Below are 115,343 nucleotides of genomic sequence, written 5' to 3' on the forward strand. Positions count from 1 at the left end.
AACAACTCTTCCTTGCCGCTGCGCTCATCCTTGAGGACGATGCCGACACCGGAGTTGAGGAAGGACAGTTCACGAATCCGCTTTGCCAGGATGTCCCAGCTGAAGTGGATGTTCTTGAAGGTCAGGTCGGACGGCTTGAAGTGAATCTGGGTACCCGTGGTTTCGCTTTCGCCGACGATTTTCATCGGCTCTTTCGGAACACCGTGTATGTAGGTCTGTTCCCAGATCTTGCCGCTGCGGCGAACGGTCAAGACCAGCTCTTCGGACAGGGCGTTCACAACCGACACACCTACACCGTGCAGGCCGCCGGATACTTTGTAGGAGTTATCATCGAACTTACCGCCGGCGTGCAGCACGGTCATGATGACCTCGGCTGCCGAGACGCCTTCTTCTTTGTGCACATCTACCGGGATACCACGACCGTTGTCACGAACGGTGATGGATTCGTCCGGGTGGATGATGATGCTGATGTCGTCGCAGTGGCCAGCGAGCGCTTCATCGATGGAGTTGTCGACTACCTCGAAGACCATGTGGTGCAGACCGCTACCATCGTCGGTGTCACCAATGTACATACCGGGACGTTTGCGTACGGCATCCAGGCCTTTCAGCACTTTAATGCTCGTTGAGTCGTAGGTATTCGTATTTTCTTCGCTCAATGCCTTCACTCCCGATGGTCGTGGGTCTGGGTGATACGGCCCTGTTCCACGTGGAACAGAGCGACTGGCGTATCCGTCTGCCAGCCTTCCCTCAATAATTCGTGATCTACACAGGTGATAAACACCTGGCAGCGTAAGTCTTCCAGCAAGCGGCAAAGCGCGCGACGGTGGTGCTCGTCCAGTTCAGACGGCAGGTCATCCACCAGATAAATACACTGGCCACGTCGGGCCTGGCTGACCAAGTGCCCTTGGGCAATCCGCAATGCACAGACCACCAACTTCTGCTGACCGCGAGACAAGATGTCCGCGGCGTTATGTGCGCCCAATCTAAGACGCAAATCAGCGCGCTGTGGTCCGGCTTGGGTATGACCCATTTGCTGATCCCGCTGAAGGGACCCGGCGAGCACTGCACTCAGCTCTCGGTCTTTGTCCCAACCTCGGTAATAGCTGAGCGTTAAGCCCTCGAGCTCAACCAGTTCGCTCAAGGTCTGTTCAAAGACTGGTTTCAAGGCTTTGATATAAGCACGGCGGTATTCATCAATTTCAGCGCTGGCTTGGCACAGTTCCCTGTCCCAAACCGCTTGCGAAACGGCGTCAAGTGTACCATGCCGCAGCCAAGAGTTTCTCTGGCGCAGGGCCTTCTGCAAGCGCTGCCAGGTGGACATGAATCGTGGTTCCACGTGGAACACGCCCCAGTCGAGAAACTGTCGGCGAATCTTCGGTGCGCCTTCCAGCAAGCGGAAACTGTCAGGGTTGATCAACTGCAGCGGCAGGATTTCCGCCAGTTGCGCCGCGCTCCGGGCATTCTGCCCGTCGATGCGAATCTGGAACTCCCCTTGACGGTCTCGGGAAATCCCCAAGGCGCTGTGCCCACCCTCGGCCAACTCCACCTGACCAAACACCGTACAGGCGAGCTGCTCGTACTGGATGACCGGTAACAGGCGGGTGCTACGAAACGAACGGGCAAGCCCCAGCAGATGAATGGCTTCCAGAACACTGGTTTTGCCGCTGCCGTTGGCGCCGTAAAGAATGTTGATTCGGGGGGAGGGGGAGAAGGTCACCGGGTGCAGATTGCGCACCGCGGTGACCGAGACGCGACTTAAGGACATCTAGCTTCTGCTGAGCATGATTACAGACGCATCGGCATGACAACGTAGGCCGAGTCGTCGTTATCGGACTCTTGCACCAGCGCGCTGCTGTTGGAGTCGGACAGGATCAAACGAACCTGCTCAGTGGTCATCACGCCCAGTACGTCGAGCAGATAGCTCACGTTGAAGCCGATTTCCAGATTGCCGCCGTTGTACTCAACGCCCACTTCTTCTTCCGCTTCTTCCTGTTCCGGGTTGTTCGCCTGGATCTTCAGCTGACCATTGGCCAGTTGCAGACGGATGCCGCGGTACTTCTCGTTGGACAGAATCGCGGTACGGCTGAAGGCTTCACGCAGGGCCTGACGATCGCCGAGCACCAGCTTGTCGCCACCTTTTGGCAGAACACGCTCGTAGTCCGGGAATTTGCCGTCGACCAGTTTCGAGGTGAAGGTGAACTCGCCGGTGGTGGCGCGGATGTGGTGTTGACCCAGGACGATGCTGACGATGCCGTCCGGCTCAGTCAGCAGGCGCGCCAGTTCAAGGATACCTTTACGTGGCACGATGACCTGGTGGCGGTCCGGCTGACCGATATCGGCCTTCATCGAGCACATGGCCAGACGGTGACCGTCGGTGGCCACGGCGCGGATGATGCCTTCGGAAACTTCCAGCAGCATGCCGTTGAGGTAGTAGCGCACGTCCTGCTGGGCCATGGCGAAGCTGGTGCGTTCGATCAGACGACGCAATTTGCTTTGCTCAAGGCTGCACGTCAACGAGCCTGGGCCTTCTTCCACAGTCGGGAAGTCATTGGCCGGCAGGGTCGACAGGGTGAAGCGGCTACGGCCGGCCTTCACCACGAGCTTCTGCTCGTCGACCTTGATGTCGATCAGCGCATCGTTGGGCAAGCTTTTGCAGATATCCATCAGCTTGCGCGCAGGCACAGTGATGGAACCTGGATCGGCAGGCTCTTCGAGTTGTACACGACCAACCAGCTCGACTTCCAGGTCGGTACCGGTCAGCGACAATTGCTGGCCTTCGACAACCAGCAGCACGTTGGAGAGCACCGGCAAGGTCTGTCGGCGTTCGACGACGCCTGCGACCAGTTGCAGGGGTTTCAACAGGGCTTCGCGTTGAATGGTGAAATGCATGGTCTAGTCCCTTGCCTTAATAAGCTGCGCTGGTGTTCATCAAGTGGTCAGTGTACGCAGCAGGTTCTTATAGTCCTCGCGGATGTCCGCGTCGGATTCCTTAAGTTCGTTGATCTTGCGACAGGCGTGCAAAACAGTCGTGTGGTCCCGGCCGCCAAACACGTCGCCGATTTCCGGCAGGCTGTGGTTAGTCAACTCTTTGGAGAGGGCCATTGCAACCTGACGCGGACGAGCTACCGAGCGTGAACGACGCTTGGACAGCAGGTCGGAGATCTTGATCTTGTAGTACTCGGCGACAGTGCGCTGAATGTTATCCACAGAGACCAGTTTGTCTTGCAGTGCCAACAGATCTTTCAGGGATTCGCGAATCAACTCGATGGTGATATCGCGGCCCATGAAGTGCGAGTGGGCGATCACGCGTTTGAGCGCGCCTTCCAGCTCACGGACGTTGGAACGAATACGCTGGGCAATGAAGAACGCCGCGTCATGGGGCAGATCGACTTTGGCCTGATCGGCCTTTTTCATCAGGATCGCCACGCGTGTTTCCAGTTCCGGCGGCTCGACGGCTACCGTCAGGCCCCAGCCGAAGCGGGATTTGAGGCGCTCTTCAAGGCCTTCGATTTCTTTCGGGTAGCGGTCACTGGTGAGAATGACCTGCTGGCCACCTTCAAGCAGGGCGTTGAAGGTGTGGAAAAACTCTTCCTGGGAACGTTCTTTACGGGCGAAGAACTGAATGTCGTCGATCAGCAACGCATCCACCGAACGGTAGAAGCGCTTGAACTCGTTGATGGCGTTCAGCTGCAGGGCCTTGACCATATCGGCCACGAACCGCTCGGAATGCAGGTACACAACCTTGGCATTCGGATTCTTCTTTAACAGGTGGTTACCCACAGCGTGCATCAAGTGGGTTTTACCCAAGCCGACGCCACCATAAAGGAAGAGCGGGTTGTAACCGTGCTTGGGATTGTCCGCCACTTGCCAGGCCGCAGCCCGGGCCAGTTGGTTGGACTTGCCCTCGACGAAGTTTTCGAAGGTGAAGGTGCGGTTCAGGTAGCTGGTGTGCTTGAGCGCGCCTTCGACCTGCACCGTACGCTGTTCGGCGCGAATCGGAGCTTGTTGCGAACTGGCCCCGGCCATCGGGTCGAAGCTGTCGCGCGATGGCTCTTCATTAATGTCGGCAACTTTTTGCGTCGCACGCTTGGTCGGAGCGGTTACCTGGGCTGGTGCCGGGGCGCTGACGGGTGCTTGAGCAGCCTGAGCCTGTGAAGCAGCGGCGGCCAACGGAGCATTCGGGGCAGCACGTGGTGCCGAACTGCGTTTGCTGCCTATTAATAAGGACAGCGCCGGCGCCATGCCATTGCCATGCTCATCCAGCAGTTCAAGGACGCGGCCCAGGTACTTTTCGTTGACCCAGTCGAGAACAAAACGATTCGGTGCGTAGACACGCAACTCGTCGCCTTCGGCTTCGACCTGTAGTGGACGGATCCAAGTGTTGAATTGTTGGGCAGGCAGCTCATCGCGCAAAAGCTCCACGCACTGCTGCCAAAGTTCCACTGACACGGATATCCCCTAAGTTGAAAGCCGGTGAGGCAAAAACAAGCCGCCATTGTAGCCGACCAAGCCCCGACTTATCCACACGAAGGTTGTGCACCTCCCATGAAGAATCAGTGATTTATACGAAAAAAAGACGACCAGCGGTCTGTGCATAAGCTCTGTGGATAACCGGGTCTAAGGTCGTTGCACAAGTGGGGGGGAAACTCGGTGGATAACCACCCTGTGGATAAGTGCCTCTTTCACACACAGCTTATCCGACAGCGCAGCACAGGGTTACCACCGTTTTCCACCGTAGTTGTCATTCTCTGTACATCACGACTTTAAAGGGCTGATAGCAGTTATCCACAGATGATCGTGTCCCTAGCTTTTATAAGCTTTACAGAAAAGCTTTAAATACTTTCCTTCTTAATTTCTATATCTAGCCAAGGTGCTCGACAGGAAAAACGTCTGGAGATCTATTTATAAGGAAACGCTGGTTGGAAATTGACCTAGAGGCTTGCTTTCTCTAGAATCCCCGGTCTCTTAAAACGGGGGCCATTCCGGCCCGTTGTGGACGAACCAGGTAACACGACAATGAAACGTACTTTCCAACCAAGCACTATCAAACGCGCTCGTACCCACGGTTTCCGTGCTCGCATGGCTACCAAGAACGGTCGTGCCGTCCTGTCGCGTCGTCGCGCCAAAGGTCGTGCGCGTCTGGCAGTTTGATAATCCGGCACTGGAGGTGAGTCAGGACTTCAGTCGGGAAAAGCGTCTGCTTACTCCCCGGCATTTCAAGGCAGTCTTTGACTCCCCTACCGGCAAGGTTCCGGGGAAAAATCTCCTGCTCCTTGCGCGCAACAACGATCTCGATCACCCCCGTCTCGGGCTGGTTATCGGGAAAAAGAGCGTAAAGCTCTCCGTCGAGCGCAATCGCCTCAAACGTCTGATGCGCGAATCGTTCCGTCTGAACCAGGACTCACTGGCCGGCTGGGACATCGTTATCGTCGCGCGCAAAGGTTTGGGTGACGTAGAAAACCCCGAATTGATTCAGCATTTCGGCAAACTCTGGAAGCGTCTGGCACGCAGCACGCCGGTACCAGCAGTCAAAACCGAAACTGTAGGGGTAGACAGTCCCGATGCGTAAACTGGCACTCGTTCCGATCCAGTTTTATCGCTATGCCATTAGTCCTCTGATGGCCAGTCACTGTCGTTTCTACCCCAGTTGTTCCTGCTACGCGTATGAAGCCATAGAAAATCATGGCCTTCTGCGCGGTGGCTGGCTGGCCTTTCGTCGTTTAGGTCGCTGTCATCCGTGGAATCCCGGTGGTTATGACCCGGTTCCATCTATCCCTACCTCCCGTTCTTCTTCGATGGCCGAGTAATCATGGATATCAAACGCACGATCCTGATCGTCGCCCTGGCAATCGTGTCCTACGTTATGGTTCTTAAATGGAACCAGGACTATGGCCAGGCTGCCCTGCCGACTCAGAATGTTGCTTCCAGTACTACCGCACCGGGCCTACCGGATACGGCGACTGGCAATAATGCTTCTGTCAGTGACGACATTCCACGCGCCGCAAGCGATACCAGTGCAACTGCACCTGCTGAAACACCAGTAGCTGCAAGCAAAGACCTCATCCAGATCAAAACGGATGTGCTCAACCTGGCAATCGATCCACAAGGTGGTGATGTTGCGCAGTTGACGCTGCCGCTGTATCCACGTCGCCAGGACCATCCGGAAATCCCATTCCAGTTGTTCGATAACGGCAACGAGCGGACTTATCTGGCTCAAAGTGGTTTGATCGGCACCGACGGTCCGGACGCGAGTCCTGCCGGTCGTCCGGTTTACTCCTCGGAGAAGAAGATTTACCAACTGGCTGACGGTCAGGACCAATTGGTCGCAGACCTGAAGTTCAGCAAGGACGGCGTCAACTACATCAAGCGTTTCACCCTGAAACGCGGCCTGTATGACGTAACCGTTTCCTACCTGATCGATAACCAGAGTGCCAAACCCTGGTCCGGTGCAATGTTCGCGCAATTGAAGCGTGACGCCAGCTCCGATCCTTCTTCCAGCACTGCCACCGGCACCGCGACTTACCTGGGCGCCGCCCTGTGGACAAGTAACGAGCCGTACAAGAAAGTGTCCATGAAGGACATGGACAAGGCTCAGCTGAAAGAAACCGTTAACGGTGGTTGGGTTGCATGGTTGCAGCACTACTTCGTGACCGCGTGGATTCCGGCGAAAGGCGAGAACAACCTCGTCCAGACCCGTAAAGACAGCAAAGGTAACTACATCATCGGCTACACCGCACCGGCAATGTCTGTCGCGCCAGGTGCAAAAGGCGAGACCAGTGCCGTTCTGTATGCCGGTCCGAAAAGCCAGGCTGTGCTGAAAGAGTTGTCCCCAGGTCTGGAACTGACCGTCGACTACGGCATTCTGTGGTTCATTGCCCAGCCAATCTTCTGGTTGCTGCAACACATCCACGCGCTGGTCGGTAACTGGGGCTGGTCGATCATCTTCCTGACCATGCTGATCAAAGGGATTTTCTTCCCGCTGTCGGCTGCCAGCTACAAATCCATGGCGCGCATGCGTGCAGTGGCACCGAAACTGGCCGCGCTGAAAGAGCAACATGGCGACGACCGGCAGAAAATGTCGCAATCCATGATGGAGCTGTACAAGAAAGAGAAGATCAATCCGCTGGGTGGTTGCTTGCCAATCCTCGTGCAGATGCCGGTTTTCCTTTCACTGTACTGGGTTCTGCTGGAAAGCGTTGAAATGCGCCAAGCGCCGTTCATGCTGTGGATTACTGACCTGTCGATCAAGGACCCGTTCTTCATTCTGCCGATCATCATGGGTGCAACCATGTTCATCCAGCAGCAGTTGAACCCGACTCCTCCGGATCCGATGCAGGCCAAAGTGATGAAGCTGATGCCAATCATCTTCACCTTCTTCTTCCTGTGGTTCCCGGCTGGTCTGGTGCTGTACTGGGTAGTGAACAACTGCCTGTCGATCGCCCAACAGTGGTACATCACGCGTAAAATCGAAGCGGCTACTAAAGCAGCTGCCTGATTTACACTGTGGATAACCACTCAAAACGCCCCCTAGTGGGGCGTTTTGCTATCTGTCACTTTTGTCTGGATAACGGTTTATGAGCGTTCCTCGTGAAACCATCGCCGCCGTCGCCACCGCTCAAGGTCGCGGCGGTGTGGGTATCGTCCGTATTTCCGGGCCGCTGGCGAGTGTTGCGGCCAAGGCCTTCAGCGGTCGTGAACTCAAGCCGCGATTCGCGCACTACGGCCCGTTCCTCAGTGAAAATGATGAGGTGCTGGATCAAGGCATCGCCCTGTATTTTCCCGGCCCGAACTCATTCACCGGTGAAGATGTGCTGGAACTCCAGGGCCACGGCGGTCCGGTCGTTCTGGATATGCTGCTCAAGCGTTGCCTGGAACTGGGCTGTCGGTTGGCCCGGCCGGGTGAATTCAGCGAGCGCGCGTTCCTCAACGACAAACTCGACCTGGCTCAGGCCGAAGCCATCGCCGACTTGATCGAGGCGAGTTCTGCACAGGCTGCACGAAATGCCCTGCGTTCCTTGCAGGGCGCATTCTCGGAGCGTGTGCATAATCTCACCGAGCAACTGATTGGCCTGCGCATCTATGTCGAAGCGGCGATCGACTTCCCTGAAGAGGAAATCGACTTCCTCGCCGATGGCCACGTACTGAGCATGCTCGACAAAGTACGTGACGAGTTATCCACCGTACTCCGAGAAGCCGGGCAGGGTGCCTTGCTGCGTGACGGGATGACCGTGGTGATCGCCGGCCGGCCGAATGCCGGTAAATCCAGCCTGTTGAATGCACTGGCCGGTCGTGAAGCCGCTATCGTCACCGAGATTGCCGGCACTACCCGGGACATTCTTCGTGAACATATCCACATCGATGGCATGCCGCTGCACGTGGTCGACACCGCAGGTCTGCGAGATACCGACGACCAGGTGGAAAAAATCGGCGTCGAACGTGCATTGAAAGCAATCGGCGAGGCTGATCGTGTGCTGTTGGTGGTCGATGCTACGGCTCCTGAGGCACTTGATCCGTTCGCGTTATGGCCTGAATTTCTGGAAATCCGTCCCGATCCGGCGAAAGTCACGCTGATCCGAAACAAGGCAGACCTCACGGGCGAAGCCATTGCCCTGGAAGTCAGCGAGGATGGCCACGTCACCATCAGCCTGAGCGCCAAGTCTGCAGGTGAAGGGCTGGAATTGCTGCGCGATCACCTCAAGGCCTGCATGGGCTACGAACAGACCTCGGAAAGCAGCTTCAGTGCTCGCAGGCGTCACCTTGAAGCGTTGCGTCACGCCAGTGCTTCCCTTGAGCACGGCCGTGCGCAGCTGACCCTGGCGGGTGCCGGCGAACTGTTGGCCGAAGATTTGCGCCAGGCTCAGCACGCTTTGGGTGAAATCACCGGTGCATTCAGCTCCGATGACCTGCTGGGACGGATCTTTTCCAGCTTCTGTATCGGTAAATAATCTTCCCCGTTGTCCACAGACAGGCCATTCGTGCCTGTCTGTTCCCTCCTTTTCTTGAATTCTCTTCCAGTGCTGAGCCGATTCTTTCTGCTTGAGCGGATTTTCCGTGTCCGGGATTTGCTTATTCAGCAGTTTTCTGTGGATTAAGCCCTGTGAATAACTGCCACTAAGGGCAGTTGATAACAGGGCCTCAAAACTGAAGATAACCGCCCCTGTGGATAAGTACCCCTTTCATCCACAGGCTTAAACCGGTTATCCAAGGGCCTCATTGGCACATGACCACAGGGTTTTGAATCTCTGTACATATTGAATATAAAGGCCTGTAGAGTTCTATCCACAGAAAGGTGGCTCAGTAGAAATAAACATAAAAACAAAGATTTAATAAATTTCTCTCTTTTTAATTTCTATAACCGCGACTTCTCCACAGCTGGTTAAATTTTGTGCAAAGGGTTCTTTAGGAAGGGCGAAGTCCCTATACTTGCCGACCAGGTCCAAAAACCTGAGCTCAAACTATTCCTGATTACCTAACTGAAGCAGGCACGAGGTGCGTGGTGGATTTCCCTTCCCGTTTTGAAGTGATCGTCATCGGCGGCGGTCATGCCGGTACCGAGGCAGCACTGGCCTCAGCACGTATGGGTGCAAAAACCCTGTTGCTGACGCATAACGTGGAAACCCTCGGTGCCATGAGTTGCAACCCCGCTATCGGTGGGATCGGCAAAAGCCATCTGGTCAAGGAAATCGATGCCCTCGGCGGCGCGATGGCCATGGCTACCGATAAAGGTGGTATTCAATTTCGCGTATTGAACAGCCGCAAAGGCCCGGCCGTGCGTGCTACCCGCGCTCAGGCTGATAGGGTTCTGTACAAGGCCGCTGTCCGCGAAATCCTCGAAAACCAGCCGAACCTGTGGATATTTCAACAGGCTGCCGACGACCTGATCGTCGAGCAGGAACAAGTGCGCGGTGTTGTCACCCAAATGGGCCTGCGTTTCTTCGCGGATTCCGTGGTGTTGACCACTGGCACCTTCCTCGGTGGACTTATCCACATCGGAATGCAGAATTTTTCCGGTGGCCGTGCCGGTGATCCACCGTCGATCGCCCTGGCTCACCGTTTGCGTGAATTGCCATTGCGCGTTGGTCGCCTGAAAACCGGCACACCACCGCGTATCGACGGTCGTTCTGTGGATTTCTCGGTGATGACCGAGCAAGCCGGCGATACACCGATCCCGGTGATGTCGTTCATGGGTTCCAAAGAGCAGCATCCGAAACAGGTCAGCTGCTGGATTACCCACACCAACGCCCGCACCCACGAAATCATTGCCGCCAACCTGGATCGGTCGCCGATGTATTCCGATGCCGGGTTGATCGAAGGCATTGGTCCGCGGTACTGCCCGTCGATCGAAGACAAGATCCATCGCTTTGCCGACAAGGACAGCCATCAGGTCTTTATCGAACCGGAAGGACTGACGACCAACGAGCTGTACCCGAACGGGATATCCACATCCTTGCCGTTCGACGTGCAACTGCAGATCGTGCAATCGATCCGCGGCATGGAAAACGCGCACATCGTTCGTCCGGGTTACGCCATCGAATACGACTACTTCGACCCGCGTGACCTGAAGTACAACCTGGAAACCAAAGTCATCGGCGGTCTGTTCTTCGCCGGGCAAATCAACGGCACCACCGGTTACGAAGAAGCCGGCGCCCAGGGTTTGCTGGCCGGGGCCAACGCCGCACTGCGTGCTCAGGGCAAAGATGCCTGGTGCCCGCGTCGCGACGAGGCGTACATTGGCGTGTTGGTCGACGACCTGATTACCCTGGGTACCCAGGAACCGTATCGGATGTTTACGTCCCGCGCCGAATACCGCCTGATCCTGCGCGAAGACAACGCCGACCTGCGCTTGACCGAAAAAGGTCGCGAACTGGGTCTGGTGGATGACGCGCGTTGGGCTGCGTTCTGCACCAAACGCGAAAGCATCACGCTGGAAGAGCAACGCCTGAAAAGTACCTGGGTTCGCCCGGGCACCGAGCAAGGCGATGCAATTTCCGAGAAGTTCGGCACGCCGCTGACCCATGAATACAACTTGCTCAATCTGCTGAGCCGTCCGGAAATCGACTACGCTGGTCTGATCGCCGTGACCGGTGGTGGCGCAGAAGATCCACAAGTCGCCGAGCAGGTCGAAATCAAGACCAAATACGCCGGTTACATCGATCGCCAACAGGATGAAATCGCTCGTCTGCGGGCCAGCGAAGACACAAAACTGCCTGTGGATATCGATTACACGAATATTTCCGGTCTCTCCAAAGAGATCCAGAGCAAGCTCGGTGCGACCCGTCCAGAAACCTTGGGTCAGGCGTCGCGTATCCCGGGTGTGACGCCGGCAGCGATTTCGCTGTTGATGATTCATCTGAAAAAACGCGGCGCGGGCCGTCAGTTGGAGCAAAGCGCTTGAGTTCGTTGGTCACCTCGCAACACGCAGAAGAGTTATCCACAGGTGCTCGCCAGCTCGGTGTCACGCTGACAGAAACCCAGCATGCTCAGCTGCTGGGTTATCTGGCCCTGTTGATCAAATGGAACAAGGCTTACAACCTGACCGCGGTACGCGATCCGGATGAAATGGTTTCCCGTCACTTGCTCGACAGTCTGAGCGTGATGTCGTTCGTCGAAAACGGCCGCTGGCTGGACGTTGGCAGCGGTGGGGGCATGCCGGGTATTCCGCTGGCCATCCTGTTTCCAGAGTCCCAAGTGACTTGCCTGGACAGCAACGGCAAGAAAACCCGCTTCCTGACTCAGGTCAAACTCGAACTCAAACTGGATAACCTGCAAGTTATCCACAGTCGCGTCGAAGCTTTTCAACCTGCTCAGCCATTCAACGGGATCATTTCCCGGGCGTTCAGCAGCATGGAGAACTTCAGCAACTGGACTCGCCACCTCGGCGACACCGAAACACGTTGGCTGGCAATGAAGGGCGTTCATCCCGCCGATGAGCTGGTAGCATTGCCGGCAGACTTCCACCTCGATAGCGAACACGCCCTGGCCGTACCCGGTTGCCAAGGCCAACGCCATCTGCTGATACTGCGCCGCACGGCATGATTGGGAACACAAGCAAGAATGGCTAAGGTATTCGCGATAGCGAACCAAAAGGGTGGTGTGGGCAAGACCACCACCTGTATCAACCTCGCAGCTTCCCTGGTCGCTACCAAGCGTCGGGTGCTGTTGATCGATCTCGATCCACAGGGCAACGCCACCATGGGTAGCGGTGTGGATAAACACGGCCTGGAGAACTCGGTCTACGACCTGCTGATCGGCGAATGCGATCTGGCCCAGGCCATGCACTACTCCGAGCATGGTGGTTACCAACTGCTGCCGGCCAACCGCGACCTGACCGCGGCCGAAGTGGTTCTGCTGGAAATGCAGATGAAGGAAAGCCGCCTGCGCAGTGCATTGGCGCCGATCCGTGAAAACTACGATTACATTTTGATCGACTGCCCGCCGTCGTTGTCGATGCTCACGCTGAACGCTTTGGTCGCCGCTGATGGGGTAATTATCCCCATGCAGTGCGAGTACTTCGCGCTCGAAGGCTTGAGCGACCTTGTGGATAACATCAAGCGCATCGCTGAGTTGCTGAACCCGAACCTGAAAGTCGAAGGCCTGTTGCGGACCATGTATGACCCGCGCCTGAGCCTGATGAACGATGTTTCGGCGCAGCTCAAGGAGCACTTCGGCGAGCAGCTCTACGACACGGTGATTCCGCGCAACATCCGCCTGGCTGAAGCACCAAGCTATGGCATGCCGGCGCTGGCGTACGACAAATCATCGCGGGGCGCCATTGCCTATCTGGCATTGGCGGGCGAGATGGTTCGTCGTCAACGCAAAAACTCACGCACTGCCGCTGCTCAGGCAACTTAAGGAATCCCCATGGCCGTCAAGAAACGAGGTCTCGGACGTGGACTGGATGCACTGCTGAGTGGTCCGACTGTCAGCTCGCTGGAAGAACAAGCGGTGCAGGCTGATCAGCGTGAGCTGCAGCACCTGCCCCTGGACCTGATCCAGCGCGGCAAGTACCAGCCGCGGCGTGACATGGATCCTCAGGCGCTGGAAGAGCTGGCGCAGTCGATCAAGGCTCAGGGCGTCATGCAGCCGATCGTGGTTCGCCCGATTGGCAGCGGTCGCTTCGAAATCATCGCCGGTGAACGCCGCTGGCGCGCCAGCCAGCAAGCGGGCCAGGAAACCATCCCGGCAATGGTTCGCGATGTGCCGGATGAAACCGCGATCGCCATGGCGCTGATCGAGAACATCCAGCGCGAAGACCTCAACCCGATCGAAGAAGCGGTTGCGTTGCAGCGTTTGCAGCAGGAATTCCAGCTGACTCAGCAACAAGTGGCCGAAGCGGTGGGCAAATCCCGCGTGACCGTGGCCAACCTGCTACGCTTGATCGCGTTGCCGGAAGTCATCAAAACCATGCTGTCCCACGGCGACCTGGAAATGGGTCATGCCCGTGCTTTGCTCGGTTTACCGGAAAATCAACAGGTTGAAGGGGCGCGACATGTTGTCGCACGGGGGCTGACTGTACGCCAGACTGAAGCACTGGTTCGCCAGTGGTTGAGTGGTAAACAGGAACCTGCTGAACCGGTAAAGCCGGACCCGGATATCGCTCGACTCGAACAGCGTCTGGCTGAGCGCCTAGGCTCTGCGGTGCAGATTCGCCACGGGAAAAAGGGGAAGGGGCAGTTGGTGATCGGTTACAACTCCCTCGATGAGCTTCAAGGTGTACTTGCACACATTCGCTGAAACATTTCCTCATGTAGCGTGCAGTCGGAAATCACTACCTGACAGTTGAATAGGGGCAGAACCGCCCCTATACTCTGCGCGCATTTTGTCGGCACAAATTATGCCAAGTTATTGAATTCTGGCAGCCGATCATTGGGGAGCAAAAACGATGGAGAGCCGCACGCCAAACCGCTTGCCGTTCCATCGCCTGGCAGTTTTTCCGGTCCTACTGGCTCAATTTGTCGTTTTGGTACTGGCCGCTTTGGCGCTTTGGTACTGGCATGGAGTCGTAGCCGGGTACTCAGGACTCTGCGGAGGCCTGATAGCCTTGCTACCCAATGTTTATTTCGCTCACAGGGCATTTCGGTTTTCCGGCGCCCGAGCAGCTCAAGCCATCGTCCGGTCTTTTTATGCCGGCGAGGCGGGCAAACTAATTTTGACGGCAGTGCTCTTTGCATTGACGTTTGCAGGTGTGAAGCCATTGGCGCCGCTAGCTGTATTCGGCGTCTTCGTGTTGACCCAACTGGTCAGCTGGTTCGCGCCCCTGCTGATGAGAACAAGACTTTCGAGACCTTAGGGCGTTTGAGGCAACCATGGCAGAGACAACCGCTTCGGGCTATATCCAGCACCACTTGCAGAACCTGACCTTCGGTCAGCACCCAACTGGCGGGTGGGGTTTTGCCCACACCGCAGCAGAAGCCAAAGAAATGGGCTTCTGGGCTTTCCACGTCGATACTCTCGGCTGGTCGGTCGCGTTGGGTCTGATCTTCGTTCTTCTTTTCCGCATGGCGGCAAAGAAGGCGACTTCCGGTCAGCCTGGCGGCCTACAGAACTTCGTAGAGGTTCTGATCGAGTTCGTCGACACCAGCGTGAAAGATACCTTTCACGGCCGTAATCCATTGATCGCGCCATTGGCTCTGACGATTTTTGTCTGGGTGTTCCTGATGAACGCCGTCGACCTGGTACCGGTTGACTGGATTCCTAAGCTGGCTGCCATCATTACTGGCGACCCGCACCTGGTCTTCCGTGCTGTTTCTACCACTGACCCGAATGCGACCCTGGGCATGTCCCTGTCGGTATTCGCGTTGATCATTTTCTACAGCATCAAGGTCAAGGGCATCGGCGGCTTCATCGGCGAACTGACCCTGCACCCTTTCGGCAGCAAGAACATCTTCGTTCAAGCCCTGCTGATTCCGGTGAACTTCCTGCTGGAGTTCGTGACGCTGGTTGCCAAGCCTATCTCCCTGGCACTGCGTCTGTTCGGCAACATGTACGCCGGCGAACTGGTCTTCATTCTGATTGCTGTGATGTTCGGCAGCGGTCTGCTCTGGCTTAGTGGCCTGGGCATAGTTCTGCAGTGGGCGTGGGCAGTGTTCCACATCCTGATCATCACCCTGCAGGCGTTTATCTTCATGATGTTGTCCATCGTTTACCTGTCGATGGCGCACGAAGAGAACCATTAAGACCAGTCTCGACTAGTCTGATGTCCCACTCGGTCAAACGAGTGGGTGCCCGAACAGGGCTATGAAACGATTTGTTTTACCGCTTTAAAATCTAAAAAACCTAAACCATACGACGTAAAAGTCGGGAGGAAAGATGGAAACTGTAGTTGGTCTAACCGCTATCGCTGTTGCACTGTTGATCGGCCTGGGCGCACTGGGTACCGCAATTGGTTTCGGCCTGTTGGGCGGCAAGTTCCTGGAAGGCGCAGCGCGTCAGCCAGAGATGGTTCCAATGCTGCAAGTCAAAATGTTCATCGTTGCCGGTCTGCTCGACGCCGTAACCATGATCGGTGTTGGTATCGCTCTGTTCTTCACCTTCGCGAACCCATTCGTTGGTCAACTCGCTGGCTAATTACTCGAACCTTCGAGTAATTGGTGTGATGTGCAACGAACGAGCGAGGTGTTGGCGTGAACATTAATGCAACCCTGATTGGCCAGTCCGTTGCGTTCTTCATTTTTGTACTGTTTTGCATGAAGTTCGTGTGGCCTCCGGTCATCGCGGCTTTGCACGAACGTCAGAAGAAGATCGCGGATGGACTGGATGCTGCCAGCCGAGCAGCTCGCGACCTGGAGTTGGCCCAAGAGAAAGCGGGTCATCAACTGCGCGAAGCAAAAGCTCAGGCAGCTGAAATCATTGAGCAAGCCAAGAAACGCGGTAACCAGATCGTCGAAGAGGCTGTTGAAAAAGCCCGTATCGACGCTGACCGTGTGAAGGTTCAGGCTCAGGCCGAGATCGAGCAGGAACTGAACAGTGTCAAAGACGCGCTGCGTGCCCAATTGGGTGCTCTGGCCGTTGGCGGCGCCGAGAAGATCCTGGGTGCCACAATCGATCAAAACGCGCACGCGGAGCTGGTAAACAAACTGGCTGCTGAAATTTAAGCGAGGGCGATCATGGCAGAATTGACCACGTTGGCCCGACCTTACGCTAAGGCAGCCTTCGAGCACGCCCAGGCCCACCAGCAACTGGCCTCTTGGTCAGCCATGCTCGGCCTGGCTGCAGCAGTGTCGCAAGACGACACCATGCAGCGCGTGCTCAAGGCCCCGCGACTGACGAGCGCAGACAAGGCCGCCACGTTTATTGACGTGTGCGGCGACAAGTTTGATGTGAAGGCACAGAACTTCATTAACGTCGTTGCCGAAAACGACCGTCTCCCGCTGTTGCCGGAGATCGCCGCTCTGTTTGACCTGTACAAGGCCGAACAAGAGAAATCGGTAGACGTTGAAGTCACCAGTGCTTTTGCATTGAACCAAGAACAGCAAGACAAACTCGCCAAGGTTCTCAGTGCACGACTCAACCGGGAAGTGCGCCTGCAAGTCGAGGAAGACAAATCCCTTATTGGGGGCATTGTCATCCGCGCCGGCGACCTGGTAATCGATGGCTCGGTACGCGGCAAACTCGCGAACCTTGCCGAAGCATTGAAATCTTGAGTTTGAAGGGGCAGCAGAGCAATGCAGCAACTCAATCCTTCCGAAATAAGTGAAATTATCAAGGGCCGCATCGACAAGCTCGATGTGACCTCCCAAGCCCGTAACGAAGGCACTGTCGTCAGCGTATCTGACGGTATCGTGCGGATTCACGGTCTGGCCGACGTAATGTACGGCGAGATGATCGAGTTTCCGGGCGGCGTCTTCGGTATGGCTCTCAACCTAGAGCAAGACTCCGTAGGTGCCGTTGTATTGGGCTCCTACCAGTCTCTGGCTGAAGGCATGAGCGCCAAGTGCACTGGCCGCATCCTCGAAGTTCCGGTTGGTAAGGAACTGCTGGGTCGCGTAGTCGACGCACTGGGTAACCCAGTTGACGGCAAAGGTCCGCTGAACAACACCGAGACCGATGCGGTCGAGAAAGTTGCTCCAGGCGTGATCTGGCGTAAGTCGGTAGACCAGCCTGTACAGACTGGCTACAAGGCTGTCGATGCCATGATCCCTGTCGGCCGTGGCCAGCGTGAGCTGATCATCGGTGACCGTCAGATCGGTAAAACCGCTCTGGCGATCGACGCGATCATCAACCAGAAAAACAGCGGCATTTTCTGCGTCTACGTAGCGATCGGTCAGAAACAATCGACCATCGCTAACGTGGTTCGCAAACTGGAAGAAAACGGCGCACTGGCTAACACCATCGTCGTGGCTGCGAGCGCTTCGGAATCTGCAGCACTGCAGTTCCTGGCACCGTACTCCGGTTGCACCATGGGTGAATTCTTCCGCGACCGCGGTGAAGACGCGCTGATCGTTTATGACGATCTGTCCAAGCAAGCAGTGGCTTACCGCCAGATTTCCCTGCTGCTGCGCCGTCCACCAGGCCGTGAAGCTTACCCAGGCGACGTGTTCTATCTCCACTCCCGTCTGCTGGAGCGCGCATCCCGCGTTTCGGAAGAGTACGTAGAGAAGTTCACCAACGGCGCAGTGACCGGCAAAACCGGTTCCCTGACCGCACTGCCGATCATCGAAACCCAGGCTGGCGACGTTTCCGCGTTCGTTCCGACCAACGTGATTTCCATCACCGACGGTCAGATCTTCCTGGAATCGGCCATGTTCAACTCCGGGATCCGTCCTGCTGTGAACGCCGGTGTTTCGGTATCCCGTGTGGGTGGTGCCGCTCAGACCAAGATCATCAAGAAGCTCTCCGGTGGTATCCGTACCGCTCTGGCTCAGTACCGTGAACTGGCGGCATTCGCCCAGTTTGCTTCTGACCTGGACGAAGCGACCCGTAAGCAACTTGAGCATGGTCAGCGCGTTACCGAGCTGATGAAGCAGAAGCAATACGCACCAATGTCGATCGCTGACATGGCGCTGTCGCTGTATGCCGCTGAGCGTGGGTTCCTGACTGACGTTGAAATCGCCAAGATCGGCAGCTTCGAACAAGCGCTGATTGCTTTCTTCAACCGCGATCACGCCGATTTGATGGCGAAGATCAACGTGAAGGGTGACTTCAATGACGAAATCGACGCTGGCATGAAAGCCGGTATCGAGAAGTTCAAGGCCACCCAAACCTGGTAAGCCGCAGCGGGAGCCGCAAGGCTCCCGCTTGCTAACCTGATAGGTGTTACATGGCAGGCGCAAAAGAGATTCGCAGTAAGATTGCGAGCATCAAAAGCACGCAAAAGATTACCAGCGCCATGGAAAAAGTGGCGGTCAGTAAAATGCGCAAGGCACAAATGCGCATGGCTGCTAGCCGTCCTTACGCGGAGCGCATCCGCCAGGTTATTGGTCATTTGGCCAACGCCAACCCGGAATATCGCCACCCCTTCATGAGCGAGCGTGAAGTAAAGCGCGTCGGTTACGTCGTGGTGAGCACTGACCGTGGTTTGTGCGGTGGTTTGAACACCAACCTGTTCAAGGCCCTGGTCAAGGACATGGCGGTAAACCGCGAAAACGGCGTCGAGATCGATCTGTGTGTTGTTGGTAGCAAGGGTGCGGCTTTCTTCCGCAACTTCGGCGGTAACGTCGTTGCAGCTATCAGCCACCTGGGTGAAGAGCCGTCGATCAATGATCTGATTGGCAGCGTCAAGGTGATGCTGGATGCCTACCTGGACGGCCGTATTGATCGCCTGTCCGTGGTGTCCAACAAGTTCATCAACACCATGACGCAAACGCCTACTGTGGAGCAGTTGATTCCACTGGAGGCAACCCCGGATCAATCGCTCAAGCACCACTGGGACTATCTCTACGAACCGGATGCCAAAGAGCTGCTTGACGGCTTGATGGTCCGTTACGTCGAGTCGCAGGTCTACCAGGCGGTGGTCGAGAACAACGCGGCTGAACAAGCTGCGCGGATGATCGCGATGAAGAACGCTACCGACAACGCCGGTGATTTGATCAGCGATTTGCAGCTGGTCTACAACAAGGCGCGTCAGGCTGCGATCACCCAAGAGATCTCGGAAATCGTCGGCGGCGCTGCCGCGGTTTAACGGTTCAAATATTCAGAGGATCCAGCTATGAGTAGCGGACGTATCGTTCAAATCATCGGCGCCGTTATCGACGTGGAATTTCCACGCGACAGCGTACCGAGCATCTACAACGCGTTGAAAGTTGTAAGCGCGGCCGAAACCACCCTGGAAGTTCAGCAACAGCTGGGCGACGGCGTGGTTCGTACCATTGCGATGGGTTCCACCGAAGGCTTGAAGCGCGGTCTGGAAGTCACCGACTCTGGCGCAGCCATCTCCGTACCGGTCGGTAAAGCGACCCTGGGCCGGATCATGGACGTACTGGGCAACCCGATCGACGAAGCTGGCCCGATCGACACCGAAGAGCGCTGGGGCATTCACCGTCCTGCGCCAACCTTCGCTGAACAAGCGGGCGGCAACGACCTGCTGGAAACCGGCATCAAGGTTATCGACCTGGTTTGCCCGTTCGCCAAGGGTGGTAAAGTCGGTCTGTTCGGTGGTGCCGGTGTAGGCAAAACCGTAAACATGATGGAACTGATCCGTAACATCGCCATCGAGCACAGCGGTTATTCCGTGTTCGCCGGTGTGGGTGAGCGTACTCGTGAGGGTAACGACTTCTACCACGAGATGAAGGATTCCAACGTTCTGGACAAAGTGGCACTGGTTTACGGTCAGATGAACGAGCCGCCGGGTAACCGTCTGCGCGTAGCACTGACCGGCCTGACCATGGCCGAGAAGTTCCGTGACGAAGGTAACGACGTTCTGCTGTTCGTCGACAACATCTATCGTTACACCCTGGCCGGTACTGAAGTATCCGCACTGCTGGGCCGTATGCCTTCCGCAGTAGGTTACCAGCCGACCCTGGCCGAAGAGATGGGTACTCTGCAAGAGCGTATCACTTCGACCAAAAACGGTTCGATCACTTCGATCCAGGCGGTATACGTACCTGCGGATGACTTGACTGACCCGTCGCCAGCGACCACTTTCGCCCACTTGGACGCCACCGTCGTTCTGTCCCGTGACATCGCTTCCCTGGGTATCTACCCAGCGGTCGATCCACTCGACTCGACTTCGCGCCAGCTGGACCCGAACGTAATCGGCCAGGACCACTACGACACCGCTCGCGGCGTACAGTATGTTCTGCAACGTTACAAAGAACTGAAGGACATCATTGCGATCCTGGGTATGGACGAGCTGTCGGAAGCCGACAAGCAGTTGGTAAACCGTGCTCGTAAGATCCAGCGTTTCTTGTCGCAGCCGTTCTTCGTGGCTGAAGTCTTCACCGGTGCTTCGGGTAAATACGTTTCCCTGAAAGACACCATTGCTGGCTTCAAAGGCATCCTCAACGGTGACTACGACCACCTGCCAGAACAAGCGTTCTACATGGTCGGCGGCATCGAAGAAGCGATCGAGAAAGCCAAGAAACTGTAATCCCGGCGCCCGGCAACGGGCGCTAATTTAGGTTGAGGCAATCAGATGGCTATGACAGTCCATTGCGATATCGTCAGCGCGGAAGGGGAAATCTTCTCCGGCCTGGTCGAGATGGTGGTTGCGCACGGTGCACTGGGTGATCTTGGTATCGCCCTGGGTCACGCGCCGCTGATCACTAATCTCAAGCCGGGCCCGATCCGCCTGATCAAGCAGGGCGGGGAAGAGGAGGTGTATTACATCTCTGGCGGTTTCCTCGAGGTTCAGCCGAACATGGTCAAGGTACTTGCCGACACTGTGCAACGTGCTGCCGACCTGGACGAAGCCTCCGCTCAGGAAGCCGTTAAGGCTGCCGAGAAGGCCTTGCATGACCGTGGTGCAGAATTCGATTATGGTTCTGCTGCCGCACGTCTGGCCGAGGCTGCAGCTCAGCTGCGCACCGTCCAGCAGATCCGCAAGAAGTTCGGCCACTAATAGGCCACTGCTTGTTGTGCGATTGATTAAAAAGGGTAGCCTCGGCTACCCTTTTTTCTTTTTAGATATTCATAACCTGGTCGCAGCCGCAGACCACCCAGGATTGGTAGCCAGTCATGTCTTTAGAAATCGTTATCCTCGCTGCTGGTCAAGGCACTCGCATGCGTTCGGCACTGCCGAAGGTTCTGCATCCGATTGCCGGCAACTCGATGCTCGGCCATGTTATCCACAGCGCCCGGCAACTTGATCCACAGCGCATTCACGTAGTGATCGGCCATGGCGCCGAGGCAGTGCGTGAGCGTCTGGCGGCTGATGATCTGAATTTCGTCCTGCAGGACAAACAGCTTGGGACTGGACACGCCGTTGCTCAAGCGGTGCCTTTCATTGAGTCCGACACCGTCCTGATTCTTTATGGTGACGTGCCATTGATCGAAGTCGAGACCCTGCAGCGTTTGCTCAAGCAAGTAGCGCCGCAGCAACTGGGTTTGTTGACAGTAGAACTGGACGACCCGACTGGCTATGGCCGCATCGTCCGCAACGCTGACGGTAAAGTGACGGCTATCGTCGAGCAGAAAGACGCCAACGAAACCGAACGAGCGATCACTGAAGGCAACACCGGCATTCTGGCGCTGCCGTTCGCGCAATTGGCTGGCTGGATGAGCCGTCTTTCGAACAACAACGCCCAGGGCGAGTACTACCTGACTGACGTAATCGCCATGGCGGTCAGCGACGGTCTGGTGGTGGCCACCGAGCAACCGCATGACGCCATGGAAGTGCAGGGCGCCAACGACCGCAAGCAGCTTTCCGAGCTTGAGCGTCACTATCAGCTGCGCGCCGGTCGTCGTTTGATGGCTCAAGGCGTGACCCTGCGTGACCCGGCTCGTTTCGATGTGCGCGGTGAAATCACCGTCGGCCGCGACGTGCTGATCGACATCAACGTGATCCTCGAAGGCAAGGTCGTTATCGAGGATGACGTGGTGATCGGCCCGAACTGTGTGATCAAGGACAGCACGCTGCGCAAAGGTGTGGTGATCAAGGCCAACAGCCACATCGAAGGCGCGGTTCTGGGCGAAGGCAGCGATGCCGGCCCGTTCGCTCGTTTGCGTCCAGGCACTGTGCTGGAAGCACGCGCCCATGTGGGTAACTTTGTTGAATTGAAAAACGCTCACCTGGGCGAAGGCGCCAAGGCCGGTCATCTGACCTATCTGGGTGATGCCGAGATCGGCGCGCGCACCAATATCGGCGCGGGCACCATTACCTGCAACTACGATGGCGCCAATAAATGGAAAACCGTGCTGGGTGAAGATGTGTTCATCGGTTCCAACAACTCGTTGGTTGCGCCTGTGGATATCTCTTCCGGTGCGACCACTGCTGCTGGTTCGACCATTACGCAGAATGTGGATAACTTGCAGTTGGCCGTGGGCCGTGCGCGGCAGAAGAATATCGATGGCTGGAAACGGCCTGAGAAAATCAAGAAGAGCTGAGTTATCCACAGTTAACCTGGCGTTCTTGAGATAGTAATCGCGGCAAGTCGGATCGCCGCACCGCATGCTCCTACAAGTTTTAGGTTGTTCACATAATGTGTGAACGACGCTGACCCGTAGGAGCATGGCTTGCCCGCGATGCTTTTATCCACAGGTCGTTTTATCGCCCCACGCTTGACGAAGTTTCGCCAATAGGTTTTGATTGCTTCCGTTATCTTTCGAATCGAAACTTACCAAGCCATGTCGAAGCGCAATACACCACAACGTCGTCACAACATCCTCGCCTTGCTCAATGAGCAGGGCGAAGTCAGTGTGGATGAGCTGGCCAAGCGCTTCGAAACGTCTGAAGTTACGATCCGCAAGGATCTCGCTGCACTTGAGAGCAACGGCTTGCTGCTGCGCCGTTATGGCGGAGCGATTACCCTGCCTCAAGAGCTGGTGGCCGACCTTGGTCAGCCGGTGTCCAAATACAAACAGGCTATCGCTCGCGCCGCCGTTACGCGGATTCGCGAGCATGCGCGGATCATCATCGACAGCGGCAGCACCACGGCGGCGATGATTCCGGAACTCGGCCAGCAGCCGGGTCTGGTCGTGATGACCAACTCCCTGCATGTCGCCAATGCCTTGAGCGAACTCGAGCATGAGCCGGTACTGTTGATGACCGGCGGCACCTGGGACCCGCATTCCGAGTCCTTTCAGGGGCAAGTGGCCGAGCAGGTCCTGCGCTCTTACGATTTCGACCAGTTGTTCATCGGTGCCGACGGCATCGACCTGGTTCGCGGTACCACCACCTTCAACGAACTGCTGGGGCTGAGCCGGGTCATGGCTGAAGTCGCCCGGGAAGTGGTTGTCATGGTGGAGGCCGACAAGATCGGCCGCAAGATCCCCAACCTGGAGCTGCCGTGGAGCAGCGTCCATACCCTTATTACCGATGATCGCCTGCCGCTTGAGGCACGGGATCAGATTCAGGCCCGCGGAATCAACTTGATCCTCGCGGCTGTCAATCAGGAGAAATAGCATGTGTGGAATTGTCGGCGCAGTCGCAGAACGTAATATCACCGCCATCCTGCTCGAAGGCCTGAAACGCCTGGAATACCGGGGCTATGACAGTGCCGGTGTAGCGGTCTACACCAATGACCAAAAGCTTGAGCGCCTGCGTCGCCCGGGCAAGGTCAGTGAATTGGAACTGGCGCTGGCCGAAGAACCGTTGGTCGGCCGCCTGGGTATCGCCCACACCCGCTGGGCCACTCACGGTGCGCCGAGCGAGCGCAATGCTCACCCGCATTTCTCCGGTGATCTGGCGGTGGTGCACAACGGCATCATCGAGAACCACGAAGCCCTGCGCGAGCAACTGAAAGCCTTGGGTTACGTGTTCACCTCGGACACCGACACCGAAGTCATTGCCCACCTGTTGGACCACAAACTCAAGGATCTGCCTGATCTGACCGTGGCCCTGAAGGCTACTGTCAAAGAGCTGCATGGTGCTTACGGTTTGGCGGTGATCAGCGCTCAGCAACCGGATCGTCTGGTTGCGGCCCGCAGTGGCAGCCCGCTGGTTATCGGCCTGGGCATGGGTGAAAACTTCCTGGCTTCCGATCAGCTGGCCCTGCGCCAGGTCACTGACCGCTTCATGTACCTGGAAGAAGGCGATATCGCCGAAATTCGCCGCGACAGCGTGCAGATCTGGGACCTGAGCGGCCAAGTCGTCGAACGTGAGTCGGTGCAATACCGCGATGGTGCCGAAGCCGCCGACAAGGGCAAATTCCGCCACTTCATGCTCAAGGAAATTCACGAGCAACCGGCCGTGGTGCAACGCACCCTGGAAGGTCGCATCAGCCAGAATCAAGTGCTGGTGCAAGCGTTCGGTCCACAGGCTGCCGAGCTGTTCGCCAAAGTGCGTAACGTCCAGATCGTCGCGTGCGGCACCAGCTACCACGCCGGCATGGTTGCCCGTTACTGGCTCGAAGAACTGGCCGGCATCCCGTGCCAGGTCGAAGTCGCCAGCGAATTCCGCTACCGCAAGGTGGTGGTGCAGGCCGATACGCTATTCGTGACCATCTCCCAGTCCGGTGAAACCGCCGACACCCTGGCCGCCCTGCGTAACGCCAAAGAGTTGGGTTACCTCGCGAGCCTGGCGATTTGCAACGTCGGTATCAGCTCGTTGGTGCGTGAATCCGATCTGACTCTGCTGACCCAGGCCGGTCGCGAAATCGGTGTGGCTTCGACCAAAGCGTTCACCACTCAATTGGTCGGTCTGCTGTTGCTGACCTTGTCCCTGGGTCAGGTTCGCGGCACGTTGACCAAAGGCGTCGAAGCCACATTGGTTGAAGAGCTGCGTCGCCTGCCAACCCGCCTCGGTGAAGCCCTGGCCATGGACAGCACCGTCGAAAAAATCGCCGAGCTGTTCGCCGAGAAAAACCACACCCTGTTCCTCGGTCGTGGCGCGCAATTCCCGGTGGCAATGGAAGGAGCGCTCAAGCTCAAGGAAATCTCCTACATCCACGCCGAAGCCTATCCGGCCGGCGAGTTGAAACACGGCCCGTTGGCGCTTGTGGATAACGACATGCCAGTGGTCACCGTGGCACCGAACAACGAGCTGCTGGAGAAGTTGAAATCCAACCTCCAGGAAGTCCGCGCCCGTGGCGGCGAGCTGATCGTCTTCGCAGACGAACAAGCCGGCATGACCAATGGCGAAGGCACTCATGTTGTGCAAATGCCGCACATCCACGACATCCTGTCGCCGATCCTCTACACCATTCCGCTGCAGTTGCTCTCGTATTACGTTGCCGTGTTGAAAGGCACCGACGTTGATCAGCCGCGTAACCTGGCGAAGTCGGTGACGGTGGAATAAGTTATCCACAGGAGATGGAAACATTAAAAATCGCAGCCTACGGTTGCGATTTTTTTTATCTGAATTGAGGACACGCCCATGGACCGATTCCAGGAAATGCAGGTCTTCGCTGCCGTCGCCCAAGACCAAGGCTTCTCGGCCGCGGCGCGGCGTTTGGGCCTATCGGCCGCCAGCGTCACCCGCGCAGTGGCGGCGCTGGAGAAACGCATCGGCACGGTGCTGCTGACGCGCACCACCCGCAGTGTGTATTTGAGCGAGGCGGGTCAGCGTTACCTGGAAGACTGTCGGAGGATTCTCGCCGAGGTGCAGGAAGCCGAGGATTCGGCGGCGGGCAGCCACACTCAACCGCGTGGGCAATTGACAATCACCGCACCGGTGTTGTTCGGTGAGCTGTTTGTCACGCCTGTGATGGTGAATTATCTGACGCAATTTCCTGAGGTCAGCATCAATGGGTTGCTGGTCGATCGAGTGGTCAGCATGGTCGAGGAGGGCATCGATGTCGCCGTGCGGATCGGTGAGTTGCCCGACAGTAATCAGCATGCGATTCGCGTGGGTGAGGTTCGGCGGGTGGTATGCGGCTCGCCGGAATTCCTGACGGCCCGTGGTCGACCTCGACATCCTCAGGATCTGGCTCAGGCGCCGGTTATTGCGACGTCCTCTATCGGTCAGTCGAGAACCTGGCCGTTCCTCGAAGGGGGAGAGCCGCTGAGTGTTCGACCAGCGCCGCGCCTGGTGGTGACGGCCAATCAGGCAGCTATTACGGCAGCGTGCCTGGGCTTGGGGCTGACCCGGGTTCTGTCTTATCAGGTCGCGAGCAAAGTCGCTTCCGGTGAGCTGGAAATCGTTCTGGCTGACTTCGAACTGCCGCCATTGCCTATCCATGTGGTCTATCAGGGCGGGCGCAAGGCCCCTGCGCGGATTCGCAGTTTTGTTGATTTTGCGGTGAGCGCGCTGCGTGAGCATCCGTCCTTGCAGGCGTGATGGTTTATTTCGCTGGGTGAAATAATGGATTGCGTTGGCTGGTTATTCTGTTGTTTTGGTTGCGGGTGGAAGATAGCGCCCCATCGGTGCTGATCTCTGTTCAACAGCGCCACCACCCAGCGGAGTCGACCATGCAAGCGATCAAACTCTACAACTTCCCACGTTCCGGCCACGCTCACCGTGTGGAGCTGATGCTGTCCCTGCTGCATCTGCCGACCGAGCTGATCTTTGTCGACTTGCCGAAGGGCGCGCACAAGCAGCCGGATTTCCTCGCGCTCAACCCTTTTGGTCAAATTCCGGTCATTGATGATCAAGGCGTGGTGCTGGCCGACTCCAACGCGATTCTGGTTTACCTGGCGCAGAAATATGGCAACGGCCGTTGGCTGCCAGCCGATCCGGTCGGGGCGGCCAAGGTTCAGCGCTGGTTGTCGATTGCCGCTGGGCCGATTGCCTTTGGCCCCGCCAGAGCGAGGCTGATCACGGTGTTTGGTGCGGCTTACAACGCTGAAGAAGTGATCGCTTACTCCCACACCTTGCTCAAAGTGATCGATCAGGAACTGGCAGCAACGCCGTATCTGGCTGGCGCCGAGCCCACCATTGCCGACGTTTCGGCCTACAGCTACATCGCCCATGCGCCAGAAGGCAACGTGTCCCTGGAGGACTACGCGAACATCCGCGCCTGGCTGGCGCGGATCGAAGCGTTGCCAGGGTTTGTCGGCATGCCGCGCACCGTTGCCGGTCTGCAAAAAACTGCCTGATGCTTACGGCCCGACACTGTCGGGTCGTTCACACTGCGCCGATGGCGCAGGGGAGAAGTCGTTGTGGACCGTTCACCCTGGCACGCCGGCGAGAAACAATTGCAGGCTCATGTGGGCATTGCCGAGCGAATGGAGGTGCTCGGTCGTAAGGTGATTCGCCGCGAGATGCCGGATCAGCACCGCACGTTCTATGAGCAACTGCCGTTCATGCTGTACGGCGCGGTGGGTGCCGACGGTAATCCATGGGCCAGTATTCTTGAAGGGCCACCGGGTTTCGCTCACTCGCCTACGCCGGGTGCGCTGCAATTTAGCAGCCTGCCGGGCGCTGATGATCCGGCGCAACTGACGGAGGGCGCGGCGATCGGCCTGCTGGGGATCGAACTGCACACCCGTCGCCGCAATCGTCTCAACGGCCGAGTCGGCGCGATGACGGCGAGCGGCTTCGATGTGGCAGTTGAGCAGTCCTTCGGCAATTGCCCGCAATACATTCAATTGCGGCAGTTCCGCTCGGTGCCGTTGGCGGATCCGTCGACTCGCATCGCGCAACACCTCAACGGGCTGGATGAAGCGGCTAAAACCCTGATCGCGGGAGCCGATACATTCTTTGTCGCCAGTTACGTGGACGTTGATAACCAACGCTCGGTGGACGTTTCTCACCGAGGCGGCCTGGCCGGTTTCGTACAGGTAGAAGGCAATCGCCTGACCATTCCGGATTTCGCCGGCAACCTGTTTTTCAACACCTTGGGCAACCTGCTGCTCAATCCCCGGGCCGGTTTGCTGTTTATCGATTTCAACTCGGGAGACCTGCTGCACCTCAGTGGCCGCACCGAAGTCATTCTTGAAGGCCCACAGGTTGAGGCGTTTCAAGGGGCCGAGCGCTTGTGGACATTCGAGATCGAACGCGTGGTGCGCAGGCCCGCCGCGCTTGCTCTGCGCTGGCGCTTCGACGGCGTGTCACCCACCAGTTTGCTCACCGGCACCTGGGCGCAGGCCAACGCCCGTCTGCAAGCCCAGGCCTTGGGCGATACCTGGCGGCCGCTGCGGGTGGCGCGCATCAAAGAGGAAAGCCACAACATCCGCTCGATCTATCTGGAGCCTGCCGATGGCGCAGGGTTGCCAGTGTTTCAGGCCGGGCAGCATTTGCCGCTGCGCTTCAACATTGCCGGCGAGGTGCACATCCGCACTTACAGCCTGTCGAGCGCGCCGTCCGATGATTTTTTCCGCATCAGTGTGAAGCGTGAAGGCTTGGTGTCCTCGCATCTGCATGAACAGGTACGCGTCGGTGATCTGTTGGAGGCCCGTGCGACTCAAGGGCATTTCACCGTGGCACCTAATGAACGTCGGTCGCTGGTGTTGTTGGCCGCCGGTGTCGGCATCACGCCGCTGCTGTCGATGCTGCGCGAAGTGGTTTACCAAGGCCTGCGCACCCGCCGCATCCGGCCGACCTGGTTTTTCCAGAGTTCGCGCACGTTGGCCGATCAAGTGTTTCGTCCTGAGCTGGATCGCTTGCTCGATGACGCGGGCGATGCGGTCAGGGTGCTGCGTCTGGTGAGTCAGCCGGAAGCCGGGGCCTTGGAGGGTGAGGATTTCGACCTGACGGGGCGGATCGACACCGCGCTGCTCAAGACCCTCCTTGAAGTGGAGGACTACGATCAGCTGGATTTTGTCCTCTGCGGTCCGGGCAGTTTTACTCAAGGGCTGTACGACGGCCTGCGGGAACTGGACATCCGTGATGCAAGGATTCACGCCGAAACCTTCGGCCCCTCGACCTTGCGCCGGGTGCCGGACCCCGACGCGGTGGTCATCGAGCAACCGCCCGCTGCTACCACCTCGGTGCCGGTGTTGTTTCAGCGCTCGGCTAAAGAGGCCCGCTGGCAACCGGACGGCGGCAGTTTGCTGGAGTTGGCGGAAAGCCGTGGATTGCGCCCGGAATTCAGCTGCCGCGGGGGTTCCTGCGGGACCTGCAAGACCCGGCTGATCAGCGGCCAGGTGAACTATCCACAGCCGCCGGCCGAAGTGCCGGACGACGGACACGTGCTGATTTGTTGTGCGATTCCGGCGCAGGGGTCGCAGCCTTTGGTCCTCGACCTGTAGCATCTGCCGAACGCAGCTTCTGTACGCTGCGATAAGGGATCAGATTCGGTATGTATTTTTTCGCTCGTCTGTCGGCGTTGATTGTCGCGGTGGCATTGCTCAACGGTTGCGAACGACAGGACGCGCCGCCGCTCGATCAGCAACTCTACGTCTGGCAACGGCAATGGACACCGGCCCACAACGCGGCGTTGAGGGACAGCCGCGCTGACTTTTCCACCCTGCGGGTGCTGGCCTTGCAGGCATTCCCCGAGGCGGGTTGGAGCCGGGCGCGGATTGACCCGGCGTTGCTTAAACGTGATGGTCGGCCGCTGATCGCGGTGATTCGTCTTGATGGCCAGCTCAAGTCGCTGAATCGGGATGAAGTCACCACGCAAATTCAGCAGGTGCTCGGCGATTGGCAAGGGCAGGGATTGAATCTCTCCGGCGTGGAAATCGACCACGATGCCGGTAATGCTCGGCTACCGGCCTACCGCGAGTTTCTTACGCACTTGCGCGCGGTTTTGCCGGCCTCTATTCCACTGAGCATCACCGCGTTGCCGGCCTGGCTCGACAGTCCCGAATTGCCGGCATTGTTATCCACAGTCGACAGCAGCGTATTGCAGGTGCACGCGGTGAGCGATCCGCGTCATGGCTTGTTCGACCCGGATCAGGCCCGACAATGGACCAAGGCCTGGAGCCGTATCACTTCCAAACCTTTCTATCTGGCGCTGCCGGCCTACGGTGTTGCGTTGTTGCCGGGCGCCGCCGGTGCGCCGGTAGTGGAAAGCGAAGTGCCGATCGAACGGGGCGGCAAGCGCCGGGAATTGCTCGCCGACCCGCAGCAACTGAGCCGGCTCGGGTCCGAGTTGCGCAACGATCCGCCGACGCATCTGGCGGGCCTGATCTGGTTTCGTCTGCCGCTGGCCAGCGACCGCCGGGCCTGGAGCCTGACGACCCTGGGCGCCGTGGCGCGTGGCGATGCCCTCGACAGTCGACTGGCGTTGAAACTCTCCGCGCAAGAAGGCCTCTATGACATCAGCCTCAGCAATCAGGGCAACCTCGACAGCGCCTGGCCCGAACGCCTGACACTCGCGGTACAAGGCTGTGACGGTGCTGATGCGCTGGCCGGTTATGCATTGCAACAGCGTCCGGATCTGCTTACCTTCACCCGCCTGCGCGAGGGTCGAATACCGGCCGGCGGGCAGCGCGCCATGGGTTGGGCTCGTTGCGCACATATTGATCAAGGAGGTTCGAATGTTGACCCGTAACTGGCCCCGTCATCTGCTTTGCCTGAGCCTCAGCCTGCCGCTGGGTTCGGCGCTGGCCTGCGGGCCGGATTTCCCGATGCGTTTGCTGGACAACCGCGGCCAGTCGCTGGCGGAGCTGCCGGAAGGCAACTTCAGATTTGAAATCAGTCGTCTCGGGCATGCGGTCGTCGGGCTGAAGAACGTCACCGAAACTGCCTATAACATGGATGCGCCCGACTACGCAGAACAGCGGGATAAGGCTGAGCAATCCGGTTTGACGGCTGAGCAGCAAACGCTGGTGAAACAGTTACGCAGCCTGACCGATGCGCATGCGGTCGAGAGTCAGGGCGCGAGCCTGCCGGCGGAGCTCACGCTTTATCTGGCCGGCGCTGTGGCATTCAATGCCGGTGATCATGGACTGGCAGCCGAGTACTTCCAAAAGGTGCTGGCATTGCCGGCGGATCAACGGGCGTTGCGCAGCACCTGGGCGGCTTATTCGTCAGGTCGGGCGCTATTTGCCATGAGCTCCGAAGCGGACGCTGGCCCTGACTTGTTGGCTCAGTCTCGAAAGGCCTTCGAGCAGACCCGCCAGCTGAGCATCGACGGCTTCAGTGACCCTCTGGAACTGGGCGTCGCCAGCCTCGGCGAAGAAGCCCGCGTCGCCCGCACGGCCGGCGACTGGAACCGCGCCATCGAACTCTACGCCACGCAAAACCTTCAGGGTTCGGCGGTGGGTTATACCTCGCTGAAACTGTTGGTAGCCGACCTCGCGGCGCTGCCGGAGGATCAACTGGCCGTGTTGCTCAAGGGTAAACCGGTACAGCAACTGGTGACTGCGTCCTTGATCAGCCGACTGGGCTGGTCATTCGGTGATCAACCGCCGAACGAATTGAAACTGATCAAACTGCTGCAAAACAGCACTCGCGGTAGCCTCGATAACGCTGATCGCCTGGCGGCGGTGAATTATCAACAGGGTGATTACGCCAGCGCCAAGGCGTTCCTCGAACACGCCGGTGATGGCGGACTGGCGTGGTGGTTGCGGGCCAAACTGGCCGTGCGCGATGGCGATAAAAACGCGGCTGCCGCGGCGTACGCCAAGGCTGCCCAGGCCTTCCCGCAGAATGAGTCGTGGGGTGAGCGGCGCACGCCAGACTGGGACTTCGAAACGCTTCAGCCCAAGTGCCGGGTCGAGGGGGAAAGCGCGATCCTGGCGTTGCAACGCGGGGATTATCTGCAAGCGTTTGATCAGCTTTATCGCAGTAAAGATATCTACTGGTTCGACGCCGCCACGGTCGCCGAGCGGGTGTTGACCGTCGATGAGCTCAAGCAATACGTCGACACTCAAGTGCCGGCACCGCCACCTTTGACTCAGCAGGATCGCGATAACTATGTGCAGTTACCGGTGGCGGCGAAACTGCGCAATTTGCTCGGGCGACGCTTGCTGCGCGAAGAGCGGTATGACGAAGCACCAGCGTATTTCGATAACGCCGACTTGCAGGCCAAGGCCACGTGGTACGGGCAGTTGCGCCACGACGCCGAATCAAAATGGTGGCCGACCAAACGGGCATTCGCTTACTACCATGCAGCGACACTGGCCCGTTTCGACGGAATGGAATTGTTGGGCTACGAGCTGTCCCCGGATTACGCGACCTTCGGTGGCAATTACAGTCTGGAAGCGCCCGAGCTGAAGGTTGGACCGCTGATGGCCGAGGGGGAAGTGCAGCGCCAGCAAGCCACGGTGGCGCAGCCTGATGAGCGTTTCCACTACCGTTTTGTCGCCACGGCGCTGGCGAGCAAGGCCGCTGATCATCTGCCCCACAGCAGTCAGGCGTTTGCTTCGGTGCTGTGCCAGGCTTCGTCGTGGGGCACCAGTCTGCAAGAGCAAAGCGCGTTCTACCGTCGTTATGTCGAGGAAGGGCCGTATGTGGTTTGGGCCGGTGATTTTGGTCATCAATGCCATCACCCGGACTTTCAGAACGTCGACAAGCGCTATGTGACCCAGGTTACCGACGCCGTGCGCGCGCAACTGCGGCCTTACAAAACGCCGTTGCAGTTTGGTGGTGTGATAGCCGTCACGGCAGCGGCGCTGTTGCTGATCAATCGCCGCCGCAGGACTCGGTAAGGCTCAAGCCTGTTGCACAAAGGTCAGCCGCACGGCGAAACCGATCAACAGGCTGCCAAACAGCCATTGCTGCAGGCGCTGGGCCGAAGGACTGCGTTGCAGCCAACGGCCCAGCGCTGCGCCGGTCAGTGCGTAAGCGCTGTCGAACAGCAAGCCGACACCGACCAGCACAATCCCGAGGGTCGCAAATTGCGCGAGCACTGGCCCGGCGTGTGGATCGATGAACTGCGGCAGCAGCACCGAGCAGAACAGCAATGCTTTGGGGTTGAGCAGGTTAGTCAACAAACCGCGCTGGATCGCTGCGCGCCAGCGAGGTTTCTCGGTGGTGGCGTCTGCTCCGTTCAAACTCGGCAGCATGGTGGTTCGCAGGCATTGAATGCCGATCCACAGTAGATAGGCGGCCCCGGCCAGGCGTACCACGTCGAACGTCCAGGGCGCAGCCTTGAACAGTGCCGCCAACCCCAGCGCTGCCAACGCCACATGGCAACCACGGGCAACGCCCAGACCCACCGCAGTCGCCAGCGCCGCGCCTTTGCCCTGACGGGCACCGGTCTGCAACAACAGGATCATGTCCGGGCCCGGCAACAGATAGACCACCGCCAGCGCCATGAAAAACACCCAGAGTCCTGCCACGTTGCACCCCATTCGTTGTCGATTCGGTACGGTCAGTCTATGGCTGAAGGGCAGGGCAGGTGGTTGCGTAGTTCGCTTCTAAAATGCTTCTGGTTGGCATAACCTGCCACTCAATTGCAGGTAAACCATCAGGATCTGCCAAACCATGAAACTCGACGCCTACGACCGCAAGATTCTCGCCGCCCTGCAACGGGACGGTCGCCTGAGCAATGTGCAACTGGCTGACGAGATCGGCCTGTCCGCCTCGCCTTGTTTGCGTCGGGTTCGGATGCTCGAAGAAGCCGGGGTGATACGCGGTTACCAGGCCAATCTGGATCGCGACGAAGTGGGGCTTGGGCTGACGGTGTTTGTCGGGGTCAAGGTCGAACGGCACAACGATGAGCAGGCCGAATCCTTTCGCCTGGCCGTAACCGCGTTGCCCGAAGTGATTTCGGCCTTTCTGGTGTCAGGGGAATCGGATTTTCTGCTGCAAGTGGTGGTGCCGGACCTGCGCGCCTATGACCGTTTCCTCACGGGGCGTTTGCTGAAATTGCCGGGTGTGAGCGACATCCGCAGCAACTTTGCGATTCATACGGTGAAGACCCCGGGGGCGTTGCCGCTGGAGCATTTACCGGGCTGAGACCGAGTCGGCCCAATCGCGAGCAGGCTCACTCCCACATTTGATCTGTGGCGTTCACAAAACCAATGTGGGAGTGAGCCTGCTCGCGATAGCGGTAGACTCGCCACCGCCAACCTCCAGGCATCTGCGTCGCCATCCCTCCCACATTTGATCTGTGGCGTTCACAAAACCAATGTGGGAGCGAGCTTGCTCGCGATGGCGGTAGCCCCGCCACCGCCAACCTCCAGGCATCTGCGTCGCCATCCCTCCCACATTTGATCTGTGGCGTTCACAAAACCAATGTGGGAGTGAGCCTGCTCGCGATAGCGGTAGACCCGTCACCGCCAACTCCAGCCCTACATCTGCGTCGCCATCCCCTCCACATTCATCGCCGCCTGGCGCAAGGCCTCGGAGCGGGTCGGGTGTGGATGGCAGGTCAGGGCAATGTCTTCGGCGGAGGCGCTGAACTCCATGGCCACGCAATATTCGCCAATCATTTCACTGACGCTTGGCCCCACAAGGTGCACGCCGAGAATCTCGTCGGTGCGCTCATCGGCCAGCACTTTGGCGAAGCCTTCGGTTTCGTGATTGATCTTTGCCCGACTGTTGGCGGTGAAGGGAAACTTGCCGACCTTGTAGGCGCGGCCTTCGGCCTTGAGCTGCTCTTCGGTCTTGCCGACGCTGGCCAGTTCGGGTTTGGTGTAGATCACGTTGGGGATCAGGTCGTAGTTGACCTCGGCCGCCTTGCCGACAATCTGCTCGATGCAGACCATGGCCTCGTCTTCGGCCTTGTGGGCGAGCATCGGCCCGGACGTGACGTCGCCAATCACCCAGACGCCAGCCGCTTCGGTGCGATGACCCTTGTTGGCGAGCATGCCGCGTTTATCCGTGGCGAGGCCGACGTTCTCCAGCCCCAGGCCTTGGGTGTAAGGCCGGCGGCCGATGGATACCAGCACGTAATCCGCTTCAATCGTTTCGGCCGTGCCACCGGCGGCGGGCTCGACGCTGAGTTGAACGCCGGTCGCCGAGGTAGTGGCGCTGGTGACTTTGGAACTCAACTTGAAGTTGATGCCCTGTTTACTTAACGAACGTTGCAGGGTTTTGCCGGCCTCACCATCCACACCGGGGCAGATCCGGTCGAGAAACTCGATCACCGTCACCTGAGCGCCCAAACGCCGCCACACCGAACCCAGCTCCAGACCAATCACTCCAGCGCCAATCACCACCAGATGCTTGGGCACTTCAGTCAGTGACAGTGCGCCCGTCGAATCGAGGATGCGTTTGTTGTCGATGTCCACACCGGGCAGGGGAGTGGGCTCGGAACCGGTGGCGATGATGATGTTCTTGGTGTTCAGTTCGGTCTTTTCGCCTTGGCTGTCGGTCACCGTCACTTTGCCGGGCCCGTCGATGTGGCCCCAGCCCTTGACCCAATGGACTTTGTTTTTGCGAAACAGAAACTCGATGCCCTTGGTCAACCCGGCAACGCTTTCATCCTTTTGTTTCATCATTTGCGCGAGGTTGAGTGTAGGTTTGACTTCAATCCCCAGGTTGGCGAATTCCGCGCCCATGGCGGCGTCGTAGAGTTCGGAGGCGTGCAGCAGCGCTTTTGATGGCATGCAACCGACGTTCAGGCAGGTGCCGCCGAGCGTGGCGCGTCCTTCGACGCAAACCGCTCTGAGGCCCAACTGACCGGCGCGGATCGCCGCGTTATAACCACCGGGGCCTCCGCCCAGAATCACGACGTCATAGATGCTCATGGTGTACTCCTGGAGTGAATCGGATCGGAATGGGTAAACGTAGTCTTTGGGTAAAATTACGAACGTAATATGTGCGTTCCGCAGCATTTCGGTCAAGGCTTCAGCCAAGCGACAGGTTGAGCGCCTTTAGATACAGCATTTAAGAACGGAAATTTCACGACTTTCGTTATATCGTAACGAAATGCGATATGAGCAACGATAAACACTGGGGTGGTATGCAAGTCGATCTCGATGTCGATGGGACGCAAGTAGCCGGGCTGCCGCGTTTCCAGCAGGCGGTTTTTCAAGGGCGACGATTGCGTCAGTTCGCAATCGGTCTGGGCGCTCTGGCGGCGACAGGTTGGTTGCTGGCGTTTTTTGTCGGGCTGTTTGCGCCGCAGTCGCTCTGGCCCGCGTTGCTGGTCAATCAGAGCGCCGGTTTGCTGGTGCTGGTCGCCGGTTTGCAATCAGCCTGGTGGGTGACGCAGTGGCGCGCGCGGGCGTTGAACCCGGTCGTGCAGGTCGTCGTTGCTGAGGAAGTCGTTGCCCCGGTGGGCTGGTACGAACGGCTGCTGGATCGGCTCAGCCAGCGGTGGCTGCGAATGCTGGTGCAGATCGGCGCTCCGATGCTGTGGCTTGCAGGTTGGTCGCTGCTGACATTATTGAGCATCGAACAGGTCTGGAACCTTGCACTGGCGCCAACCGCACTGGGATTGTCGGCCAGTGTCGGTGCGGCGCTGTCCTTGTTGCTGGCCTTCGGTTTGCTGGTGCTGGAGCGACAACTGGCGCAGGAAAACGTCGCGCAATGGCCCGAAGCAGCGTCGTTGGCGCAACTGACACGGGTGGCGATCATCTGTCTGGTGCTCAGCGCTTTGTGCCTGTTGCTGGGTGGCGAAACCTCGGTCTGGCCGGTGCGTCTGGCGGTACTGATTGGTTTGCTGCCAGGGTTGGTCGCCGCCGAGCTGCTGTTGCGCGCCTTGCTGTCGTTGTTCAGTCCGCAGCGCGAACAACTCGAACCTGCCTTGCTGGCGCGCAGCTTTGTCGCCGACATGCTGCGCTGGCCGCCGCAACCTTTGCTCGCATTGCAGCACGAACTGCACAACCGCTTCGGCATCGACCTGCGGCAGATCTGGGCCTTCACCTACATGCGTCGGGCATTTTTTCCGGTGCTGGCCGTGGTCTCGATAGTGGGTTGGTCGCTCACCGGCATTCACGAAATCCCCGTGCAAGGGCGGGGCATCTACGAGCGATTCGGCAAACCGGTGGAGGTGTTCGGTCCCGGTTTGCACGCAGGTTTGCCTTGGCCTCTGGGTCGAGTGTTGAGCGTCGAGAACGGTGTGGTCCACGAGTTGGCCACCAGTGTTGGCGACACACCGGCGCCGGTCGTGGCCGAACCCGCCGAAGGCCCGGCGCCCGCGATTGCCAATCGCTTGTGGGACGCCAGCCATGTGAACGACAAATCCCAAGTCATTGCCAGCAGCCGAGCCGACAAGCAGAGCTTCCAGATCGTCAACATGGACGTGCGTTTCGTCTATCGCATCGGCCTCAGCGATCAAGCGGCATTGGCCGCGACCTACAACAGCGCTGATGTCCCGACACTGATCCGCAGCACCGCCAGCCGGATTCTGGTCCACGATTTCGCCTCGCGAACCCTCGACGGTTTGCTCGGTGAAGACAGGGTAGGGCTCGCCGAAGAAATTGGTAGGGCGGTACAGGCTGACCTGCAGAAACTCGACAGCGGCGTGGAAATTCTCGCCACTGTGGTCGAGGCAATTCATCCGCCGGCCGGTGCCGCCAATGCTTATCACGGCGTCCAGGCTGCGCAGATTGGCGCCCAGGCATTGATTTCCCGCGAGCGTGGGGCGGCGGCGGAAGCCACCAACCAGGCGCAATTACAGGCCAGCATCGCTCGCGATCAAGCGACGGCCAGCGCTCGTGAAATCAACGCCACCGCCCAAGCAGCTGACTTGAGGTTCAGCGCCGAGCAAAAGGCCTATGCCAGTGCCGGCCAGGCCTTCGTGCTGGAGCAGTACTTCAGCCAGCTGTCCCAGGGCTTGGCCAATGCCAGGTTGCTGGTGCTCGATCATCGTCTGGGCGGCAGCAGCAACGCGCCGACCATCGACCTCCGTACATTCACGCTGCCGGCTGATGCTGCGCCGGCGCGTAAAACCGCTCAGCCAGGAGCTGCCAATTGAGCCAGTCGCACACTCACGATCACGATGACCACACTGGCCATGATCACGGCCATGGCGGGCACCATCACGGCCATCACCACCACGGTGATCCCCAAGAAGCGGGCCCGTTCCCATGGCGGCGAATGGGCTGGGCGGCGTTGCTGGTAGCGTTCGCCATCGCGGCGGCGAGTCTGGTTCAAGTACGTTCGGGGGAGGCGACGGTGATCACGCGTTTCGGTAATCCTTCGCGGGTATTGCTGGAACCAGGTCTTGGCTGGCGTTGGCCTGCTCCTTTTGAAGCGGCGATTCCTGTTGATCTGCGACTGCGCACGACCTCGAGTGGTTTACAGGATGTGGGTACGCGGGACGGTTTGCGCATCATCGTTCAGGCTTATGTGGCCTGGCAGGTTCAGGGCGATCCGGACAACGTGCAACGCTTCATGCGCGCCGTACAGAATCAACCGGACGAAGCGGCGCGGCAAATTCGCACGTTTGTGGGGTCGGCTCTGGAAACCACGGCCAGCAGTTTTGATCTGGCTAACCTGGTGAACACCGACGCCAACCAAGTACACATCGCTGATTTTGAAGCGCAACTGCGTCAGCAAATCGATCAGCAGCTGCTCACCACTTATGGCGTGCGGGTGCTGCAAGTCGGCATCGAGCGCCTGACCTTGCCGTCGGTAACCCTCACCGCTACGGTCGATCGCATGCGTGCCGAGCGTGAAACAATCGCCACCGAACGCACGGCCATCGGTAAGCGCGAAGCGGCGCAAATCCGTTCTGCGGCCGAGCGTGATGCACGAATCGTACAAGCCGATGCGACCGTGAAAGCTGCCGATATCGAAGCACAATCGCGCGTCGAAGCGGCACAGATTTATGGCCGCGCCTACGCCGGGTCGCCACAGCTCTACAACCTGCTGCGCTCCCTCGACACGTTAGGCACGATCGTCACGCCCGGTACAAAACTGATTTTGCGCACCGACGCCGCGCCGTTTCGGGTGTTGGTTGACGGTCCGCCGACCCTCGATAACAAGGCCGGGTCGCAGCCATGAAATTAGTTCCACGTGGAACAAACGAGTTAAGCAGTCCCTGGATTCAGGCGGGGCGATTGGCTTTTTTGGCCCTTTACGCCGTGACAGTGCTGGCCGCTTTGGTCTGGGCATTTTCCAATGTGCGGCAGATCGATCCGCAAAATCGCGCGGTGGTGTTGCACTTCGGCGCGCTGGATCGCATCCAGAATGCGGGTCTGCTATTGGCCTGGCCCCGCCCGTTTGAGCAGGTGATTTTGTTGCCCGCGGCGGATCGGGTAATTGAGCGACGAGTGGAAAATCTGCTGCGCACCGATGCGGCGTTGCAGGCAGATCGAGCGGCGAGTTTCGCCACACCGATCAGCGATGCACTCGCCGGCTCCGGTTATTTGCTCACCGGTGATGCGGGCGTGGTGCAACTGGATGTGCGTGTTTTCTACAAAGTCACCGAGCCGTATGCCTTCGTCCTTCAAGGCGAACATGTATTGCCGGCATTGGATCGATTGGTGACTCGCAGTGCGGTGACCCTCACTGCCGCACGGGATCTGGACACTATTCTGGTCGCTCGACCGGAGCTGATCGGCGCCGATAGTCAGGCTGCTGAACGCCGCGAACGGTTGCGCGGTGATCTGGTGCAAGCCATCAATCAGCGCCTGGCTGACCTGACCGCGACCGGGCAGGGATTAGGAATAGAGGTAACGCGAGTCGACGTGCAATCGAGTCTGCCCGGGCCAGCAGTCAACGCCTTCAACGCTGTTCTGACCGCCAGTCAACAAGCCGACAAAGCCGTGGCCAACGCTCGTACTGAAGCCGAGAAACTGACTCAGACTGCCAACGAACAAGCCGATCGCACGCTGCAAGTCGCTCACGCCCAAGCGAGCGAACGGCTGGCCAAAGCCTCGGCGGACACAGCCACGGTATTGAGCCTGGCCAAGGCGCAGCAGCAGGGCACCGACCCGCAAATGCTGCTGCGCATCTACCGTGAGCGGATGCCGAAGATTCTCGGTCAGGCCGGTTCGGTGACCACGGTCAATCCGAAAGACGATTCCCGCCTGATCATTCAGGGAGCTGCACAATGACCACCCAAACCGCCGCCGCACCGAGCATGTTGTCCTCGGCTGAACAACGCAGCGCCGCCCGCCAATTGACCCTGGCCATGCTCGCATTGGGCCTGCTCGCGCTCGGCCTGACCTGGCGCTGGTTGTCGCCGGAGCAGACGGGCGTCAGTCAATTGCTGCTGGGGTTTGCTTCGTTATTGGTGGCCGTGCCCGTGATGCGTTCAGCCTGGTACAGCCTGCGTTATCCGAGCCTGCACGGGATCACTGATCAATTGATCGCCCTGGCCATGCTCGGGGCGTGGGCCACGGGTGATCTGCTGACCGCGGCGTTGCTGCCGATCATCATGATCTTCGGTCACGTGCTGGAAGAGCGCAGCGTGATCGGTTCCCAGGAGGCGATTCGCGCCCTCGGCAAACTGACTCGCAGCCACGCGCGCAAAGTTCAGGCCGATGGCTCCATCGTCGAAGTCGATAACGGCACACTCAAGGCCGGCGACCTCGTCGAGGTGCGCGCGGGTGATCGAGTGCCGGCGGATGGTCGGGTGTTGTCGGGTCAGGCGAGCCTGGACACCGCTTCGATTACTGGCGAATCGGTGCCGATGGAGGCGGGCGCTGGCATGCAAGTCTTCGGCGGCGCGATCAACCTCGACGGTCTGCTGCGCATCGAGGTGACCCGCACCGGCAATGAGTCGACCCTCGGCAAAGTCATTGCGCTGATGCAAAGCGCCGAGCGTTCAAAACCGCCGATCACGCGTTTGCTGGAACGCTACGCCGGCAGCTACATGGTGCTGGTGTTGCTGCTGGCCGCCGTGACCTGGTTCGTCACCAACGATGCCCAGGCCATGCTCGCGGTGTTGGTGGCGGCCTGTCCTTGCGCGTTGGTGTTGTCGGCACCGGCCACGGCGATTGCCGGCGTGGCCGTGGCCGCTCGTCACGGGATTCTGATTCGCAGCTCCGCGTTCCTCGAAGAGTTGGCAGACCTGACGTCACTGGTGGTCGACAAAACCGGAACCCTGACCTTTGGCACCTTGCGTTTGCAATCCATCGACAGTCCGCTCGAGGATCGCAGCCACGTCCTTAAACTTGCTGCCAGCCTTGGTTCTGCCAGCAGTCATCCGGTCAGCCGCGCGCTCGCCGGGTTGGTCACCCAGGAACATTTTCTGCTGCTCTCCGACATCCACGAGCGTCAGGGGCTGGGCGTGGTGGCGATGACGGAGCAGGGCGAGGCGGCGCTCGGTCGTCCGGAGTTGTTCGCGCAATTGGGTATCGCCACTTCAAATGTCCCCGACCACGATGGCCCGATTGCCGGGCTGGCGCTCAACGGTGAGTTTCTCGCCTGGCTGTTGCTGGCCGACAGCGTCAAACCCGAGGCTCGGTTTGCCTTGAGCGAGCTACGTGAATTGGGGTTGGGCCGGCAGTTGCTGCTGACAGGTGATCGGCAAAGCGTTGCACACACATTGGCGCGTGATGTCGGGATCAGCGACGTTGAAGCTCAAGCATTGCCCGAGGACAAACTCAATCGCGTGCTGAAGGAAATCGGCAGCGGCTTCCGGCCGATGGTCGTGGGAGACGGGATCAATGATTCGCTGGCGCTCAAGGCCGGTGTGGTCGGCGTGGCCATGGGCGCGGGCGGGGCGGACATCGCGCTGGCTTCGTCCGACATCGTTTTGATTGGCAGCGACCTGCGTCGACTCGGCACGTGTGTGCGCTTGAGTCGCCAATGCCGGCACACGTTGCAGGTTAACGTGATCATCGGTCTGGGCTGGACGCTGGCGATTGTGGCCTTTGCCGCCTTCGGTTGGCTTGGCGCTGCGGGCGCGATGATTGCCGCGCTGTTGCACAACTTCAGCACGTTGCTGGTCTTGGGGAACGCCGGGCGTTTACTGCGTTTTCAGGAACCATTGCTCAAGCTTGAGGATGAGGATTGAGTACGTCGGGTAAATGCTCTAAACAGCGCGATCGCGGTCGATTTCAAGTTTTCAGAACTGTATGACGAATTCGTAGTCATCTAGGTGAGGGCAATCACTTTTGTGAATTCGCGACGGTGGGTTCGAGCGTTACGAATCATAAAAAAGGGCTATTAATTCGATAGCCAGCTATTTTTCAAGGATGGTCTACCCTCACATCAGACGTCTGAAACTAGAGGGACTATCCATGCTCGCGCACCTTCCTCCGGCCTTACAGAATCTGCAGTTGCCGCTACGCCTGCGACTCTGGGACGGCCATGAATTCAACCTGGGGCCGACGCCCAGCGTCACTATTGTGGTCAAGGACCCACAAATGGTTACCCAGTTCACTCACCCAAGCCTGGACGCGCTAGGAGCGGCGTTTGTCGAAGGCAAACTTGAGCTGGAAGGCTCCATCAGCGACGTGATCCGCGTCTGCGATGAGTGGAGCCAGGCGTTGCTGAACGAGGACGACGACAGTCAGCCGGTGCGCACTGTCCACGACAAGGAAACCGACGCCAAGGCGATTTCCTACCACTACGACCTTTCCAACGCGTTTTATCAGCTGTGGCTCGACAGTGACATGGCGTATTCCTGCGCCTATTTCGAGACCGGCAGCGAAACGCTGGAGCAAGCCCAGCAAGCCAAATTCCGTCACCTGTGCCGCAAGCTGCGGCTGCAACCAGGGGAATACCTGCTGGATGTCGGTTGCGGTTGGGGTGGACTGGCACGCTATGCCGCCCGGGAGTTTGGCGCGAAGGTGTTCGGGATCACACTCAGTAAAGCGCAACTGGAACTTGCCCGTGAACGGGTGACCGCCGAAGGCCTGGACGATCTGGTCGAACTGCAACTGCTCGACTACCGTGACTTGCCGCAGGACGGCCGCTTCGACAAAGTGGTCAGTGTCGGCATGTTCGAACACGTTGGCCATGCCAATCTGGCCGAGTACTGCAAAACCTTGTTCGGTGCGGTGAAGGAGGGTGGCCTGGTGATGAACCACGGGATCACCGCCAAACACACCGACGGCCGTCCGGTGGGGCGCGGTGCCGGCGAATTCATCGAGAAGTATGTGTTCCCCAATGGCGAGCTGCCGCATCTGTCGATGATCTCGGCCGAGATCAGCGAAGCAGGGCTGGAGATTGTCGATGTCGAGAGTCTGCGCCTGCATTACGCGCGCACGCTGGACCATTGGAGCGAACGCCTGGAAGACAATCTGGAAGCGGCTTCCAGGCTGGTGCCAGAGCAGGCCTTACGGATCTGGCGGCTGTACCTGGCAGGATGCGCTTACGCGTTCGCCAAGGGCTGGATCAATCTGCATCAGATTCTTGCGGTGAAAGCTCACCCCGATGGCAGCCATGAACTGCCATGGACGCGCGACGATATCTACAACCCTTAAAGTATCGGTGAGATAAGCCGGGCGACCCGCATGCCGACCTGTTGCAGGCGGCGGGTCTCCCGGCTTTCTTCTTTGGCGATCTCGTGGGCCTGGGCGAAGTCATCGTTGAGCATCTGCTCCACTTCGGCGGCAAATTCGCTGTCGACCGTCAACAACATCACTTCAAAATTCAGCCGGAACGAGCGGTTGTCCAGATTGGCACTGCCAATGGCGCTGATTTCGCTGTCGATCAACACCACTTTCTGATGCAGGAACCCCGGCTCGTAGCGGAACACTCGCACACCGGCGCGCACGGCTTCGAAAGCATAAAGGCTGGAGGCAGCGTAGACGATTCGGTGGTCCGGTCGAGAGGGCAGCAGCAGCCGCACATCCACGCCTCGCAGAACAGCCAGCCTTAACGCAGCGAACACAGCTTCGTCGGGGATGAAATAAGGGCTGGTGATCCACACCCGTTCGGTTGCTGCATGAATGGCTTCGACGAAGAATAACGAACAGGTTTCGTAGGAATCTGCCGGGCCGCTGGCGAGCAATTGGCAGAGCACGCCGTCGTCCGGGTAAACGTCCGGCAGGATCAGCGGCGGCAATGAGCGGGCGGCCCAAAACCAGTCTTCAGCGAAAGATTCCTGCATGCAGGCCACCACCGGTCCGCGTACTTGCACATGGGTATCGCGCCATGGTGCCAGCGGAGGTTTTTCGCCCATGTATTCGTCGCCGACGTTATGCCCCCCGACGAAACCCAGCACTCCATCGACTACCACAATCTTGCGGTGGTTGCGGAAGTTGACCTGAAAGCGATTGAGCCAGCCGCTGCGGGTCGCAAAGGCTTTAACTTCGACGCCGGCATCGCGCAGCGGCTGCACGTAATTGTGAGGCAGGGAATGGCTGCCGATGCGGTCGTACAATAAATAAACCGCCACGCCTTCGGCGGCTTTCTTCAGCAGCAAGGTTTGCAGGCGTTGACCGAGGCGATCGTCGTGGATGATGAAAAACTGAATCAGCACCGCTTCCTTCGCGTTGCTGATGGCTTCAAATATTGCGTTGAAGGTGGCTTGGCCGTCGATCAGCAAACGCACTTCGTTGTTCGCCAGGCACGGCATGCGCCCCAGTTTCGGCATGGCCCTCAAGGACGCGTAAGCATTGGAGGCGCGAGCGGTCAGCGCCTCTTCTACCCAGGGTCGCCAGTTGAGCTCGGAGATAGCCTTGCGCATTTCTTCGTTGGCCTGGCGCCGAGCCTTGATGTAACCATCGAAGGTGCTGCGGCCGAAGACCAGATAGGGGATGAGCGTGAGGTAGGGAATAAACAGCAACGACAGGGCCCAGGCGATCGATCCCTGGGCGGTCCGGACGGTGAGCACGGCGTGAATGGCAGCGATCAGGCCCAGCGTGTGTAGCAGTGCAATCATGTAGCCGAAAATATGCGGTCCAAAGTAATCCATGGGGCAGCCTTGCTCCTGAAGATTCAATGCTTAACAGACCATGTTCCGTGCAGAATGTCGCTATTTAATTGGCCCATGAACCGAAGCCACTGGCTGACGTCTAACAGCCACTAATGATCAGGAGTTACTCGATGAACGTTCGTCTGCTGGGTTTGGCCATGGCTATTGGTTTGTCACTTCCTGTGGCCGCTCAGGCGCAGATGTTGCAGCCCGGTTTGTGGGAAATGACCACAAGCAACATGAAGGTCGATGACCAGAATCTCCCGGATTTGCAGCTGATTCTTGGCCAGATACAGAGCCAGATGACCCCTCAACAGCGAGCGCAGCTCGAAAAGCAGGGCATCACCATGGGCGGCAAAGGGATTCGGGCCTGTCTGACGCCGGAGCAGGTGAAGACAGACAATATTCCGCTGACCGATCCACAGTCGGGCTGCAAGCAGGAAATCACCGACCGTACCGGGAATCAGTGGAAATTCCGCTTCAGCTGTCCGAAAGCGCAGGGCGCCGGTGTCGCCACTTTCCTCAGTGATCGTGAGTTCACCACCAAGGTTAACGGCACGTTCAATGCTACCGGTATTCAGCAGAAGGGTAGCCTGGAAAGCCGCGCCGTGTGGTTGGGGCAGGATTGCGGGACCGTCAAGCCGAGAGCTTAAAAACTCGCCAGCAGGCCCGCGCCCTTACATGACTGTGTGGGAGCGGGCCTGATTCAACCACTCACACACCGTCTCAACGCTCATCCTGCCGAAATCCTCCCCAGTGCGGCTGCGCACACTGACAAACCCGCCTTCTTTTTCTTTCTCCCCGATCACCACCAGATACGGCACGTGCTGACTGTGCTCGCGAATTTTTTGGCGGACTTTCTCGTGGCGCAAATCCGCACGGGCGCGCACGCCACTTCTGCGCATTGCCTCGGTTACCGACTGCGCGTAATCCGCCTGACGTTGGTCCATGCTGACGATCATGACGTGTGGCGGTGTCCGCCAGTTATCAAGCTCTTGTTGGCAGGACCAGCACGTACCGTAAATACGTTGCGGCAACGTACCGCTGACGTGATCGAGGGTGAACGCTTGCAGCACTCTGGTCGCGGGGACATGCGGGCCAGCGGTCGTAGATTCGACGTTCCCCAGGCGGTACAGCGGCGTCTTTCCTTGACGGCGAATCGAGTGATTGGTCGCCGCCAGCGTCTGCATGCGGGCTTCGATCAGTGGCAGGTCTGTCTGCGTTAAGGATCGCTCGGCAGAAAACTCATGAAAGAACCCGTCGCCCAGCGCCGTTCCTGAGTGCAATTGCACCTGTGGATGGAGTTGTTTAACGGCCATGGCCAGCATCAGTACACAGGAGCGTCGCAGGATCTCCAGCCCATCGGGCTCTTGCGGCGTGACGATGCTGACCCGGGCATCGGCTTCGATCATGAACTCACAGTCCACCAGGATGCCGTCTACTCGGCCGGCCACCGCCGCTTTTGCCAGTCCGGGTCCGATACTCGCGGCGAGCTCGTACACCGACAGTGGCTGGTCGTATTCACGCAATGAACCATCGCTCAGGGTGATGTGAATCATGTCGGTGCTCTCGAGTGCTAGCGCATAAACCGTAGTGGTAAACCCTGGCAGTTGTCATTAAGACGTTGGTCGTGCCAGGCAATTTGCCCCGACACGATCGTGGTGCTGACGCTGTGGCGAAAACGCTGTCGGGCAAAAGGTGTCCAGCCGCATTGAGACAGGATCGGCTGCTGGGAAACGGCGACGCCGCCAGGTTCGGGTTTGATCATAACGAGGTCGGCCCAATAGCCTTCGCGCAAATAACCGCGGTCGGGAATGGCGAACAGATCGGCAACCCGGTGACTGGTTTTTGCGACGAGCGTAGTGATCGGCAACACTTCATCCGCGACCAGTTCCAGCAACGCGGGCAGGGCATGTTGCACCAACGGCAAGCCGGAAGGCGCCTGGCTGTACGGCCGCTGTTTTTCAGCCCAGGTGTGAGGCGCATGATCGCTGCCGATCACGTCGAGCCGATCGCTCAGCAATGCTTCGCGCAAGGCATCGCGGTCAGCCTGGGTTTTGATCGCCGGGTTGCACTTGATCAGGTTGCCGAGGCTCGGGTAATCCCGGTCATCGAATAGCAAGTGGTGCAGGCAGACTTCGGCGGTGATGCGTTTCTGGGCGAGTGGCTTGTCTTCGAACAACGCCAGTTCGCGGGCGGTGGTCAGGTGTAGAACATGCAGTCGGGTGCCGTGACGCCTGGCCAGTTCCACAGCCATTGAGGAGGAGCGAAAGCAGGCCTCGGCGTTGCGGATCAGCGGGTGGGCCGCAGCGGGAATGTGTTCGCCGAACAATTCACGCAGGTTCGCTGCGTTGGCGTTGATGCTGGGCGTGTACTCGCAGTGGGCCAACAAAAGGGTCGGCACCTCGGCGAATAACCGCTCGAGAATCTGTGGGTCATCGACCAGCATGTTCCCGGTCGAAGCGCCCATGAACACTTTGACACCAGCTACTTCACAAGGATTGAGCCTGGCGACGGTGTCGAGATTGTCGTTGCTCACGCCGAAATGAAAGCCGTAATTGGCGACGGAGTTAGTTGCCGCTCGACGCTTTTTGTCGGTCAGTGCGCTGAGGGTCAGGGTCGCCGGATGGGTGTTGGGCATGTCCATGAAGCTGGTGATGCCACCGGCCACCGCAGCCCGCGATTCGGTGTAGACGCTGCCTTTGTCTGGCGAGCCTGGATCGCGGAAGTGCACTTGGTCGTCGATCATTCCGGGCAACAGCCATTGCCCTTGTGCATCGATTTCCACGTTGGCATTTTCACCGTGGATGCTGCTGGCGATCTTCACGATTCGCCCGTTGCTAACCAACAGATCACCATCAAACTCACGGCCTTCATTCACCAGCCGGGCATTGCGAATCAGCACGCTGCTCATGGTCAGAACTCGTTCTGCAGGGCTTTGTAGCCACGCACAAGGTCGACGTTGGTGCGCGCCACGTCCTCGGAAAACTCCGAGGCGCTGACGCTCACCGGTGGGAACTGCGACAGATCCGTTTTCGGGCCGATGCGGGTGGTGGAGGGCACATAGAAGTCTTCAGGCAGGTCGCGACCGTCGACCACCGAGTTGTGGCGCACCACGCAGCCGTCACCGACTGCGCAGTTGAACAGCACGCTGTTGAACCCGATAAACACCCGGTCGCCAACCGTGCACGGACCATGAACGATCGAGCGGTGGGCGATGGAACTGAACTCGCCGATGGTCACTGCTGCCCCGGACTTGGAGTGGATCACCACGCCATCCTGGATGTTCGAGTTGGCGCCGATGGTGATCGGCTCCATCTCGCCTGAGGCATCCACCTCGTCGGCCCGAATCACCGCGTAAGGACCGACGAAGACGTTCTCGCCAATCATCACTTTGCCGTAGATGATGGCGGTTTTATCCACGTAGGCAGACTCCGCGATCACCGGCAAATCACCGGAAGGATTCTTGCGGATCATGGCTTGCTCAACGCGTTGTACAGGGTGTTGAGGTTGTACTCGAACAACCCGACGAAAGTGCTGGCCGGACCGTTAGCCGCGAGCGCATCGGAGTACAACGTGCCACCGATGTGCGCGCCGCTTTCATCCGCAATCTGCTTGAGCAGGCGTGCATCCTTGATGTTTTCCATGAACACCGCTTTGACCTTGGCCTGGCGAATCTGAGTGATCAATGCGGCGACTTCGGCGGCTGACGGTTCGCGTTCAGTGGATAGGCCTTGAGGCGCCATGAAGTCGATGCCGTAAGCCTGACCGAGATAACCGAAGGCGTCATGAGACGTCACGATTTTTCGATTGCCCGGTGGCAACGAACCGAGTTTGACCTTGGCTTCGGCAAGCAGCGCGTAGATCTGTTTCAGGTAGGCCTGACTGTTGCGTTCGTAGTCGGCTTTGTTCGTAGGGTCGGCGGCGATCAGCGCCTTGGTGATGTTGCTGATATACAGCTCAGCGTTCGCCAGATTGTGCCAAGCGTGCGGGTCGGGAATCGTCTCGCCATCTTCATCCAGGGCGCGCGGGATGACCCCGTGGCTCGCGCTGATCACTGGCGCTTGGGTCTCGGAGCTGGTCACCAGGCGGTCCAGCCATGGCTCGAAACCCAAGCCGTTTTTGATGATGAGTTTGGCTTTGAGCAACGCCTTGGCGTCGTCCGGGGTCGGCTCGTACGTGTGAGCATCGGCGTCCGGGCCGACCATGTTGGTGAGCTGGATATGGTCGCCGCCGACTTGCTGGGTCATGTCGGCGAGGATGCTGAAACTGGTGACTACCTGAAGTTTTTCCGCAGCAGACAGCGACATCGACAGCAGCAAACTGAACAGCACGAGTAAAGCGCGCATCGGGTAACACCTCATTGGGATGTGAGCAAAGGCGGGCGGCGCAGCAAACCGTGCACCGGTCCGAACACCACGGACAGCAGATACAAACCGCCAGCCACCAGCACGATCGCCGGGCCACTGGGCAGCGAGTAGTAGAACGACAGCAACAGTCCGAGCCACACCGAGAGGCAGCCGAGCAGGGCGGCGATGGCCATCAACACGGGCAAGCGACGACTCCAGAAGCGCGACGCGGCGGCGGGCAGCATCATCAAACCGACCACCATCAGCGCACCGATGGCTTGAAAACCGATTACCAGATTCAGCACCACCAGGGTCAGAAATACGCCGTGAGCCAGGGGACCGAGTCGGCTGACGGTTTGCAGAAAGAGTGGGTCGAGGGTGTCCAGCAATAGCGGTTTGTAGATGCACGCCATGGCGATCAGGCTGAATCCCGAGACCCACACCATGCCGGTCAACGTCGGGCCATCGACGGCCAGCGCTGAACCAAACAACAGGTGCAACAGGTCCAGACGTTTGCCGGCGATGCCGAGGATCAGTACACCGCAGGCAAGGGAAATCGGGTAGATCGCGGCGAGGCTGGCGTCTTCTCGCAGGCCGGTGCGACGGGTGATCCAGGCAGCGAGTCCGGCCATGCCGAGACCGGCACCGAGGCCGCCGATGGTCAGCGCCGGCAGACTCAATCCGGCGAACCAGAAGCCCAATGCGGCCCCCGGCAGAATGCCGTGAGCCACCGCGTCGCCGATCAGGCTCATGCGTCGCAGGATCAAAAACACGCCTAACGGTGCGGTGCTGCATGCCAGAACCAACCCGCCGAGAAGCGCTCGCCGCATGAACAAGAACTCGTGGAACGGTTGCCAAAGATGAGCGGCTGCGAGCATCAGGCCACCTGCGTATGGGGTTGTTGGTGGATCAGATCAACGCTCGATCCGAGGACGCAGCCGCTGCTTTTGATCAGTAACGTTTGAGGAATGTGTTGGCGAACGGCGGCCAGGTCATGGCACACGATCATCTGGGTTCGGCCTTCGGCATGCCAGGTGTGAATGTGTTTCCAGAGCAGCGCTTGGCCGAGCTCGTCGAGGGCGGCGTGGGGTTCGTCGAGCAATAGCAATGGTGCGTCGGCGAGGCTCAAACGGGCGAGCAGGGCACGCTGTAATTCGCCACCGGACAAGGCCATCAATGGGCGCTGTTCCAGTCCGCTCAGACACCAGTTTTCCAGCACGGCTTTGAGGCGTTGACTGCGTATCTCGGGAGACTGCGTGCTACCCCAGAAACCGGCGGCCACTAACTCTTGCAGGCTGATGGGGAATTGACGATCCAGGTGTTGTTGCTGGGGCAGGAACGAGAGGCTGCCCTTGCGTGGAACATCCAGGATGACTTTGCCCATCAGCGGTTTTTGCAAACCCGCGATGACTTTCAGCAGGCTGCTTTTGCCCGAGCCATTGGCACCGATTACGGCGGTCAGACTTCCTTTGGCCAGTTCGAAATCCACGGAGGGAGTCAGTGGCTGGCCGGGTGCACCCCAACGCAAGGCTTGGCAACTGATCATGCGGCCTCCCAGTTCCAGTGGCTTTCGGCGACCGCATCGTGGGCGTGGAGGCTTTCCGCGTGGACGACTCGTATGTGGAAGGCGTTGATGCCGGGGGAGCGTTTCAGGGCCAGGTTCAAACGTCGCGCGGCGTCTTCGCAGAACATCAGGTTCTGACCGTTGGCCAGCGCGAAGGCTTGTTCGTCGGCGCGTTTTACGGCGGTTTGCACGGCGGTGCCGAGGGCCGCTTCGGCGTCGTTGATGATTGCGATCAGCGGCAAGTCATCCAGATAGTCGTCCAGTCGAAGCCGCAATTTCGCAGTGCTCCGTTGGCTGTGAGGCGTTGCGACGATACCTTTTGTAGAGCCGAGCCAAGCCAACACATCGGCGTGTTGCAGCGGCTTGTTGGCGAAGTCATCGACGAATTGCTGCTGAATCAGTTGCCGGGAAAGTGCGGCGGAACACGGACAAGTCGAGGAATAAGGCACGTCGATTTTTAGTTCCACGTGGAACATCGCGTTTTTCAAACGTGCTTCGATACTCACTGGATAGGTTTTCCAGCCGGCCAATGGACTGACCAGCGCCGGTCTTTTGAGCAGTAAATCGGTGTGGATTTTTAAGTACGCGCTGGCGGACAGTCCTTCATGAGTCTCGAGAAAACTTTGCAAAACTCGCCGCAACAAGGCGGGTGTCAGGTTTTCTTGCTCGAGCATTTCCAACGCCAAATACAGCCGCGACATATGAATCCCGCGCGCCTCGCCATCGTCGAGACTAACGCCGGCGTCGGCCTTTGCACTCAATCGTTGGCCATCGAACAAAACAGGAAGAGCAACGCCGCACATGCCCACCCAGTCGAGTGGCAGGGCTTGGCGTGAGGCCTGCGCGGCAATATCCGGCAGAGTCAGCGCATTCATGAGCAGGTCCATCGTGGGAGTCGATTTCGTATGTTATGTTATTACATTAAAATCAACCATGCCTTTTTCATGAATAGGCTTTCATCATGCACAGACGTCACTTGTTGAACCTGATCCTGGCCAGCGTGGCCTTCGCTTTACCGTTTGGCGTCTCGGCCACTCAGATTCGCAATGCGCGGCTCTGGCGTTCGGATGACAAGCTGCGATTGGTGTTCGATCTGAGCGGGCCGGTGCAATACAAGACGTTTTCCCTGAGCGCTCCCGAACGGCTGATCATCGATCTGAGTGGCGCCAACCTCAGTGGCGATTTCAGTCAGTTGACGCTCGGCAACACCGTGATTCGCTCGATACGCTCCGGGCCCTTCGGCCAGGGCGATACGCGAATCGTCCTCGACCTCAGCAGTCCGGTGCAGCTCGCCAGTTTTTTACTGCCGCCACAGGACGGTCAGGGCCATCGACTGGTACTCGATCTGAGGACGGCTGCACCGTTACAAATGACGGCTGCGCCCGAGGCGACCGTCGACAAAGCACATCCCAAGCGCGACATCATCGTCGTGGTCGATCCCGGTCACGGTGGCAAAGACCCCGGCGCGGTCGGCGCCAAAGGTGAGCGTGAGAAAGACGTGGTGCTGTCCATCGCCCAGCTATTGGCCAAACGACTGAAACGCGAGAAGGGCTTCGACGTGAAACTGGTGCGCAACGACGACTTCTTCGTCCCGTTGCGCAAGCGTGTGGAGATCGCCCGCAAGCACAACGCCGACATGTTCATCTCGGTGCATGCCGATGCCGCACCGCGTCTCACCGCGTCAGGCGCTTCGGTCTACTGCCTGTCGGAGGGTGGAGCAACCTCGGCGACCGCGCGTTTCATGGCACAACGTGAGAACGGCGCAGACCTGCTGGGTGCTACCAGCCTGCTCAATCTCAAGGATAAGGACCCGATGCTTGCCGGGGTCATTCTCGACATGTCGATGAACGCGACCATCGCCGCCAGTTTGCAGTTGGGCAGCACGGTGCTCGGCAGCCTGGCGGGCATCACCACGCTGCATCAGAAGCGCGTGGAACAAGCCGGATTTGCGGTGCTGAAGTCGCCGGACGTGCCGTCGATCCTGGTGGAAACCGGCTTCATCTCCAACGCTCGCGACAGTCAGCGACTGGTCACTGCACGCCACCAGCAGGCGGTAGCCGATGGCTTGTTCGAAGGGCTACAGCGCTACTTCCAGAAAAATCCGCCGGTAAACAGTTACATCGCTTGGCAGCAAGCGCAGAAAAAATCCCAGGCCTAACACCCTGCAATTCGGCTACAGGTGAACTTGCCGCTGCTGCCACCGGAGCTGGAAAACCGATTGATCGTGGTCCAGCCGACGCGGCGGTTGTAACCGACCCAAGCCTCGCCATCGGAAGCGAGCCCGGTAAAGAACGTGAGTTGCCCGTAGCGACTGTTGGTCTGCGCCCAGTGGCGTTTGCCGGCCGCTTCGAAGCCCCGCAGATAGATCGTGCTTGCGACGGTGTTGACGCTGTAGGCGTTGCCGTCGCCATCCACGCAGGCCAGCAGATTGGCGCTTCGGGTGCATTTGGCCAGGCTCGGGCTTTGCGCCCAGGCGCCGACAGCGACCAGTAGCGAAACGCTCATCAGCGTTATTTTCAGGGCGACACGCATAGGATTTCTCTCGGACCGAACGGGTTTGAGCATCGTGCCCTTTGGCATCTTGGGCAAGAGGAGAGTGGCTTGATTGTGTTGTTATACTATAACATTGAGTTAAGCCCGACATTGCGACCGGGCATCTCTGTGAGGAATACCTGATGCCCAATCGTCTCCCCGTAACCGTCCTGTCGGGCTTTCTCGGCGCTGGCAAAAGCACGCTGCTCAACTACGTGCTGCGCAATCGCGACAACCTGCGCGTCGCCGTGATCGTCAATGATATGAGCGAAATCAACATCGATGGCGGTGAAGTCCAGCGCGATGTCACCCTGAATCGTGCGGAAGAAAAACTGGTGGAGATGAGCAATGGCTGCATCTGCTGCACCTTGCGCGAAGACTTGCTGGAAGAGGTGAGCAAACTCGCCAAGGAGGGTCGTTTTGATTATTTATTGATCGAATCCACCGGCATTTCAGAGCCACTGCCCGTGGCGGAAACCTTCACCTTTCGGGATGAAGAAGGGCAGAGCCTGGCCGACATCGCCCGGCTCGACACCATGGTCACCGTGGTCGATGGCATGAACTTCCTGCTCGACTATCAGGCCGCCGAAAGCCTCGCTTCCCGTGGCGAAACCTTGGGTGAAGAGGACGAACGCTCGATCACTGATCTGTTGATCGAGCAGATCGAATTCGCCGACGTGATCCTGATCAGCAAGATCGATTTGATCAGCAGCAGTGAACGCCAGGAGCTGATCGCGATCCTCGAACGGCTCAATGCCCAGGCCGAAATCATTCCGATGGTGATGGGCGAAGTGCCGCTCAAGAAAATCCTCAATACCGGTCGTTTTGACTTCGAAAAGGCCGCTCAGGCGCCGGGCTGGCTACAGGAACTGCGTGGCGAACACGTGCCCGAAACCGAGGAATACGGCATCGCCTCGACAGCCTATCGAGCACGCCGACCGTTTCATCCGCAGCGCTTTTTCAGCTTCATTGACCGCCCGTGGGTGAACGGTAAACTGCTGCGCTCCAAGGGCTTCTTCTGGCTGGCCAGCAAGCACATGGACGCCGGTAGTTGGTCCCAGGCCGGCGGATTGATGCGCCATGGTTTCGCTGGGCGCTGGTGGCGTTTCGTGCCGAAAACCCAGTGGCCGCAAGACGAAGAAAGCACCGCCGGGATCATGGAAAACTGGACCGCAGCCACCGGCGATTGCCGCCAGGAACTGGTGTTCATCGGCCAGAACATGGACTTCGCGCAACTCACCGCCGAACTCGACAATTGCCTGCTGACCGACGACGAAATGGCGTTAGGCGTCGAGTGCTGGCGATTGCTGCCAGATCCATTTGGCCCGTGGCATGAAGAGGTGGCAGCCTGATGTTGGCACCCAGTCTGAAACTGCGGCCGATCATTTGTCAGGTTCAAGGTGAGACGCCGCGAGTGTTGACCCGAGTACTGGATGACGGTGTAAACCTCGCCGTTTGGCAGCGCCAATTGCCGGCGCACATCGCTGATTTCGGGCGTTTGCTGCTGTCACTGAACGAGCCGTTGGCCGAGTCGCTGGTCTTGGAACTGCCCGGCGATGACACCGAACCCAATCTTCACGGATTGGCCTCAGGTTTCAGCGATCTGGAAGGTTACGAAGGTTTCATCGCCGACGTCTCCTGGCTGGTCAGTGCTTTCGCCTGTTTGCTGGGAGCCAAGCGTGTCGGCTTGCGCCTGCGGGTCCTGGACAAAGCCATGTGCCCGCGTTTCCACGTCGATCACGTGCCGGTGCGGCTGATCACCACGTATTGCGGAATCGGCAGCCAGTGGCTGAAGGAAGGTGCGATGGATCGCCGACAACTGGGTAAAGCCGAAGCCGAACCGCAGGATGATTCGTTGATCGAGCAGATCGCCAGCGGCGAAGTCGCGTTGCTCAAAGGCGAGAAATGGCATGGCAACGAAGGCTTCGGCCTTATTCACCGGTCGCCACAGCTTGCGTCCGGTGAGCGGCGGCTGATCCTGACGCTCGACTGGCTGAGCTAGCGGCTCACGGCTTGAGCCAGGTTCCCTGGCTCTGGGCTTCACAAAATGGCTTCAAATACGCCGCATCCGTGGCTACGCCGTAATAGTGAATATCCTGCCGGTAAGGCATATTGGCGACTTGGGCGTTGCTGCACACGCCGAACGCGCCAGTGGGGCATTGATCGACGTACTGCACCTCGACTTTCTGGCCAGGAAGGTTCGGCTGGCAGAACCCATCGGCGAACAGTTTTTCCGGGATGTTGCGGTTCTGCTGGCAGACTTTCACGTCGAGTCTTGCAGCCGTGCTATGTACCACGCAGGCTTGAGCCAGCGCCTCACCTGAAGTGAGCGCCAGGAGCAACGACAATCCCATCAACCGCATCCTTTACCTCCTCAGAAACTTTCGACCATGTTGCAGAACATTCCCACTCACGTCATTGCTGGCCCATTGGGTGCCGGCAAGACCAGCCTGATCAAGCACCTGCTGGCGCAGCGGCCGGCGAATGAACGTTGGGCGGTACTGATCAACGAGTTCGGTCAGATCGGCCTCGACGCTGCGTTGCTGACCCGGGACGCCGATGGTATCGCACTGGGTGAAGTGGCCGGAGGCTGTTTGTGTTGCGTCAATGGTGCGCCGTTTCAGATCGGCCTCGGGCGTTTGCTACGCAAGGCGCGGCCGGATCGGCTGTTTATCGAGCCCTCCGGGCTGGGGCATCCGGCGCAATTGCTCAGGCAGTTGAGTGAGGCGCCGTGGCAAGGCGTGTTGGCTGTTCAACCCTGCGTACTGGTGCTGGACGCCCAGGCGCTTGCTGCCGGCAAACCGCTGCCGGTGGCGCAACAGGAAGCGCTGAACAGCGCCGGGTTGTTGCTGATGAATAAAGCCGAAAATCTCGACGACGCCGATCGCCAGCGAATCGCTGCACAGTTGCCGGCGCGGCCGTTGTACTGGACGCAGCAAGCCGCATTGCCATTGAGTGAGTTACCAGGGCTTGGGGTTCAGGCTGTAGCGGGTGTGGATAACTTCGTTGCACCCAAAGGATTGGCACAGCTGCCGGCCATCTGGACCGACCCTGCGCTGCCAATTTGCTTGAGCCAGGAGCAGGAGGGCGGCTGGAGTGTTGGGTGGCGCTGGCATCCGAGTCAGACTTTCGATGCGACGCGCCTTGGCCGTTGGCTTGAAAGCCTGGCCTGGCGGAGGGCGAAGCTGGTTATCCACAGCGTCGACGGTTGGGTTTCGGCGAATGCACTGGAAAACCCGGTGCTGGACTGGCAGCCCAGCGAATGGCGGCGTGATTCGCGCATCGAACTGATTTTCAGTGAGCCGCAGGATGTTGATTCATTGCAAAGAGATCTAGCCGACTGCCGGTCGAGCCCGATTTAAATCAAGGACGCCATTTAGTGTGTTCTTGCCGCCACTGACTCATCTCGATCACCTCGGCGCGCGGTTTCACTACATCGGCCACCGCAGGTGTGTCGTCGAACGGCATCGGGTAGGGCTCCAGCTCAATCTGCGCACTGTGGGCGCCGAACTGCGTGATGGTGCCGTTGTGACGGCTTTCACCGGTCACGGTGAATTCGAAGTTATACACACGGGCGAGGCGCCGCCGGCCGTTTGCGTCTTTAATGAATGCGATCTTCTTCAAGGCCACATTGCCGTCCAGCAGCTCGATTCCGAGCTTGGCGCAATGCAGCTTGACCCGCTCCAGCGCGCGCTCGCGCAAGCCATGGTTGTGCCATAACCACGCGCCACCGGTGGCAAGCAGCATCAGGACGAAGATATTTCCAAGGGTCAGCATCAACACGTTGCTCCAACAAGATAGTGTCAGCTTAACTGCGTCGCCGGTCTGTCGTACAGGCTGCGTTTAGTCGCATACTGCGCGGCTTGAATTTCAATCGTTTGACGGAAAACCCACCGCATGAAACGTACGCCCCATCTGCTCGCCATCCAGTCCCACGTGGTGTTCGGCCACGCTGGCAACAGCGCCGCGGTTTTCCCGATGCAGCGGGTCGGGGTGAATGTCTGGCCGCTCAATACCGTGCAGTTCTCCAACCACACCCAGTACGGCCAATGGGCCGGTGAGGTGCTGGCGCCGCATCAGATTCCTGATTTGGTCGAAGGCATCGCGGCGATTGGCGAACTGGGCAACTGCGACGCCGTGCTGTCTGGCTATCTCGGCAGTGCTGCCCAGGGCCGGGCGATCCTGACGGGGGTGGCGCGGATCAAGTCGATGAATCCCAAGGCACTGTATCTGTGTGACCCAGTGATGGGCCATCCGGAGAAGGGTTGCAGCGTGCCCGCGGAAGTCAGCGATTTCCTGCTGGAGGAGGCGGCTGCCGTGGCGGACTTCATGTGCCCGAACCAGCTGGAGCTGGACAGCTTTTCGGGACGCAAGCCGCAATCGTTGTTCGATTGCCTGGCCATGGCGCGAGCGCTGCTGGCGCGTGGTCCGAAGGCTGTGCTGGTCAAGCATCTGGACTATCCCGGTAAACCGGCGGATGTTTTCGAGATGTTGCTGGTGACGGCCGAAGACAGCTGGCATTTGCGCCGTCCGCTGCTGGCGTTCCCGCGTCAGCCGGTGGGCGTCGGCGACCTGACCTCCGGACTGTTTCTGGCTCGCGTACTGTTGGGCGATAGCCTGGTGGCGGCTTTCGAATTCGCCGCGTCGGCGGTACATGAAGTGCTGCTGGAAACCCAGGCTTGCTCCAGCTATGAGCTGGAACTGGTACGGGCTCAGGACCGGATCGCCCATCCGCGGGTGCGGTTTGAGGCGGCAGCGATCAGCCTTTAAAGCTTCGCGGGCAAGCCTCGCTCCTACAGGTACGGTAAGAAATCTGTAGGAGCGAGGCTTGCCCGCGAATGCGATCTAACGACAAAACATGTCAGGCGTCGCCCTTGATGTCCTGATAGCGCTTTTCCAGTTCCTGACGAATCTGCCGACGCTGCTGGGCCTGCATGAAGCGGCGTTTGTCTTCGCTGTTCTGCGGTTGCAGAGGCGGGACAACAGCCGGTTTGCGGTCGTCATCCACTGCGACCATGGTGAAGAAGCAGCTGTTGGTGTGGCGCACCGAGCGCTCGCGGATGTTCTCGGTCACCACCTTGATGCCCACCTCCATGGAGGTGTTGCCGGTGTAATTGACCGAGGCCAGAAAGGTCACCAGTTCGCCGACATGAATCGGCTCGCGGAAAATCACCTGGTCCACTGACAGGGTCACCACGTAGCGGCCGGCATAACGGCTGGCGCACGCGTAGGCCACTTCGTCGAGGTATTTGAGCAAGGTACCGCCGTGGACATTGCCAGAGAAGTTGGCCATGTCGGGGGTCATCAATACCGTCATCGACAGTTGTGCGTTTCCGGGTTCCATAGCGTTCTCACGGTTCAAGGCAGAATTTCGGGAGGGCGGCACCTCTGCGGGGGCCTTGTCAGCTTTTCAAACCAACAGTTATCGGGACGCCGGGCGGGTGGCTGCCGTCACGCCTGGATCGATCTGTTTCCATATATTGCACCGCCTTTCTGCCAGAAGTCGCGGTGTTACCCTTCAAAAGCCCCTTCTCAAGGGTAATTCCCACGCGGGAAGTGGATTTTTTACCTTGCTCGAACAGGAGCCCCACACCATGCACGCCATCAGTTTCATTCAAGATCTGGCAGTGATCATGTTGATCGCGGGTGTGGTGACCGTGCTGTTTCATCGCTTCAAACAACCGGTGGTGCTCGGCTACATCGTCGCCGGCTTCATCATCGGCCCGCACACCCCGCCGTTCAGCCTGATCCACGATGAAGACACTATCAAAACCCTCGCCGAACTCGGTGTGATTTTCCTGATGTTCTGTCTGGGCCTGGAGTTCAGCCTGCGTAAGCTGTTCAAGGTTGGCGCTACGGCGTTCATTGCGGCGTTCCTGGAAATCGTCCTGATGATCTGGATCGGCTACGAGATCGGTCGCTGGTTCGACTGGAACACCATGGACTCGCTGTTCCTTGGCGCGATCCTGGCGATTTCCTCGACCACCATCATCGTCAAGGCGCTCAACGACCTGAAGATGAAGAACGAGCGCTTCGCGCAGCTGATTTTCGGCGTGCTGATTGTTGAAGACATCCTTGGCATCGGCATCATCGCGTTGCTGTCGAGCATCGCGGTCAGCGGCACGGTCAGTTCCGGCGAAGTGTTTTCAACGGTCGGCAAGCTCTCGCTGTTCATGGTTGTCGCACTGGTCATCGGCATCCTGCTGGTGCCGCGATTGCTGGCTTACGTGGCGAAGTTCGAAAGCAATGAAATGCTGCTGATCACGGTGTTAGGCCTGTGTTTCGGCTTCTGTTTGCTGGTGGTCAAACTTGAGTACAGCATGGTGCTCGGCGCCTTCCTGATTGGCGCGATCATGGCTGAATCCCGGCAATTGCTGAAAATCGAGCGCTTGATCGAACCGGTTCGCGACCTGTTCAGTGCGATCTTCTTTGTCGCCATTGGGCTGATGCTCGATCCGATGATCCTGCTGCAATATGCATGGCCGATTGCGGTGATTACCGTGGCCGTGGTGCTGGGCAAGATGTTTTCTTGCGGCCTTGGCGCCTTTATCGCTGGTAATGATGGACGCACCTCACTTCGAGTCGGGATGGGGCTTTCGCAGATTGGCGAATTTTCTTTCATCATCGCGGCGCTGGGCATGACGTTGCAGGTCACCAGCAACTTCCTCTACCCAGTCGCCGTTGCCGTCTCGGTGATCACCACGTTGCTGACGCCCTACCTGATTCGCGCGGCTGATCCGCTGTCGATCAAGCTTGCCGCGGTGATGCCGAAGCGACTGGGCAGGGTATTGGGGATGTACGGCGAATGGCTGCGCAGCATCCAGCCTCAGGGCGAGGGCGCGCTGCTGGCGTCGATGATTCGGCGGATTCTGTTGCAGGTGGGCGTCAATCTGGCGCTGGTGATTGCGATCTTCTTCTCGGGTGCTTTTTTCGCTGAGCGCATGTCCGTTTACCTGCAAGACTGGATCAGCGACCCGAGCTGGCAGAAAGCGTTGATTTGGGGCGGGGCGTTGCTGTTGTCGCTGCCGTTCCTGATCGCCGCCTATCGCAAGCTCAAGGCGCTCTCGATGCTGTTGGCGGAGATGGGCGTGAAGCCGGAGATGGCCGGCCGCCACACGCAGCGAGTGCGTCGGGTGATCGCCGAAGTGATCCCGATCCTCTCGCTGCTGGTGATTTTTCTGCTGCTGGCAGCCTTGTCGGCCAGTATTCTGCCGACCAACAAGTTACTGGTGCTGATCGTCGTCGTCGCGGCCGCTGTAGCGGCGCTGCTCTGGCGCTGGTTCATCCGCGTGCACACGCGGATGCAGGTGGCGTTGCTTGAAACACTGGACAACCACAAGGATTCGTCCGGGCATTAACCCTGTAGCGCGTCAGGCGTCTCAGCTTTCCAGCCAGACGTCCCGCGCCCAGTGCCATACCGATTCCCAGGTTTCTTCGGCGATCAGCTCTTCTTCGGCCAACCACAGCACCACGGTGCCGTCTTCTTCGACCAGGTAGTAGTTGTCACCGTCCTGGCAGATCGGAATCATGCTGCGATCAACACCCGCATCCCAGGCGTTGGCGGCAACGTCCGGCAGGTAGGTGTGGGATTGCGGGTCGGTGACGGTCACCGGCTCCAGGCTGCCGTAGACGACGTCGCTGACGGTCAGCAAAAACTCTCTGAAGACAAACGGAATGTCGATGAACAGCTGTTCTTCGATTTCCACCAATTGATCTTCGTCGGGCAACTCCAAGGGGACCGGTACCGGTTCGTTGGCTTCACGCAGTTGTTCGATGATTTCTTCCACGTCCGGGATCCTCTTGCTTGATGGCGCGGTTTAGTTGGGGCGGTTTATACAGTAGCTCGCTATAGATGCAACCGTGAAATAGAAAAACCCCGGCTAGGCCGGGGTTTTCGTTACAGCATGCTTAACGCAGGAGGGATCAGCCGTTCTGGCGGATACCGGCGACCAGCCAAGGCTGGTTCTCGCCCTGCGGACGTTCCATGTTCCAGCTTTCGCTGAACACTTCGCCCTGGTCGAAACGCGAGGTCTTCGACACACCGGTGAAGGTCAGGGTGGCGATGGTCTTGTCGGCACGATCATCCACGCCGTCCAGTTGAACATTGAGGTTATCAATGTAGGTGGACTGGAAACCGTCGCCCAGATCGGCACGTTCGCGCTTGAGGAACTCGAGCAGTTGCGGGGTCACGAACTCGGCGATCTTGTCCATTTCGTTGGCGTCCCAGTGCTGCTGCAGGGACTGGAAGTGGTTGCGGGCCGCTTCAATGAAGTTCTTTTCATTGAACCAGGCCGGAGCGTTGATCACCGGACGAGCGGCAACCGGTGCTGCCGAGCCGCCAAAGACCGAACCCATGGCCGTTGGCTTCTGCTCGAACACTTCACGCTGCATCGGTGCGCCAGCTGGAGCCATGTGCTCCTGCTGCTTGCGACGACGCGCGGCGATGAAGCGGAAGACCAGGAAGGCGATGACGGCCATGATCAGGATGTCGAAGATCTGCATGCCCTGGAAGCCGCCGCCCATGAACATGGAGGCCAGCAGGCCACCGGCCGCGATGCCGGCCAGAGGGCCGAGCCAGCGCGAAGCACCGCCGGCTTTGGCGGCAGCGCCAGCGGCACCGGCCGCGCCCGCAGTGGCGGCAGCACCACCTGCGGCAGAAGAAGGCGCCATTTGGCTGGTCTGGTGAGTCGGCGCAGCGCCGGAGCTCTTGCCGCCACCAAAGCGCTTGGCGTTGGCGTCGAGGCTCATCGTCAGGCCGATGCACAACGCCATGGCGATGCTAAGAAAACGTTTCATAAAGGGAATTCCCATTTGTGGATGGCACGCGCGCCATGTTGCACAGCTGAAGTGTTACTGGCTAGCGGCAGAGTGTTTCGGGCTTTTGCCTGACAGGTTGCGTTCAGCTTCAGTCAGCGCAATAAGGCCTGTTAATTTTGGTCCGTAGGGTAAGTGGATAGGTTCTGTAGGAAGGGTGCCTAGCGGCGCAGCGCCAGCATGACCACACCGGCTGTAATCAGGCCGATTCCACCCCATTGGCGCAGGTCGAGTTTTTCGCCCAGCAGGATCACGCCGAGCACCGCCACCAGTACCACGCTGAGCTTGTCCACCGGAGCGACCAGTGAGGCCGGCCCCAGTTTCAGTGCGCGGAAGTAGCAGATCCACGAGGCACCGGTGGCAAGTCCCGACAGCAACAGGAACAGGTAGCTCCTGGCAGAGATCGATCCTAATGACTGATATTGGCCCGTGGCGTACAAAATCAAGGCCAGGCTGACCAAAACCACCACGGTGCGCAGTAGGGTGGCGAAGTCGGAGTTGACGTTTTCGATGCCGATTTTCGCGAAAATCGCGGTCATGGCAGCAAATGCCGCTGACAACAGGGCCCAGAATGTCCAGGAAGAAAGGAAACCTGAGCCCATGTTGTCGCGCCTTTATAGATCAACGTGTATCAGCACACAGAGTGGATGCAACACAAAACCCTGTGGGAGCGAGCTTGCTCGCGATTGGGGGCGCAGCGGTATGTCTGAAACACTGCGCTATCGTTCATCGCGAGCAGGCTCGCTCCCACAGAAGCTATTAAATGGCTTCCAGCTTTGCGTAACCCAGCATCAGCCACTTGCTGCCTTCGCTGAAGTTCACCTGCACCCGAGCCTGAGCCCCGGCACCTTCGAAGTTCAGGATCACGCCGTCGCCAAACACCGAATGCCGGACGGTCTGGCCGAGGCTGAACCCGGTGTCCGGGATCTCGCTACCGCCAAACAGGCTGCTGGAGCTCTGCTGCTGGCCACCGCCGAACGGACGGCTGACGCTATTGGACAGCCGCACTTCCTGGATCAGTCCTTTCGGCACTTCACGTACGAAACGCGACACCTTGTTGTAAGTCTCGCTACCGTACAGGCGTCGGGTTTCGGCATAGGTCATCACCAGGTTCTGCATGGCCCGGGTGATACCGACGTAGGCCAAACGGCGCTCCTCTTCAAGACGACCCGGTTCTTCAAGGCTCATCTTGTGCGGGAACAGGCCTTCTTCCATGCCCACCAGGAACACATAAGGGAATTCCAGGCCCTTGGCGCTGTGCAACGTCATCAATTGAATGCTGTCTTCGTGCTCGTCGGCCTGAGTATCTCCGGCCTCCAGTGATGCGTGACCGAGGAACGCCGCCAATGGCGTCAGGTCTTCATCTTCTTCAGCGTTTTCGAAGTTGCGCGCGGCGCTGACCAGTTCCTCAAGGTTTTCTACCCGTGCCTGGCCTTTCTCGCCTTTTTCCGCTTCGTGATAGGCGATCAGCCCAGACTGCTCGATGACGGTCTGGGTCATCAGATGCAGCGGCATTTCCATGCACTTGGCGGCGAGGTTCTCGATCAGCTCGATGAATGCGCCCAGTGCGCCGGCCGCACGGCCGGTCAGGCCTTTGTTAGCCACCAGCAGGCGCATGGCTTCCCACATCGACACATCACTGTGACGGGCATGGTCGCGGATCGCTTCAACGGTTTTCTCACCGATACCGCGGGCCGGAACGTTGATCACCCGCTCCAGTGCTGCATCGTTGCCGCGACCTTCCAGCAAGCGCAGGTAGGCCATGGCGTTTTTGATTTCTGCCCGTTCGAAGAAGCGCTGACCGCCATAGATGCGGTACGGAATGCGCTCGCGCAGCAAGGCTTCTTCCAAAACGCGCGATTGGGCGTTGGAGCGGTACAAAATCGCGATATCGCTGCGAGCCAAGCCGGTTTTCAGCGCGCTTTCGATGGTTTCCACCACGTAGCGTGCTTCATCGTGTTCGTTGAACGCCGCGTACAAGTTGATCGCTTCGCCTTCACCGCCGTCGGTCCACAGCTCTTTGCCCATGCGTCCCGTGTTGTTGGCGATCAGGGCGTTGGCTGCTTTAAGGATGCCGGCGGTGGAGCGGTAGTTCTGCTCCAGGCGAATGGTTTCAGCATCCGGGAAATCATCGGAGTACTGATAGATGTTCTCGATTTTCGCGCCGCGCCAGCCGTAGATCGACTGATCGTCGTCGCCGACCACCATCAGGCTGTCGCCGCCCTTGGCCAGCAGTCGCAACCAGGCGTACTGCACGGCGTTGGTGTCCTGGAACTCGTCCACCAAAATGTGCCGGAAGCGCTTCTGATAGTGCGCCAGCAAGCCCGGATGGTCGCGCCACAAGTCGAGGGCGCGCAGCAGCAATTCGGAGAAGTCGATCACGCCAGCGCGCAGGCACGCAGCCTCATAGGCTTCATAAATGCTGCGCATGGTCGCCAGGAACAGATCGCCGCTGGCTTGAATGTGTTGCGGACGCAGACCTTCGTCTTTCTGCCCGTTGATGAACCACTGGGCCTGACGGGCCGGCCAGCGTTGCTCGTCCAGGCCCAGCTCGCGGATCACCCGCTTGACCAGTCTTTGCTGGTCGTCGCTATCGAGAATCTGGAAAGTCTGGCTCAGGCCAGCTTCCTGCCAGTGCGCCCGCAACAAGCGGTGGGCCAGGCCGTGGAAGGTGCCGACCCACATGCCGGCCGGGTTGATACCCATCAGCTGCTCGATGCGATGGCGCATCTCGGCAGCGGCCTTATTGGTGAAGGTCACCGACAGGATGGAGTGGGGCGAGGCGTTTTCGACCTGGATCAACCAGGCGATACGGTGCACCAGCACTCGGGTTTTACCGGAACCAGCACCGGCCAGGACCAACTGACGACCCACGCGGGCAGCTACGGCCTGGCGTTGGGCATCGTTGAGGGAGTTCAGCAGAAGGGAGAGATCATCGCGCATCGGGGCATTCTAGGGGGCGGCGTCACACCGGGCAAACCCTGCATTGTTTTAGCCGATGAAAGATAGGTGCAGGACGACCGGTCAGTCACTGGCTGCAAGCGTTGGCGGGGCTCGCTTGGCTGCTTTTACACGGGGCCAGGCAGTCGATACTTTGGTCTATTTATGATCTGGAGCAGTTTGGTCCAGGCATATGCTTGTGTATGCTCCGTCGACGTTTCGGGCGCATGCTCACCATTATAAGAACAAGAACATTGCCTATGACCCTCAGCACCGACCTGTCGGGCCCCGTCGTGGAGCCCCGGGTTATCCGCAAACAGTACGCCATGGAAATGGCGGTCGAACGCACGCGTCTGCTTTATCAGGGCTCGTTGCTGCCCACGTTATTCATGTTGATCAACGGTCTGGTCTGCGCTGGCTTGCTTTGGAGCCCGCAGCGTTACTTCCTGGTCAGCGTCTGGCTGGTGTGGCTGTTGTCGCTGGTGGCGTTGCGGGTGATTCAAGTCGCGGCCTTCGATTCGGCGATACCCAATCGTCAGGCCCATCCGATCTGGCGCCGCATGTTTTTGCTGGGTTCGGCCATGACCGGCCTGACCCTGGCCGGTGCCGGCATTGCGCTGGTACCCGCCGATAACTTCATGCAACAAGCCTGGGTGTTCGGCCTGATCGGCGCTGCAGCGCTTTCGGCCAGTGTTGCCTACGCGGTCAGCCTGCCGGCGTTCCTGTCCTTTACCTTGCCCTGTCTGTTGCCGGCCATCGGCTATCTGTTCTGGGGCGGTGATGAACAAGATCATGGCTGGGGCTGGTTCGGTCTGATTTTATTGGGCGCGTTGAGTGTGGTCGCCTGGCAGGTCAATCGACTCATCGATAGCGGGCTGTTGCGGCGCTTCCAGAATCAGGCGCTGATCGAGCACTTGCAGCAGGCTCAAAACAGCAGCGATCAGCTCAATCAAAAGCTGGCCAAGGAAATCGACCAGCGCCGTCGTGCCGAAGACGAGCTGCGGCAAATTCAGATCGAGCTGGAAAGCCGTGTTGCCCAGCGCAGCCTGGAGCTGGACGCTGCCAATCAGGCCCTGAGCAAGAGTGAAGCGCGTCTCGCCCTGGCGTTGAAGGCCAGTGAGCTCGGTCTGTGGGACTGGAACCTGCAAACCGACGAAGTCCATCACACCCAGCTTCAGGAGCTGTTCGGCCTGGAGCCGGAGTTCGTGACGGCGATGCTTCGCCACCTCAAGCCGCGCCTGCACCCCGATGACTTGCCGTCGCTCAAGCGCGCACTGGTCGAGCATTTGAAGGGCCGCAGCGAGGACTACCAGATTGAATACCGCGTGCGTCACGGCGATGGCCATTGGGTCTGGATCGAAGACCGTGGTCGAGCGGTTGAGCGCGGCGAAAATGGCCGGGTGATCCGCATGGTCGGCACCCGTCGCGACATTAGCGTCAGCAAAGCTCTGGAAGAGCAACGACAACTGGCCGCAACGGTGTTCGAAGCCGCCAGCGAAGGCATTGTGATTTTCGATCCGAATTACGCGTTGATCGCGGTCAATCAGGCCTTCAGCCGAGTCACCGGCTATGACATTGAAGACATGATTGGACGCAACGTGGTCGAGTTGCCGTGCAGCCGCGATGCCCGCCGGCACTACGCTGCGATTCGTCAGGCGCTGGAGCAGCACGGCAGTTGGCAGGGCGAGCTGGTAGAAACCCGCAAGAATGGCGAGTTGTATCCGCAATGGTTGCAACTGAACGCGGTGCGCGATGCTCGGGGAAATGTGAGCCATATCGTGGGCTTCTTCGCCGATCTGTCGGCCCGGCGCGAATCTGAAGAGCGCATGCGTTACCTGGCGCATTACGACGAATTAACGGGTCTGGCTAACCGTTCACTGTTCCGCGAACGGCTAAACGAGGCTCATCAGCGGGTGCGCCAGGGCGGCTACCGCAGTCTGGCGTTGCTGCACATCAATCTGGATCGTTTCAAGCTGCTCAATGACAGCCTTGGCCATGAAATCGCCGACCAGCTCTTGCAGAAGATGGCCCGGCGGCTGGTCAATGCGTTGCCTGAAGCAGACACCATCGCTCGCTTGTCCGGCGATGAGTTTGCCGTGTTGTTCAATGCCTACGGCAACCTGTCGAGCCTGGCGCGGGTGGCGACCCGACTGTCGACCAAGCTGCGCTTGCCGATCACCGTCGAGGGCCATGAACTGGTGGTTAGCGCGTCCATGGGCATCAGTATGTTGCCGGACAACGCGCGAGAAATTTCCGCGCTGGTCCATCAGTCCAATATGGCCATGCAGCACGCCAAGCACTTGGGCGGAAATAACTTCCAGTTCTATACCGACAGCCTGCAAGCCAGCACGCTGGAGCGCTTGCAGCTGGAAAATCAGCTGCGCAAAGCCATCGAAGAGAAACAGTTGATGGTGTTTTATCAACCGAAACTGTGCCTCGCCACGGGTCGGTTGAATGCCGCCGAAGCGCTGGTGCGCTGGGACCACCCGACCATGGGCCGTGTGCCGCCAGGGGACTTCATCGGCCTGGCCGAGGAAACCGGGTTGATCGGCCCGATCGGCGAGTTCGTGTTGCGTCAGGCCTGCTGGCAAGCCTGTGAGTGGCAGCGTCAGGGGCTTGCGCCGATTCGGGTGTCGGTGAATCTGTCGGTGCATCAATTGCGTCAGGGCAAACTGGTCAGCCTGGTGCGTCAGGTGCTGGAAGAAACCGGTCTGGCGCCGCACTACCTCGAGCTGGAACTCACCGAAAGCCAGTTGCTGGACAGCGTCGAGCACATCATCGCGACCTTCCAGCAATTGCGTGATTTGGGGGTCAAGTTGGCGATTGATGATTTCGGCACCGGGTATTCGTCCTTGAGTTACCTCAAGCGCATCCCTGTGGATTACGTGAAGATCGATCAGGCATTTATCCGCGGTCTGGGGGAGGGTAGCGAGGATGCGGCGATCACCCGGGCAATCATTGCCATGGCGCACGGCTTGTCGCTCAAAGTGGTGGCCGAGGGTGTGGAGCGGGCAGAGCAGTTGGAGTTTTTGAAAGCCGAGCACTGCGATGAAGTGCAGGGCTATTTGATTAGCCGCCCTGTCGAGGCCGATGGCCTGGCGGCGCTGTTGCGTGCGGACGAGAAACCCTTGTAAGGGCTACATGGAGCGCATGTGGCGTGAAATGGGGACATCGAGTTACGCATTGAGCAGGCAAAAAGCCGATTCATGTAGTATAACTACAAGCGTGCTACATCCCCGGCACCTGCCAATAACAAAGAGTCCAGCCCTTTGAATCTGCTGCAACACATCGCCCAGTCACGCCACCTCTTACGCAAGTCGGAGCTCAAGGTCGCCGACCACGTGCTGCTTGATCCTGCGGCGGTGATGCACAGCTCCATGGCCGACCTGGCCCACAACGTGGGCATCAGCGAACCGACCATCGTGCGGTTCTGTCGCGCCATCGGTTGCTCCGGTTTCCAGGACTTGAAGCTGAAACTGGCACAGAGCCTGGCTGCCGGCGCGAGCTTCGGACAATTCGCGATTCATGAAGACGACTCGGTCGCTGACTACAGCCTGAAAATCTTCGACACCACCCTGCACACGCTGATGGAGGTTCGCGAGAAGCTTGATCCGGTGGAGTTGCAGCGTGCGGTGTCTCTGATGTCGCAGGCCCAGCGGGTCGAGTTTTATGGCTTTGGCGCGTCGGGTGCAGTGGCGGCCGACGCCCAGCACAAGTTCTTCCGTTTGTTGCTGACGGCCGCGGCCTATTCCGACCCGCACATGCAGGCGATGTCGGCGGTCACGTTGAAACCGACCGACGTGGCGATCTGTATTTCCCAGTCCGGGCGTTCCAAAGATTTGTTGATCACCGCCAATCTGGTGCGCGAAAGCGGCGCTTCGCTGATTACCTTGTGCCCGAGCCAGACACCGTTGGCTGAACTGTCGACCGTCAACCTGGCGATCGATGTGCACGAAGACACCGAGATCTATACGCCACTGACCTCGCGCATTGCCCACCTGGTGGTGATCGATGTGTTGGCGATGGGCGTGGCCATGGCGCGCGGGCCGAGCCTGGTCAATCACCTCAAGAGCGTCAAGCGCAGCCTGCGCAGCTTGCGGCTGTCGCCCAAATCGGTAAAAGCGCTGGACGACTGACGTCGTCGTAAGGTCGTTCCGACCTTAATCGCCGGCAAGCCGGTCTCGCTCCCACATTTGACCGCGCTCCCCCTGTGGGAGCGAGCCTGCTCGCGATGGCGTCCTCAAAAACGCCAAAGATTCACATCCCTGTAACCCGCCCGCCGCCAAACCGTCATCCCTCGCGCCTATCTTGAAACTCCCGTCATCGCCTTGGGAGACTCGAAATGGCCCAGCCCTACGAAGAACGCAACAGCGCCGTCAGAACCCGTCGTCAGCAGGAAGACCAGCGCCGCATGGAATTTCGCCGCGCTATCGAAGATCGCTGCGAACGTCGCCAACTGCTGGCCGAGATCGGTGATTTCCCTGAGCTGGAGCTCAACTACTGGCAGGCGGCACCGGCAACTTCCCGTCGAAACGCTCAACCAGCGCGCTGATCTGCACCCGCTCGCTGCGAATAAACGCAAGGAACGCGTGCGCCACCGGTGACAGCCGTTTCGCCTTGGCTTGCACCAGGCACCAGCTGCGGTACAACGGCAGCTCTTCGACCGGCAACTCGATCAATCCGCCGGTCGCCAACTCAAGGTTCAGGGCGTGACGCGTCAACAGCGCCACGCCCAGACCCGCCAGCACACATTCACGCTGTGCTTCGGCTGACGAGACTTCCTGGGTCTGGTTGAAGTGCACGCGCTTCTCTTTGAAATATTCTTCGCAAGCCAGCCGCGTCCCGGAGCCGGATTCGCGCATCAGCAGTGTGTAGGGTTCAAGATCCTGCAAACGCAGCGGGCCCATGTGGCACAGCGGATGATCCGGTGGCGCCACGGCAACGATCGGGTTGTTGAGGAATGGCAAGAACTCCAGCCCCATGTCCTGCGGCACCATGGACATGATCACCAGGTCGTCGCGGTTGTCCGACAGTCGTCGAATGACCTGTCCGCGATTGACCACCGTCAGTTGCAGGTTCACTTCTGGATGTTGGCGCTTGAACGCGGCAAACAGGTGCGGCACAAAGTATTTGGCACTCGATTCCACCGCCAGTTTCAGCTGACCCTGCAACGATCCCTGCATGTCCGAGAGCTGCATGTCGAGGTTTTCCAGGCGCCCGAAAATGTCCCGGCTGGCGCGTTGAAGGGCTTCGGCTGCCTCGGTCATGTAGAGCTTTTTACCGACGTAATCGAACAGAGGCTGACCAATCAGCTCTTCAAGTTGACGAATCTGTAGGCTCACGGCAGGTTGTGTGAGAGACATTTCATCGGCAGCGCGGCTGTAGGACCTCAAATCACAGACCTCATTGAAGATCTGTAATTGACGCAATGTCATACGCATCAAGGACTTACGCATTTTATTGGCACTCTCGCCGCAGGCTGATGTTCCAACTATAAGTCTTTACTTATGCCTGACCCAATAATTAATCATTTTTGTTAATCCCTTGTGGGGGCTAGTGTGGGCCTGCGACTGAATTGAAACATTTGGTCACGCGTCGACCTGGTCTAGCAGGTCGTGGGTACCACCGGCTCAAGGGAACCTCCAAGTGATAAAAAAGATCCTGATCGCCAACCGTGGTGAGATTGCCGTACGAATCGTACGTGCCTGCGCCGAGATGGGCATTCGCTCGGTCGCGATCTATTCCGACGCCGACCGCCATGCGTTGCATGTGAAGCGTGCGGACGAGGCCCACAGCATCGGTGCCGAGCCACTGGCCGGCTATCTGAATGCGCGCAAGCTGGTGAATCTGGCGGTAGAAACCGGTTGTGATGCGCTGCACCCCGGCTACGGCTTCCTCTCGGAAAACGCTGAACTGGCAGATATCTGCGCCGAGCGCGGCATCAAGTTCATCGGTCCATCGGCTGAAGTAATTCGCCGCATGGGCGACAAGACTGAAGCCCGTCGCAGCATGATCAAGGCTGGCGTACCCGTCACCCCGGGGACCGAAGGCAACGTCGCTGATATCGCGGAAGCGTTGATCGAAGGCGACCGCATCGGTTATCCGGTGATGCTCAAGGCGACTTCCGGTGGCGGTGGCCGTGGTATCCGTCGCTGCGACAGCCGAGAAGAGCTTGAACAAGCATTCCCTCGGGTCATTTCCGAAGCCACCAAGGCCTTTGGTTCGGCGGAAGTGTTCCTGGAAAAATGCATCGTCAATCCGAAACACATCGAAGCGCAGATTCTCGGCGACAGCTTTGGCAACGTGGTGCACCTGTTCGAGCGTGATTGCTCGATCCAGCGTCGCAACCAGAAGCTCATCGAGATCGCCCCGAGCCCGCAACTGACCCCTGAACAGCGCGCCTACATCGGCGACCTGTCGGTGCGCGCAGCCAAGGCCGTGGGTTATGAGAACGCCGGCACCGTGGAGTTCCTGCTCGCCGAGGGCGAGGTGTACTTCATGGAGATGAATACCCGGGTGCAGGTGGAACACACCATCACCGAAGAAATCACCGGCATCGACATCGTTCGCGAGCAGATTCGCATCGCCTCCGGTCTGCCGCTTTCGGTGAAACAGGAAGACATCCAGCACCGCGGTTTCGCGCTGCAGTTCCGGATCAACGCCGAAGACCCGAAAAACAACTTCCTGCCGAGTTTCGGCAAGATCACCCGTTACTACGCACCCGGCGGCCCCGGCGTGCGTACCGACACTGCGATCTACACCGGTTACACCATTCCACCGTTCTACGACTCCATGTGCCTGAAACTGGTGGTGTGGGCGCTGACCTGGGAAGAGGCGATGGACCGTGGCTTGCGCGCCCTCGACGACATGCGTCTGCAAGGGGTCAAGACCACCGCCGCGTACTACCAGGAAATCCTGCGTAACCCGGAATTCCGTAGCGGCCAGTTCAACACCAGCTTCGTTGAAAGCCACCCTGAACTGACCAACTACTCGATCAAGCGCAAACCCGAAGAGCTGGCCCTGGCCATCGCCGCCGCCATCGCCGCCCACGCAGGCCTGTGAGGAATAGAACAATGAGCAAACAAATCTACGTTACCGACACAATCCTGCGCGACGCCCACCAATCGCTGCTCGCGACCCGCATGCGCACCGAAGACATGCTGCCGATCTGCGACAAGCTCGACAAAGTCGGCTACTGGTCGCTGGAAGTCTGGGGCGGCGCGACCTTCGACGCCTGCGTACGCTTCCTCAAAGAAGACCCGTGGGAGCGTCTGCGCCAACTGCGCGCGGCCTTGCCTAACACTCGCCTGCAAATGCTTCTGCGTGGCCAGAACCTGCTGGGCTACCGCCATTACAGCGACGACGTGGTCAAAGCCTTCGTCGCCAAGGCCGCGGTCAACGGCATCGACGTGTTCCGCATCTTCGACGCCATGAACGACGTGCGTAACCTGCGAGTCGCCATCGAAGCGGTGAAAGCCGCCGGCAAACACGCTCAAGGCACCATCGCTTACACCACCAGCCCGGTGCACACCATCGAGGCGTTCGTGGCGCAAGCCAAGCAAATGGAAGCCATGGGTTGCGACTCGGTGGCGATCAAGGACATGGCTGGCCTGCTGACTCCGTACGCTACCGGCGAACTGGTCAAGGCATTGAAATCCGAGCAATCGCTGCCAGTGTTCATTCACTCGCACGACACCGCTGGTTTGGCCGCGATGTGCCAACTCAAGGCCATCGAAAACGGTGCCGACCACATCGACACCGCAATCTCCAGCTTCGCCTGGGGCACCAGCCACCCGGGCACCGAGTCGATGGTTGCCGCCCTTAAAGGCAGCGAGTTCGACACCGGACTGAATCTGGAACTGCTGCAAGAGATCGGTCTGTACTTCTACGCCGTGCGCAAAAAGTACCACCAGTTCGAAAGCGAGTTCACCGCCGTCGACACCCGCGTTCAAGTCAACCAGGTACCGGGCGGGATGATTTCCAACCTGGCCAACCAGTTGAAAGAGCAGGGCGCCCTGAACCGCATGAGCGAAGTGCTGGCTGAAATTCCGCGCGTTCGTGAAGACCTCGGCTTCCCGCCGCTGGTGACCCCGACCTCGCAGATCGTCGGCACCCAGGCGTTCTTCAACGTGCTGGCCGGCGAGCGCTACAAGACCATCACCAACGAAGTGAAGCTCTATCTGCAAGGCGGCTATGGCAAGGCGCCGGGCACCGTGAATGAAAAACTGCGTCGCCAGGCCATCGGCAGCGAAGAAGTGATCGACGTGCGTCCGGCCGACCTGCTCAAGCCGGAAATGACCAAGCTGCGTGGCGAAATCGGCACCGTGGCCAAGTCGGAAGAAGACGTGCTGACCTACGCCATGTTCCCGGACATCGGGCGCAAATTCCTCGAAGAGCGCGCCGCCGGCACCCTGACTCCAGAAGTGCTGCTGCCGATTCCTGAAGCAGGCGGTGTGACCTCGGCCGGTGGCGAAGGCGTACCGACCGAGTTCGTCATCGACGTCCACGGCGAAACCTACCGCGTCGACATCACCGGTGTCGGCGTCAAGGCTGAAGGCAAGCGTCACTTCTACCTGTCTATCGACGGCATGCCGGAAGAAGTGGTGTTCGAACCGCTCAACGAATTCGTCAGCGGCGGCAGCAGCAAGCGCAAGCAAGCCACTGCACCGGGCCACGTCAGCACCACCATGCCGGGTAACATCGTCGACGTGCTGGTCAAGGAAGGCGACACCGTGAAAGCCGGCCAGGCCGTGCTGATCACCGAAGCGATGAAGATGGAAACCGAAGTCCAATCGGCCATCGCCGGCAAAGTCACCGCCATCCACGTGGCCAAGGGCGACCGGGTGAACCCGGGCGAAATCCTGATCGAGATCGAAGGCTGAGTTAACAGCCTCGATATACCGCTTTAAACCTCGGGGGGGCATGTGCTCCCCTTTTTTTTCGCCCCGGGTTTGTGGCGGTCAGAAACTCATTCGCCACTGACCCGTGACGCCGTGGTTTCGGCTGTCGGTGCCGATCTCGCCAGTGAGGCCGACGCCCAGGGTGTGTTTTGCTGACAACCCAAGGTCCAGCCCTGCATCGACCAGCAAACTGTCACGATCCAGCGGCGCGCCGGAAACGGTGAAGTTTTTTCCGCCTGTCACCAATCGTTGGCGGGTATCGCTGTAGACGTCCCCGTAGGTGTGTTTCCAGCCGGCACTGAACCGCGGCGTCAGTTGCATGCCGTTATCCAGCGTGTTGAGCTTTGCCAGCCGCAGGCCGAATGTGCTGTTCAAGTTGTTCTGCGTTTGACCTTGTACCTTTAGTGCCGCTGAGCCACCTTTTTCCGTGTAAGTGTCGCGCTGATAGCGTTGGTAGCCCAGGCTGGCAAACGGTTCGATGCTGACGTTCGCCCGACCCAGGTTGTAACCCAACTCCGCAAAGGCCTGCTGGGTGTTGGCATCGTAACGGCCTTCGGGGCGGTCGCTGAAACCTTTGAAGGCAACCCGGCGTTTAGTGCTGCCGTTGTGGTTGCTATAGGTCGCGCCCAGGCGCAGGGACATTGGTCCGTTTTGACGCAGGGCATAAGCTCCCAAATGCCAGCTGTCGAGATCGCCGTCGAGTCCACGGCTATCCAGGCGCGTTTCGGATTTGCCGCTCATTACACCGATGCGCCATTCCTCATCGATGCCCCAATCCGCTCCCAGTACCAGGCCGTGGGTTGTGTGTTTCAGAGCGTCGTAGTCGCGATCCAGCGTCCCGCCGTGACCCAATGCTTGAAGCCAGACTCGGCCATTGTCTTCGCTGCCGGCGGCCAGGCGTGGTGCATTGCGCTTGCTGGAATTTCTATAGCTACTGGCGCTGTCCAGCTGACGCATGGCCGAGAGCATGGTCGCGCTGATTGGACTGTCACTGTTCAGGGTCGCCTTCGCAAGGTTTGCGTTTTGGCCGCCGTCCAGTTGGTCGATGGCCTGGGAGGCTGTTTCGGTGGTGGAGGCGAGCAGGGCAGTGACAGCGGCGTTCGCGGTATTGGGAGGTGTCTGCGCCGTCGGACTGGCTTTGGGCGCTTCAATACTGCGGGCGAGTTCCCGACCGTTTTCGTTGGTCGCGAAATTTTCGAAAGGCACTTCGTTGCGAGCGAAGGTCAGGCGGACGGCCTTTTCGTCGCTGTAGTCCGGAGTGGCTGTCATGAATGCGAGATTGTTTTCGATATCGCCGAAGTGCCCATCGACCTTGTCGGCCTCGATAATGGTGTACTGGTTGGTTTGCGGATAGTCACCCGATACTGCGACGATTTTCAGGGTTGCACCGCTGAGACTGGCGGTACCGTCGACTTTGATCGTTTCGTGACTGCCGTCGGGATTGACCTCATAGGCGAGTACAGCGGTCTTGGAGAGTTTCAAGTCACCTCTGACCTTTGGGGCGCCATGCAAGCTGTTGACGTTGAGACGGCCCTGTACATTCAGGCTAGCGACGGTGCCTGCTCCTGCAAAAGTACCTTCCTCGTAGACGTCCACATGACCCTTAATATCGCCGTTGTTGAAGAGCGTTCCGACTACGATCGCTCTGCCTTCGATTTCTCCTTTATTGGTCAGTATCCCGTCATTCAGTACCAACACACCTTCGTGAAAATCTCCTGTGCTGGTCAGCGTCCAAGATCCCTGGGAAACATACAGATCGTTGAAGTTGCGGGTGTTCCCCAATTGACCACCGTCGGTACCGATAAGTTGTATGGCGTTGGTTCCTTTGCCGCCATCGACCCGACCTTCGAAGCTTCCACCATTCTTGACGATGATGAGGTCATCTCGGTCTTCCGGTCTCACGGAAATACCTCGTCGAGCAGGTTGCAGCGAATCAATCTCCCTCTTGAAGGTGCTGTCCGCATTGATAAAGGCTTGGAACCGGGAAAACGGGTCTGGTACAGAATCCGGCTGCCTGGTTGCCTCAGTGAGGCCCGTCGGTTCAGCTTGCTCTGGTAGTTCTTGGGCGTTTGTAAATTCAGCGCAACCCACTGCAAGCGCAATGGCCAGCGCCAGGTGTTTTGGTCGGTATTTGTGTTGAACGGGCATCGAGCTCGGCCTCTTTTGACAGGAGACCAAACTCTAAGAGGCAGGCTATAGGTACCGATGTCAGCTGCTTCCGACGGGCTTGCGGGGGTTGTCAGAAGGTTGTGTAGAAAATTGCCGGCCCCCTGAGGAAGGCTGTTGTTACCCGTTCGAGCTGACGCTTTTTCTTACAACAAATCGAGACATGGTCGGCTATCGCAACTCGGAAACTCCTCCGCCTTTCACTAACTACGGCTCAAATACGCCTTCCCATAATGCCGCTCCATCCGCGCCTGAATCAGCTCCAGCCCAATCGACATCACCCAATAAATCACCGCCGCCGTCGTGAGCATCTCGATGTAGCGATAGCTCGAGCGCCCATACGATTGCGCCAAAAACATCACTTCCCAAACCCCCATTACCGAGATCAGCGACGAGTCTTTGAGCATCGAGATGAATTGGTTGGTGGTCGGCGGGATGATGGTGCGCATGGCCTGGGGCAGGGTGACGCGCCAGAAGATCACGGTTTCGCGCATGCCCAGGGCCAGGGATGCTTCGCGTTGGCCGTGGGGGACGCCGAGGATGCCGGCGCGGAAGATTTCGCTCAGGTAGGCGCCGTAGTTCAGCGACAGGGCGATGATGCCGGCGGCGATGGCGCCCGGGACGATGCCGAGTTGTGGCAGGCCGAGGTAGATCAGCAGGATCTGGATCAGCAGCGGTGTGCCACGAAAGAACGAGGCATAGAAGCTCGCAATGCCGAAGGCCACGGCGCTTTTCGACAGCCGCGCCAGGGCGGTGATGAAGCCCAGCAGCGAGGAGGTCACGATCGAGCACAGGCACAGAAACAGCGTCAGCGCCGCGCCCTGCAGGAAGCCGTTGGGCGCCAGGTGCAGGCCGATCAGGTTCGGCAGTTTGTCGAGGATGATCGAGAACTTCAGGTCGAAGCTCAGGAAGAAGCTGGCGAACAACCCGAGCATCGCTGCCCAGGTCATGTATAGCCGCGTGCGGAAACCGAAGATCCGTTGCAGCCGCGACTCAGCCACCGGTTGCGGCGGCTGGGGAGGTTTTGGGAAAGAAGTCATTTACTGATGTCGGCGCCGATCCATTTTTGCGAAAGCTTGCTCAGGGTGCCGTCCTGTTTCAGCTGAGCGAAGACGTCACGCACTTTGGCGTCCCACTGGGCGTCGCCTTTTTCAATGGCCACCGAGTTTGGTTCCGAGTACAGCGGCTCGCCGGCGAGCTTGAAGCGTTTGTCTTCGGTCAAGCGCGGTTGTGCGGTGACAAGGTTGGTGAGGATCGCGTCCAGTCGAACGCCGGCGCCCAGGCCGAGGTCCTGGAAAGCGACATTGTCGGTGTCATACGGCGCGATCTGCACGTCCTCGAACGGGTACTGCAATTGCGTGTCTTCGGCGCCTTCGATCACCAGGTTCTTGTTCAGGTAACTTTCGTAGCTGGAGGCACTGGTGAGGCCGACTTTCTTGCCGCTCAGATCCTTGGCGCCGTGGATGCTGTCGTCCTTGGCGTTGACTACGATCACCGCTGGCGAGGCGTAGTACTCGACCGGGAAGTCGAAGACCTCGGCGCGGGCCTTGCTTGGGGTCATGGAGCAGATGCAGATGTCATAGCGCCCACTCCAGCGGCCGGCGGCGATCACGTCCCAGGACGGGGTTTCGAGGCGCAGTTTGACGCCCAGTTTGTCTGCCACGGCCTTGGCCACGTCAACGTCGAATCCATCGAGCTGGTTCTGATCATTGAGGAACGAGAAGGGTGGATAGCTTTCCATCAACACGCCCACGAGCTGTTTCTTTTTTTCGACGCGATCCAGCGTGGCGCCGCCAAAGGCTTGGGTGGAGGCAGCCAGAATCGTCAGGCCCAGGGCCAGGAGTGGTTGGAATTTCACAGTCGATCCCTGATAAAAAAGAGGTTGTTATTAACCGGATGGTGCGTATTAAATAGTTATAAGAACGACTCTGATAGTGAGTTATTTTCATAAGCTTATGAGTGAAAAGCATATGGGCGCAGCAAGCACGGTAATTCTGGATGGCGGCATGGGTCGTGAGTTGCAGCGTCGAGGCGCGCCGTTCAGACAGCCCGAGTGGTCGGCACTGGCCTTGAGCGAAGCGCCGCAAGCGGTAGAGGCGGTGCACACGGCTTATATCGAAAGCGGTGCGAACGTGATCACCAGCAACAGTTACGCGGTGGTGCCGTTTCACATTGGCGAAGAGCGTTTTGCAGCAGAAGGGCAGGCGCTCGCGGCGTTGGCCGGTGAGCTGGCGCGGCGTGCGGTAGAGGTTTCGGGCAAAGCGGTGCGCGTGGCCGGTTCATTACCGCCGCTGTTTGGGTCCTATCGTCCAGACCTTTTCGATGCTGCTCGGGCGACTGAATTGTTGGCGCCGCTGGTGAAGGGTCTGGCGCCTCATGTCGATCTGTGGCTGGCGGAAACCCAGAGCTCGATCGTTGAAGCGCGAGCGATCCACGCCGGTCTGCCAACGGACGGCAAGCCGTTCTGGCTGTCGTTTACCTTGAAGGATGAGGACACGGATGAAGTGCCGCGCTTGCGTTCGGGTGAGTCGGTGGCTGACGCCGCAGCCGTGGCGGCTGAGCTGGGCGTCGAGACGTTGCTGTTCAATTGCAGCCAGCCGGAAGTGATCGGTGCTGCGATTGATGCCGCGCGGGAAACCTTCGAGCGTCTGGGGGTGAAGATTCACATCGGCGCGTACGCCAATGCCTTCCCGCCGCAACCGAAAGAGGCCACAGCCAACGACGGTCTGGACCCATTGCGTGAAGACCTTGATCCACCGGGTTATTTGCAGTGGGCGGCTGATTGGAAAGAACGCGGCGCTAGTCATTTGGGTGGTTGCTGCGGGATCGGGCCGGAGCACATCGCGGTGCTTGCCCAGAAGTTAGCGTGAAGCCAATCGCGAGCAAGCTTTGCTCCTACAGGTTGGGTGGCGTCCGGCCCAAATCCCGTAGGAGCAAAGCTTGCTCGCGATGGCGTCCGCTCGGGCGCTACCGAATCAGGTGCGGCACTCGGCCAGGGTTTTCACCTGCCCCGAATCCGTCTGGTTCTCATCGGACAGCCAGCGCTCAAATCCCGCCCCGATTGCTGGCCATTCCGAGTCCAGAATCGAATACCACGCCGTGTCCCGGTTCTGCCCCTTGACCACCATGTGCTGGCGAAACACGCCTTCAAAACTAAACCCCAGCCGCTCGGCGGCGTACTTGGAGCGGGCGTTGCCGTTGTTGCACTTCCACTCCAGACGGCGATAACCCAGCGCAAAGGATTCCTTGGCCAGCAAATAAACCGCCTCGGTGCTTTTCGGCGAGCGCTGCATCGGCGCACCGAAAGTGACATGGCCGATCTCGATCCGGCCTTGTGAAGGAACAATCGACATCAAACTGAGGATGCCTTGCACATCGCCGCTGGCACGATCGATCACGCTGAAGAAGTACGGGTCGCTATTGGCCGCATGATTGTTCAGCCAATCGTTGAACGCGCTGCGCTCCGGGAAAGGACCGTAAGGCAAATAGTCCCAGAGTTTCGGGTCGGAACCCGGGCCTTGCAGAGCTTTCCACAAACCGTCGGCGTGACGCGCCGGGTCGAGCTTTTCCAGGCGGATGAAACGCCCTTCAATGGTTTGGACGGATGGCGCCGGAACGCCTTTCCAGTCGGCGAGTGAAGTCGACATGCTGTTCTCCTTGAACCTTACAGGGCTTTGCGAAACTGGATAAAACCGGGACGTTCGGCGATGCGCTCGTAGAGCTGGATCGCGGTGGCGTTGGTTTCGTGGGTCAGCCAGTGGACCTTGCAGCAACCGTCCTCTTTGGCTGTGGCGTAAACGAATTCGATCAACTGTCGGCCGACGCCAGTGCCACGGGTTTCAGGCGTTACCAACAGGTCTTGCAGGTAACAGGAGTCTTCGATGCTCCAGTTCGAACGATGGTAGATGAAGTGCACCATGCCCACCGCTTTGCCATCGGCCCAGGCCAGCGCGGCATGGGTTGGTTCGCTCGGGTCGAGCAGGCGCTGCCAAGTGCTCTGGGTGACGGCTTCAGGCAATTCGGTGTTGTAGAAACGCAGGTACGCTTGCCACAAGGGCAACCAGGCGGCGTGGTCGTCGGCGGTGACTTGGCGGATGTCGATCTGACTCATGTTCATTCCTTAACGCATCAAGTGGGCGAGGGCCTGGTCGTGCACATCAGGGCTGGCGGCAAGCCCCTCGCGCACACCGGTGATGTCTGCAGCGTTGCGGTTCTGGCTGAGCTTGCGTTTGCCTTGCAGGCGCTGGATCGGCAAGGCAAAACCGACGATGGCCTTGAGCATCCCGTCAATGTAGTCGGCGGGGGCATCGGCGACTTTCCATGGGTTGGCGCGACCGGCTTCATGACGATCTGTCAGCGCGCTGACCAGCGTGCGCAGGCGATCGGCATCGGTGAACACTTCGGCCGTGCCGTACGCATGCACGGCGACGTAGTTCCAGGTCGGCACCACTTTGCCGTGCTCGGCTTTGCTCGGATAAAACCCCGGGCTGATGTAAGCGTCGGCACCGGCAAAAATCACCAGGGTTTCGGCGCCGTTCTGCAGTTCCTTCCATTGCGGATTGGCCTTGGCGAAGTGCCCGTAAAGGGTGCCATTCGGGCCCTGGTCTGAACTCAACAGCAGCGGCAAATGGCTGGCTTGCAGACCTTGTTCCCCGATTGTGACCAACACCGCGAGGCGGGTGCCGAGTATCTGCTGGTGCAGTTCATGCAAATCATCGATGGCAAAGCTGCTTGGCGTGTACATGGAGATTTTCCTTGGCGAATGCCTGCATCCTAGGCAGGCTATTGGTCTGTTGTAAGAGCCATTAACGACCAATTTCATAGGTCCATTGCCATGACCCGCGAGCCACTGTCCTTGTCATTCAACCCGGCGGGTATCGAACTCGATCGCCGTCAGGGTTTGAGTCGTCAGCTCTATCAAGCCTTGCGGGTGCGGGTTCTCGACGGTCGGCTGGCCAGCGGTACGCGATTACCGGCCAGTCGCGATCTGGCGGCGGCGTTGTCGATTTCCCGAAACAGCGTGGTCCGCGCCTACGATCAGCTCTACGCCGAGGGCTTTATTGAAGGACGTGTGGGTGACGGGACATATGTCGCGCAATTGCCTCAATCCGTGTTGCCGGTGAAAAAACTATCCACAAAAGTATCCACAGGGTTGTCAACAGGGTTACCCACAGCCTTATCCACAAATTGGCTGGATTTACCTGTGGTTTCATCCAGCAAAGTTATCCACAGCGGTGCACTCGGGCGCGTGGAAAAGAACCATTTGGCCTTGCCGCCGAGTGGTCCGCCCCGTGCGTTTCGGGTCGGTGTTCCGGCGTTCGACCTGTTTCCTTTCGAGGTTTGGGCCAAGCTGAATGCGGCTTTCTGGCGTAAACCGGATCTGCAGCAGTTGTGTTATGGCGATCCGGCAGGCGACGCGCGTTTGCGCGGCCTGATTGCCGCGTATTTGCGCAGCTCCCGGGGGATGCAGTGCACGGCTGAGCAAATAGTGATCACCAGTGGCGCACAGCAGGGGATTAGCCTTTGTGCACAGCTGCTGGTAGAGCCGGGCGATGGCGTGGCGATCGAGAATCCGGGGTATCGGGCGGCGGGTCATGCGTTCGCCGTGGCCGGTGCGCGATTGCACGGGGTGGCGGTGGACAGCGACGGTATCGACTGCACCGAATTGAACGGGCTCGACGATTGTCGATTGGCCTATGTCACGCCGTCGCATCAATACCCGACCGGGGTGGTGATGAGTCTGGCGCGGCGGCTGGAGTTGTTGGCCTGGGCCGAGCGAACCGAGGGTTGGATCGTCGAGGATGATTACGATGGCGAGTACCGTTACAGCGGCGCGCCACTGGCCCCATTGGCTGCGCTTGATCGCCACGGGCGGGTTCTCTACGTCGGCACGTTCGGCAAAGTGGCTTTCCCGGCATTGCGCCTGGGTTATCTGGTGCTGCCACCGGCACTGGTAGACGCTTTCGCCCAGCGTCGCGCGGTCGATGTTCGGCATTCCGAGGTGAGCACTCAGGCCGTCATGGCCGAGTTCATGGCGGCCGGGCATTTCCAGCGGCACATCCGCCGCATGCGCCGCGCCGCGTTGAGTCGTCGCAATACACTTCTTGCCAACTGGCCCTCGGACATTCCCGGGGTTGGCAGCCTGCCGAGTGTGGCGGCAGGGCTGCACCTGACGGTGGCGGTCGACACTCAGGCCCGCGAACGCGAACTGATTGAAGCCGCCGCCAGCGTCGATGTCGAGATCAATGGCCTGAGCAGCTACTGGTTGCCGGATTCGAGCACTCCGGCGGATCAGCGAGCGGGGCTGGTGCTCGGTTTTGCGGCGGTGCCGGAAGCGGCCATCGAATCAGCACTTGCGCGTTTGCGCAGTGCCTGGCGTCGGTAAAAAGGCTGGTCGGCAGAACAGCCCTTTTACGGGTCACTGGGGCTCGAGTGTCAGAAACAGTGATTGGGTGGACGCACTGGTGATTCGACGCAGGACGTAGTCAATCGGCTGAAGGGTGGCCAGCTGTTGCCGAAGTTCGGGCGCCAGTGTCGCCAGGTATTTTTCAGATACTTTCAGGTGCGCTGCCGTGGGTTGAGTGGCATTGCTCTCAGGTGTTTCGTAGTGGAAGTGCGCAACCCAGAGTTCCTGGTCATTGTCGGTGGTGTCGAGAATCCTGTACTCCTGAAAGTAGTCCTTGCGCTCTTTGGTCTTGATCCTGCCTTGCTCGTTGCGGACGATCTTGATCTGTCGGTTCTCGTGCAGCCATTGAAAGTACGCCTGCCTGGGTTTGCGCTTCTTGAGCATTTTTGTGCGCGTACTGATGCCCTCCTTGCGGAGCCTGTTGGCCCTTTCACGCATCTCCTGGCTCAGGCTTGACAGGGGAGGAGGTTGTTCACCGGAATTTCTGATGTTGCTCATGGCCTGGTCAACGTTTGTCGCGGACTCTTCCAGTTTGCGCGCCTGTTGATCGAACAGATCCTGCACATCGGCAGGGATTCGGTTCGCACGTTCGGCGTCCCAGTTGGTGTGTCTGATGAAGTCGTTTGCGTCCACGTTGAGTTTCGAGGCGGCAGAGATGGTAGCGATATCGTCCAGGACGGGTCTGGCGGGCTGAGCGCTTTTGGGGACGAGTTTCTGCAACGTCTCCTCTTCTTTCACCTGCTCGGGTGTTTGGGCTGCTTCGCTTTCCACGTCCCGTGGACGGGTCTTGGTGACTTTGACCTTGGGCCGCGAAGGCCCTGCAACAACAGGTTGGGCAGGTTTCGGAAGGAAAGACTCTTCGGCCTCGGGAAGCGGGTCATCGAGCTGGGTCAGCGTCAGTGCCTGAAATTCCGTGATCAATGCTTGAAGGTGGTCGAGAGGCGTTTGGCGGACCATCCCGGGATACAGGGTTGGCAGGTCCTGGATGCGCTGATGGATATCGGCATAGATGTCGGCCAGCCTGGACAGTTTGTTGATGTACTCCTCGGACGGTTTGCTCGCGCTTGGCTGTTTCATCATCTCGGCAACTTCATGGCTGGCGTCGGCGGCGTCGACCACGATGCTGGCGGTTGCTGCTCGAGCCTGGGGCATGGCCTCGTCAGATGTCTCTTGAATGCACAGTTCGTAGGCCATACCGATTTCGTTGGCCTTGAAGTCCAGTCGCGTGAATTTTGGCATGAGCCTTGTGAGGTCCTGGATTCGGGTGAGCCCTGCGCGGCCTAGTACCTTGAGGCCCGCCAGAGTGGCTTTTGCCAGCTCAAGCCGTTCAACAATGGCGTCACCTAGTGCAGTTGCCTGTTGGATGGCGACCAGGTTCCCGGACACCGGATCAACACTGTTGAAAGGGGCCTGTTCCACGAGTGTTTGCATGACCTGAGCGTATTGGTTTTTCTTCATCGTGAACCAGAGTGCCAAGAACTTTTCCTGCACGGTGGTGAGGCGCAACAGCGTGTAGGTGTAACCGGTTTCACCGCCCAGCGAGCGCCATTCGCGTAGCTGTTCGAGGGCCCCTCCATAGCTTTTGATCCGCTCATCGAGCTTGTCGGTGTAAAACCGGGACGCTGTTTCGAAGTTCTCGTCGGTCGCCTTGTGCATAGCGCTCTGAAGGCCATCGAGTGCTGCCTGATGGGTTTGTTCCTGGCTCTTGAATGTCTCTATCTGAGTATTCAGCTCTTGTTTGCGGGTTTCCTTTGCTTGCTTCAAGGCTTTCAAACGGCTTTTCGGACCACCACCGCGCAGCCGCAGCCGCGTATCGACATACCACTTGCCGTGCTGGTCATGAGCCAGCAACGGGCCCGGACGCATGGGTTCCTTTGGATTGAGGAGCTGCACTTCCTCGTCCTCATCGATGCGGACCTGGAACCAGCGCTCGCCGACCTGGGCGTAGTTTGTACTGTCGAGTTGATACAGGTGGGGCGTTTTCTCATTCATTATGATCAGCTCGGTGCTGTTCAAATCCGGCGCAGAGACTTTGAGCGTGTCTAGATATGTGCCCAGTGAAGGGCCTGAGCGACGAGGGACCGATACACCGATCTCCAGAGATGAGGAATGGCTGGCGCTCAGTTCAGCGGAGAATACCAGGGGGTCCATGGAAATCGTTGCAGGCGCAGGCTTGGGTAACGGACGTGGCGCTGGAGGTGGCGGCAACTTCCACGCCGGTTTCTTGCGTGTATGCCCAGTCCATTCGCGATGACGCTGCTCGTAAGCGCGGTGAACCAGTAACACCGCGAGTGTCACCAGCACATCTCCCAATGAATTCCATTCGACCAGCGTGTCGCCTTGTTCGTGAGCGTCGAGTGCTTGCTGGATTTCGCCGATGCTTTGCCATACCCAGACGGCAGTCCCCACAGGCCCGCTCAAGAAGGTCGAGGCAACGTTGAAAATCGCCCAGGCGCTGTCCTTCAAGAGTGCCCAGCGTCTTTCGCCATTGGACAGTGATTGCCGATCCGCCTGCTCGACCATCGTGCTGGCGTTGCTTTTATACAGTGCGGACAGTATGTCGCCGGTGATTTCTTCGGTTCCCAGGTCGATAGGCCCGGCCAGGTCCAGAGTGAGGAGCGTATCGATACCGGATTGAGTCGCCAGCCATGGTGAAGGCAGCCCCACGGGAAAGACGTATTGCGCATATTCGAAGCTCAGCGCCGGGGTCGGGAGCCAGGCCAGTACGCAATCGCGCAGCTCACCCGGTTGATGCAGGGCGTAAACCAGGTTTGCCTGCGAGACAAACTGCAATAAAGGTTGCTCAAGCAGTGGCCGGTAAAGCAGGCAGGGAGCGTCTGTTTTCTGCCTTGGGCCGATGATGAACATGTTAGTAACGGTGTCACCGTCAGACAGCAGGCGATGCCGAGGCGTGAACGTGAGGGGGCGAATCACGATATCGGAATGGCCTTGTCGCGGTTTTCCCTGAGCGACATCCATTAACTCGCGGATGTAGCGATAACCCGTTTCATCGAGCCCGCCGTCCTGTTGAAGCATGCACTCCAGCGCTTTGAGCCGCAGCAAGTCGGGCAGTTGATTGACGTAGCGCTGTTTCTGGAGCGCGGCTTGCGCCGGATCATCGATCAGCTTGTTCTTGAGCAGCTGCGGGTAGCTCTTGCCGATGTTGACTTGGGAGGCCATGGCAGTCAGGTAACCAACAGTCAGCCATTGGGGGACCAAAGCTTTGTTTTTGAAATGCAGTTCTGCCAGGTAGGGCGCGGTATTTTGCAGGGCGAAATCCCCCAGGCTTTCGATATGCCGGTCATGCGGGTTGGGCAACGTGAGCCCGCCGACGATGACGCTGTTGGTGACCGTGATTTGCAGGTCGTCAAGCGGCAGTTGCGCGGCCCCTTCGCTGGCTTTGTCCTTGACGATGGCTTCACGCATTGTGGTCTGCGCGTACTCACTGATCAGCGGGATATCGTTCAGGCCTGAGGTATTTCGCAGTTTCCCCAGGCGGGAGAGGCCGTGGCTGTAGTCTTGCAGGTGACTGGCCGAGGCGTTGGATAACCAATCGGGAATGGCCGCCTCAAGCTGCTCGATGCGGTTCTTGTCGGTAGAGCTGAAATGTCCTGCCGGGGTGACTGCCGTGCGCAAACCAGGGGTTGTTCTGGCCCCGGCGGTCGAAACCGAGGGGATGAATGCGTTGATGGCATCCATTTGAGAGGCGATCAGCGCCCAGGCCATATGATCGAAAATGTTGCCGTCTGGTTCGACCAATCGCCACTGGAGCGTGCGACCCGACAGGTCCATGTCGATCCGGGCGGGCAGCGACGCGCCCAGTTGCTCCAGAGAGTCGAAGGCCTCGTAGCCGCCTTCGATGGTGAACAGCATGATCAGTTCGCGCTGTTTGTGAGTTGCCTTCAGGACAATCGAACCTCCCAGCATGAGGTGGGTGGTGTTGGTGGTTTCGCTGTTGTCCACGTCGATCAGGCAGGCTTTGATGCCGGGGATTTCAGTGTTTTTCAACGCCCGTTCGGTTTTGTCCGGATAGTTGTAAACGGCACGGGCGACGGTGCATTGGTCGGCATCCCAGCCCTTTATCTGTTGGACATTGAACGCGTTTCTCAGCGTCTCGCAGAGCCCATGCCAGCGGGGTTGACCGTTGACCGTCTCATTCCAGAAAGCCAGTTCGCGCTGTTGAAACTCGACGGATAGCAGGGGGGTGTGATCGTTCAGCAGTTGGGCAATGTCTTCGACACTGACAGCGAGATGAACGGGAGACCTGATAAGGGGATCGTGCGTCAGGAAGTGCTCACCTTCGATGAAATTCGCGACACCTGCGCTCCAGCTCAGATGCACCAGCGCTTGGGTCAATGTCTCCATGTATGGCGAGTCGGCACTCAAGGTTCCATCCTCCATGCGCCATCCTGGCGTGACGATCAGTGTTTGATCGGGATCGATGTCGAGCTGCGGATAAAGCTGTTTCAGGGCTTCGCGCAGCACCTGCGAGCTGACGTCGTTGAGGGTGGGGCCCTGACTGGTCAGGCTGGCCAGATTACTTCTGTCCAGCAGCAGGGTTGCGTTGCTTGGGGGGGTGGCTGTGGATACTTGTGTCATGGTCATTTTCCTTTTTGACCGGAGTAGAGGGCGGCCGCCAGCACCCGATAATCGGCGTAACAGCCGGTGAGGCGGCGGTCGATGACCGCGATTAAAAAGACCCACCGGCAAGGTGGGTCCGTGGTAATGGTCAGGTGGATGCAGATGCCTGAGAGAAGAACAGCGACCGGGCCAGTTGAGGGCTGATCTCGCTGCGATAGATCCTGATCGCTTCCTGGTCGCTGGTGCTCGCCCCTATATCGAAACGGCCAAGCAGCCGTTGCTCACGGGTTTTCAGGTGAGCGGCGGTATAGGACTGAATGCCATCATCGAGCTGCGCGTAGTGAAAATGGGCGTACCACAGCACCCGGGCGGTTTTGGCCTCTCGCACTTCGTATTCCTGCAGATAATCCCGGCGCGGCCCTTTGAGTCGACTCCGGTCTTTCACTCGCACGATGTCGACTTCGCCTTTGCTGTGTAGCCACTCGACCCGTGCGGCAGTAGGCGGTTGTCGTTTGGTCATCTCAAGCCGCAGGCGATGGCCTGCGGCATAGAGCTGAGTGGTTTGTTCGGCCAGTTGGGTCAATACCGGTCGTGCGGTGTTCGTATGATCCTGCGTGACATTGCTTTGGATGAGCGCAACGTTGATCGCCTTGGCGGCGTCTTCAAGGCGAGAGGCCTGCCGGTGGAATGCTTCCTCTATTTCCACCGGGAGCTGCCAGGACTGTTTTGAGTCAGCTTCGGCACGTTGAGTAAAGGCGGGCAGAGCATCCAGCAGTGATTGTCCTGCCGTTATGCGTGCCCCGGGGTCAGGCAGGCGCGGTCTGGGAGTCTGTGGTTTCTTCGTCTGCCGCTCGACCCAGACCCCAAGGGGCTTTTCGTGGAAGGTGGCGATCACCTTGCCGGTGATTGGTGCGGTGACATCCACGAGGGTCGGGTGGCCGGGCGCGGCTTTGCGGGTATGGCCGATCACGGTGCCTTTGAAGCGCGTCTTGATGGCTCTCTTGTTTGACGCCGATGAGGTGCGTGACGGGCCGGGTGCAGGCTCCAGGCGTCGCTGCTCGCGCAGCAGGTCCGCCAGATGCCCGACGGTCTGCTGATTGAACTCGTCAATGCGACCTTGCAGTCGCTCAAATTGTTCTTTGGCAATCTGCTCCGGGTATGTGCCAGCGAAGCTCTGCAGGCGCTGTTCGATGGCGGCGAACTGGTCGACCAGGCTGTTCAAGGCCTCGATCCGGTCACCCGCGCTCAGTACCTGCTCATCACGGATCAACTCCATTGCGCTATTCACTGTCAGATCGGCATCTTCGACAATCTGCTCGATGGACGCTTTGGCAGCGGACAGTTCGGGCGTTTCACCAGGTTTGAGGCACAGCTCGCGGGCGAGGGTGACCTGAAGGGACCTGAGGTCCTGGAGGTCGAATTTGGTTAGTTTCGCTTGATACTCAAGGGACAACTGCTCGGCGTTTTTGCCCAGGCGCGTCAATTCCTGGAAGCGCGACTGAGCGAATTCAACCTTCTGAATAATGCCTTGGGTCAGGTCTGACATGGCTTCAAACGAGCCAGCGGGAGGAGGAGGGCCGCTGCTTTCCTTCGCATCGAGACGCTCCATGGTCAGACGCAGGGCCTCGACGAATGCCGGGTATTTCTGGTCGATCCAGGTTTGGTTGAAAAACAGTTGAGTTCCCAGCATTTCGATCATCGCTTCACGATACTTAGGCACTTCCTCGACCAGATTGAGCGATTTGATTTTCTCGATCGTGGTTTCATATTCGTCGTTGCGTGCCTCCAGTTTTTCGAGAAATGTTTCTCGAGTGGCGTCGACTGCATCGGCGGGGGCATTTTTCATGGCGTTGTAGGCATCGGTAATGCTTTTTCGTTTAGACGCCATCTGTGCATCGAAGTCGGCCAGATAAGTCTTGATGTCGGCGACTCTGGTTGCGTTCGCTTGTTGTAGTGCCTTGAGCTTGCTTTTCTTGCCGCCGCCACGCAGTCGCAACCTGATGTCAACGAACCATTGACCTGTCGCGTTGTTGATCAACAACGGTCCGTTGATGGGCGGTTGCTGGCGGGTATCAATGATCTGAACGACCCCATCGTCGTTGACGAAGACCTCGAACCATCGTTCGCCAACCGGGGCATAGTATTTGGACTGATGTTCATAAAGGTGTTTGTACACGCCTTCGGTACTGGCCGCTCCGAGTCCTTGCGGTTTGGGGATTTTGTACCGGTCCAGGGTTGGCCCCAGTCCTGCGCGATTGCTGTTGAGTACGGTTGTTGGGTGAAGTGAGGTCTGGTGTTCAACTGGCAGATAATCGTCAGCAATATCAGGCAGTTGTATGCTGGCCGGGGTCTGGACCGGAGGACTTTTCTCCGTGCCGGCAATGATGGGTTTTTCGGTCGGCGATACGCCGTCTCGCGCGGGTTGGCGTCGGGCGGTCGCCTGGTGAGCCAGCACCATGCCCAGGGTCAGGAACAAGTCGGTCAGGGCAGACCATTGTACTGTCGTATCCTGGTTTTCCCGGGCGTCGATGCCTTCTTGCAGATCGTCCAGAATCTGCCAGATCCACGCAGCCGTTCCGGCGGTTCGACCGAGAAACGGCAACACGGCGCTGAATATCATCCAGGCGTGTTGTTTGAAACTGGCCCAGCGGCTTTCGGCATTGGACACCGAATCCCGCTCACCCTTCATGACCAGTGCGTTGGCATTGGCCTTGAACAGTTTCATCAGGCGGTCGTGCTCGATCACTTTCTGCCCGAACGACACCGGCCCGCTCATCTGCCGGGCAGTGCTTGAGTCGACCAGCAGTTGTGTCAACGTCCAGGCCGAAGGCAATTCCCCCGGGAAGACATACTGCGAATAGTTGAACCGAACCTTGTCCGGCAACCATGCCAGGGTTGATGCCCGCAGCTCCTTGGAGTGTTTGATCGCATACAGCAGGTTGGCGGCCGTGGGGTACTGCGTCAGCGGTTTTTCAAGCAGTGGGCGATAGAGAATGCAGGGCCCCTTGACCATGTTCCGTGGCCCGATCACATACATGTTGGTGACTTCATCAGGGGTTTTGTCATTCCGCTGGCTGGGGATAAACGCCAGCGGGCGGATGACGATTTCTTCCCCGTCGACCCATCGGTCGGCATTGAGCGCATTCATTGCCGCCACGATGTAGCGATAGCCCTTTTCGTCGATGCCATGTTCGCCAAGGATTTTGCTTTGCAATGCTTGCAGCGCCAGCTGGATACGCAAGTTACTGGCGTAGAGGCGTTGACGCCGCAGCGATTCCAGCGGGTCATCCAGTAGCTTGCTCTTGACCCACGCGGGGTAGGTCGCACCGATATCGACGGCGCTGATGGCCGTGTTGACATAGTCGGACGTCATCCAGGTCGGCACCGCCGTGCCGTCTTTGTATTGCACCGACTGGTTTCCCAGTGGAAGGGCGATGAGGTTTTCGAGCGCCAGTTCTGCGAGGTCCAGGCGTTTGGTCTCGCTCATGCCGGGAGCCGTGAATGCTCCCCACACCACTTGACTGACAATAACGATCTCGACGTTCTCGAGCTTCATGCTGGCAACGTCGCTGTGGCTTTTGAGCATGTGGGCCCGAAGTGCATCCAGCGCGAATGTCTTGATCGGAGCAATATCGTCGTCGAAGGATTTTCCGCTGTTACGCAGTTGCAGCAGCGCCAGATCAAACAGGTGTCGGCTGTAGCAACCCAGATCGAATGGCGAAGCGTTGTTCAGCCATTCGGGGATTTTCCGCTGCACCTTTTCGAAGTGCGAAACCTGCTCGGTTCGAGTCGTATCGCTCACCTCTGCTGCGGGACGGGTGAAGGTGGTGATCGCCGGCCTGCTGGTCCGTTTTGCAAACTCCAGGCTGGCAATAGCATCAGCCTGGAGCGCAATCAGTGCGATGGCCTGATGATCAAAAAAATTCCCGGAGGGTTCGAACAGGCGCCATTGAAGCGTGGCCTCGGGGGGCAGTTTTTCAACATACTTCGGCAAATCCTTGCTGAGCTTTTCCAGCGACTCATATGTCCCAAAACCTGTGGCGATGGAGTGGGTCAGAATGATTGTTCGTGTCCCGACGGTGCCGATCACGACGGTCAGATCCGTACGATTGAGGTGGCTGGACACTGTGCCATCGAGCCGGTCGAGGTCGATCAGGCAGACCCGAATCTTGTAGGTGTCATGGGGGCTGCGTAACGTCGCATCGGGATAGGTGAAGACATTGCGCGCAATGGCCAGCTGGTGCACATCCCAACCCTCAACTTTTTTTACATTCCAGACCTGGCGCAATGACTGGGACAACTCCTGCCAACGCAGGGTCTTGTCATGGGTGGGTTGGTCCCAGTACTCGAGTTGTTGTTCCTGGTAAGCCACCAACAGGAGGGGGGACAGCTTATTGATCAGACGCCCTATCGCATCGATCTTGACCGGAAGGTGGATGGGCGTGATCGCGTCGGGATTCAGGCTCAGGAAGTGTTCACCGTCGAGGTAAATCACTGGCTCGCCTGAGCCGGTGTGCCGCAGCAGCGCGTCCGTCAGTGATTCGAATCTCAATGGCCCGGGCTGGACCGTCCCGGCGATTACTTCCCAGCTCGGTGTGACGACCATTGCCGTTCCGGGATTGATATCCAATTGTGGATACAGCTGTTTCAGATCGTCTTGAAGAATACGGGTGGCCACCTCCCTGATCGAAGGGACGATGACCAGTTGGGTGAGCAGATCACTTGGGTTGCTGGATGCCGGATCGGCTTCGACAGCATTCGTTTCGGTAGAGGACATGTGCATTCCTTTCTGAGGGACTGGGACGTGCGCGCAAGCGCGCCGGTCAGGTTCGGAAAGTAGCGGGGTGCGGGATCGGTCGGGCGGTACTTAAATATCGTCAGGTAAAAAAAGACCCGCACGGGGCGGGTCTTCAATGGCGCGTAAATGGTGGGTTGTTCAGGTCCCGGACTTGATCTTGGTCCAGGCCCGGGTCCGCGCCCGTTCGGCGTCACGGGGCAGCGGTTGCAGGGTGTACAGCGTGCTCATCGCCGTTTCGGTCGGGTACAGGTTCGGGTTGTTGCGGATCGCCGGGTCGACCAATTCGGTGGCGTCCTTGTTCGGGTTCGGGTAGCCGACGAAGTCGCTGACCGGTGCAATCACCTGCGGCTGCAACAAGTAGTTGATGAATGTGTAGGCGTCTTCCGGGTTCTTCGCGCCTTTGGGGATGGAGAGCATGTCGAACCAGATCGGGGCGCCTTCTTTCGGTAGACGCATGTCGACGATCACGCCGTTCTTGGCTTCCTTGGCGCGGTTGGCGGCCTGGGAGAAGCTGCCGGAGTAACCGACCGCGACGCAGATGTCACCGTTGGCGATGTCGGCCATGTACTTCGAGGAATGGAAGTAGGTGACGTACGGACGAATCTTCATCAACAACGCTTCAGCCTTTTCGTAGTCCGCCGGTTTCTTGCTGTTGGGGTCCAGGCCGAGGTGTTGCAGGGCCAGTGGCAGGATTTCCGACGGCGAGTCGAGTAGTGCAACACCGCACTGCTTGAGCTTGCTGATGTTCTCTTCCTTGAAGATCAGGTCCCAGCTGTCCACCGGTGCGTTGTCACCCAGTGCAGCCTTGATCTTTGTCGGATTGAAGCCGATCAGGATGGTCCCGTACATGTACGGCACGGCAAATTTATTGCCCGGATCGTTGGCTTCGATCAGCTTCATCAGCTTGGGATCGAGGTGGTTCCAGTTCGGCAGTTTGCTGCGATCCAGTGGCTGGAAAACGCCGGCCTCAATCTGCTTGGCGAGGAACACGTTGGACGGCACGACCACGTCATAACCGGAGTTGCCGGTCAGCAATTTGGCCTCCAGCGCTTCGTTGGTGTCGAAGATGTCGTAGACCAGTTTGGTCTGGGTGTTCTGGGCCTTGAAGTCTTCCAGCGCTTTGGGGGTGATGTAGTCGAACCAGTTGTAGACGCGCAACGTTCGCTCTTCAGCATGAACGGCACCACTGAGCACGGTGGCACACAGAGCGGGCGCGATAAAACGCTTGAGACGGATCATTGTTCTAATTCCTCATTGGGCGCTTTCAAAACCTTCGAGAACGTTCACGGCATTGATGCCGATTTCTTCTACCGCGTAGCCACCTTCCATCACGAACAGCGTCGGCTTGCCGAGGCCGGCGATGCGTGCGCCCATGGCCAGGTAATCCGGGCTGTCGAGCTTGAACTGGGAGATCGGATCGTCCTTGAACGTGTCGACGCCCAGGGACACTACGACGATGTCGGCGCCGTAGTTTTCGATCTCTTTGCAGGCGCGTTCCAGCGCGGCACTCCAGCTGTCCCAGCCGCTGCCAGCCGGCAGAGGGTAGTTGAAGTTGAAGCCTTCGCCGGCCCCTTCACCCAGTTCATCTTCATAGCCGAGGAAGAACGGGAACTCGGCTTCGGGATGACCGTGGATCGAGGTGAACAGCACGTCGCTGCGCTCATAGAAAATCGATTGAGTGCCGTTGCCGTGGTGGTAATCGACGTCGAGGATCGCGACCTTTTTATGGCCCTGATCGAGGAACGCCTGCGCAGCGATGGCGGCGTTGTTGAGGTAGCAATAACCACCCATCAAATCGCTGGCGGCGTGGTGTCCCGGTGGACGGCACAGGGCGAAGGCACTGCGGGCGCCGCGTTGAATGACGGCTTGAGCGGTCAGCGCGACTTGCGCCGCACTGTATGCCGCTTGCCAGGTGCCGGCGGTAATCGGTGCGCCGCCGTCGAAGCTGTAATAGCCGAGTTGGCCGTGCAGGCTGGTGGGGATGATCCGGCGCAGGGTGCGGGCCGGCCAGGTGTAGGGCAGCAAGTCGCCGTCGGTAGCGAATTCGGTCCAGCGCGCCCAGGCACCTTTGAAGAAGTCGAGGTAGTCGCGGCTGTGGACGCGCGCGATCGGGTCGAGGCCGAAATCCTGCGGCGCTTCGACCGGACCGAGGTCGCGGTACTGCACGCGCTGCAGAACATGGTCGGCTCGCGAAGGCATTTCGAAGCAGGGCATCAGTTGCCCGTCCATCAATTCACAACGGCCGTGGTGCAGGTGGTGATCGTCCGAGTAGATCGTCAGCATTTCTTGTTCTCCGCAGGCTGATTCGGTTGAACACAGTCTTGCGGCGCGCGGCGTTTGAGAGAACGGCAGGAAAGGCCAAAAGGGGATCGATATGGCCAAAAGAATTGACCGGAATTCGCCCCTTGTTGGCGCGACAGACCCCGTAGGAGCAAAGGTTGCTCGCGATGGCATCAGCGCGTTTTTGCAGAGACACCGCGTTGCCCGCATCGCGAGCAAGCTTTGCTCCTACAGGGGAGTCGTACTCAGGGTCTGAATTGACTCGGCGCCACGCCGCTCCAGCGCACGAACGCATGACGGAAACTCGCGGTCTCGCTGAAACCCAATGCCTCGGCGATTTGATAGATCGGCAGTTGGTCCTCGCAGAGCATGCGTTTGGCCTGCTCGAACCGCAGTTCATCGAGCAACTCTTGATAGCTGCACCCCAAGTCCTTGAGATGTCGGCGCAAGGTGCGTGCCGAGCAGTTCAACTGTTCAGCCAGCCCATCCAGGCCCGGCGCTGCGCTCAATTGTGCCGCGAGGAGTTGGCGGATGCGGCCCAGCCATACCTGGCGACCCGTGAACTCGGTGTTTTGTTTGCGGCAGCGTTCGGCCATGGCCTGATGGGTGATGGCGTCGGCCAGAGGCAGAGGGTGCTCCAGCCAGGCTTTGTCGAAGGCAAAGGCGTTGGACGCAGCGTCGAACTGCAAGGGGCAATCGAAACGCTCGGTGTAGCGTGCCTGATAGTCCGGCGCCGGGTATTCGAAGCGGGCGCCCAGCAGCGGCAAAGGTTGGCCGAGCAGGTCTTCGCAAGTGACCTTCATCGAAACCAGGCAAAACTCGACATTGAATGGCGCCAGCGCAGGGTTTTCCCGATAGTCGCCAGCGGTGAGCCAGATGCGCTCGTTATCTTCTTCCAGGCTCAACTCGAACAGTGTTCCTAATAGCGCCGGGTAGTGCAGTGCCAGCCGCAAGGCGTCACCTAAAGTGGCGCTGGTGAGTAAGGCGTACCCGAGCATGCCGTAGGACGAAACGTGCATTCGCCGGCCCAGTTCCAGGCCGATGTCACGCTTGAGCGCGACGGCGTTGGCGCAGACCTGCATCTCCTGATTGGTGGTGATGCGCGTGTCCGCCCGGCTCAGATCCGCCGCGCTGATGCCGCTGCCGGCCAGCAGCGCTTCGCTGGACAAGCCCTCGGCCTTGAAGGTGTTGAGCACCAGAGAGACAGCGTTGAGGGTGGTGAGGTGGGAGTGGAGCATGGGGTGTTCCAGCCATTGGATGCTGGAACGGCAGCAAGTTACATGCCTGATGGAGATCCTGTGGGAGCGAGCCTGCTCGCGATGGCGGTGTGTCAGTCAGCATCAATGTTGGATGGACGACCGCTATCGCGAGCAGGCTCGCTCCCACAGGGTTTTGCAGGGTGTCAGCTGAGTTCGCCGCAGAGGTCGAGTTCTACAAGCTGCCGAACTTCGTCGGTGTCGAGCCCGGCACCCAGCAACGCATGCAACTTGCCGAACGCGGCTTCGCGGGTCATGCCACCACCGGACAACACGCCGACACCACGCAAGCGACTGCCAGCCTCGTAAACATCCAGCTCGACGCCACCTTCATGGCATTGCGTAACCGCGACCACCACAACACCCTTGTTCCACGCGCGTTCCAGGCTGGCGAGGAACTCTGGATTGTCGCTCGGTCCGGTGCCGCTGCCGTAGCACTCCAGCACCAGGCCTTGAATGCCGCTGTCGAGCAGGCCGTCCAGTATCTCGGCGCCGATGCCGGGGAACAGCGGCAGCACAGCGACTTTCGCCAATTGCTTGATCTTGCGGTAATGCAACTCCACTGGCAGCGCTGGCGCCTTCACGCCGCCACCCTGACGCTCAAGTCGCTTGAACGGATGACGACCGAAACTGCGCACCTTCGCGCAACGGGTGGGGTCCAGCCGTTCGCCGTGGAAGTACAGATGAACGCCCGGCGCCAGGCCCTGACCCAGAGCAACCAGCGCGCCACTGAGGTTTTCCCAGGCATCGCTGTCGGTCACGCCGGCCGGCAGCATGGAGCCGGTGAACACCACGCGGGCAAGCAGGCCGAGCAATTGAAAACTCATGGCCGCTGCGCTGTAGGCGAGGGTGTCGGTGCCATGCAGGATCAGCACGCTGTCGCAGCCCTGGACATCGACAGCGTCAACCACCGCTTCACGCAGTTGCTGCCAGTAATCAGGGGTCATGTTGGCGCTGTCGATCAGCGGCGACATCTCGCGAAAGCGCCACTGCGGCACGACCAGGTCAGGCTGGCTGTGCAGATACTCGCGCATCCGTGCTTCGAAACCGGACGCCGGGGCCAGGCCGTGGGCGCTGGCTTGCATACCGATGGTGCCACCGGTGTAGAGCACCATGACGTGCTGGGCGGCAGGGAAGGAATTGGGAGTCATGGGGGAAATCTCCTGGCAGGTGGGAGCGAGCCTGCTCGCGATAGCGGTATGTTAGACACTAATGTGTCATCTGACAGTCCGTCATCGCCAGCAGGCTGGCTCCCACAGGTTGTGCACCCTTCGTTTACCGATCAGCGTTGCGCTGCGGGTACGCCTTGCGGCTCGGCTTCAGCCTTGGTGGAGGCCGCTGGCGGATTGGCTGGCCAGGCTTTCAGGTCCAGGTCCAGATCCGGGAATTTGCTTGAATCGAACACGGGCGTCTTGATGCCGGCCGCGCGCTGGTCATCGTAGTCACGCAGGATGCGCATGCCGACTTTGAACAGCAGGAACAGCGCGATCAGGTTCACGAATGCCAGCAAGGTCATGGTGATGTCCGCGAAGGCGAACACCGTGCCAAGGTTTTCGATAGCGCCCCAGAAGATCAGCACCAATACCAGCGCGCGGTAGCCGATCAGCGCCTTGCGGTTTTCACCGATCAGGAAACGCAGGTTGCTCTCGCCCAGGTAGTAGTTGTAGAGGATCGAGGTGAACACGAACAACGACAGGGCCACGGAGATGAAGCTCCGGCCCCAGTCACCGACCACGGCGGCCAGGGAGTTTTGGGTCAGGGCAATACCGTCGCCTTCGAAGCCCGGGGTGTAGAAGCCCGAGAGCAGAATCAGCAACGCGGTGCAGGTGCAGATCACGAAGGTGTCGAGGAACACGCTGAACGCCTGAACCACACCCTGTGCCACCGGGTGCTCGACCGACGCGACAGCAGCCACGTTTGGCGCACTGCCCAGGCCTGCTTCGTTGGCGAACACGCCACGCTTCACGCCCATGACGATGGCGCTGCCGATCAGGCCGCCGAAGGCTTGATCCAGACCGAACGCGCTTTTGACGATGGTCATCAGCATCGCCGGCACGTGATCGAATTGCAGCACGATCACGTAGATGGTCACGCCGATGTACACCAGGGTTTTCACCGGCACCAGCAGGTCAGCGACCTTGGCGATGCGCTTGATACCACCGATGAACACCATGCCCAGCAACACCGCCAGGGCCAGACCGGTGTAAGTGGTGTCGAGGCCGAAAGCGTTGTTCAGCGAGTGGGTCACGGCGTGGGATTGCAGACCGTTGAACGCGAAGCCGAAGGTGATCAGCAGCAGGAACGCCATGATCATGCCCAGCCAGCGTTTCTGCAGGCCGTGCTGGATGTAATAGGACGGGCCGCCACGGTAGGTGCCGTCGGAATCGCAGCGCTTGTAGAGCTGGCCGAGGGAGCATTCGAAGAAGCTGCTGGACATACCGACCAGCGCGGTCACCCACATCCAGAACACCGCACCTGGACCACCCAGGGTCACGGCGATACCGACACCGGCGATATTACCCGCACCGACGCGGCCGGCGAGGCTGAGCATCAAGGCCTGGAATGAACTGAGTTGACCGGCGCTGCTGCGCAAGCTGTCGCGGAACACCGCGAACATGTGGAAGAAGTGGCGCAATTGAACGAAACGCGAGCGGATCGTGAAGTAGCTACCGAGCCCGACAATGAGCACGATCAGTACTTTCCCTGAGAGGAAGTCGTTAATGACTTCGAGCATGGATTATTCCTCGCTGTTTTTTGTGTAGGCAAATGCTGTGCGGTCAGAAATATCGCGTTACACCGGATTGCACGCGGCAAAACAGGTGAGGCGAAGGTTCGTCCCGATTTCATTTTGCGGGTTTGTTATTAGTTCGGGTTTCGCATGGGTTTGGGCCTCGTTACCGACGACCGCTCACGCGAAGAGGGGCGGCACTATACCGATGAGCGTGCCGTCCGTCTGCACGGTTGTGGTGCAAGCATCGAAACGAGGTACTGCAAAATCAAAAGATCGCAGCCTTCGGCAGCTCCTACAGAGGAACGCATTTCAACTGTAGGAGCTGCCGAAGGCTGCGATCTTTGCGGTATCAGACATGTTTGCTATCTGCCAAAAAGTTAAAAAAAAGGGCTTGGGGAACAAATCCCCAAGCCCTCAAAAGGTGAGAGGTGTCTAGTCCCTCGACCTGGTGAGCGGTGCTACAAATAACACGTCGGATCAGGCTTTAAGCGGAACCAGACGCGGAGCAATCATGTTTTCCGGGCGCAGGATGTCGGCGAGCATTTCGTCGTCGAGCAAGCCTTCTTCGCGCACCAGTTCCAGCACACCGCGGCCGCTTTCGAGGGCGATACGGGCGATACGGGTGGCGTTTTCATAGCCGATGTACGGGTTCAGCGCGGTGACCAGACCGATCGAGTGCTCGACCAGTTCGCGGCAGCGCTCTTCGTTGGCGGTGATGCCGACGATGCAGTGCTCGCGCAGCATGTCCATGGCGCGTTGCAGCAGGCGGATCGAGTCGAAGATCTTGAACGCGATCAGCGGCTCCATCACGTTCAGTTGCAGTTGGCCGCCTTCGGCTGCGATGGTCAGGGCCAGGTCGTTGCCGATGATCTGGAACGCTACCTGGTTGACCGCTTCCGGGATAACCGGGTTGACCTTGCCTGGCATGATCGAGCTGCCTGGCTGACGCGCTGGCAGGTTGATTTCGTTGATGCCGGTGCGTGGGCCGCTGGACAGCAGGCGCAGGTCGTTGCAGATCTTCGACAGCTTGACCGCGGTGCGCTTGAGCATGCCGGAGAACAGCACGAAGGCGCCCATGTCGGAGGTGGCTTCGATCAGGTCGGCGGCCGGAACCAGCGGTTGACCGCTGATCAGCGCCAGACGCTCAACGGCCAGGTGCTGGTAACGCGGGTCGGCGTTGATGCCGGTACCGATCGCGGTGCCGCCCAGGTTCACTTCGGTCAGCAGTTCCGGGGCCAGCGTCTTCAGACGGGCCAGGTCTTCGCCCAGCGTGGTGGCGAATGCGCGGAATTCCTGGCCGAGGGTCATCGGCACGGCGTCTTGCAGTTGGGTACGGCCCATTTTCAGGACGTGAGCGAACTCTTGGCCTTTGGCAGCGAACGCCTGGATCAGGCTGTCGAGGCTGGCCAGCAGCGCGTCGTGACCCAGCAGCAGACCCAGACGGATCGCGGTCGGGTAGGCGTCGTTGGTCGACTGCGCCATGTTCACGTCGTTGTTCGGGTGCAGGTATTGGTATTCGCCCTTCTGGTGACCCATGGCCTCCAGCGCGATGTTGGCGATGACTTCGTTGGCATTCATGTTGGTTGAAGTGCCAGCGCCGCCTTGAATCATGTCCACGACGAATTCTTCGTGGAAATCGCCGCGGATCAAACGTGCACAGGCTTCGCTGATGGCAGCGTGCTTGGCTTCGCTCAGGTGACCCAGCTCGCGGTTGGCGTCAGCGGCGGCTTGTTTAACCATCGCCAGGCCGACAACCAGCTTCGGATAATGCGAAATCGGAACGCCGGAGAGACGGAAGTTGTTCACCGCTCGCAGGGTCTGGATGCCGTAATACGCTTGAGCAGGTACTTCGAGTACGCCAAGCAGGTCTTTTTCTGTGCGGAAAGATGCAGCGGAGGACATGATAGAAATCATCTCGATATGGACCCGGTCTGTGCCGGAACACTGCAAATGCTAGGCTTGTGGAGAATTTTGGGCCAATGCTGTTAAACACTAGCCTATGCACATTCGGCATAATGCCCATGTGACGCCGTGTCTGCGGCGAGCGTGTGACCTAAATTGGTGCGTGTCCGGGAGGCCGTGATGAACCTTGAAAGTAAATGGCTGGAGGACTTTAGTGCCCTGGCCGCCACCCGCAGCTTCTCCCAGGCTGCCGAACGGCGCTTCGTGACTCAGCCGGCATTCAGTCGACGGATCCGCAGCCTTGAAGCCGCGCTGGGGCTGACCCTGGTCAATCGCTCGCGCACGCCGATCGAACTGACGGCGGCGGGGCAGCTGTTTCTGGTCACCGCGCGCACAGTGGTCGAGCAGCTCGGTGAAGTGTTGCGTCACCTTCATCACCTGGAAGGCGGGCAGGGCGAGGTGATGCAGGTCGCCGCCGCTCACTCCCTGGCGCTGGGTTTCTTCCCGCGCTGGATCGCGCAGTTGCGTAATGAAGGCCTGAACATCGCGACGCGCCTGGTGGCGACCAACGTCGGTGATGCCGTGCATGCCCTGCGCGAAGGCGGTTGCGATCTGATGCTGGCGTTCTACGACCCGGATGCCGCGATGCAGATGGACCCGGAAATTTTTCCGTCGCTGCACCTTGGCAATACCGAAATGCTCCCGGTTTGCGCGGCGGACGCCGAGGGCAAGCCGCTGTTCGATCTGGAAGGCGAAGGCAGTGTGCCGCTGCTCGCCTACAGCGCCGGTGCATTTCTCGGGCGTTCGGTGAACATGCTGCTGCGCCAACGCGCGCTGCGCTTCACCACCATCTATGAGACGGCCATGGCCGACAGCCTTAAAAGCATGGCGCTGGAAGGATTGGGCATTGCCTGGGTGCCGCGGCTCAGCGTGCGCGCCGAACTGGCTCGGGGTGAACTGGTGGTGTGCGGCGGCCCGCAATGGCATGTGCCGCTGGAGATTCGTCTGTACCGCTGCGCACTGGTGCGCAAGGCGAATGTGCGGTTGCTGTGGCGCAAACTGGAAGGCGGCGCAGCCCAAGGCACAACCGGATCCTGAGACCGCTGAAAATCAAATGTGGGAGCGAGCCTGCTCGCGATGGCGGTGTGTCAGTCAGCATCAATGTTGGATGGACGACCGCTATCGCGAGCAGGCTCGCTCCCACAGGGGATTTGTGTTGTTCTTTCGCTGACCTCCGAGTCAATAAAACCGGCGCTTTGCGTCGAATGACAGATGGTCGCTATGGGGGCTGTTTATCTGCTTCATTGAGGTATACTGCGCGGCCTTCGGCCGGTTCGTCCGGCCATAATTCGTACAATCAAGCCACGCATTTTGCGTGGCTTGTTGTTTTTTGACGCGCCTGCGGGCGCCCAGAGAGAAGAGGCACGACGATGAGTGCACTGGTTGGCGTGATCATGGGCTCCAAGTCCGATTGGTCCACCCTTAGCCACACCGCCGATATGCTGGAAAAGCTCGGCATTCCTTACGAGGTGAAAGTGGTCTCTGCCCACCGCACCCCGGACCTGCTCTTCCAGTACGCCGAAGAGGCTGAGGCGCGGGGCATCGAGGTGATTATCGCCGGTGCCGGCGGCGCGGCCCACTTGCCAGGCATGTGTGCGGCCAAGACCCACTTGCCGGTGCTGGGCGTGCCGGTGCAGTCGTCGATGCTCTCGGGCGTCGATTCGCTGCTGTCCATCGTGCAGATGCCCGCGGGCATTCCTGTCGCCACCCTGGCCATCGGTAAGGCCGGTGCGATCAACGCAGCGCTGCTCTCGGCGAGCATTCTCGGCGCCAAGCACCCGCAGTTCCACGCGGTGCTGAAAAAATTCCGCGCTGAGCAGACAGACAGCGTCCTGGAAAATCCAGACCCACGCATCGCCTGAGGTTGTTGACGATGAAGATCGGTGTAATCGGTGGCGGCCAGTTGGGTCGCATGTTGGCGCTGGCGGGCACTCCGCTGGGCATGAACTTCGCTTTCCTGGACCCCGCGCCGGATGCTTGCGCAGCCGCGTTGGGCGAACACCTGCGGGCCGATTACGGTGATCAGGATCACCTGCGTCAGCTGGCCGATGAAGTCGATCTGGTGACGTTCGAGTTCGAAAGCGTCCCGGCCGAAACCGTCGCGTTCCTCTCGCAATTCGTCCCGGTCTACCCGAGCGCCGAAGCCCTGCGCATCGCCCGTGATCGCTGGTTTGAGAAGAGCATGTTCAAGGACCTGGGGATTCCCACCCCGGCGTTCGCCGACATTCAATCGCAAGCCGATCTGGACGCGGCCGTGGCTTCCATCGGTCTGCCGGCCGTGCTGAAAACCCGCACCCTGGGTTACGACGGCAAAGGCCAGAAAGTCCTGCGCAAGCCTGAAGACGTGGTCGGTACGTTCGCCGAACTGGGCAGCGTGGCCTGTCTGTTGGAAGGTTTCGTGCCGTTTACCGGTGAAGTCTCGTTGATTGCCGTGCGCGCTCGCGATGGCGAAACCAGGTTCTATCCGCTGGTTCACAACACCCACGACAGCGGCATCCTCAAACTGTCCGTGGCCAGCACCGACCACCCGCTGCAAGCCTTGGCGGAAGACTATTCCAGCCGTGTGCTCAAGCAGCTGAATTACGTTGGCGTGATGGCGTTCGAGTTCTTTGAAGTCGACGGTGGCCTCAAGGCCAACGAGATCGCCCCGCGTGTGCATAACTCAGGGCACTGGACCACTGAAGGCGCCGAGTGCAGCCAGTTCGAAAACCATCTGCGGGCCGTTGCCGGTCTGCCGCTGGGGTCGACGGCCAAGGTCGGCGAGAGCGCGATGCTCAACTTCATCGGTAAAGTGCCGGAGACCGAGAAAGTCCTGGCCATCGCCGATTGCCATCTGCATCACTATGGCAAGGCGTTCAAGGTCGGTCGCAAGGTCGGTCACGCCAACCTGCGTTGTGCAAACCGCGAAACGCTGGCCGCGCAGATCCTCAAGGTCGAAGCGCTCATCGCCGAATAGTTTCATGTGGCAGCGGCGGAACCATTCAGGGGCCGCCGTTCTCTCATGGCAGGATGCAGAAGTCTGACTAGGCTTTCGCATAGCCAAACCAATCAGAGGGAAATGCCATGGGAATTATCGGAACCATCTTTATCGGCTTGATCGTCGGCCTGCTGGCCCGGTTCCTGAAACCGGGCGATGACAGCATGGGCTGGATCATGACCATCCTGCTCGGTATCGGCGGTTCGCTGGCGGCCACTTATGGCGGCCAGGCTCTGGGCATCTACCAGGCCGGTCAAGGTGCAGGCTTCATCGGTGCGCTGGTTGGCGCGGTGGTGTTGCTGGTGATCTACGGCTTGATCAAAAAGAACTGATCCAAAGCGACAAAGCCCCCTCTGCGCCGCACGCAGAGAGGGCTAGAATGCTCGGCGTTGCACCGTCCTCTCCTTTGCCGAGCACCTTCATGCGCCGTCTTTTACTGACTTTCCTTTTATTGGGCTCGGGCCTTGCCCATGCCGGCGAGCTGCCGGAAACCGACTGGCTCGAACTGATGCCCAAGTCGGACCAGAAAGCCCTCGAGGCCATGCCCGAAATCGACCATAACTCCCCCGAAGCCAATGGCACCTTTACCGAAAAAGGTGGCATGAAGCAGAGCAAAGGCTTGCCGGCGGTGATGTATTCGACCAAAACCGTGCCGTCGATGAACGACAAGAACATCCGCATCGGTGGTTATCCGGTGCCGCTGGAATCCGACGCCCAGGGCCGCAGCACGCTGTTTTTCCTCGTGCCGTATCCGGGCGCCTGCATCCACGTGCCGCCGCCACCCCCTAATCAATTGGTGTTGGTGCGTTATCCGAAAGGTTTGAAGTTGAATGACATCTACACGCCGCTGTGGGTGACCGGCACACTGAAGGTCGAGAAGGTCAACAACGACCTGGCTGATGCGGCGTATGCGCTGGATGCGGCGAAGGTGCGGGTGGTCAAGGAGTCGGATTTGTAGCGTTGGGTAGATCCATTCGCGGGCAAGCCTTGCTCCTACAGGATATGCACTGCCCTGTAGGAGCAAGGCTTGCCCGCGATGCTTTTAAAGCGGTTTGCTGCCGATGCTGACACCCAGGGTATGACTCGCACCCGGCGCCAGCGTCACCACATCATCCATCACATTCGCCGTTTCAATGCACAGCATGCGCTGCCAGCCATCGTCGGCCATGTCGCTGAACGCCGCGGCGCGTTCAATCCACGGATTCCAGATCACCGCCGAGCGTGAACCGCTGCTGGTCAGCTCGATGCGCCGTTCCCAGGCCGGATCGACAATGCTCAGCTTCGCCGGGGTATTGAGATAGATACGATCGGTCTCGCCGGCAAAACGCAGATCGCCGGTCTGAGTGACGGTTTTCCAGTCGTCCAGGGTTTCGATGTAATTCAAGCCATCCAGCCCTTCGACATGCACTTCGCGTACATCGCTGACCGCGAAATAGCTGTGCAGCGCCTGGCTGATGGTGACGTTGTCAGCGCCCTGGTTATGGCTGGTCAGGCTGATATGCAGTTGCTCATCCAGACGAATGCTCAGCTTCAAATCCACTTTATGCGGCCAGCCTGGCAAGCCGCCTTCAGGGTAAGGCAGAACAAACTCCACCTTCAGGCTTTCGCCCTCGGTTTCAATGCCGCCCAGTTCCCAGTCCATTGCCCTTACCAGCCCGTGGGCGGTCGGCGCTTCATTGCTGACGCGCATGGCCTGAACGCTCTGCGGGTTGCGCGGCAGATTGCCGAACCACGGCCAGCACACCGGAACCCCGGCGCGGATGCTCTTGCCAGTCTTGAACACTGCCTCGTCGTTGAGCCAGATCAGCGGCGGTTCCCCGGCCACTTGATAACTGAGGATGTGCGCGCCTTGCTGGGCAACCAGCAATTCGGCCTGACCGTGGCGGATGCGCCAGCAGTTCAGTTCATCCAGTTTCACAGCTTCAACGTTGGGCGTGCTCATGGGGCAACTCTCGATCAGGAACAATGACTGCAATGGACCGCAGAAAGGTCGCAGTGTTTAACGAGCTCTAGGCGGAACCGAACGGGTGCGACCGCTGCCGTCGATGGCGACGAACACAAACACGGCTTCAGTCACTTTGCGCCATTCGCTGGACAGCGGATCGTCACTCCAGACTTCGACCATCATCTGAATCGAGCTGCGGCCGATTTCCAGCGCCTGGGTATAGAAGGAGAGCTGGGCACCCACCGCTACCGGAACCAGAAACGCCATGCGGTCGATCGCAACCGTAGCCACGCGGCCACCGGCTACTTTGCTGGCCATTGCGGTGCCGGCCAAATCCATCTGCGACACCAGCCAACCGCCGAAAATATCGCCAAAGCCGTTGGTTTCGCGGGGAAGCGCGGTAATTTGCAGGGCCAGGTCGCCTTGCGGGATTGGATCTTCTTGTTCGAGCTCTATCATGCCGGGGGTGCCTCTGACCCGTGACTCTCATTGGTACTTCGGTGAATAGCCGTCTCAAGGAAAAACGATTCAGCCCCGAACATACTACGTTCGTCACGTTTTTCGTAAGGCGCCTAAAGGGAAACTCTGCGAAATCGACTGGTAGAGCCAGCAGCGTCTTCGCACAGCAACCCTTGCAAGCTGTCGCAAGATTGCGAGTATATCGATCGGTAGACTCCGAGACGACCGTCCGGTTCTCATTTCGACCGTCAAATACGCACCTCTATGTGCTTTTTCGAACAATTTGCTATCGTGCCGGACCTGCCCAAGCCTCAGCCAGCGTTGTTGGGGTTGCAGATCCGACTATAAGAGAAGCCTTGCCATGACCACAGCGCCCTCGAGCATCGCGCCGTCCACTCAATCCGCACGTCCGCTGACCCGCAGCGATTACAAGACTTTGTCGCTGTCTGCCCTGGGCGGTGCGCTGGAGTTTTACGATTTCATCATCTTCGTGTTCTTCGCCACGGTGGTCGGCAAGCTGTTCTTCCCGGCCGACATGCCCGAGTGGCTGCGCTTGATGCAGACCTTCGGGATCTTTGCCGCCGGCTACCTGGCGCGGCCGCTGGGCGGCATCGTCATGGCGCACTTCGGCGACCTGCTGGGACGCAAGAAGATGTTCACCCTGAGCATTTTCATGATGGCGGTGCCGACCCTGATCATGGGTTTGCTACCGACTTACGCGCAGATCGGCATGTGGGCGCCGATCCTGTTGCTGCTGATGCGGGTGATTCAAGGCGCCGCAATTGGCGGTGAAGTACCGGGCGCGTGGGTATTCGTTTCCGAACACGTGCCGCAGCGGCACATCGGCTACGCCTGCGGCACCCTGACCTGCGGCCTGACAGCCGGTATCCTGCTGGGCTCGCTGGTCGCCACCGCGATCAACAGCATTTACACCCCGGTCGAAGTCTCGGATTACGCCTGGCGGATTCCGTTCCTGCTGGGTGGCGTATTCGGCCTGTTCTCGGTTTACCTGCGCCGCTGGTTGCACGAGACGCCGGTATTCGCCGAGCTGCAACTGCGCAAGGCCCTGGCAGAAGAAGTGCCGCTGCGCGCCGTGTTGCGCGACCATCGCGGGGCGATCCTGATTTCCATGCTGCTGACCTGGCTGCTGTCCGCCGGCATCATCGTGGTCATCCTGATGACCCCGACCGTGCTGCAGACCGTCTACCACTTCTCGCCAACCACCGCGTTGCAGGCCAACAGCCTGGCGATTGTGTTTCTGAGCCTGGGCTGCGTCGCCTCCGGTGCATTGGCTGACCGCTTCGGCGCGGGACGTGTCTTCGTGTTCGGCAGTGCTGCGCTGCTGATCAGTTCGTGGACCTTCTACCACAGCCTGTTCAACCACCCGGACTGGCTGTTCCCGATGTACGCCTTGACCGGCTTGCTGGTCGGCACTATCGGTGCGGTGCCGTACGTGATGGTCAAAGCCTTCCCGGCGGTGGTGCGCTTCAGCGGGTTGTCGTTCTCCTACAACCTGGCCTACGCCATCTTCGGCGGCCTGACGCCGATGGTAGTCACCTTGCTGCTCAAGGAAAGCCCGATGGGGCCTGCGTATTACGTAGCGATCATTTGCGGTGTCGGGGTTCTGGTGGGTGCCTACCTCTGGAAGAAGGGTCGATAACGCTAAAACCGCCAGTTGTTAAGGCTTTCGCCAGTGCGAAAGCCTTGCTCCACATTCGCCCGCCGGTAAACGTGCTCCATGCTCAAGCATATGGTCCAGAGCATCCGCGGCGTTCTTCGGTTGAATGACCTGATGTTCCACCATCAAATCGAGCAACCAGAGTGCACCATGCACTTGTAACCCATCCCTCTGCGCTTGACGCCTCAACTTGCCATCTCCAGTGAGCAACGGCCGACCTGTCTCTTGTGCGAGCAGGTAGCACGACACATCGGCCAATGAGCTGTTGTTGTGCTCTATTTTGAGAGTGAACAGCCTGGTAACCCCTGACTCGTCGAAGGACTCAACAATCAACCCCCGTCCGAGTAATTCGTCATGGGGGAAATCTTCGAGCTCATGCAGTACGAAATCTGTGCAGCAAAGAGTGAATGGCAGTCTGAACATCTGCTCCAGCAGTCCGGCATTTCTGAAGTCGATCCAGATATTCGTATCGCTGATGTAGATCAGACTCATGCACTCTCCAGTGAGCCCAGAAAATTGGGGTCAAGAGCGCTCACTGGTTTGCGTAGAAGTTCGGCTGCACGGGATTTGGTGATCAACCCTTCCGCTAACCCCCAGAACACCAACGATTCGAAACGTTGTGGTGGTTTGCATGGCAAGGGTTCAGGCTCGGCCTTGCGCCAGCCGTTCGCGCTGAATTGAATGGTGACGGATTTGTAGCCCCCATCGCTGAGCAGCTTCAAATCTTTGAGGCGTCGCAGAGCGGCGTGCATCGAGATCCCATATTGACGCTTGGCGATGAGCAACTCGCGGGGATGGACGCGTGAGCGAGGGTGGCTACCGAAGTCACTGGTGACACCTTTAGCCGGGTAGAGGAACGCGCCAGCGAAGCGATGGCAGCAGTTTTCCTTTTCACGCTCGGGCATGTCGTCGGGTAATTGCATGACCCAGTGACCGAGTTCATGTGCTGCGGTAAAGCGTATTCGTTCGCCTGGGCGCTCGGCATTTAGTGCAATCAAGACGTGGCGACCATCACCGGTAGCGGCGCAGGCCCCGTCGAAGTCATCCGGCCCCATGAGCATCGCGACCTTGATGCTGTGTTCTTCCAGTTGCTCGGTCAGGTTGGAAATTGGATCGCTACCAATTCCCCAATATTCGCGTAGTGCCTCGGCAGCGTGTTCAGCCTCCTCAATAGAGGAGACCGGCAGCATTTGCGCAGGGGTGGCCGGAGTCTGGATGTCTACCGGGTCAAAGCATTCTTCCAGAGCAATGTAGCGCTCAAGGTGTTCACGAATCTGTTCTTCGACTTGAACCTGGCGATACTTGGGCATCTTGGCACGTTTACGAAACTCCAGCGGCGCAAGAGGCACGGCTTCCGCACGAAAGAAGTACTCAGGACTGACCTGCAGCACCTTGGCCAGTTGCAGCACGCGAGAGGAGTTCGGGGTACTTAACCCTTTCTCGTATTTGCTCAGGCCTTGCTTGGTGATGTCGCCAAGCTGGTGCGCCAAGGCTTCCAGGGACATGCCTCGCAGAAGGCGAGCGCGGCGAATTCGGTCGTTGATCATTGGTTCCTCTCGTGGTTGACAAGACTATCTTTCGATTGTGATTTGTCAACCTTGATTCATTGCCTCGGTGTTTCTGTCTTTCGAATGCTGGCCTTTCATCCAATTGTCATATTTCAGCCATAGAGTGTTCACACGGCCTGCTGATACTTGGCCCCGACTTAACACACCTATCTGCTAGGAGTAAGGCATGAAACTGAAGCGTTTGATGGCGGCAATGACTTTTGTCGCTGCTGGCGTTGCGACTGCCAACGCGGTTGCCGCTGTTGACCCTGCTATCCCGAGCTACACCAAGACCACTGGTGTGTCGGGCAACCTGTCCAGCGTCGGCTCCGATACCCTGGCCAACCTCATGACCCTGTGGGCTGAGAACTACAAAAAAGAATACCCGAACGTAAACATCCAGATTCAGGCCGCTGGCTCCGCCACTGCGCCACCTGCGCTGACTGAAGGCACCTCTAACCTGGGCCCGATGAGCCGCAAGATGAAGGACACCGAACTGGCTGCCTTCGAGCAGAAGTACGGCTACAAGCCAACCGCAATCCCGGTTGCCGTGGACGCCCTGGCTGTCTTCGTTCACAAAGACAACCCGATCCAGCACCTGACCATGGAACAGGTCGACGCGATCTTCTCCTCGACTCGTCTGTGCGGCGCCAAAGCCGACGTTAAAACCTGGGGCGACCTGGGTGTGACCGGCGACCTGGCCAACAAGCCGGTTCAGCTGTTCGGTCGTAACTCGGTATCCGGCACCTACGGTTACTTCAAAGAAGAAGCCCTGTGCAAAGGCGACTACAAGCCAAACGTCAACGAACAACCAGGCTCGGCTTCGGTCGTGCAGTCGATCAGCTCCTCGCTGAACGGCATCGGTTACTCAGGCATCGGCTACAAGACCGCTAGCGTGAAGACCGTGGCTCTGGCCAAGAAAGGCACCACTGACTTCATCGAAGACACCGAAGAAAACGCCCTGAACGGTAAGTACCCGCTGTCGCGTTTCCTCTACGTTTACGTCAACAAAGCCCCGAACAAGCCTCTGGCCCCGCTGGAAGCCGAGTTCGTGAAACTGGTTCTGTCCAAACAGGGCCAGGAAGTTGTGGTGAAAGACGGTTACATCCCGCTGCCAGCCAAGGTTGCTGCAAAAGCACTGGCTGACCTGGGTCTGCAGGAAGGCGGCGCTGAAGTCGCAAAAAAGTAAAACCGTAGGTCCGGGGCGCGCCCCGGACCTGTAGGAGCAAGGCTTGCCCGCGATGGCGTCAGCACACTCAACAAAGATGTGACTGACAGTCCGCAATCGCGAGCAAGCTTTGCTCCTACAACGGCTCAGGGTTACCACGCAGGTGATCCGGCCTCCCCAAATTTTCGCTCCGCTGCCAGTTCCCGCTGGCGGCGGATTTGTTGCGTCACTGCATTGTCATCTTTCTGTCATACAGGATCGCTAGGGTGTGCGAATGAATGATCTGGCCAATTCCACCATGACTACAAATCCCCCCAAGCGAATTGACTTCAATACGCCTGAGTTGCAACGCAAGCGCCGCATCCGCGCGCTCAAAGATCGCCTGACCCGCTGGTACGTCCTCGTGGGCGGCCTCGCCGTTCTCGGTGCGATCACGCTGATCTTTTTCTTCCTTGCCTACGTTGTCGCGCCCCTGTTCCAGGGCGCCGACCTGACCGCCAAGGACGCCATCACACCCGCCTGGATGCAAGACGCCGGCAAGCCGTTGATGATCTCCCTGGAAGAACAGAACCAGGTCGCCATGCGGGTTTCCGACAAGGGCCAGGCCCTGTTCTTCGATATCGACAGTGGCGCTGAACTCAAGCGGGTCGATCTGTCGATTCCGGCCGGCACTACCGTGACCTCCATCGGCGAAGACCAACCGGGCCATCCATTGGTGGCGGTGGGCTTGTCCAACGGCCAGGCGCTGGTATTCCGTCACACTTATAAAGTCAGCTACCCGGACGGCAAGAAAACCATCTCGCCAGCCATTGAATACCCGTACGGCGAAACGCCGATCGCGTTGAACGAGGCGGGCGGAGCCCTTGAGCACGTCAGCCTCAACGCGACCGATACGACGCTGATGCTGGTCGGTTCCACCGGTTCGCAACTCAATGTTTTGTCGCTCACCAGCGAAGAAAACATGATGACCGGCGAAGTCACCAACGAGCAGAAGCGCATCGATTTGCCACAAATGACTGAGCCGGTGAAGAACATCTTCGTCGACCCGCGTCAGCAGTGGCTGTACGTGATTAACGGTCGCGCCCAGGCCGACGTGTTCAGCCTGCGCGACAAGAGCCTCAATGGTCGCTACAAGCTGCTGGATGATGGCGAAGCGCAAATCACTGCCAGTACTCAATTGGTGGGTGGCATCTCGCTGATCCTTGGCGATTCCAAGGGTGGTCTGGCCCAGTGGTTCATGGCCCGCGACCACGATGGCGAACTGCGTCTGAAGCAGATTCGTAATTTCCAGATGGGCACTGCGCCGATCGTTGAAATCACCGCTGAAGAACGTCGCAAAGGCTTCATCGCCCTTGATGCGTCCGGCAAGCTCGGCGTGTTCCACAGCACCGCCCACCGCACCTTGCTGGTGGACCAGGTGGTCGATGGCCAAGGCATCTTTGGCCTGTCGCCACGGGCCAACCGGGTGATCGTGGAGGCGGGCGGCAAGATTCAACCGCTGCTGCTCGACAACCCGCACCCAGAGGTTTCCTGGAGCGCGTTGTGGAGCAAGGTCTGGTACGAGAACTACGACGAGCCTAAATACGTCTGGCAATCGACCGCCGCCAACACTGACTTCGAACCCAAGCTGAGCCTGTCACCGCTGACCTTCGGTACCTTGAAAGCCGCGTTCTACGCCATGCTGTTGGCCGCTCCACTGGCCGTCGCCGCTGCCATCTACACCGCGTACTTCATGGCCCCGGGCATGCGCCGCAAGGTCAAACCGGTGATCGAACTGATGGAAGCGATGCCGACGGTGATCCTCGGTTTCTTCGCCGGCCTGTTCCTCGCACCTTATGTAGAAGGGCACCTGCCGGGCATCTTCAGCCTGCTGATGCTCTTGCCGATTGGCATTCTGGTAGCGGGTTTCACCTTCAGCCGCTTGCCTGAGTCCATCCGCCTGAAAGTGCCGGAGGGTTGGGAAAGCGCGATTCTGATTCCAGTGATCCTGTTCGTGGGCTGGCTCTCGCTGTACATGAGCCCGTACATGGAAACCTGGTTCTTCGGCGGCGACATGCGCATGTGGATCTCCCACGACCTGGGCATCACCTACGACCAGCGCAACGCACTGGTGGTCGGTCTGGCCATGGGCTTTGCGGTGATCCCGAACATCTACTCCATCGCCGAAGACGCCGTGTTCAGCGTGCCTCGCGGTTTGACCCTCGGCTCCCTGGCCCTCGGCGCCACGCCATGGCAGACCATGACTCGCGTGGTGATCCTCACCGCCAGCCCGGGTATTTTCTCGGCGCTGATGATCGGCATGGGCCGTGCGGTCGGTGAAACCATGATCGTGCTGATGGCCACCGGTAACACCCCGGTCATGGAAATGAACCTGTTCGAAGGCCTGCGCACCCTGGCGGCCAACGTTGCGGTGGAAATGCCCGAATCGGAAGTCGGCGGCAGCCACTACCGCGTGCTGTTCCTCTCGGCGCTGGTGCTGCTGTTGTTCACCTTCGTCATGAACACCCTCGCGGAACTGATTCGTCAGCGTCTGCGCAAGAAATACTCGTCGCTTTAAGAAAGGTAGAAGTCTGTGAAACAGAACTCCCTGAAAGGATGGTTCAAGAGCGGCGCCCCTGGCGTCTGGATCAGCGGTGGCGCGGTGTCCATCGCGGTCATCATGACCATTGGCTTGCTGGCAGTGATTGCCGTGCGCGGTCTGGGCCATTTCTGGCCGGCGGACCTGGTGCACGCCAGTTACGACGTGCCGGGCCAGGCCAATCACCTCGTCATCGGCGAAGTGGTGCAGAAAGAAGAAGTGCCGCGCGAGCGCCTTAAAAGCGCTGGCCTGCCGGTGCCCGATCAGGGCCCGGAGTTCATGACCCGCGAGCTGATCAAGGTCGGCAACCGTGACCTGAACGGCAACGACTTCACCTGGATCGTCGGCGAGTGGCTGACTAACCAGAAGACGCCGCCCGAGTTGATGACCATCGAGCGTCGCGAGTGGGGCAACTTCTACGGCTACCTGGTCAACGTCAAACAGGACGGCAAGGTCATCGCTGAAGGCGAAGCTGCATGGCCTGAGCTGCAGGCCCGTGTCGCTCGCGTCAACCAGCTCGCCGCACAGCTCAAGAGCCTGGAAAAAACCGACATTGGCGCGATCAACGCCGGCCTCGAGCGCGTCCGTCTGCACGGTCGCAAACTGGAACTGACCGGTACGATGGACGCTACCGCACAAGCGGACATGGAGTCCGAGCGTGCCGAACTGAACGCTCGTTATCAGGACATCGAAGCACGCCTGAACGACCTGCACGCCCAGTTCAACCGCGACAGCCTGACGGCCCGCGACGCGAACGGCAAAGAGATCGAAATCGGTATCGGCAAAGTGGTTCACGCCTATCAGCCGAACGCCATGAACACCTTCACCAAGATCGGCTTCTACTTCAGCAAGGTCTGGGAGTTCTTGAGCGACGACCCACGTGAAGCGAACACCGAAGGCGGGATCTTCCCGGCGATTTTCGGCACCGTGATGATGACGTTGATCATGGCGATGATCGTGACCCCGTTTGGCGTACTGGCCGCGGTTTATCTGCGTGAATATGCGAAACAGAACACCATGACTCGCTTGATCCGCATCGCGGTGAACAACCTGGCGGGCGTTCCGGCCATCGTTTACGGCGTGTTCGGTCTGGGTTTCTTCGTCTATGTGCTGGGTGGTTCGGTCGACCGGTTGTTCTTCCCGGAAGCACTGCCGGCGCCGACCTTTGGTACGCCAGGCCTGCTCTGGGCGTCCCTGACCCTGGCGCTGCTGGCGGTGCCGGTGGTGATCGTGGCCACCGAAGAAGGTCTGGCGCGGATTCCTCGCACCGTGCGCGAAGGCTCGTTGGCCCTCGGCGCAACCAAGGCTGAAACCTTGTGGAAGATCGTACTGCCGATGGCCAGCCCGGCGATGATGACCGGCATGATCCTCGCCGTGGCTCGCGCCGCCGGTGAAGTGGCGCCGCTGATGTTGGTGGGTGTGGTGAAACTGGCGCCATCGCTGCCGGTGGATGGCAACTACCCGTACTTGCACCTGGACCAGAAGATCATGCACTTGGGCTTCCACATCTATGACGTCGGCTTCCAGAGCCCGAACGTCGAGGCCGCGCGGCCGCTGGTTTACGCCACGGCGCTGCTGCTGGTGCTGGTGATCGCGACATTGAACCTGTCGGCGGTGTACATCCGTAACCACCTGCGCGAGAAGTACAAGGCGCTGGATAGCTAATACCGCCGCTCCCTGTAGGAGCACAGCTTGCTGGCGATGGCGATCTCGAAAACGCCATCGCGGGCAAGCCTTGCTCCTACAAGACGGCAACACCGCTGGCCCATTTTGTGAGGCCAGCGGCCAACCGAACCGAATTTGTTAGCACAGGGAGCCTCCCATGCAGCACGAAGCACATACCCACGGCATCAACATGTCTGCCCTGGGCCGCGACAAACAGAGCTTGAGCCTTGAACAGGAAACCGTGGCCATTGAAGTGCCGGGCCTGAGCCTGTTCTACGGCGACAAACAAGCGCTGTACGACGTCAGCATGAACATCCCGAAACAGCGCGTGACCGCCTTCATCGGCCCGTCCGGCTGCGGCAAGTCCACACTGCTGCGTACATTCAACCGCATGAACGACCTGGTGGATGGCTGCCGTGTCGAAGGCGCGATCAACCTGTACGGCAACAACATCTACCGCAAGGGCGAAGACGTGGCCGAGTTGCGTCGTCGCGTTGGCATGGTGTTCCAGAAGCCCAACCCGTTCCCGAAAACCATCTACGAGAACGTGGTCTACGGCCTGCGCATCCAGGGCATCAACAAGAAGCGCATCCTCGACGAAGCCGTCGAGTGGGCGTTGAAAGGCGCGGCGTTGTGGGACGAAGTCAAAGACCGTCTGCATGAATCGGCACTCGGACTGTCCGGTGGTCAGCAGCAACGTCTGGTGATCGCGCGCACCATCGCCGTGGAACCGGAAGTGCTGCTGCTCGACGAACCGTGCTCGGCACTCGACCCGATTTCCACGCTGAAAGTCGAAGAGCTGATCTACGAATTGAAATCGAAGTTCACCATCGTCATCGTGACCCACAACATGCAACAGGCCGCGCGGGTTTCCGACTACACGGCGTTCATGTACATGGGCAAACTGGTGGAATTCGGCGACACCGACACCCTGTTCACCAATCCGGCGAAGAAGCAGACCGAAGACTACATCACGGGTCGCTACGGCTAGGAAGCTGTTGTTGTTCACTGAACTGACGCTGCGGTCCACCGCACCTTACCGGACGCTCCAAGGACGCCAACATGATTAGTAAAGAAGGCCTTACCCATCACATCTCCGCGCAGTTCAACGCTGAGCTCGAGGAAGTGCGCAGCCACCTCCTGGCCATGGGCGGGCTGGTGGAAAAGCAGGTCAACGACGCGGTGACCGCGCTGATTGAGGCCGACTCTGGCCTGGCCCAACAGGTTCGCGAGATCGACGACCAGATCAACCAGATGGAACGCAACATCGACGAAGAATGCCTGCGCATTCTGGCCCGTCGTCAGCCGGCGGCGTCGGACTTGCGTTTGATCATCAGCATCTCCAAGTCGGTGATCGACCTGGAGCGCATCGGTGACGAAGCGACCAAGATCGCCCGTCGCGCCATCCAGTTGTGCGAAGAAGGCGAAGCCCCACGGGGGTACGTCGAGGTTCGCCACATCGGCGACCAGGTCCGCAACATGGTTCGCGATGCACTGGACGCCTTTGCCCGCTTCGACGCCGACCTGG

At 59.0% G+C, this 115,343-nt stretch carries 98 protein-coding genes (2 of these 98 running past the window's edge); 57 read left to right on the forward strand and 41 right to left on the reverse strand.

The window, feature by feature from the left end:
- The 4 genes in view from gyrB to dnaA are tightly spaced (at most 39 nt apart) and all read right to left on the reverse strand, a layout consistent with a single transcriptional unit that may run on beyond the window.
- Nucleotides 1-656: the 5' portion of a DNA topoisomerase (ATP-hydrolyzing) subunit B gene (gyrB, locus tag PMI27_RS13910; protein WP_008155700.1), read on the reverse strand. The gene continues 1,768 nt to the left of window position 1, outside the view; 656 of the gene's 2,424 nt are visible here — the first part of the coding sequence; it begins with the start codon at nucleotides 654-656; its stop codon lies off the left edge, out of view.
- Between the two features lie 5 nt (nucleotides 657-661).
- A complete protein-coding gene (gene recF, locus PMI27_RS13905) occupies nucleotides 662-1,765 on the reverse strand; it encodes a DNA replication/repair protein RecF (RefSeq protein ID WP_008155701.1) in 1,104 nt (367 codons plus the stop codon).
- Between the two features lie 20 nt (nucleotides 1,766-1,785).
- Nucleotides 1,786-2,889 carry a DNA polymerase III subunit beta gene (dnaN, locus tag PMI27_RS13900; protein WP_008155702.1) on the reverse strand — a complete coding sequence of 368 codons (1,104 nt, stop codon included), beginning with the start codon at nucleotides 2,887-2,889 and terminating at the stop codon, nucleotides 1,786-1,788.
- A 39-nt stretch (nucleotides 2,890-2,928) separates the two neighbouring features.
- On the reverse strand, nucleotides 2,929-4,449 hold the full coding sequence (gene dnaA, locus PMI27_RS13895) for a chromosomal replication initiator protein DnaA (protein WP_008155703.1): 1,521 nt from the start codon (nucleotides 4,447-4,449) through the stop codon (nucleotides 2,929-2,931).
- A 567-nt stretch (nucleotides 4,450-5,016) separates the two neighbouring features.
- On the opposite strand from dnaA, the gene rpmH reads away from it, so the two are divergent.
- The 26 genes from rpmH to PMI27_RS13775 all read left to right on the forward strand — a co-directional run bounded on the left by rpmH (nucleotide 5,017) and on the right by PMI27_RS13775 (nucleotide 32,514).
- A complete protein-coding gene (rpmH, locus tag PMI27_RS30505) occupies nucleotides 5,017-5,151 on the forward strand; it encodes a 50S ribosomal protein L34 (protein WP_003213577.1) in 135 nt (44 codons plus the stop codon).
- Between the two features lie 16 nt (nucleotides 5,152-5,167).
- Nucleotides 5,168-5,569 carry a ribonuclease P protein component gene (gene rnpA, locus PMI27_RS13890; protein WP_031319201.1) on the forward strand — a complete coding sequence of 134 codons (402 nt, stop codon included), beginning with the start codon at nucleotides 5,168-5,170 and terminating at the stop codon, nucleotides 5,567-5,569.
- On the forward strand, nucleotides 5,562-5,807 hold the full coding sequence (gene yidD, locus PMI27_RS30510; RefSeq protein ID WP_074872215.1) for a membrane protein insertion efficiency factor YidD: 246 nt from the start codon (nucleotides 5,562-5,564) through the stop codon (nucleotides 5,805-5,807). Before rnpA ends, yidD begins: the two co-directional genes overlap by 8 nt.
- A gap of 2 nt (nucleotides 5,808-5,809) precedes the next feature.
- Nucleotides 5,810-7,495, forward strand: a complete 1,686-nt coding sequence (gene yidC / locus PMI27_RS13885; RefSeq protein ID WP_008155705.1) for a membrane protein insertase YidC — start codon at nucleotides 5,810-5,812, stop codon at nucleotides 7,493-7,495.
- 79 nt (nucleotides 7,496-7,574) lie between these two features.
- Entirely contained in the window at nucleotides 7,575-8,945 is a 1,371-nt protein-coding gene (gene mnmE / locus PMI27_RS13880) for a tRNA uridine-5-carboxymethylaminomethyl(34) synthesis GTPase MnmE (protein ID WP_008155706.1), read from the forward strand.
- Nucleotides 8,946-9,496: 551 nt separating this feature from the next.
- Nucleotides 9,497-11,395 carry a tRNA uridine-5-carboxymethylaminomethyl(34) synthesis enzyme MnmG gene (gene mnmG, locus PMI27_RS13875; protein ID WP_008155707.1) on the forward strand — a complete coding sequence of 633 codons (1,899 nt, stop codon included), beginning with the start codon at nucleotides 9,497-9,499 and terminating at the stop codon, nucleotides 11,393-11,395.
- Complete coding sequence (gene rsmG / locus PMI27_RS13870; RefSeq protein WP_008155708.1) at nucleotides 11,392-12,036, forward strand: 16S rRNA (guanine(527)-N(7))-methyltransferase RsmG; 645 nt, start codon at nucleotides 11,392-11,394, stop codon at nucleotides 12,034-12,036. The genes mnmG and rsmG overlap by 4 nt, the downstream gene beginning before the upstream one ends.
- 18 nt (nucleotides 12,037-12,054) lie before the next feature.
- A complete protein-coding gene (locus tag PMI27_RS13865) occupies nucleotides 12,055-12,852 on the forward strand; it encodes a ParA family protein (protein WP_008155709.1) in 798 nt (265 codons plus the stop codon).
- 9 nt (nucleotides 12,853-12,861) lie between these two features.
- A complete protein-coding gene (locus PMI27_RS13860; protein ID WP_008027541.1) occupies nucleotides 12,862-13,734 on the forward strand; it encodes a ParB/RepB/Spo0J family partition protein in 873 nt (290 codons plus the stop codon).
- A 148-nt stretch (nucleotides 13,735-13,882) separates the two neighbouring features.
- Nucleotides 13,883-14,290: a F0F1 ATP synthase subunit I gene (locus PMI27_RS13855; RefSeq protein ID WP_007948092.1), complete on the forward strand. Its 408-nt coding sequence runs from the start codon at nucleotides 13,883-13,885 to the stop codon at nucleotides 14,288-14,290.
- A 16-nt stretch (nucleotides 14,291-14,306) separates the two neighbouring features.
- Entirely contained in the window at nucleotides 14,307-15,176 is an 870-nt protein-coding gene (gene atpB / locus PMI27_RS13850) for a F0F1 ATP synthase subunit A (RefSeq protein ID WP_008155710.1), read from the forward strand.
- Between the two features lie 133 nt (nucleotides 15,177-15,309).
- Nucleotides 15,310-15,567: a F0F1 ATP synthase subunit C gene (atpE, locus tag PMI27_RS13845; RefSeq protein ID WP_002555987.1), complete on the forward strand. Its 258-nt coding sequence runs from the start codon at nucleotides 15,310-15,312 to the stop codon at nucleotides 15,565-15,567.
- Between the two features lie 56 nt (nucleotides 15,568-15,623).
- Nucleotides 15,624-16,094 (forward strand): F0F1 ATP synthase subunit B, encoded by a 471-nt coding sequence (locus PMI27_RS13840; protein ID WP_008155711.1) that lies wholly within the window; start codon nucleotides 15,624-15,626, stop codon nucleotides 16,092-16,094.
- Nucleotides 16,095-16,106: 12 nt separating this feature from the next.
- Entirely contained in the window at nucleotides 16,107-16,643 is a 537-nt protein-coding gene (locus PMI27_RS13835) for a F0F1 ATP synthase subunit delta (protein WP_008155712.1), read from the forward strand.
- A 21-nt stretch (nucleotides 16,644-16,664) separates the two neighbouring features.
- Nucleotides 16,665-18,209 carry a F0F1 ATP synthase subunit alpha gene (gene atpA / locus PMI27_RS13830; RefSeq protein WP_008155713.1) on the forward strand — a complete coding sequence of 515 codons (1,545 nt, stop codon included), beginning with the start codon at nucleotides 16,665-16,667 and terminating at the stop codon, nucleotides 18,207-18,209.
- Between the two features lie 50 nt (nucleotides 18,210-18,259).
- Nucleotides 18,260-19,120, forward strand: coding sequence for a F0F1 ATP synthase subunit gamma (atpG, locus tag PMI27_RS13825; protein ID WP_008155714.1), 861 nt, complete (start codon nucleotides 18,260-18,262; stop codon nucleotides 19,118-19,120).
- Between the two features lie 27 nt (nucleotides 19,121-19,147).
- Nucleotides 19,148-20,527: a F0F1 ATP synthase subunit beta gene (atpD, locus tag PMI27_RS13820; protein ID WP_008155715.1), complete on the forward strand. Its 1,380-nt coding sequence runs from the start codon at nucleotides 19,148-19,150 to the stop codon at nucleotides 20,525-20,527.
- Nucleotides 20,528-20,572: 45 nt separating this feature from the next.
- Nucleotides 20,573-20,998, forward strand: a complete 426-nt coding sequence (locus tag PMI27_RS13815; RefSeq protein WP_008155716.1) for a F0F1 ATP synthase subunit epsilon — start codon at nucleotides 20,573-20,575, stop codon at nucleotides 20,996-20,998.
- Nucleotides 20,999-21,114: 116 nt separating this feature from the next.
- On the forward strand, nucleotides 21,115-22,482 hold the full coding sequence (glmU, locus tag PMI27_RS13810) for a bifunctional UDP-N-acetylglucosamine diphosphorylase/glucosamine-1-phosphate N-acetyltransferase GlmU (RefSeq protein ID WP_033053376.1): 1,368 nt from the start codon (nucleotides 21,115-21,117) through the stop codon (nucleotides 22,480-22,482).
- Nucleotides 22,483-22,722: 240 nt separating this feature from the next.
- Nucleotides 22,723-23,499 (forward strand): DeoR/GlpR family DNA-binding transcription regulator, encoded by a 777-nt coding sequence (locus PMI27_RS13805; protein WP_008155718.1) that lies wholly within the window; start codon nucleotides 22,723-22,725, stop codon nucleotides 23,497-23,499.
- Between the two features lies 1 nt (nucleotide 23,500).
- A complete protein-coding gene (gene glmS, locus PMI27_RS13800) occupies nucleotides 23,501-25,333 on the forward strand; it encodes a glutamine--fructose-6-phosphate transaminase (isomerizing) (RefSeq protein ID WP_008155719.1) in 1,833 nt (610 codons plus the stop codon).
- A 78-nt stretch (nucleotides 25,334-25,411) separates the two neighbouring features.
- Complete coding sequence (locus tag PMI27_RS13795) at nucleotides 25,412-26,314, forward strand: LysR family transcriptional regulator (protein ID WP_008155721.1); 903 nt, start codon at nucleotides 25,412-25,414, stop codon at nucleotides 26,312-26,314.
- A gap of 131 nt (nucleotides 26,315-26,445) precedes the next feature.
- The gene (locus PMI27_RS13790; RefSeq protein WP_008155723.1) at nucleotides 26,446-27,072 is read left to right on the forward strand and encodes a glutathione S-transferase family protein; all 627 of its coding nucleotides are present in this window, start codon (nucleotides 26,446-26,448) and stop codon (nucleotides 27,070-27,072) included.
- Nucleotides 27,073-27,135: 63 nt separating this feature from the next.
- Entirely contained in the window at nucleotides 27,136-29,166 is a 2,031-nt protein-coding gene (locus PMI27_RS13785; RefSeq protein ID WP_008155725.1) for a pyridoxamine 5'-phosphate oxidase family protein, read from the forward strand.
- A gap of 50 nt (nucleotides 29,167-29,216) precedes the next feature.
- Nucleotides 29,217-30,413, forward strand: a complete 1,197-nt coding sequence (locus tag PMI27_RS13780) for a DUF3142 domain-containing protein (protein WP_008155727.1) — start codon at nucleotides 29,217-29,219, stop codon at nucleotides 30,411-30,413.
- Nucleotides 30,400-32,514: a hypothetical protein gene (locus tag PMI27_RS13775; RefSeq protein ID WP_008155728.1), complete on the forward strand. Its 2,115-nt coding sequence runs from the start codon at nucleotides 30,400-30,402 to the stop codon at nucleotides 32,512-32,514. Before PMI27_RS13780 ends, PMI27_RS13775 begins: the two co-directional genes overlap by 14 nt.
- Nucleotides 32,515-32,517: 3 nt before the next feature.
- Here the strand turns inward: PMI27_RS13775 and PMI27_RS13770 are convergent, their stop codons facing one another.
- Nucleotides 32,518-33,147 (reverse strand): LysE family translocator, encoded by a 630-nt coding sequence (locus PMI27_RS13770; RefSeq protein ID WP_150113547.1) that lies wholly within the window; start codon nucleotides 33,145-33,147, stop codon nucleotides 32,518-32,520.
- A 145-nt stretch (nucleotides 33,148-33,292) separates the two neighbouring features.
- Here PMI27_RS13770 and PMI27_RS13765 point away from each other — a divergent pair, with 145 nt between their 5' ends.
- Nucleotides 33,293-33,766 (forward strand): Lrp/AsnC family transcriptional regulator, encoded by a 474-nt coding sequence (locus PMI27_RS13765; RefSeq protein ID WP_008155731.1) that lies wholly within the window; start codon nucleotides 33,293-33,295, stop codon nucleotides 33,764-33,766.
- Nucleotides 33,767-34,101: 335 nt separating this feature from the next.
- On the opposite strand, the gene lpdA is transcribed toward PMI27_RS13765, so the two are convergent.
- Nucleotides 34,102-35,502, reverse strand: coding sequence for a dihydrolipoyl dehydrogenase (gene lpdA, locus PMI27_RS13760; protein ID WP_008156705.1), 1,401 nt, complete (start codon nucleotides 35,500-35,502; stop codon nucleotides 34,102-34,104).
- A 215-nt stretch (nucleotides 35,503-35,717) separates the two neighbouring features.
- Between lpdA and hflK (PMI27_RS13755) the strand changes: the two genes are divergently transcribed.
- From hflK (PMI27_RS13755) to cfaB, 5 genes are all read left to right on the forward strand, one after another.
- Complete coding sequence (gene hflK, locus PMI27_RS13755) at nucleotides 35,718-37,676, forward strand: protease modulator HflK (protein ID WP_033053432.1); 1,959 nt, start codon at nucleotides 35,718-35,720, stop codon at nucleotides 37,674-37,676.
- On the forward strand, nucleotides 37,673-38,707 hold the full coding sequence (hflC, locus tag PMI27_RS13750; RefSeq protein ID WP_008156702.1) for a protease modulator HflC: 1,035 nt from the start codon (nucleotides 37,673-37,675) through the stop codon (nucleotides 38,705-38,707). Before hflK (PMI27_RS13755) ends, hflC begins: the two co-directional genes overlap by 4 nt.
- A complete protein-coding gene (gene hflK / locus PMI27_RS13745) occupies nucleotides 38,704-39,762 on the forward strand; it encodes a protease modulator HflK (RefSeq protein WP_008156700.1) in 1,059 nt (352 codons plus the stop codon). Before hflC ends, hflK (PMI27_RS13745) begins: the two co-directional genes overlap by 4 nt.
- Nucleotides 39,759-41,669, forward strand: a complete 1,911-nt coding sequence (locus PMI27_RS13740) for a cation-translocating P-type ATPase (RefSeq protein ID WP_008156699.1) — start codon at nucleotides 39,759-39,761, stop codon at nucleotides 41,667-41,669. Before hflK (PMI27_RS13745) ends, PMI27_RS13740 begins: the two co-directional genes overlap by 4 nt.
- A gap of 226 nt (nucleotides 41,670-41,895) precedes the next feature.
- Nucleotides 41,896-43,083 carry a C17 cyclopropane fatty acid synthase CfaB gene (gene cfaB, locus PMI27_RS13735; protein WP_008156697.1) on the forward strand — a complete coding sequence of 396 codons (1,188 nt, stop codon included), beginning with the start codon at nucleotides 41,896-41,898 and terminating at the stop codon, nucleotides 43,081-43,083.
- Here the strand turns inward: cfaB and cls are convergent.
- On the reverse strand, nucleotides 43,080-44,519 hold the full coding sequence (cls, locus tag PMI27_RS13730) for a cardiolipin synthase (RefSeq protein WP_008156694.1): 1,440 nt from the start codon (nucleotides 44,517-44,519) through the stop codon (nucleotides 43,080-43,082). The two genes, cfaB and cls, sit on opposite strands and share 4 nt — an antisense overlap.
- 131 nt (nucleotides 44,520-44,650) lie before the next feature.
- Here cls and PMI27_RS13725 point away from each other — a divergent pair, with 131 nt between their 5' ends.
- Nucleotides 44,651-45,172, forward strand: coding sequence for a DUF3617 domain-containing protein (locus PMI27_RS13725; RefSeq protein ID WP_008156692.1), 522 nt, complete (start codon nucleotides 44,651-44,653; stop codon nucleotides 45,170-45,172).
- 24 nt (nucleotides 45,173-45,196) lie between these two features.
- Here the strand turns inward: PMI27_RS13725 and PMI27_RS13720 are convergent, their stop codons facing one another.
- From PMI27_RS13720 to folE2, 7 genes are read right to left on the reverse strand one after another with little or no spacing between them, the layout of a single operon-like run.
- The gene (locus PMI27_RS13720) at nucleotides 45,197-46,078 is read right to left on the reverse strand and encodes a His/Gly/Thr/Pro-type tRNA ligase C-terminal domain-containing protein (RefSeq protein ID WP_008156690.1); all 882 of its coding nucleotides are present in this window, start codon (nucleotides 46,076-46,078) and stop codon (nucleotides 45,197-45,199) included.
- A gap of 17 nt (nucleotides 46,079-46,095) precedes the next feature.
- Complete coding sequence (locus tag PMI27_RS13715) at nucleotides 46,096-47,433, reverse strand: dihydroorotase (protein ID WP_008156688.1); 1,338 nt, start codon at nucleotides 47,431-47,433, stop codon at nucleotides 46,096-46,098.
- Between the two features lie 2 nt (nucleotides 47,434-47,435).
- The gene (locus PMI27_RS13710) at nucleotides 47,436-47,996 is read right to left on the reverse strand and encodes a gamma carbonic anhydrase family protein (RefSeq protein WP_008156686.1); all 561 of its coding nucleotides are present in this window, start codon (nucleotides 47,994-47,996) and stop codon (nucleotides 47,436-47,438) included.
- Nucleotides 47,993-48,868 (reverse strand): metal ABC transporter substrate-binding protein, encoded by an 876-nt coding sequence (locus PMI27_RS13705; protein WP_008156684.1) that lies wholly within the window; start codon nucleotides 48,866-48,868, stop codon nucleotides 47,993-47,995. The genes PMI27_RS13710 and PMI27_RS13705 overlap by 4 nt, the downstream gene beginning before the upstream one ends.
- Before the next feature lie 11 nt (nucleotides 48,869-48,879).
- Complete coding sequence (locus PMI27_RS13700; RefSeq protein ID WP_008156682.1) at nucleotides 48,880-49,746, reverse strand: metal ABC transporter permease; 867 nt, start codon at nucleotides 49,744-49,746, stop codon at nucleotides 48,880-48,882.
- The gene (locus tag PMI27_RS13695) at nucleotides 49,746-50,414 is read right to left on the reverse strand and encodes a metal ABC transporter ATP-binding protein (protein ID WP_008156680.1); all 669 of its coding nucleotides are present in this window, start codon (nucleotides 50,412-50,414) and stop codon (nucleotides 49,746-49,748) included. The genes PMI27_RS13700 and PMI27_RS13695 overlap by 1 nt, the downstream gene beginning before the upstream one ends.
- Nucleotides 50,411-51,307, reverse strand: a complete 897-nt coding sequence (gene folE2 / locus PMI27_RS13690; RefSeq protein ID WP_008156678.1) for a GTP cyclohydrolase FolE2 — start codon at nucleotides 51,305-51,307, stop codon at nucleotides 50,411-50,413. The genes PMI27_RS13695 and folE2 overlap by 4 nt, the downstream gene beginning before the upstream one ends.
- Nucleotides 51,308-51,393: 86 nt before the next feature.
- On the opposite strand from folE2, the gene PMI27_RS13685 reads away from it, so the two are divergent.
- Nucleotides 51,394-52,590, forward strand: coding sequence for an N-acetylmuramoyl-L-alanine amidase (locus PMI27_RS13685; RefSeq protein ID WP_008156675.1), 1,197 nt, complete (start codon nucleotides 51,394-51,396; stop codon nucleotides 52,588-52,590).
- Here the strand turns inward: PMI27_RS13685 and PMI27_RS13680 are convergent.
- Nucleotides 52,587-52,964 carry a hypothetical protein gene (locus PMI27_RS13680; protein ID WP_008156674.1) on the reverse strand — a complete coding sequence of 126 codons (378 nt, stop codon included), beginning with the start codon at nucleotides 52,962-52,964 and terminating at the stop codon, nucleotides 52,587-52,589. The genes PMI27_RS13685 and PMI27_RS13680 overlap by 4 nt on opposite strands.
- A gap of 143 nt (nucleotides 52,965-53,107) precedes the next feature.
- Between PMI27_RS13680 and zigA the strand changes: the two genes are divergently transcribed.
- Both zigA and PMI27_RS13670 read left to right on the forward strand, forming a co-directional pair.
- Nucleotides 53,108-54,316 (forward strand): zinc metallochaperone GTPase ZigA, encoded by a 1,209-nt coding sequence (gene zigA / locus PMI27_RS13675; RefSeq protein WP_008156672.1) that lies wholly within the window; start codon nucleotides 53,108-53,110, stop codon nucleotides 54,314-54,316.
- Entirely contained in the window at nucleotides 54,316-54,966 is a 651-nt protein-coding gene (locus PMI27_RS13670; RefSeq protein WP_008156670.1) for a DUF1826 domain-containing protein, read from the forward strand. Before zigA ends, PMI27_RS13670 begins: the two co-directional genes overlap by 1 nt.
- A 4-nt stretch (nucleotides 54,967-54,970) precedes the next feature.
- On the opposite strand, the gene PMI27_RS13665 is transcribed toward PMI27_RS13670, so the two are convergent.
- A complete protein-coding gene (locus PMI27_RS13665; protein ID WP_008156668.1) occupies nucleotides 54,971-55,327 on the reverse strand; it encodes a hypothetical protein in 357 nt (118 codons plus the stop codon).
- Nucleotides 55,328-55,354: 27 nt separating this feature from the next.
- Between PMI27_RS13665 and PMI27_RS13660 the strand changes: the two genes are divergently transcribed.
- The gene (locus PMI27_RS13660) at nucleotides 55,355-56,326 is read left to right on the forward strand and encodes a CobW family GTP-binding protein (protein ID WP_008156666.1); all 972 of its coding nucleotides are present in this window, start codon (nucleotides 55,355-55,357) and stop codon (nucleotides 56,324-56,326) included.
- A 1-nt stretch (nucleotide 56,327) separates the two neighbouring features.
- On the opposite strand, the gene PMI27_RS13655 is transcribed toward PMI27_RS13660, so the two are convergent.
- Nucleotides 56,328-56,741: a DUF3301 domain-containing protein gene (locus PMI27_RS13655; RefSeq protein WP_008156664.1), complete on the reverse strand. Its 414-nt coding sequence runs from the start codon at nucleotides 56,739-56,741 to the stop codon at nucleotides 56,328-56,330.
- A gap of 120 nt (nucleotides 56,742-56,861) precedes the next feature.
- Here PMI27_RS13655 and pdxY point away from each other — a divergent pair, with 120 nt between their 5' ends.
- Nucleotides 56,862-57,734, forward strand: coding sequence for a pyridoxal kinase PdxY (pdxY, locus tag PMI27_RS13650; protein ID WP_008156662.1), 873 nt, complete (start codon nucleotides 56,862-56,864; stop codon nucleotides 57,732-57,734).
- A gap of 91 nt (nucleotides 57,735-57,825) precedes the next feature.
- Here pdxY and PMI27_RS13645 read toward each other — a convergent pair whose 3' ends face one another.
- Complete coding sequence (locus tag PMI27_RS13645) at nucleotides 57,826-58,308, reverse strand: acyl-CoA thioesterase (RefSeq protein WP_008156660.1); 483 nt, start codon at nucleotides 58,306-58,308, stop codon at nucleotides 57,826-57,828.
- A gap of 250 nt (nucleotides 58,309-58,558) precedes the next feature.
- On the opposite strand from PMI27_RS13645, the gene PMI27_RS13640 reads away from it, so the two are divergent.
- Complete coding sequence (locus PMI27_RS13640; protein ID WP_008156658.1) at nucleotides 58,559-60,322, forward strand: cation:proton antiporter; 1,764 nt, start codon at nucleotides 58,559-58,561, stop codon at nucleotides 60,320-60,322.
- Between the two features lie 21 nt (nucleotides 60,323-60,343).
- Here the strand turns inward: PMI27_RS13640 and PMI27_RS13635 are convergent, their stop codons facing one another.
- The 4 genes from PMI27_RS13635 to uvrD all read right to left on the reverse strand — a co-directional run bounded on the left by PMI27_RS13635 (nucleotide 60,344) and on the right by uvrD (nucleotide 64,721).
- The gene (locus tag PMI27_RS13635; RefSeq protein ID WP_008156656.1) at nucleotides 60,344-60,751 is read right to left on the reverse strand and encodes an SMI1/KNR4 family protein; all 408 of its coding nucleotides are present in this window, start codon (nucleotides 60,749-60,751) and stop codon (nucleotides 60,344-60,346) included.
- Nucleotides 60,752-60,887: 136 nt separating this feature from the next.
- Nucleotides 60,888-61,760, reverse strand: coding sequence for a Tim44 domain-containing protein (locus tag PMI27_RS13630; RefSeq protein ID WP_008156654.1), 873 nt, complete (start codon nucleotides 61,758-61,760; stop codon nucleotides 60,888-60,890).
- Nucleotides 61,761-61,939: 179 nt separating this feature from the next.
- Complete coding sequence (locus tag PMI27_RS13625) at nucleotides 61,940-62,380, reverse strand: EamA family transporter (RefSeq protein ID WP_008156652.1); 441 nt, start codon at nucleotides 62,378-62,380, stop codon at nucleotides 61,940-61,942.
- A 157-nt stretch (nucleotides 62,381-62,537) separates the two neighbouring features.
- Nucleotides 62,538-64,721 (reverse strand): DNA helicase II, encoded by a 2,184-nt coding sequence (uvrD, locus tag PMI27_RS13620; protein ID WP_008156651.1) that lies wholly within the window; start codon nucleotides 64,719-64,721, stop codon nucleotides 62,538-62,540.
- Between the two features lie 257 nt (nucleotides 64,722-64,978).
- Here uvrD and PMI27_RS13615 point away from each other — a divergent pair, with 257 nt between their 5' ends.
- The 3 genes from PMI27_RS13615 to PMI27_RS13605 all read left to right on the forward strand — a co-directional run bounded on the left by PMI27_RS13615 (nucleotide 64,979) and on the right by PMI27_RS13605 (nucleotide 69,270).
- Nucleotides 64,979-67,852, forward strand: a complete 2,874-nt coding sequence (locus PMI27_RS13615) for an EAL domain-containing protein (RefSeq protein ID WP_008156650.1) — start codon at nucleotides 64,979-64,981, stop codon at nucleotides 67,850-67,852.
- Nucleotides 67,853-67,987: 135 nt separating this feature from the next.
- Entirely contained in the window at nucleotides 67,988-68,854 is an 867-nt protein-coding gene (gene hexR / locus PMI27_RS13610; protein WP_008156648.1) for a transcriptional regulator HexR, read from the forward strand.
- Nucleotides 68,855-69,060: 206 nt separating this feature from the next.
- Entirely contained in the window at nucleotides 69,061-69,270 is a 210-nt protein-coding gene (locus PMI27_RS13605; RefSeq protein WP_008156646.1) for a PA3496 family putative envelope integrity protein, read from the forward strand.
- On the opposite strand, the gene PMI27_RS13600 is transcribed toward PMI27_RS13605, so the two are convergent.
- The gene (locus PMI27_RS13600) at nucleotides 69,212-70,174 is read right to left on the reverse strand and encodes a LysR family transcriptional regulator (RefSeq protein ID WP_008007793.1); all 963 of its coding nucleotides are present in this window, start codon (nucleotides 70,172-70,174) and stop codon (nucleotides 69,212-69,214) included. The two genes, PMI27_RS13605 and PMI27_RS13600, sit on opposite strands and share 59 nt — an antisense overlap.
- A gap of 190 nt (nucleotides 70,175-70,364) precedes the next feature.
- Between PMI27_RS13600 and PMI27_RS13595 the strand changes: the two genes are divergently transcribed.
- Both PMI27_RS13595 and oadA read left to right on the forward strand, forming a co-directional pair.
- Nucleotides 70,365-71,780 carry an acetyl-CoA carboxylase biotin carboxylase subunit gene (locus tag PMI27_RS13595; protein ID WP_008156643.1) on the forward strand — a complete coding sequence of 472 codons (1,416 nt, stop codon included), beginning with the start codon at nucleotides 70,365-70,367 and terminating at the stop codon, nucleotides 71,778-71,780.
- Nucleotides 71,781-71,791: 11 nt separating this feature from the next.
- Entirely contained in the window at nucleotides 71,792-73,600 is a 1,809-nt protein-coding gene (oadA, locus tag PMI27_RS13590) for a sodium-extruding oxaloacetate decarboxylase subunit alpha (RefSeq protein WP_008156642.1), read from the forward strand.
- A gap of 78 nt (nucleotides 73,601-73,678) precedes the next feature.
- Here the strand turns inward: oadA and PMI27_RS13585 are convergent, their stop codons facing one another.
- The 3 genes from PMI27_RS13585 to PMI27_RS13575 all read right to left on the reverse strand — a co-directional run bounded on the left by PMI27_RS13585 (nucleotide 73,679) and on the right by PMI27_RS13575 (nucleotide 77,642).
- Nucleotides 73,679-75,766 (reverse strand): autotransporter outer membrane beta-barrel domain-containing protein, encoded by a 2,088-nt coding sequence (locus tag PMI27_RS13585; RefSeq protein WP_008156640.1) that lies wholly within the window; start codon nucleotides 75,764-75,766, stop codon nucleotides 73,679-73,681.
- Nucleotides 75,767-75,987: 221 nt separating this feature from the next.
- The gene (locus tag PMI27_RS13580; protein WP_008156638.1) at nucleotides 75,988-76,824 is read right to left on the reverse strand and encodes an amino acid ABC transporter permease; all 837 of its coding nucleotides are present in this window, start codon (nucleotides 76,822-76,824) and stop codon (nucleotides 75,988-75,990) included.
- Nucleotides 76,821-77,642, reverse strand: coding sequence for an ABC transporter substrate-binding protein (locus PMI27_RS13575; RefSeq protein ID WP_008156635.1), 822 nt, complete (start codon nucleotides 77,640-77,642; stop codon nucleotides 76,821-76,823). The genes PMI27_RS13580 and PMI27_RS13575 overlap by 4 nt, the downstream gene beginning before the upstream one ends.
- A gap of 112 nt (nucleotides 77,643-77,754) precedes the next feature.
- Between PMI27_RS13575 and PMI27_RS13570 the strand changes: the two genes are divergently transcribed.
- Nucleotides 77,755-78,654 (forward strand): homocysteine S-methyltransferase family protein, encoded by a 900-nt coding sequence (locus tag PMI27_RS13570; protein WP_008156634.1) that lies wholly within the window; start codon nucleotides 77,755-77,757, stop codon nucleotides 78,652-78,654.
- 105 nt (nucleotides 78,655-78,759) lie between these two features.
- Here PMI27_RS13570 and PMI27_RS13565 read toward each other — a convergent pair whose 3' ends face one another.
- From PMI27_RS13565 to PMI27_RS13555, 3 genes are read right to left on the reverse strand one after another with little or no spacing between them, the layout of a single operon-like run.
- A complete protein-coding gene (locus tag PMI27_RS13565; protein ID WP_008156631.1) occupies nucleotides 78,760-79,431 on the reverse strand; it encodes a GNAT family N-acetyltransferase in 672 nt (223 codons plus the stop codon).
- A gap of 17 nt (nucleotides 79,432-79,448) precedes the next feature.
- Nucleotides 79,449-79,895 (reverse strand): GNAT family N-acetyltransferase, encoded by a 447-nt coding sequence (locus tag PMI27_RS13560; RefSeq protein WP_008156629.1) that lies wholly within the window; start codon nucleotides 79,893-79,895, stop codon nucleotides 79,449-79,451.
- 9 nt (nucleotides 79,896-79,904) lie between these two features.
- Nucleotides 79,905-80,528, reverse strand: a complete 624-nt coding sequence (locus PMI27_RS13555) for an FMN-binding negative transcriptional regulator (protein WP_008156628.1) — start codon at nucleotides 80,526-80,528, stop codon at nucleotides 79,905-79,907.
- Nucleotides 80,529-80,618: 90 nt separating this feature from the next.
- Between PMI27_RS13555 and pdxR the strand changes: the two genes are divergently transcribed.
- Nucleotides 80,619-82,169 carry a MocR-like pyridoxine biosynthesis transcription factor PdxR gene (gene pdxR, locus PMI27_RS13550; protein ID WP_008156626.1) on the forward strand — a complete coding sequence of 517 codons (1,551 nt, stop codon included), beginning with the start codon at nucleotides 80,619-80,621 and terminating at the stop codon, nucleotides 82,167-82,169.
- Nucleotides 82,170-82,202: 33 nt separating this feature from the next.
- Here pdxR and PMI27_RS13545 read toward each other — a convergent pair whose 3' ends face one another.
- The 8 genes from PMI27_RS13545 to aspA form a co-directional block, all read right to left on the reverse strand.
- A complete protein-coding gene (locus PMI27_RS13545) occupies nucleotides 82,203-86,789 on the reverse strand; it encodes a hypothetical protein (RefSeq protein ID WP_008156624.1) in 4,587 nt (1,528 codons plus the stop codon).
- A 130-nt stretch (nucleotides 86,790-86,919) separates the two neighbouring features.
- On the reverse strand, nucleotides 86,920-91,548 hold the full coding sequence (locus PMI27_RS13540) for a dermonecrotic toxin domain-containing protein (protein WP_008156622.1): 4,629 nt from the start codon (nucleotides 91,546-91,548) through the stop codon (nucleotides 86,920-86,922).
- A 159-nt stretch (nucleotides 91,549-91,707) separates the two neighbouring features.
- A complete protein-coding gene (locus tag PMI27_RS13535; RefSeq protein ID WP_008156620.1) occupies nucleotides 91,708-92,808 on the reverse strand; it encodes a polyamine ABC transporter substrate-binding protein in 1,101 nt (366 codons plus the stop codon).
- 12 nt (nucleotides 92,809-92,820) lie between these two features.
- Entirely contained in the window at nucleotides 92,821-93,852 is a 1,032-nt protein-coding gene (locus tag PMI27_RS13530) for a histone deacetylase family protein (RefSeq protein ID WP_008156618.1), read from the reverse strand.
- Between the two features lie 242 nt (nucleotides 93,853-94,094).
- Nucleotides 94,095-95,087, reverse strand: coding sequence for an AraC family transcriptional regulator (locus PMI27_RS13525; RefSeq protein WP_008156616.1), 993 nt, complete (start codon nucleotides 95,085-95,087; stop codon nucleotides 94,095-94,097).
- A 164-nt stretch (nucleotides 95,088-95,251) separates the two neighbouring features.
- Entirely contained in the window at nucleotides 95,252-96,256 is a 1,005-nt protein-coding gene (locus PMI27_RS13520) for an asparaginase (RefSeq protein WP_008150023.1), read from the reverse strand.
- Nucleotides 96,257-96,387: 131 nt separating this feature from the next.
- Entirely contained in the window at nucleotides 96,388-97,839 is a 1,452-nt protein-coding gene (locus PMI27_RS13515; protein WP_008150025.1) for an alanine/glycine:cation symporter family protein, read from the reverse strand.
- Nucleotides 97,840-98,313: 474 nt separating this feature from the next.
- Complete coding sequence (gene aspA, locus PMI27_RS13510) at nucleotides 98,314-99,738, reverse strand: aspartate ammonia-lyase (RefSeq protein WP_008150027.1); 1,425 nt, start codon at nucleotides 99,736-99,738, stop codon at nucleotides 98,314-98,316.
- A gap of 180 nt (nucleotides 99,739-99,918) precedes the next feature.
- Here aspA and PMI27_RS13505 point away from each other — a divergent pair, with 180 nt between their 5' ends.
- The 5 genes from PMI27_RS13505 (at nucleotide 99,919) to PMI27_RS13485 (ending at nucleotide 103,733) form a co-directional block, all read left to right on the forward strand.
- Nucleotides 99,919-100,836 carry a LysR substrate-binding domain-containing protein gene (locus PMI27_RS13505; protein ID WP_008150030.1) on the forward strand — a complete coding sequence of 306 codons (918 nt, stop codon included), beginning with the start codon at nucleotides 99,919-99,921 and terminating at the stop codon, nucleotides 100,834-100,836.
- 332 nt (nucleotides 100,837-101,168) lie between these two features.
- Nucleotides 101,169-101,660, forward strand: a complete 492-nt coding sequence (gene purE / locus PMI27_RS13500) for a 5-(carboxyamino)imidazole ribonucleotide mutase (RefSeq protein WP_008150032.1) — start codon at nucleotides 101,169-101,171, stop codon at nucleotides 101,658-101,660.
- 11 nt (nucleotides 101,661-101,671) lie between these two features.
- Nucleotides 101,672-102,754: a 5-(carboxyamino)imidazole ribonucleotide synthase gene (locus PMI27_RS13495; protein ID WP_008150034.1), complete on the forward strand. Its 1,083-nt coding sequence runs from the start codon at nucleotides 101,672-101,674 to the stop codon at nucleotides 102,752-102,754.
- 107 nt (nucleotides 102,755-102,861) lie between these two features.
- A complete protein-coding gene (locus PMI27_RS13490; RefSeq protein WP_008030708.1) occupies nucleotides 102,862-103,107 on the forward strand; it encodes a GlsB/YeaQ/YmgE family stress response membrane protein in 246 nt (81 codons plus the stop codon).
- An 89-nt stretch (nucleotides 103,108-103,196) separates the two neighbouring features.
- Complete coding sequence (locus PMI27_RS13485; RefSeq protein ID WP_033053433.1) at nucleotides 103,197-103,733, forward strand: DUF3299 domain-containing protein; 537 nt, start codon at nucleotides 103,197-103,199, stop codon at nucleotides 103,731-103,733.
- 84 nt (nucleotides 103,734-103,817) lie between these two features.
- Here the strand turns inward: PMI27_RS13485 and PMI27_RS13480 are convergent, their stop codons facing one another.
- The gene (locus PMI27_RS13480; RefSeq protein WP_008150038.1) at nucleotides 103,818-104,717 is read right to left on the reverse strand and encodes a D-hexose-6-phosphate mutarotase; all 900 of its coding nucleotides are present in this window, start codon (nucleotides 104,715-104,717) and stop codon (nucleotides 103,818-103,820) included.
- Nucleotides 104,718-104,774: 57 nt separating this feature from the next.
- Complete coding sequence (locus PMI27_RS13475; RefSeq protein ID WP_003177184.1) at nucleotides 104,775-105,179, reverse strand: acyl-CoA thioesterase; 405 nt, start codon at nucleotides 105,177-105,179, stop codon at nucleotides 104,775-104,777.
- A 361-nt stretch (nucleotides 105,180-105,540) separates the two neighbouring features.
- Here PMI27_RS13475 and PMI27_RS13470 point away from each other — a divergent pair, with 361 nt between their 5' ends.
- The gene (locus tag PMI27_RS13470) at nucleotides 105,541-106,839 is read left to right on the forward strand and encodes an MFS transporter (RefSeq protein WP_008150042.1); all 1,299 of its coding nucleotides are present in this window, start codon (nucleotides 105,541-105,543) and stop codon (nucleotides 106,837-106,839) included.
- An 18-nt stretch (nucleotides 106,840-106,857) separates the two neighbouring features.
- On the opposite strand, the gene PMI27_RS13465 is transcribed toward PMI27_RS13470, so the two are convergent.
- Together PMI27_RS13465 and PMI27_RS13460 are read right to left on the reverse strand one after the other, a co-directional pair.
- A complete protein-coding gene (locus PMI27_RS13465; protein ID WP_008150044.1) occupies nucleotides 106,858-107,349 on the reverse strand; it encodes a hypothetical protein in 492 nt (163 codons plus the stop codon).
- Complete coding sequence (locus PMI27_RS13460) at nucleotides 107,346-108,404, reverse strand: helix-turn-helix domain-containing protein (protein ID WP_008150047.1); 1,059 nt, start codon at nucleotides 108,402-108,404, stop codon at nucleotides 107,346-107,348. Before PMI27_RS13460 ends, PMI27_RS13465 begins: the two co-directional genes overlap by 4 nt.
- A 187-nt stretch (nucleotides 108,405-108,591) precedes the next feature.
- Here PMI27_RS13460 and PMI27_RS13455 point away from each other — a divergent pair, with 187 nt between their 5' ends.
- The 5 genes from PMI27_RS13455 to phoU form a co-directional block, all read left to right on the forward strand.
- Nucleotides 108,592-109,593, forward strand: a complete 1,002-nt coding sequence (locus tag PMI27_RS13455; RefSeq protein WP_008150049.1) for a phosphate ABC transporter substrate-binding protein PstS — start codon at nucleotides 108,592-108,594, stop codon at nucleotides 109,591-109,593.
- 502 nt (nucleotides 109,594-110,095) lie between these two features.
- Entirely contained in the window at nucleotides 110,096-112,129 is a 2,034-nt protein-coding gene (locus PMI27_RS13450; RefSeq protein WP_177327867.1) for an ABC transporter permease subunit, read from the forward strand.
- A 15-nt stretch (nucleotides 112,130-112,144) separates the two neighbouring features.
- A complete protein-coding gene (pstA, locus tag PMI27_RS13445) occupies nucleotides 112,145-113,815 on the forward strand; it encodes a phosphate ABC transporter permease PstA (RefSeq protein WP_008150052.1) in 1,671 nt (556 codons plus the stop codon).
- A gap of 157 nt (nucleotides 113,816-113,972) precedes the next feature.
- A complete protein-coding gene (pstB, locus tag PMI27_RS13440) occupies nucleotides 113,973-114,806 on the forward strand; it encodes a phosphate ABC transporter ATP-binding protein PstB (protein WP_008150054.1) in 834 nt (277 codons plus the stop codon).
- 71 nt (nucleotides 114,807-114,877) lie between these two features.
- A protein-coding gene (gene phoU / locus PMI27_RS13435; protein WP_008150055.1) for a phosphate signaling complex protein PhoU crosses the window boundary here: on the forward strand, nucleotides 114,878-115,343 show its 5' portion. The gene runs 296 nt beyond the window's last position; the window shows 466 of its 762 coding nt (coding positions 1-466); the start codon lies at nucleotides 114,878-114,880; the stop codon falls past the right edge of the window.

This window comes from Pseudomonas sp. GM41(2012) (assembly GCF_000282315.2).
GTDB lineage: Bacteria > Pseudomonadota > Gammaproteobacteria > Pseudomonadales > Pseudomonadaceae > Aquipseudomonas.

Bases quoted from the DNA above. Each gene is read 5' to 3' on its own strand.
- recF (WP_008155701.1), bottom strand. From the start codon at position 1,765: ATGTCCTTAAGTCGCGTCTCGGTCACCGCGGTGCGCAATCTGCACCCG.
- dnaN (WP_008155702.1), bottom strand. From the start codon at position 2,889: ATGCATTTCACCATTCAACGCGAAGCCCTGTTGAAACCCCTGCAACTG.
- rpmH (WP_003213577.1), top strand. From the start codon at position 5,017: ATGAAACGTACTTTCCAACCAAGCACTATCAAACGCGCTCGTACCCAC.
- yidD (WP_074872215.1), top strand. From the start codon at position 5,562: ATGCGTAAACTGGCACTCGTTCCGATCCAGTTTTATCGCTATGCCATT.
- yidC (WP_008155705.1), top strand. From the start codon at position 5,810: ATGGATATCAAACGCACGATCCTGATCGTCGCCCTGGCAATCGTGTCC.
- mnmE (WP_008155706.1), top strand. From the start codon at position 7,575: ATGAGCGTTCCTCGTGAAACCATCGCCGCCGTCGCCACCGCTCAAGGT.
- PMI27_RS13865 (WP_008155709.1), top strand. From the start codon at position 12,055: ATGGCTAAGGTATTCGCGATAGCGAACCAAAAGGGTGGTGTGGGCAAG.
- PMI27_RS13860 (WP_008027541.1), top strand. From the start codon at position 12,862: ATGGCCGTCAAGAAACGAGGTCTCGGACGTGGACTGGATGCACTGCTG.
- PMI27_RS13855 (WP_007948092.1), top strand. From the start codon at position 13,883: ATGGAGAGCCGCACGCCAAACCGCTTGCCGTTCCATCGCCTGGCAGTT.
- atpB (WP_008155710.1), top strand. From the start codon at position 14,307: ATGGCAGAGACAACCGCTTCGGGCTATATCCAGCACCACTTGCAGAAC.
- atpE (WP_002555987.1), top strand. From the start codon at position 15,310: ATGGAAACTGTAGTTGGTCTAACCGCTATCGCTGTTGCACTGTTGATC.
- PMI27_RS13835 (WP_008155712.1), top strand. From the start codon at position 16,107: ATGGCAGAATTGACCACGTTGGCCCGACCTTACGCTAAGGCAGCCTTC.
- atpA (WP_008155713.1), top strand. From the start codon at position 16,665: ATGCAGCAACTCAATCCTTCCGAAATAAGTGAAATTATCAAGGGCCGC.
- atpG (WP_008155714.1), top strand. From the start codon at position 18,260: ATGGCAGGCGCAAAAGAGATTCGCAGTAAGATTGCGAGCATCAAAAGC.
- atpD (WP_008155715.1), top strand. From the start codon at position 19,148: ATGAGTAGCGGACGTATCGTTCAAATCATCGGCGCCGTTATCGACGTG.
- PMI27_RS13815 (WP_008155716.1), top strand. From the start codon at position 20,573: ATGGCTATGACAGTCCATTGCGATATCGTCAGCGCGGAAGGGGAAATC.
- glmU (WP_033053376.1), top strand. From the start codon at position 21,115: ATGTCTTTAGAAATCGTTATCCTCGCTGCTGGTCAAGGCACTCGCATG.
- PMI27_RS13805 (WP_008155718.1), top strand. From the start codon at position 22,723: ATGTCGAAGCGCAATACACCACAACGTCGTCACAACATCCTCGCCTTG.
- glmS (WP_008155719.1), top strand. From the start codon at position 23,501: ATGTGTGGAATTGTCGGCGCAGTCGCAGAACGTAATATCACCGCCATC.
- PMI27_RS13795 (WP_008155721.1), top strand. From the start codon at position 25,412: ATGGACCGATTCCAGGAAATGCAGGTCTTCGCTGCCGTCGCCCAAGAC.
- PMI27_RS13790 (WP_008155723.1), top strand. From the start codon at position 26,446: ATGCAAGCGATCAAACTCTACAACTTCCCACGTTCCGGCCACGCTCAC.
- PMI27_RS13780 (WP_008155727.1), top strand. From the start codon at position 29,217: ATGTATTTTTTCGCTCGTCTGTCGGCGTTGATTGTCGCGGTGGCATTG.
- PMI27_RS13775 (WP_008155728.1), top strand. From the start codon at position 30,400: ATGTTGACCCGTAACTGGCCCCGTCATCTGCTTTGCCTGAGCCTCAGC.
- PMI27_RS13765 (WP_008155731.1), top strand. From the start codon at position 33,293: ATGAAACTCGACGCCTACGACCGCAAGATTCTCGCCGCCCTGCAACGG.
- lpdA (WP_008156705.1), bottom strand. From the start codon at position 35,502: ATGAGCATCTATGACGTCGTGATTCTGGGCGGAGGCCCCGGTGGTTAT.
- hflK (WP_033053432.1), top strand. From the start codon at position 35,718: ATGCAAGTCGATCTCGATGTCGATGGGACGCAAGTAGCCGGGCTGCCG.
- hflK (WP_008156700.1), top strand. From the start codon at position 38,704: ATGAAATTAGTTCCACGTGGAACAAACGAGTTAAGCAGTCCCTGGATT.
- PMI27_RS13740 (WP_008156699.1), top strand. From the start codon at position 39,759: ATGACCACCCAAACCGCCGCCGCACCGAGCATGTTGTCCTCGGCTGAA.
- cfaB (WP_008156697.1), top strand. From the start codon at position 41,896: ATGCTCGCGCACCTTCCTCCGGCCTTACAGAATCTGCAGTTGCCGCTA.
- cls (WP_008156694.1), bottom strand. From the start codon at position 44,519: ATGGATTACTTTGGACCGCATATTTTCGGCTACATGATTGCACTGCTA.
- PMI27_RS13725 (WP_008156692.1), top strand. From the start codon at position 44,651: ATGAACGTTCGTCTGCTGGGTTTGGCCATGGCTATTGGTTTGTCACTT.
- PMI27_RS13720 (WP_008156690.1), bottom strand. From the start codon at position 46,078: ATGATTCACATCACCCTGAGCGATGGTTCATTGCGTGAATACGACCAG.
- PMI27_RS13715 (WP_008156688.1), bottom strand. From the start codon at position 47,433: ATGAGCAGCGTGCTGATTCGCAATGCCCGGCTGGTGAATGAAGGCCGT.
- PMI27_RS13710 (WP_008156686.1), bottom strand. From the start codon at position 47,996: ATGATCCGCAAGAATCCTTCCGGTGATTTGCCGGTGATCGCGGAGTCT.
- PMI27_RS13705 (WP_008156684.1), bottom strand. From the start codon at position 48,868: ATGCGCGCTTTACTCGTGCTGTTCAGTTTGCTGCTGTCGATGTCGCTG.
- PMI27_RS13700 (WP_008156682.1), bottom strand. From the start codon at position 49,746: ATGCTCGCAGCCGCTCATCTTTGGCAACCGTTCCACGAGTTCTTGTTC.
- PMI27_RS13695 (WP_008156680.1), bottom strand. From the start codon at position 50,414: ATGATCAGTTGCCAAGCCTTGCGTTGGGGTGCACCCGGCCAGCCACTG.
- folE2 (WP_008156678.1), bottom strand. From the start codon at position 51,307: ATGAATGCGCTGACTCTGCCGGATATTGCCGCGCAGGCCTCACGCCAA.
- PMI27_RS13685 (WP_008156675.1), top strand. From the start codon at position 51,394: ATGCACAGACGTCACTTGTTGAACCTGATCCTGGCCAGCGTGGCCTTC.
- PMI27_RS13680 (WP_008156674.1), bottom strand. From the start codon at position 52,964: ATGCGTGTCGCCCTGAAAATAACGCTGATGAGCGTTTCGCTACTGGTC.
- zigA (WP_008156672.1), top strand. From the start codon at position 53,108: ATGCCCAATCGTCTCCCCGTAACCGTCCTGTCGGGCTTTCTCGGCGCT.
- PMI27_RS13670 (WP_008156670.1), top strand. From the start codon at position 54,316: ATGTTGGCACCCAGTCTGAAACTGCGGCCGATCATTTGTCAGGTTCAA.
- PMI27_RS13665 (WP_008156668.1), bottom strand. From the start codon at position 55,327: ATGCGGTTGATGGGATTGTCGTTGCTCCTGGCGCTCACTTCAGGTGAG.
- PMI27_RS13660 (WP_008156666.1), top strand. From the start codon at position 55,355: ATGTTGCAGAACATTCCCACTCACGTCATTGCTGGCCCATTGGGTGCC.
- PMI27_RS13655 (WP_008156664.1), bottom strand. From the start codon at position 56,741: ATGCTGACCCTTGGAAATATCTTCGTCCTGATGCTGCTTGCCACCGGT.
- pdxY (WP_008156662.1), top strand. From the start codon at position 56,862: ATGAAACGTACGCCCCATCTGCTCGCCATCCAGTCCCACGTGGTGTTC.
- PMI27_RS13645 (WP_008156660.1), bottom strand. From the start codon at position 58,308: ATGGAACCCGGAAACGCACAACTGTCGATGACGGTATTGATGACCCCC.
- PMI27_RS13640 (WP_008156658.1), top strand. From the start codon at position 58,559: ATGCACGCCATCAGTTTCATTCAAGATCTGGCAGTGATCATGTTGATC.
- PMI27_RS13630 (WP_008156654.1), bottom strand. From the start codon at position 61,760: ATGAAACGTTTTCTTAGCATCGCCATGGCGTTGTGCATCGGCCTGACG.
- PMI27_RS13625 (WP_008156652.1), bottom strand. From the start codon at position 62,380: ATGGGCTCAGGTTTCCTTTCTTCCTGGACATTCTGGGCCCTGTTGTCA.
- uvrD (WP_008156651.1), bottom strand. From the start codon at position 64,721: ATGCGCGATGATCTCTCCCTTCTGCTGAACTCCCTCAACGATGCCCAA.
- PMI27_RS13615 (WP_008156650.1), top strand. From the start codon at position 64,979: ATGACCCTCAGCACCGACCTGTCGGGCCCCGTCGTGGAGCCCCGGGTT.
- PMI27_RS13605 (WP_008156646.1), top strand. From the start codon at position 69,061: ATGGCCCAGCCCTACGAAGAACGCAACAGCGCCGTCAGAACCCGTCGT.
- PMI27_RS13600 (WP_008007793.1), bottom strand. From the start codon at position 70,174: ATGCGTAAGTCCTTGATGCGTATGACATTGCGTCAATTACAGATCTTC.
- oadA (WP_008156642.1), top strand. From the start codon at position 71,792: ATGAGCAAACAAATCTACGTTACCGACACAATCCTGCGCGACGCCCAC.
- PMI27_RS13585 (WP_008156640.1), bottom strand. From the start codon at position 75,766: ATGCCCGTTCAACACAAATACCGACCAAAACACCTGGCGCTGGCCATT.
- PMI27_RS13580 (WP_008156638.1), bottom strand. From the start codon at position 76,824: ATGACTTCTTTCCCAAAACCTCCCCAGCCGCCGCAACCGGTGGCTGAG.
- PMI27_RS13570 (WP_008156634.1), top strand. From the start codon at position 77,755: ATGGGCGCAGCAAGCACGGTAATTCTGGATGGCGGCATGGGTCGTGAG.
- PMI27_RS13565 (WP_008156631.1), bottom strand. From the start codon at position 79,431: ATGTCGACTTCACTCGCCGACTGGAAAGGCGTTCCGGCGCCATCCGTC.
- PMI27_RS13560 (WP_008156629.1), bottom strand. From the start codon at position 79,895: ATGAGTCAGATCGACATCCGCCAAGTCACCGCCGACGACCACGCCGCC.
- PMI27_RS13555 (WP_008156628.1), bottom strand. From the start codon at position 80,528: ATGTACACGCCAAGCAGCTTTGCCATCGATGATTTGCATGAACTGCAC.
- pdxR (WP_008156626.1), top strand. From the start codon at position 80,619: ATGACCCGCGAGCCACTGTCCTTGTCATTCAACCCGGCGGGTATCGAA.
- PMI27_RS13545 (WP_008156624.1), bottom strand. From the start codon at position 86,789: ATGACACAAGTATCCACAGCCACCCCCCCAAGCAACGCAACCCTGCTG.
- PMI27_RS13540 (WP_008156622.1), bottom strand. From the start codon at position 91,548: ATGTCCTCTACCGAAACGAATGCTGTCGAAGCCGATCCGGCATCCAGC.
- PMI27_RS13535 (WP_008156620.1), bottom strand. From the start codon at position 92,808: ATGATCCGTCTCAAGCGTTTTATCGCGCCCGCTCTGTGTGCCACCGTG.
- PMI27_RS13530 (WP_008156618.1), bottom strand. From the start codon at position 93,852: ATGCTGACGATCTACTCGGACGATCACCACCTGCACCACGGCCGTTGT.
- PMI27_RS13525 (WP_008156616.1), bottom strand. From the start codon at position 95,087: ATGCTCCACTCCCACCTCACCACCCTCAACGCTGTCTCTCTGGTGCTC.
- PMI27_RS13520 (WP_008150023.1), bottom strand. From the start codon at position 96,256: ATGACTCCCAATTCCTTCCCTGCCGCCCAGCACGTCATGGTGCTCTAC.
- PMI27_RS13515 (WP_008150025.1), bottom strand. From the start codon at position 97,839: ATGCTCGAAGTCATTAACGACTTCCTCTCAGGGAAAGTACTGATCGTG.
- aspA (WP_008150027.1), bottom strand. From the start codon at position 99,738: ATGTCCTCCGCTGCATCTTTCCGCACAGAAAAAGACCTGCTTGGCGTA.
- PMI27_RS13505 (WP_008150030.1), top strand. From the start codon at position 99,919: ATGAACCTTGAAAGTAAATGGCTGGAGGACTTTAGTGCCCTGGCCGCC.
- purE (WP_008150032.1), top strand. From the start codon at position 101,169: ATGAGTGCACTGGTTGGCGTGATCATGGGCTCCAAGTCCGATTGGTCC.
- PMI27_RS13495 (WP_008150034.1), top strand. From the start codon at position 101,672: ATGAAGATCGGTGTAATCGGTGGCGGCCAGTTGGGTCGCATGTTGGCG.
- PMI27_RS13490 (WP_008030708.1), top strand. From the start codon at position 102,862: ATGGGAATTATCGGAACCATCTTTATCGGCTTGATCGTCGGCCTGCTG.
- PMI27_RS13485 (WP_033053433.1), top strand. From the start codon at position 103,197: ATGCGCCGTCTTTTACTGACTTTCCTTTTATTGGGCTCGGGCCTTGCC.
- PMI27_RS13480 (WP_008150038.1), bottom strand. From the start codon at position 104,717: ATGAGCACGCCCAACGTTGAAGCTGTGAAACTGGATGAACTGAACTGC.
- PMI27_RS13475 (WP_003177184.1), bottom strand. From the start codon at position 105,179: ATGATAGAGCTCGAACAAGAAGATCCAATCCCGCAAGGCGACCTGGCC.
- PMI27_RS13470 (WP_008150042.1), top strand. From the start codon at position 105,541: ATGACCACAGCGCCCTCGAGCATCGCGCCGTCCACTCAATCCGCACGT.
- PMI27_RS13465 (WP_008150044.1), bottom strand. From the start codon at position 107,349: ATGAGTCTGATCTACATCAGCGATACGAATATCTGGATCGACTTCAGA.
- PMI27_RS13460 (WP_008150047.1), bottom strand. From the start codon at position 108,404: ATGATCAACGACCGAATTCGCCGCGCTCGCCTTCTGCGAGGCATGTCC.
- PMI27_RS13455 (WP_008150049.1), top strand. From the start codon at position 108,592: ATGAAACTGAAGCGTTTGATGGCGGCAATGACTTTTGTCGCTGCTGGC.
- PMI27_RS13450 (WP_177327867.1), top strand. From the start codon at position 110,096: ATGCAAGACGCCGGCAAGCCGTTGATGATCTCCCTGGAAGAACAGAAC.
- pstB (WP_008150054.1), top strand. From the start codon at position 113,973: ATGCAGCACGAAGCACATACCCACGGCATCAACATGTCTGCCCTGGGC.